Genomic DNA, 105,196 nt, shown 5'->3' with positions numbered 1-105,196 from the left:
CGGGAGAACCGCACCACCGAACGCCTCATCCTCGCCCGCCAGCGGCACCGCCTCCCCCAGGTCGCCGAACGCCTCGCGGCCGGGGAGCTGTCGTATGGGTATGCGGCCACGGTCGCGCAGAGTGTGGCGCGGCTGGAGGACACCGACTGCGCCCAAGCCGAGACCACTCTGCTGAGCTTCGTTGACCAAGGCTTCTCGGCCGCGAAGGTGGCGGTGTTCGGCCGCCGCATCTGCGACGTGATCGCCGAACGCGACGGCACCGAAACCATTCCCGGTGAGGATGCCAAGCGCGGGTACGCCAAGTCGTGGATCACCAGTACCGGGTCGCTGGACGGCGGCCGGTACATCAAGGGCTGGTTGAACGCCGAAGACGCCGCCATCTGGGACGGCACTCTCGCCCCCTTGGCCAAGCCGGCCGGGCCCGACGACCACCGCGACGTAGGCGAGCGCACCGCCGCCGCGCTGTCCAGCGTGCTGTCCGGTGGGCACAAGGCCACCAAGGTCACCGTGATTTGCGATCTGGAGACACTGACCGGCGGCAACGCCCCGGCCCGCCTCACCGACGGCACCCCGATCCCCGCCGCCCAAGCCCGCCGCATCGCCCTAGCAGCCGGAGTGTCCCCGCTCCTGCTCGGGCGGGGACACACGCCCCTGTACCTCGGGTACCGGGAGCGGTTCGCCAGCGCCGCCCAACGACAGGTACTGGAGACGCAGTATCCGACCTGCGCGGTGCGGGAATGTGAGATCCCCGGAACGTTGTGCGAGGTCGACCACGTCAACGGCTGGGCCCTGGGCAACAGCCCCACCGACATCGACCAACTCGCCCTCACCTGCGGATGGCACAACCGCTTCAAACACACCAGCCCAAACCAGATCGGGATCAGCAAAGATCCCGACGGGCGATACGTCTACCGGCTGCTCCCACCAGCGGGCGCACGATCAAGAACCCGGAGTGGCAGCGGGCCGCCGGGGGCGATCGGCCCACCCGACACCACCGCCAACTGGGCCGCATAACCCACCCCACACCGCATTCATCGACCGGTTCGCCCGAATCCAACCTGGATATCGGGCGAACCGGCATGCCCACCTGCATGGCGCCTCGCCCTCCGCCGTGATGGTCCGGACGATTCCCGCCTCGGTCTGCGAGGCAACCACATGCCACGCGTGCGGCACCGTCCCGAAGTCCACCGGGTCCAGCGATCGCCCAGGGCACGCTGCCTGCTCACTCTGCCTCGTCGGCGGCCTTTGACTTCAGCTACGCAGCCCGGGGGTAACGGTGCCCCCTCGTCAGCCCTCGGCGTTTCGCCCGCCCGACTCTTCGCCCGATGCTTCGGGGGCGGTCGCGCCACCCCACCGCACGAACACCCTCACGCCCCCATCCCCAGGGCCCGCCACCGGAAGACACCTCTCGCTGGGTTCGTTTCCCCGTAAGCGCGGCTTGGACGGGCGTAGCTTGCCCGGGTGGTGGTGGTACCGGAGGCGTTCGCGCGGAGCACCTTTGAGCGCGAAGGGGAGTCCGGCGCGCGATGGATCGCCGAACTCCCCGGAATCGTTAAAGAGCTGCTGGAGCGCTGGGAATGCGCGCCGGACGGCGAGGTCATGCACGGGGGCGTCGGGGTCATCGTTCCGGTACGGCGGCGGCGCGGGGAGGCCGCTGTGCTGAAGGTGTCCTTTCCGCATCCGGGCAATGTCCATGAGCCGGACGCGTTCGTGGCTTGGGGCGGGCGCGGGGCGGTCATGCTGTTCGAGCGCGATGACGAGCGGTTCGCGATGCTGCTGGAGCGTGCCTGGACGACGTCTTTGGCGCAGGCGCAAGCCGGGAACGTCGACGAGATGGTGCGGGTCGCGGGGTGTGTCAGCCGGCGGCTGGCCGTTCCGGCGCCGCCGGGCCTGCCCAGGCTGCGGGATCAGGCCGATGCCTGGGAGGAGCAGCTGTGGCGGGACGCGCGGGAACTGGCGCACGGGCTGCCGTGCCGGGTGCTGGACGCGGCAGCGGCGACCGTCCGGGAGGTGGGGCGCGTTCAGCCGGACACGCTGGTCCATGGCGACCTTCATCCGAGGAACATCCTGCGCGCCGATCGGGAGCAGTGGCTGGCCGTCGATCCGAAGGGGTACGCGGGGGATCCTGCCTACGACGGCGGCGCGCTGCTCAAGTCGCTCGTGCTGGTCCTCCTTGAGGCCGATGACCTGGTTAAGGCCCTGCATCATGCGATGGACGTCTTCGCCGAGGCCGCCGAGCTCGAGCGCGAGCGGGTCCAGCGTTGGGCGCAGCTGCACGCTGTCCAGGCCGCGTTCTGGGCTCGCCGTCACGGGTTCCGCGTGGCTCGCGGGGGGCCGGAACTGGAGCAGATCACCGATCTCGCCGACCACCTCGCGGAATCGTTGACGAGGTGACAGGCGGCCAGCCCGACAGCGGGAGCGGGCCGCGGCTGAGGACGGTGCGGATGGCGAAGGTGCTCCGGGCGTCGCGGACCGGGCCGATGGCCAGGATGTCGTCGAGCAGCACCTGCTCGTAGGTCGCCAGGTCGGGGGCGGCCACCTCGACCAGGAAATCCGCCTCCCCTGAGACGACGTAGCAGGAGACGACCGCCGGGATGGCGGTCAGGGCGGCCTCGATGGTCCGGGAGGTCTCGCGTGAATGCTGGTCGACCGTCAGTGCGACGAAGACGGTGAGCCCGAGTCCGAGCCGGTCGCGGTCCAGTTCAGCGCGGTAGCCCGCGATGACGCCGTCGTTCTCCAGCGACTTGGTGCGGCGCAGGCAGGACGAGGGGGAGAGCCGGACGGACTCGGCCAGGTCGACGTTCGCGGTCCGGCCGTGCTCCTGGAGGCGTTCGAGAATGGCGCGATCGATGCGGTCGTACAGAGGTTGCGGCATACCGTGCAGGATAAGCGCTTCTACGCGGCATGTCGTTGCGTCTAGGGCCCTACAGCGAGCACAACTCGCCATCGCGTTTCGTGCGTTCCGGGACATGCTCCTGCCATGTCCCAGCACGAGAACGAACCTTTGTCCACGGTGGGTGCCACGGCGCTGTACGTCGGCGCGCTGCTGGGTCCGAGCCTGCTGCTTCTGCCGGGGTTGGCGGCGCGGGCCGCCGGTCCTGCGTCCCTGCTGGCGTGGATCGCCTTGCTGGTGCTGTCCGGCCTCATTGCCGCCGTCTTCAGCCGTCTCGGCACCACGGTGGGGTCGGCGAGCGGCGTCGCGGGGTACGCCACGGCCGGGCTCGGTCCGCGTGCCGGGCGCGCCGTTGCCTGGTGCTTTCTCGGCGGGGTCGTCACCGGTGCGCCGGTCGTGTGCCTGATCGGCGGGGCGTACGTGGCCGAGCTGCTGCGGGCGGGCGACCCGACGGCGTTCATGGCCGCCGCGGTCCTGCTGGCGCTGGTGCTGGCGATGCGTCTCGCGGGTGCCAGGACGGGGGTGCGCCTGCAGTTGACGCTGGTCGCGGTGCTGGTGGTGCTGGTGGTGGTCGCTGTCGGCGGGGCGGCGCCGGCGGCGCGCGGCGCGTACTGGCATCCGTTCGCGCCGCACGGCTGGGGCTCGATCGTCCGGGCGGCGTCGCCGCTGATGCTGGCGTTCGTCGGGTGGGAGGCCGCCGCCCCGCTGACGGCCCGGCTGCGGGATCCGCGGCGGCAGCTCCCGCGCGTCGTGGCGGCCGCATTCGCGGTGACCGCCGTCCTCTACCTGGCGTTGGCCGCCGCCACCGTCGGCGTGCTCGGGCCGCGGGCCGGCAGTTCCGTGCCGCTGGCGGGTCTGCTTCAGGTCGCGGTTGGCAGGAGCGGTGCCGCGATCGCGGCGGTGGGCGCGGTCGTCCTTACCCTGGCCGCGACGAACGCCTATCTGACGGGTGCCACGGTGATGGCCTCGGCGTTGGCCGGGCAGGGACGGAGGCGGCCGGGCCCGGCCGCCCTCGTCGCCGCGATCGCCGCCGCAGGGGGACTGCTGCTCGGCCCGGTCGCCGCCGGCCTGGTCAGCACCGTGCAGTTCGTCGCCGTCCCGACGACGCTGTTCCTCGTCGTCTATCTCGGCTGCATGGCGGCGGCGGTCCGCCTCCTCAGCGGTCTGGCGAGGGTCGCGGCGGCGATCGCCTGCGCTGTGGTCCTCCTGCTGCTGGTCTTCTCGGGCTGGGCCGCGCTTCTCGCCGCCGCCGTGGCCGTCGCGGCGTCCATGCGCGGTTCACTCGTTCGCCGAGGACGAGGAAGCGGCCGGCTCTCCGGCGGCCGGCGCGTCCTGCGGGACGGTGCGCGAGGCGGTGCGGCCGGTGCCGAGCGTGAGGAGCAGCGAGCCGGCGGTCAGGGCCACGCCGAACCAGACGACGCTCGTGACGCCCAGGTTGTCGGCGAAAAGGCCGCCGAATAGCGCGCCGAGGGCGATGGAGGTGTTGTACGCCATGGTGTTGAGCGACATCGCTGCCTCGAAGGTCTCCGGTGCGGCGGCGAGCGTCATGTTGACCTGCGACAGCTGGACGACGCCGAAGGAGACGCCCCACAGCACCAGCGAGACGATCGCTCCGGCCGGTCCGTCGCCGATCGCGAGGAGCAGCAGCAGGGAGATCACGAGCCCGGCGCAGCCGGTGAGGAAGCTGCCCCGCAGGCTCCTGTTCACCGTGTATCCGGCGATGAAGTTCCCGGCGGCGCCGCCGACGCCGAAGATGATCAACACGACGGTGATGAAGAGCGGCGAGGCGGACGCGTTGTCCTCCAGGAAAGGGCGCACGAAGGTGTACGCCCCGAAGTGGCCGAGTACGAATAGCACGACCGCGCACAGCACCGCGCGCAGCGGCGCGTTCCTGACCGGCAGCCCGAAGACCTCGCGGACCGGGACGGCGTTCGCCGACGGGAGGGACGGGACCGTCGCGACGACCGTCAGGAGCACCAGCAGGCTGAGCCCGGACCAGATGAGGAACGTGGTGCGCCAGTCGGTGAGGTCCTCCAGGACGGTCCCGACCGGTATGCCGACGACCGTGGCGATCGAGATCCCCGACATCACGATCGCGGACGCCCGGCTCGCGTGGCGTTCGCCGACGAGGCGCATCGCCATGCTCACGCCGATGGCCCAGAACACGCCGCTGGCGAACCCCATGATGAGACGCGTCGCCAGGACCAGCGGATAGTTCGGCGATATGGCGGTGACGAGGTTCCCGAGGGTCAGCACGGCCAGCAGCGTGGACAGGAGGACGCGCCGGTTGACGTGCCTGGTCCACGCCACGATGAACGTCACGCCCAGTCCGGCCGAGACGCCGTAGAGGGTGACCATCAGCGCGGCCACTCCCACTTCGATGTCCAGGCTGGCGCTCAGCGGGGTGAGCAGGCCGACGGGCATGAGTTCCGTGGTGAGGAAGACGAAGAGGCTGGCGGTGATCGCGGCGACGCCGAGCCATGCCCTTCGGGTCGAGTGTGGTTGCTGATCCTCTGCGTTCACGTTGCTCTCCTGTTCGATCGAGGCCCGGTCGGCGCGGTACGGGCAAACCTCTTAACGTTGAAGTGTTCAACGTTGGTGACGGTAGGCCGACTGATACCTTGATGTCAAACAGTTCAACGTTAAGGAGTAGGTGTGGCCCGTGATGCCGTCGATCTCGTCGTGGAGCAGTGGGCCCGCGCGCGCCCGGACTTCGACGCGTCCCCCATGGGCGTCCTCGGCCGCCTCTCCCGGCTGAGCCGGATCGTCGAGCGGGAGCTCAAGTCCCTGTTCGCCGAGTTCGGGCTGGAGAGGGGCGAGTTCGACGTCCTCGCGACCCTGCGCCGCGCCGGTGCGCCCGAGGGCATGACCGCGGGCGCACTGGCCCGCGCCTCGATGGTGACGTCCGGCGCCGTCACCAACCGGCTCGACCGGCTCGTCGCCAAGGGCTACGTCACACGCGACGTCGACCCCGCCAACCGGCGGACGGTCGTCGTCGCCCTCACGTCCACCGGGCGTGACCTCATCGACCGCGCCGTCGTCGCGCACGTCGACAACGAGCGCCGCCTCCTCGCGGCGCTCGACCGGCACCAGCAGGACGATCTCGCCGCGACGCTGCGCACCCTGCTGCTCAGCCTCGGCGACGAGGCTGACGGGGCGGACGCGGCCGACGCCGCCGATTGAGCCCGCCGCGGGCCGGTCAGGTCGTCTTCAGCCAGCCGGCGATGTCGTCGATCACGGCCGGGTCGACGTGCTGCGGACGCTCGTAGTCGGCCGGCGTCGACGGGCCCGTGCCCGGGAAGAACAGGTGGTCGGCGGCGTCGTGGACGCGGATGGCGACGTCCGGGCGGCCGCCCAGGGCCGTGCGCCAGCGGGCGAGGTCGTCCTCGACGGTCACCTGGTAATCGCGGCCGCCTTGCAGGATGAGCATGGGTTTGTGCAGGTCGAGGGCGGTCGCGACGGGATCGTAGGCCCGCAGGTCCAGCCAGTAGGGGGCGGACAGGCCGAAGGGCAGGTCCGCCGCGGGCGTCGACGGCGACAGCGCGGGGTCGGCGACCCGGGCGGCCTGCCGGACGATGGCCGCGACGGCGGCGTCCGCGCTCGGCCCCGGAGTTAGGGACGCCAGGTGGCGCGTCACGCGGACGGCGGCCTCGTGCATCGGCTGCGCGTCCCCCGCCATGATCACTAGTCCGGCGAGCGAAGGGTCGGCGGCGGCGACGCGCGGGGCGGCCTTGCCGCCCATGCTGTGGCCGAGCACGAAGATCCGCGCGGCGTCCACGCCCGGCTCCCGCCGCAGCAGGGAGGCGGCGGCGAGGGCGTGCGGGACGTACTCGTCCGCCATGGTGAAGCCGGGGTCGGCGGCCACCTCGGCGGGATGGGCGCAGGTCACCTTGTCGAACCGCAGCACGGCGATGCCGTTCGTGGCCAGACCCCAGGCGATGTCCTTGAGCGGCTTGTTCGGGCCGCTGGTCGCGTCGCGGTCGAACGGGCCGCCGCCGCTGAGCAGGACGACCCCCGGCCACGGGCCGCGCCCTCGCGGAAGGGTCAACGTCCCGGGGACGGACAGCGGCCCGGAGCCGACGGTGACGTCCCGCTCCTCGAAGGCCGACGGGTCGGCGTAGGGCGGCGGGTCCCACGCGCCGGCGCCCCCGGGCGCGAGCCGGAAGCCGTTCAGCAGACCGGAGCCGTCCACGGACATGACCACGGTCAGCGTCCCGCGCTCGCACTCGACCGGGACGCTCACCCGGACCAGGCCGGCCCCGATCGGCTCGGCCGCCGGTTCCCCGACGGAGGTCACCGCCCCATGGCGTGCGGTCTCCTCCGTCCATGCGACCCGCAGCGTTCCGGCGGACGCGACGGCCCGCAGCGGCGCCGCGAACAGCGCCTCGACCTCGGCGAACCGTCCCGCCCGCAGCGAGCGGACGACGCCGGCGGCGGTGGTCCCCGCGTCTGCCATCCCACCCCTCTCAAGTTTGAGAAAGGTAACACAGATGAGATCGTAAGCCTCATGGACACCCTGGAGCTGCTCGCCCATCCCGTCCGGCTGCGGGTCGTGCACGCGATGCGCGGTGGCCGGCTGCTCACGACCTCCGACCTGTGCGCGCGGATCCCGGACGTCTCGAAGGCGACCGTCTACCGGCACATCGACCTGCTCGTGGCCGGCGGCGTGCTCGAAGTGGCCGAGGAGCGCCGGGTGCGCGGCGCGGTCGAGCGCCGGTACCGGCTGCACCAGGACCGCGCCGTGATCGACCCCGGGACGCCGCTCTCGCCGGACGACCACCGGCGCGGGTTCGCGGCGGCGATGGCCGCGCTGCTCGCCGAGTTCGGCGCCTACCTCGACCGCGACGGCGCCGATCCGGCCGCCGACCTGGTCGGATACCGCCAGCACGCGGTGTGGCTCAGCGAGGAGGAACTCCGCGGCCTGATCGCCGAGATGCGCGCCGCGATCGCGCCCCGGCTGGCGAACCGCGCCTCGCCCGGCCGCGCCCAGTACCTGCTGAGCCCGATCCTCTTCCCGATCGAGTCCTCCGCCGCGGACGCCACCTGAACGGCTAGTTCGGCGACGCCGTGCTCCCGGCGTCCGGTGGCGGCCGGGTGGGATCCGAGGGGGCGGGGAGCATCTCCGTCGACCGCACGCGGGTCCTGATCCAGGTGCGCCACGACTTCGGGGGTGGCGCCTGCGCGTACCGGCCCCGCGGCGCCACCGCCAGGATCGCCGCCGCGGCGGCGTCGGCGACCTGGAACGAGGTGGGCGGGCCGGCGGCGTCCGGCGGGCGCGGAGCGGGCCGCAGCTCTTCGGGACGTCCCACGATCTCCACCCCGCTCGAACGGAGTCCGGCCAGGTCCTCCTCGGCCCACGCGGCCACCAGTGCCCGCGCGGATTCGGGGACGGCGACCGGCCCGCCGCGTTCACCGCGGCCGTTCAGGCCGCGCAGCAGGATCTCCTCGCGCAGGGCCCGGCGCTCGAAGGTGCTCCAGCCCGCCCCGTCGAGCCGCCGGTTCAGCGCGATCAGCAGCTCGATCTCGTCGCCGGTCAGCCCGCTGTGGGCCCGGCGCGTCCGGATCTCGGCGGGCAACCGGCCGACGCACGCGGACGCCCCGACGGCTGCGGCGAAGCGGTGCCACAGCAGGTCAGGAGGCGAGCCGGGGTTGACCACGACGCGGACCCTTTCCGGCCCGACCTCGGCGGCCCAGCGCCGCACCAGGCCGCCGAGCCCGAAGGCCCGCCACAGGTGCAGGTCAGGCTCCTCCTCGATCGCCCGCCGGCCGCGGTCGCGCTGCTCGGCCAGGACCGCGAAGAACTCCTCCATGCCGGACTGCCGGCCGTTGCGGACGTGCTGCTGCCACAGCGACGGGAGCGACCGGTCCAGCCCGCGCGTGGTGATCACCACCTCGACGGCGGCGCCGCCGAACTCGGCGAGCAGGCGCGCCACCGCCGGCGAGCGGATCGCCGCGAGCGCCTCGGCGGAGATCAGTACCGTGTCCTGCCAGGCGTGGACCTTGGCCATCAGCCGCGTCCACTTGCCCCGCTCCACGGCGGCGTCGGCGGCCGAGACCCACGGGTATTCGGTGCCGAGAAGCCCGCGGGTCGCCTTCTCGTGGTTCTCGATCGCGTCGGGGAGGATCTCCCTGATCGAGGCCGGATACAGAATGCCCGCCTCCTCGGCGAGCGGCCCCGTGATATGCCCGAGCATCTCCTGCAGATAGGTGGTGCCCGACTTCTGCTGCCCGATGTGCAGAATCACCTTCGCGGCCATGGATTCCCCCTTCGCTCGCACCCGAGAGTGCAGAGAATCGGGTGTTTCCCCTGGTCATGGCACCCTAGAGGGAGCGGGGTCCGGCGCAGAAGACGTCCGGGCGAAGGTTAGCGCGGGGTTAACGCGCAATTCCCTCTTCACCCAGGCTTCTTTCAGGTTTCACACAGGTACGAGGGGCCTGCGAATCGGCGGAATCCGCCTGGGGCACGGGGCCGAGCCGCCGGGACGGCCCGGCCCCGTGCGGTTTCTCGTCACTCGAGGGATTTCGTCCACTCGTCGATGGTGAGCACCTCCGCCTGGCGCGGAAAGACCTTCTCGGTCAGGACGCGGTGGACCTCCTCGTCGGAGTCGGCGCAGCCGTCCGCGAGGACCGTGAGCCGGAAGTCGAGATCGGCGGCCTGGCGCAGGGTGGACAGGACGACGCCGCTCGTGGCGATCCCGGTCAGCACGAGGTGCTCGATCCCGCCCGACCGCAGGACGAGGTCCAGATCGCTGCCCGCGAACGCGCTGACCCGCTTCTTGGTGATCACCGGCTCGCCCGGACGCGGCGCGACGTCCGGGTGGATCGCGGCGTTCGGGTCGCCCGGGGTGAACGCGCCGTCCGGCAGGGCGCCGAACGTCTTGTTGCGGGGGTTCTTCTCGGGGTGGCCGTCGCGGAACCCGACGACGACGTGCAGCACGGGGATCCCGGCGTCGCGCGCGGCGGCGACCGCGCCGGCGAGCCGGGGCACGTAGCCGCCGTCCGGGACGCGGTCGGCCATCGCGTTCTGGAGGTCCATCACGAGCAGGGCGGTGTCGGTCATGGTCATTCGGCCTTTCGGGATGCGGAGCCGGCACGGCTCAAGGAACGGTCCACCACCGTCACCAGCAGGAACGCGACGGAGATGGCAAGCATGAACCAGGCGAGATGGTGCATTCCGGTGGTACTGGCGCGCGCCCCGAAGAACGCGCCGTTGGCGGCGGACGCGACGATCGCGCCCAGGTAGCCGAAGGTGCGCAGCAACCCGGCGGACGACGCCAGCCGCTCCGGATCGGCCTGGTGGTAGACGGAGTTCTGCAGCGCGAGGCTATTGAGCCCCTGCGGGACGCCGACGACGAGCGCGACGACCACGATCAGCCAGACGGCACTGGAGGAGTGCAGCAACAGCAGCAGCGCGCACGCGGCGACCTGTGCCGCGGCTCCGGCGAGGAGCTTCCCACGGATCTCCGGGCGTCGCCCGGTGGCGGCGGAGACCAGGATGGCGGTTCCGAACAGCGGCAGCTGTGCGAGGCCCGCCTGGGACGCCGACAGGCCGCGCCCTTCCTCCAGCCATTGGGTGTAGCCGTACAGGAACGCGTATGTGACGACGTAAGTGAGGAGTGCGCGCCCGTAGGTGACGAGCAACGCCTTGTTGCCGCCGAGTACGTGCAGGTCGATGAACGGCGTCTCCGCGCGCAGCTCGCGCACTGCGAAGGCCGTCGCCGCCACTGCCACCACGGCGAGCAGGCACAGGTGTCCTATGTCCGGGTTCATCAGGAACACCAGGAGCGAGATGAGCATGACGGCGAAGAGCCCCATGCCCATCAGGTCCAGCCCTGCCAGCCGCCGCTCGCCCTGGGCGCGTTCCGGTAGCGGCGTCTTGGGCAGGCGTAGCGCGCCCAGAGCGATCCCGGCCAGCGCCAAGGGGATGTTGAGCGCGAGCGTCGTGCGCCACCCGCCGAGGCCAATCAGCAGCCCGCCGAGGGACGGCCCGACGACGGCGACCGTCTGCGTCGTGATCGCCAGGACGGTGAGGACGCCGGCCGGGCTGTCGCGTCCGGTCCGTCCGGCCTCGCTTCGGATCAGGGACATCGCGGCCGGGTACCCGGCGCACGTCCCGAACCCGAGCAGCACCCGCGCGGCGATCAGCGTCCACAGGTTCGGCGCCAGCATGCCGACGACGCCCGCGAGGCCGGTCAGGGCCGTCCCGGCGAGGAACAGCCGGCGCGGCCCGAACAGGTCGATCAGCCGCCCGACCACCGGCTGCCCGATCGCGGTGGCCAGGTAGAGCGCGGAGATCAGCCAGGCCGTCCTGGACGGCGGCGCCCCGAACGCCGCGCCGATCGGCACCAGCGCGACCGAGATGATCGACGAGTTCACCGGGTTCAGGACGCTGCCGAGCATCATCGGCGCCAGCAGCCGCCGGTCGAACCCGTCCCCGGGCGCCCGGCCGCCGGGGCCGCGCCGGCGCAGTGAGCCCGCGACCTGCGCGAGCACCGAGGTCATGGGCGCGGCCTCCGCCGCGCGGCCCCTTCCGGCACTCGTACCGATCCGACCGTTCCGTCCATGTCCTCCACGGTAGTTTCATCAGCTTGAACTGTCCAGTTGAAGCTGAACAAATTTGCCTGAGCAGGTAAGACTGGCCGGTTTTCGCGCATGCGGCCACCCGGCGGCGCCCATGGACCGGGCGTACCGCGCCTATGCGGGGTGGACGTCCGCGCTAGTAGACGAGCGCCTGCACGTCCGGTGCGGTGATCTCCTCGACGAACGTCGGGGCGCCGGCGATCCGGATGCCCGGCAGTACGTCGTCCGGGCCGATGTTGCGCCGCGCCGCGCACTGCGTGCACAACGTCACGCGCCCGGCGGCGAGGATCACCGCGAGCAGGTCGTCCAGCGGGGTCGCGTGCTCCAGTTCGAAGCCGGCGGCGCGGCCGGGCAGGGAGAACCAGGCGGACTCACCCGTCAGCCACAGCGAGATGGGCACGCCGCTCGCGGCCGCCGCCGCCGCGACCGTGAACGCCTGGTTGCAGCGCTCCGGCGCGTCCGCCCCCGCCGTCACCTTGATAACCAGAGGTCTCGCCATAAGGCGCACTCTAGTCCGGCGGGCGCGCGTAGCATCGTGCGGCGTGAGCGGCATGGTGAACGCGGGTGTCCTGGTCCTCGCTCTCGCGCTGGTGGTGGTGGCGGCCGTCCTGCTGGTGGTGCGCCTCGGGAGGCTGAGGTGACGGGCGCGCCTCGGGTGGCGCGCTGAGCCCCCCTCGCCGCTACGCTCGGTGCCCATGGAGCCTGAGCTGCACCCCGACCTTGAGCCGCTGAAGTTCCTCCTGGGCACGTGGGAGGGCGCCGGCGTCGGCGGCTATCCCACGATCGAGGGCTTCAACTTCGGGCAGGAGATCTCCTTCACCCACATCGGCAAGCCGTTCCTCGTCTACGCCAGCCGCAGCTGGCTGATCGAGGACGACGGCACGCTGGGCCGGCCGCTGGCCACGGAGACCGGCTACTGGCGTCCCCGTCCCGACCACGAGGTCGAGGTCACGCTGGCGCACCCGACCGGCATCGTGGAGATCTACGTCGGCAACGTCGCCTTCAACCGGGTCGAGCTGCAGACCGACGTCGTGGCGCGCACCCAGTCGGCCAAGGAGGTCGCCGGGGGAACGCGCCTGTACGGCCTCATCGGCGAGGACCTCGGCTGGGCCTACGACATGGCGGCCATGGGGCAGCCGCTCCAGTCGCACCTCTCCGCGCAGCTCAAGCGCGTCGGCTGACGGCCCGCGCCCCGGGGGCGAAAGACCCCGGACATGAACGATCCCCGGACCTTCCCGCGGGAGCGGGGCGGTGGACAGGACTGGTCCACCGGTCCGGGGATCGGGTAACTGCCTGGTATTCGCCGGTCACCGTCGCGACCGGTTGCCACCGCCCGGAGGCGGCGGCGCCGAGGCGGAACGGCGACTAGCTGACAGCCACCTCGCGAGTCCCAGAATCAATCATTTCTTGGACCACCTCCTTTCGCGCGTACCCCGCACGCTATGCGAGCCCCCGGCGTTCGGGCAAACGAGTTTTCGGCGATCCCGTCCGGCATACACTCGGGGCATGGTCGAGTCGTGGCAGGAGGAGCTGCGGGCTAAGGGGTACCGGGTCACCCCCCAGCGTCAGCTGGTGCTCGAGGCGGTCACCAACCTCGAGCACGGGACCCCCGAGGACATCTGCACCGAGGTGCAGCGCACCGCCCGCGGGGTGAACATCTCCACCGTCTACCGGACGCTGGAGCTGCTCGAGGAGCTGGGGCTCGTCAAGCACGCCCACCTGGGCCACGGGCCGCCGAACTACCATCTGGCGGCCGAGGCCGAGCACATCCACCTGGTGTGCCGGGGCTGCCACACCGTGCAGGACGTCGACCCCAAGGCCGCCGCCGGGCTGGCGGACGTGCTGGCGGACGAGTTCGGCTTCGAGACCGACGTGCACCACCTCACGGTGTACGGGCGGTGCAAGAACTGTCGCGCGACATAGTCTGGCTCCATGGAGAGCCCGCTGTTGCAGTCGTCCGGGGCGGTCGCCGCCGATGAGCCCGACCAGGAAGTCGCCGCGCACTACGGCGAACCCATGCAGGAGCAACGCGCGCTCGTGGCCGGTACGGCGTTCACCGACCGCGGCGACCGCGGCGTGGTGCGGGTCTCCGGGCCGGACCGGCTGAGCTGGCTGCACAGCCTGCTGAGCCAGCATTTGGACGGCTTGAAGCCGTTCGAGCCGACGGAGGCGCTGCTGCTCAGCCCGCAGGGCCACATCGAGCACCACATGTTCCTGGTGGACGACGGCGAGGCCGTGTGGATGCACGTCGAGCCCGGGCGGGCGCCCGCGCTGGCGGAGTTCCTCGACCGGATGCGGTTCATGCTCCGCGTCGAGGTCGCGGACGTGTCGGACGAGTACGCCGTGGTCACCGGGCCGGAGGGCGGCGGCCTCGCCTGGTCCGACGTCGCCGGGACGTTCACCCGGATCGTCCCGCGGTCGGACGGTTTCCCGGACGGTCTGCGCCCGGCCGGTATCTGGGCCTATGAGGCGCTGCGGATCGCCGAGCGGCGTCCCCGGTTCGGCCTCGACACCGACCACCGGACGATCCCGCACGAGGTCGGGTTCGTCGAGACGGCCGTCCACCTGAGCAAGGGCTGCTACCGGGGCCAGGAGACGGTCGCGCGCGTCCACAACCTCGGGCGCCCGCCCCGGCGGCTGGTGTTCCTGCACCTGGACGGCAGCGTCGACCGGCTCCCCGCGCACGGCGACCCGGTCGAGATCCCCGGCGGCCGGACGGTCGGGTTCGTCGGGTCGGCGGCCCGCCACCACGAGCTGGGCCCGATCGCGCTGGCGCTGGTCAAGCGGAACGTTCCGGTGGACGCGGACCTGCTGGCCGGCGGGGTCGCCGCCGCGCAGGAGGTCGTCGTCTCGCCGGACACGGGGGCGAACGCGCAGATCGATCTCCGGAGGCGCCCGGCAAATCGCGGGTAAAGCGGCGACCCTCGGGGCAAAATCGTCTGATATAGACGATTTCTGACCGGCCGCCGCCCGGGGAAGGTGGTTTCCTACCGATGGTCGCGAACCTGGGGAGAGAGCAGCCGCCGACCGCGCGGAGAGGGACCCGCCGCCGCCGTCCCCGCCGGGAGTCCGCGCTGCTGTGGTGGCTCCTGTTCGCGGCGGTCGCCGTCGCCGCCTGGTACCTGCACTCCTGGCGGGTGGCGCTGCTCGGCCTGCTCGGCTGGTGCCTGTACGAGTTCCTTCTCGTCCCCACGCTGTGCCGCGTCCTGACGCGCCAGGGCGCCCCGTGCGTCGAGCGCGCGCGCGGACGGCTGTTCGCGTGCACGCGGAGCCATCAGCACGTGAAGAACGACGCCCTGTGGAAGCTCATCGGGATGCGCAACCCGTCCCGCAGGAGGCCGGGCGCCGGCGAGGAGGAGGGCGGCACCGGCGTGGTCGTCCACTCGGCGAGCGTACGCGGACGGCTCGCCCCCGCTGACCGGGCACTGATCCTGCTGGCGGCCGCCGGGACCATCGTCACCGTTGTGGGAATGGTGTACGGGTTCGGCTGATTCTCGGGTCGGCGCGGGCTCAGATGTCGACGACGAGGGTGATCGGGCCGTCGTTCACCAGCGAGACGGCCATGTCCGCGCCGAAGACGCCCGTCTCGACCTTCGCGCCCAGCGCGCGGAGTTCCTGGACCACCGCGTCCACAAGGGGCTCCGCCACGGGACCGGGCGCGGCCGCCGTCCAGGTGGGGCGGCGGCCCTTCCGCGCGTCCCCGTAGAGGGTGAATTGGCTCACCACGAGCAGCGGCGCGTTCAGGTCCGAGCACGACTTCTCGTCCTTCAGGATGCGCAGCCCCCACAGCTTGGCGGCCATCCTGCGCGCCTTGGCGGCGTCGTCGTCGTGCGTCACCCCCACCAGGACCATCAGGCCCGGCCCGTCGATCTGCCCCACGACGCGTCCCGCCACGGACACGCTCGCCTGACCCACCCTCTGGACTACGGCACGCATGACCATGCATTCTGCCGCCTATGGGAGCAACGACGCTCATCACGGTGGCGCCCACGGGTGCGGAGTCCGCCAAGGCGGACGTACCGGCCCTGCCCGTCACCCTGGATGAACTGGTTCAGACGGCCAAGGAATGCGAGGCGGCCGGTGCGGCCGTCATCCACGTGCACATCCGCGACGACGACGCGCGGCCTACGCTCGACCCGTTCCTGCTGCAGGACACGGTGACGGCACTGAGGGAGAGCACGGGACTGATCGTCCAACTGTCCACGGGGGGTGCGGTGACCGACCCCTACGAGGACCGCCTGCGCGTCCTGGACGCGGCGCCCGACATGTGCTCGCTCACCTGCGGGACGGTCAACTTCGGCGACGACGTGTTCATGAACCCGTGGCCGTTCATGGCGGAGCTGTACCAGCGCACCCAGGAACTGGAGGTCGTGCCCGAATTCGAGCTGTTCGACCTCGGGCACGTCGCTTCCCTGCACCGCCTCTTGGACAAGTACGGACTCCCGTACGGCGGCCACGTCCACTGCGATCTCGTCATGGGCGTCCCCGGCGGGATGCCGGGGGACGCTCGCACACTGGTGGCCGCCGTCGAGGCGCTTCCCGACGGCGCGACGTGGTCGGCGACCGGCATCGGCCGGACGTCCCTGCCCGTGCTGTTCGCCGCCCTCTCCGCCGGCGGGCACCTGCGGGTCGGCATGGAGGACACGGTCACCTTCGCCAAGGGGCAGCCGGTCACCGCCAACGCCCGCCTCGTGGAACGCGCCGCGTCCGCCGCCGCCCTCGCGCAACGCCCCCCGATGCCCGCCGCCGACGCCCGCGCCTTGCTGGCCATCAAGCCTCGCTGACCTGGGTCAACACCATTCGGACGGACGGTTCCGGCGTGCGCCGGGCCGTCCGTCCCGCCGCGCGCGGGCCAGGAGGCCCGGCGGCGGTTATCCACAGAATGCAGTTCGGGTTCACTTCGGTGCGGTGGGTAATCGAGCATGGAGACCCGCGGGCCCGGCGGCCCGCGTTCACCGACGACAGGGGGGCGCAGTGGAGATCAATCCCGTACTCGTGGAGGTCGAGCGGTCCGGGTTCGTGGAGTCGCGGCACCGCGGCGCCGCGATCGGGCTCGACGCCGACGGCGCGGCGGCGGTGCGCGCGGGCGCACCGGAGGAGCCGATCTTCCCGCGCTCGGCGAACAAGCCGATGCAGGCCGTCGCGATGCTGCGGTCCGGCCTCGACCTCGACGGCGAGCTGCTCGCGCTCGCCGCGGGCAGCCACTCCGGCGAGGACTTCCACGTCGAGGGCGTGGAGAAGATCCTCGCCGGGGCCGGCCTCGGCGCCGCCGACCTGCGCTGCCCCGAGCAGTGGCCGCTGGACCAGGCGGCGCAGCAGGAGGTCGCCCGGTCGAACGGCGGCCCGTCCCGGATGCGGATGAACTGCTCCGGCAAGCACGCCGCCATGCTCGCCACCTGCGTCGCCGCCGGATGGCCCACCGAGACCTACCTCGACCCGGAGCACCCGCTCCAGGCCGCCGTCCGCACCGCCGTCGAGGAACTCGCGGGCGAACCGGTCACGGCCACCGGTATCGACGGCTGCGGCGCGCCCCTGTTCGCCGTGTCGGCGGCCGGCGTCGCCCGCGCGTTCCGCGCCCTCGTCCTCGCTGGGCCCGGCACCCCCGAACGCCGCGTCGCCGACGCGATGCGCGCCCACCCGCAATGGACGTCCGGCACCCGCCGCGAGGAACGCCAGCTCATGGACGCCGTGCCGGGCCTCCTCGTCAAGTGCGGAGCCGAAGGCGTCGACGCCTTCGCCTTCAGCGACGGCCGCGCGGGGGCCGTCAAGATCGACGACGGCGCCATGCGGGCCCGCACACCGGTGACGGTCGCCCTGATCCGAGCCCTCGGCATCGACCAGACCGCCGCCCCCGGCGCCCTGGACGACCTGGCAACCGTCCCCCTACACGGCGGCGAGACCACCGTAGGCACCATCCGCCCAGCCCCCACCGCCTTCACCCCACCCACCTAACCGCACCCACCCCCAACGCACCCGGGCAGCACCGTGGCCCCCACGACCCCGCACCCACCCGCGAGCCCGCACGCGCGGCATCCAGGCAGCACCCCAGGCAGCCGGAGGCCGTGTGACGTCCACGTCTACGCGGCCGTCAGCACGCGGGGCGTCCGGGCGGCACCCGGCGAGCGCTGGGGGTCGCGCGACGACTCGCGTCCACCCGCCGACGCCCGGCTCCTGTTGGCTGCCCGGGCGTTACCCGCGCGGTGCTGGGGCTCGTGCGGCGCCTGCCCGCGTCCGTGCGGCGCTCCAGGTGGCGCCGGGGGCCGCGCAGTGCCTAGGTGTAGTGACCTTCAGCGTTGTTGACGCGGCTGGACGCTCTATGAGGTGTCCGGCGGCACTCAGGTGGTGGAGGGGCGTGTGATGTCCATGCCCTCTGGAGGCCTGCCCGGGCTTTAGAGGGCGCGCCGGGCGGCCCCGGTAGCACTCCTGGCCGGGGGTGGGTGGCTGGCCAGCGGCGGTTCGGCGTGTGGGCTGACCGGCGGCGGGTGGGTGTGTGGGGTGGGCGGCGCCAGGTGGGTGTGGGGGATGGTCGGAGGTTGGGTGGGGGGTCGGGCGATGGGGGTGGCGTGCGCGGGCCCCGGCCTTGGTGGTCGGGGCCCGCGGGAGAGAGGGTGTTGCCGGGGGTCAGGCGTTGTGCTTGGGGCGCTTCAGGGACTCGACCTCGTTCTTCAGGGTCTGGGCGTCCTTGACGATCTTGGCGCGCTCCTTGAGCGTCTTGTTGGCCAGGCCCTTCGCGGTGGAGACGCGGGGTTCACGGCCCGGCTGCGGGTTCTCGTACTGGAACTCCTCCTCCTGCTCGGCGGTCGGAGGGTAGCTGTGCGAGAACATGCCGGGACGGTAGTAGTACAGCCCGCCCTGCTCCATGCCGCGGTGGTTCGTCTGGTCGTTGCGGCGCTCCGGATGGATCCTCCTGGACGACGCGGCGACCGTGACCCAGAGCCACCCCAGCAGCGCCACCGTGCCGAGCACCGGAATGATCCAGGCCCAGAAGATCGGTCCAATGGGATCGGTGTTGGCGTAGGCCGTGGCGAGCATCCCGTCCACCTCCCGATGGTCGGTCATTGCGGAGACGGTTATGGGTGTGTCCCTTAATTCGCGGCATTAACCTCATGCGCCCGGATCGGGGCCGGCGAGCCGAGCGTCCGGTTGCGTCCGGCGGGCAGGCCGGGCACGGCGAGGAGCGCGCAGATGGCGAGGACGGCGGCCATCGGAACGCTCCAGCCACCGGTGGCGTCGTGCAGCGCGCCGATGGCCAGGGGGCCGAGGGCCGCGATGACGTAGCCGACGCCCTGCGCCATTCCGGACAGCTGCGCCGCGATCCCGGCGTCGTGCGCGCGCAGCCCGATGAACGACAGCGCGGTGGCGAACCCGAGACCTTGGCCGATGCCGAGGACGACCGCCCACAGCCACACCGACGAGATCGGCGCCCAGGTGACGCCGGCGAACCCGATGAGGGTCAGCGTGCAGGTCAGGACCACCAGCGGGCGCTGGTCGCGCATCCGCCGCTCCAGCAGGGGGACGCCCAGCGAGCCGACCGCCTGGATCGCCGCGGTCAGTGCCAGGACGTAGCCGGAGGAGGTGTCGCTCAGCCCGCGGTCCTGGCAGATCGTCGGGAGCCAGCCGAGTACCACGTACGCCAGCAGCGACTGGAGGCCCATGAAGACCGTCACCTGCCAGGCCAGACCGGCGCGCCACACCACTGCCGCTGCGGCGCGCGCGGGAGGCGCCGACGGGGCCGAGCGCGCGGCGCGGGCCGCCCGCAGCGCCTTCGGCAGCCAGATCAGGCCCGCGATGGCCGCCGGGACGGCCAGCAGCCCGAGCGGCAGCCGCCACGAGGAACCGAAGGCGTACTCGACCGGCACGGCCAGCCCGGACGAGATCGACGCGCCGCCGCTGACCGCGAGCGTGTACACGGCGGTGACCGTGGTGATCGAGTTCGGGTGGTCGCGCTTGATGATGGACGGCATCGCGATGTTGCCGATGCTGATCGCGACGCCCGCGACCAGCGACCCGGCGAACAGCGGGAACGGCGCGTCCACCAGCCGCAGCAGCAGCCCGAGGATCAGCAGGCCCATCGCGGCGACCAGCAGGGACTCGCTGCGCGGCGCGCGGCGCAGGAAGGGGGCGACCAGGCCGTAGGAGCCGAAGAACACCAGCGGCAGCGTGGTGAGCGCCCCCGCGGCCGTCCCGGACAGGTGGAAGGCGTCCTGGATCTCCGTCAGGACCGGTCCCACCGCGGAGATCGCCGGACGCAGGTTGACCGCGACCAGGACGATCAGCAGCACCGATCCGATCAGCCCGGTCCGCCGCGCCGTCACCGGTCCTCCCCGCCGTCGGACGCGCGGCCGACGAGGGTCTCCAGGACGGCGAGGGTCGGCTCGACGACCGCGGCGGCGGCCCGCGCGGCGGCGTCCGGGTCGGCGGCGGCGATCGCGTCCAGCACGTCCCGGTGCCTGGCCGGACCGGCCTCCGGGACCTCGTGGTCGAGCCGGACGGCGCGCATCGCCTCGCCGAGCCGGACGATGAAGAACCGCATCGCCTCGATCAGCACCGGGTTGCGGGTGGCCTCGGCGACGCCGAGGTGGAAGCGCGCGTCCGCGGCGCCGAACTCGGCGGCGCCGTGCTCGTCCGCGCCGGTGGCCGCGTCGCGGGCGCGCAGCAGCTCCTCCAGCCGCTCCAGGTCCGCCGGGGTCCGCCGCCGCGCCGCCAGCCGCGCCGCCTGCACGTCGTAGGCGAGCTGGACCTCGAAGACGTCCCGTGCCGTCGCGTGCGCCACCCCGCCCAGCAGCGGCCGCGGGTCGGCGCTGCTGCGCACGTAGGTGCCGTCACCGCGCCGCACTTCCAGCACGCCGCAGTGCGACAGCGCCCGGATGGCCTCCCGCACGGCCGGCCGGCTCACGCCGAGCTGCGCGGCCAGGTCCAGCTCGCCGGGGATGCGCTCGCCCACCGGCCACGAACCGCCGCTGACCTCGTGCTGCAACTGGTCGAGTACGGCGTCGACGGTCGAGCCGCTCGGGACGGGACTCAGCGCCACCATGACCTCCCTCTGTAAGATGTCAGACATCTTACGAAACGCCCGAAACGCCCATCCAGCCGGGGCAATCCGACGAGGAAGCCGTACCGGCGGCACCCTTGCAAGGCGGCCCCGCCGGGGGCAGGGGGTTGTGGGGAGCAGGTGACGCGGGCCCGCGGCGGTCGCTGGGAGGGGGGTCGGCGGCCGCCGCGGGCTCGGACAACGCCCGCCGTACCGGGATGAGGGGGATGGATGCCGTTCCGGCAGGCGTCGCGCTCGGCGCGGGAAGGTCAGGCGGTTCCGCTCACTTGACCTGGCGGATGTTCCCCGCGTGCCGATTGTGGATCCAGCGGAGCGGGGCGAACTTGTGCCAGGTCGCGGAGACGCGGGCGTTCGCCGCGCGTTCCCGTTCGGCGTCGTCGCGGGCGGCGGCCTCGCGGCGCGCGGCCTCCTCGCGCTCGGCCTCCAGGCGGGCGAGTTCCCGTGTGGCGGGGGTGGACGCCGGGTCGCGCCGGGTGCGCTGCGACGGGCTGCCGCGCACGACGCCGCCGGTCACGTCACCGCCGCGATGCGGCATCTGCGGGTCCCTGCCCTTGGGATGCTCGCGCTCCTTGGACGCCAGGATCGTGAGGAACAGCCAGCCGGCGATCGCCAGGAAGATCACGACCGGTCCGATGGTGTACAGGTAGATGTCCCCGATGTGGACGGAACTGCCGAGCATGGTGGCGACACCTCCTCACCCCAGGCCGGTACCCGCCGTCCGGGTTTCAACCGTTCGGGCGCGCGAGAGCCTCGTCACCCGCCGTGGAACCGGCGTGAGACGGCGCCGTCGGCGGGAACGCGTGCCGGGGCGGCGTCAGAGGCCTCGGGACTGGGAGATGGAGCCGGATGTGGCGAGGGTGAAGGTGCGCATCGACTCGGCGAAGTTGGACAGGTCCCATTCGGCGGGGCCCTCGTACCAGTAGAGGTTGTCGGCGCCTTCGGCGCGCTCGCCCGCGTCCTTGACCGTCTCCGCCCACTTCGGCACGACGCCGAAGACGACCGCGTACGGCAGGAAGCGGGAGAACAGGGCGATGCGCTGCCGGGAGGCGGTGGCGGCGCCGTCCGGGATGGTGCCGCGCTCCAGGAACGCGCGGAAGCCGATGGTGTGCGCGAGGACGGTGGAGCCGCGCGCGGTCTTGGCGGGCATGTACTGGCCGCCGTACGCGAGGGCGGCCCCCGCGATGATCAGGGCGAGGCCAGCGAGCGCCCATTCGGTGGTGAGGGCGAGCGCGATCGTGGCGGCGACGCCGAGGACGGTCAGCGCGATGCCGACCACCGTCCACCGCGACCGGACGGTGTCGGGCCGCCGCGCGAACCAGCCCTGCTTCACCACGTCCTCGTACATCGCCGCGCGCACCTGCGCGAGCTTCGTGGCGAACGTACCGCCCAGCTCCGACAGTTTCACCGCGTCGCGCGGCGCGCCGTCCCGGCCGGTCATCAGCGCGTCCAGCAGGATCCGCTCGTAGGGGAGCAGGTCGACGATGGGACGGTTCAGCCGGCGCAGCGTCCAGTCGAGGCGGCCGGTGCGGGCCCGGTCCTCCTCCTCGATCAGCAGGTAGCCGCGGACGGCGAGGTCGACGATCGTCGCGGTCACGTCGATCACGTCGGCCTGCTCGTCGATCAGGGTGCCGATCTGGCCGGGCCGCACCCCGTTCGGCGGCTCGAACTCGGCGCCGGCGACCGGCGCCTGGTCGCCCTCGGCGGCGTGCTTGCCGACGACCCGGGCGTCGCGCCCGCGCAGCAGGTAGAGGACGAGGACGCCGCCGCCGAGGACGACCAGCAGGCCGAGCAGGACGCCGCCGGTGACCGCGTTGACGGAGAACGCCGTCGCCACCGTGTGCCGCCGCTCGTAGAGCGGTTGGCCGCCGGTGGTGCCGGCCGGCAGCCCCGCGACGACCGTGAGGTACTCGCCGGGCAGCATCTCCCGCTGGGTGTAGATGCCCTGCGTGTGGGCGTGGTTGGTGTAGTACTGCGTGCAGCCGATCGTGCTCTGCAGCGGCCCCGCGAAGCAGTTGACGCTGCGGATCATCGCGGCGGCGTCGACGGTCGCGGTGGCCTCGTCGACCGGGACCCTCCAGCCGCCGGCGGCGGCCCAGCGCAGCTCCTCGGCGGCCCCGGCCGGCGCGATCGCGCCGCGCAGGTCGTACTCCAGGACGACCGTGTGCCGACCCGTCAGCTTGCCGCCGCCGGACACCTTGACCGTCGTGTCCGTCTCGCCGGTGGAGGTGGACACGCGCGTCGGGCCGCCGTCCGGGCTGGTGGCGCGCAGGGCGCCGAGCTCGTAGACGCGGTCCTGGGTGACGCTCTCGTGGCTGCGCGTCGGGAACGTCCGCTGGAATCCGGAGTGTCCGGTGAACTCGTAGACGATCGTCTCCTTGACCCGGATCACGCCGCCCTTGCCGGGGGCGAGGGCGACGTCGTCCTTCAGCACCCGCTCGGCGGCGGCCTGACCGGCCGGGGTAGCGGAACGCTCGTCCGCCGATGCGGATGCGGAGGCCGATGCGCAGGTCGCGAAGGGCAGCAGGGAACCGGCCGCCAGCGCGAACACCACCGGTCGCAAACGACACAACGCCGCAAGAGCAGACATGGCCGCAAATGGTAGCGGCTACGCGTGCGATGATTCTGCGCTATGGCAGGTCATTACCCCCCGTCGCCGCCGCCGGCGCCTCCGTACGGTCCGCCTGCCTACGGTCCGCCGCCGCAGTACCGGTACGTCCCGCCGCGCCGGCCGCCGCGCCGCAGCGCCGGCGGGACGATCGCGGGCATCGTCGGCGGGCTGACGGCGGTCGTCGTCCTCGGGATCCTCGGCTTCTCGCTGTTCGGCGGCGAGGGCGGCATCGGGAGCCACGTCCGTTCGGCGACGCCCCGGACGGCCACCCGTGCCACGGCCACCGACAACAAGCTCTACGCGACGGGCGCGCTGTCGCCGGTGCACTGCGCCCTGCCCCGCCTCGTGCCGGGCGCGGCGTCCATGCGGCGGTTCATGGACGTCCTGAGCGACTGCCTGGACGCGTCGTGGAGCAAGCAGTTCAAGAAGGCCGGGATGCGGTTCGACACCCCGAACCGGGTCTTCTGGCAGACGCCGGGGACGAGCCCGTGCGGCAGCTATCCCGCGCCGGGCGCGTCGGCGTTCTACTGCCCGGCGAACAACACCATGTACGTGGGGCTGACGAACGTGGTGGCGACGTCCGGCGGCGAGCCGCTGTCCCATTACGCGGTGTTCGCCCGGGTCATCGCGCACGAGTACGGCCACCACGTCCAGGACCGCGCGGGCATCCTCCTGTACGGGGACGCCGAGATGGAGAAGGGCGACAGCGCCATCCGCACCGAGGCGAGCCGCCGCATCGAGTTGCAGGCGCAGTGCTTCGCCGGCACGTTCCTCAGCGCGGAGCGCAGCACGCTGCCGATGACGCAGGCCCAGTACACGGCGATGATCATCGACGTACGGGGGCGCGGTGACGAGCGGCTGCCGCCCGACCAGCGCGACCACGGGTCCGGACGGCACTACGCGGGCTGGGTGATCACCGGCTTCAAGGGCCGGAACCTGTCGGTCTGCAACACCTGGACGGTCCCGCCCTCCGACGTCAGCTGAGTCCGCCGGGGGCGTATTACTCACGGGTAGTTGAGCATCGGTACTCATGCCCGGCGCCCGGCGCCGCCGCAGACTCGTGGGCATGACGAACTCCACACCGCCCGCGCAGGCGGGCACCACCGCGTTCTTCCTCCAGGCCGCCATCTCGTTCGCGGTCTCCAGCATCGCCGTCGCCGCCGGCGTCATCTACCTGCCGGTGAGCGCCTGGGTCCGCTCCTTCCTCGCGATCGGCCTGCTGTACGTGATCACCTCGACGTTCACGCTGGCCAAGTGCGTCCGCGACCGCCAGGAGAGCCAGGCCGTCACCAACCGGGTCGAGCAGGCCCGCCTCGACAAGCTGCTCGCCGAGCACGACCCGTACGCCACCCCGTCCCTGTGACCCGCCCGCCGGGTCGGGTGGCCGGTCCCGGCCTCCGCGCGGCATGCCGCGGAGGCCGGTCACGGGGTCGTCCGCGCTCAGCCGAGCGCGGGCGGGTCGTACGCCCCTTCCCTGATCCGCTCCATCAGCGCACGGCCCTGACCGGCCGTGATGACGAGCGTTCCGGCGTCCGGGGCCTTGCTGTCGCGGAACGCGATCAGGCCGCCGGCCGGCCGGCACGACTCGACGCATTCGTTGCCGTCCCGCGAGAAGCGGCTCTTACGCCATTCGAGCGTGTCCGAAATCTCTCTGTGAATTGCAGGTACCCTGCCCATACGAGTGGTCCTTCCTGGTCGATGTCCTCTTCCGGATGGGAATGCTCGTCACGGTGGGCGGCGTCCTGCTCCAATCAGGACGCCGCCCGCGGCAGGCCCCCGCAACCCGCCGGTTGCGGGGGCTCGTCGCTCTCACGGCCCGGTCCGGGCGGCGGGGCCCGCGCGGCGCGCGGATCGCCCATGCTCACCGCTGGTTCCGGGGATCGCCGGGCGGCGGCAGGATCGGCCGACCGGTGAACCAGCCGGGTGCCTCGGGTGTTGGGTCCCGGAGTATCTCGGTGAGGATTTCCAGGCTTCTCTCCGGCCGGTGAGCGATGATTCCGAGCGTGTTCAGCGCGTCCATATGCCCGACGGAGTCGGACGGTTCCGTCAGGTAGTCGATTCCGGTCAGCCCTTCGCGGCAGATGATGTCCGGCAGGGCGCCGTCGGTGAAGCGGAGCATGGTGATCTGGCCGCGGGACGCCCTGCGCGGCCGCGATGCCGAGGGCAGCACCTGCAGGGTCACGTTCGGCCACGTGCTCATGCTGATCAGGTGCGCGATCTGCTCCCGCCACACGCTCCGGGAGCCCAGAGGCCGCCGCAGCGCCCGCTCGTCCACGATGGCCCACAGCCTGCGGTCGCCGTTCGCGCCGAACCGCTTCTGCCGCGCCATCCGCAGGCGGACCAGTTGGTCGACGTCGTGCCTCCCCAGGTCCGGGCCGCTCCGGGCCGTGACGGCGCGGGCGTACCCCTCGGTCTGCAGGAGGCTCGGGACGAACCGCATCCCGCACATCCGGATCAGCGAGGAGGCCTCTTCGAGTCCCGAGTAGGCCCACAGCCAGGCGGTGGATTCGTCCTCGTGCCGGGTCCGCCGTCCCGGTGACGCGGCTCCCCGCGCCAGTTCGAGCAGCGAGCCGGTCAGCGACCCGTCCTCCACCCCGTAGAGGGTCAGGAGCGCGACGACGTCCTGCTCCCTCGGGCTGACCTGGCCGAGTTCCATGCGGCTGATCCTGGACGGGGAGGCGCCGATCGCGCTGCCGGCCTCCCGCGCGGACAGGGTGCGCGCCTCGCGGAGGCGGTGCAGGAACATACCGAGCAGGACGCGTTCGGGGAAGGTGGCGCCGGCCGCTTTCGCCACGGCGCGCTTCGCGCGGCCGTTCCCGCCAGAGTGATCGTCCCTCGCTCCGTCCGGCCGCCGGGAGCCGGGGGCGTGCAGCAGGCGGTCGCAGGCCAGGGCCCACAGGCGCATCTCACCGGCGTCGGCGTGGCAGAGCTCCACGATCCGCAGCACCTCGTGCGACCGCGGCACGCGATGCCCGTAGAAGAGACCGGCCACCTGCGCTCCCGACAGGATCGCGTACGCGTCGGCGCCCGGGGCCTCGGTGGAGAGCCGCGGCAGCCGGTGCGGTTCGATCCCGGCCCGCCTGCACAGCCGCTGGAGCATTCCCACCAACTCGTCCGGTGTCGTGGCCCGGAAGGGATCGTCGGTCTGGGGCGACGGGCCTGCCGCCCGCCGCTCGGTGGTGGCGGCCCTGGTCAGCTCCCGGACGGGGACGGGGTCGCCGGCCGCCCGCCCGTCCGCGTCCAGCAGGTCGGCCGTCGACCGCCATTGCCGGAGCCATGCGTCGACGTCGCCGCCGCATGCCATGACGTAGGCCCGCGTCACCTCCCAGCTCGGGAACCAGCGCCCGGAGGCGGCCTTGGCGAGCGTCGTGCGTCCGCAGTGGCAGACCGATTCCATGGTCCGGTAGCTCGGACCGCCGGCCTCGGTCCTCAACCGGCGCAGTGCGTGGGCGAACGCGGTGACGGGTCCGGCGGACGGGTCCATGGGGGTCTCGGGTCGCGGCATCGCCGCGGCCGGCTAGCGGGGGACCGCCGGTGCGTGCGGCGGACCCGCCGCACGCACCGGCGCGATCCGCCTCGCCGGCGGGGGGTTGCGCACGTTGTTCCGCTCCTTTCGAAAGCCGAATGGAATTCGGCTCGGTTCGGCGATCTCTTCGGCGGAGGGCGTGCGCGTCTCCGGCCATTGCTGTTATGGGGAGCCGCGGCACGCGTCGCGCGTGGTCATAAACTAGGTGTTTGTTCAACGCGTTGACTATCAGCGAGGCCCGAGCCGGATGTCAAGGGCCGGGTGTCCGCGACAGCCCTGGTCAACCGAACTGTCAAGCGGCGCGTGAGCGGACAACCCCTGGCCGCCGCAGAACCGGACAACCCTGTGCGCGGAACGTTCTTGCTGGCCATGGCATGGATGCCGTAGCGGAGGCCGTGGCGGTGGGTTGTGGACAACCCTCGGACGCACTTTTCTGGGCTCTTCCCGGGCGAGCCGTTTCTGACAGGCGCCGCGCCGGGATATCGAATAGATGCCTCCTCTATTCGACATGGAACGGCGATTGGCGCCCGGAGTCCCTTGTCGCCGCGATGGCTTCGATCATTCCCGGCGAACCTCTATGTCATCGTGTCGTCCGGTCCGGGGTCGATGCCCGCCGGTGGGCCCCGTGGGCGGCGAGCGCCGTTTCCGGCGCGGTTCGCCGACCGGGTGCCGATCGGCACGGGTGAACGGTTCGTCGTTGTCCGCGTGCTCGTTTCCCGGTCCCGCCCGAACCCGCATCGGCGGCTCCGGGGGGCGTGCCGGAGACTGTGAGGGGACTCACGGCCGAGTGCTAGCTGACGTGCTTGCAATTGCAAGCACGATGACGCAGGGTGGAGACATGGCAAGTTCGAAGGTCGGCTCGATCGGGGAGTACATCCGGGAGCAGCGGACGCGGGCGAAGATCTCGCTGCGCCAGCTCGCGGACGTCTCGGGGATCTCCAACCCGTACCTGAGCCAGATCGAGCGCGGGCTGCGCAAGCCGAGCGCCGAGATCCTGCAGCAGATCGCCAAGGGGCTGCGGATCTCCGCCGAGGCGCTGTACGTGCAGGCCGGAATCCTGGAGGAGCGCCAGGCCGACACCGACGTGCAGGCCGCCGTCCGGGCCGACCTCCTCCTCACGGAGCGCCAGAAGCAGGTGCTGCTCGACATCTACGAGTCGTTCCGCAAGGAGAACGAAGCCACCGGAGTGTTCGGACCGTCCGGGCACGACACCCCAGAGCAGGATGGAAAGGAAGAGGTCGGATGACGCTGGCCAGCAGTCTCCGCGAGAACAAGGCCGTCTACGCCGTGGCCGGCGCCGGCGACTTCGCGGTGGAGAAGATCCGCGAGGTCCCCGAGCAGGTGACCCGGTACCAGGGCAAGGCCCGCGAGGCCGCCACCAAGTACCAGGGCGAGGTGCGCGAGACCGTCGAGCGCTACCGCGGCGAGGTCCGCAAGACGGTGGACCGCTACCGCGACGAGGTCGACGCCAAGGACCTGCCGGGCGCCGCGGTCGCGTACGTGACCCACGTCGGCACCCGCACCGTCGAGTTCATCGACGAGCTCACCGAGCGCGGCAAGCGCGTCGTGCACCGCGAGGCGGCCGAGGTCGCCGCGATCGCCGAGGCGGACGCCGAGCCGGCCCCGAAGGCCCGCACCGCGCCGGCCAGGCGCACCGCGGCGCCGGCCCGCGCCAAGAAGAACGACGCCTGAGCAGCGGTTTCGTGAGCCCGGCCGGGAACACCCGGCCGGGCTCCGTCGTCTTCTCCTACGGGAGGTCTCCGGCCCGCGGAGTCCCGCGGATCCGGCCGCGGGGTGGACGGGCCGCATAGGGTTGGGACGCAACGTGCGCGACGCGAGGTCGCCGTCCGAGACGAGCGGGAGTGCTGATCACCGATGGCGGACTTCAGTGTGCTGGACTACTTCTTCTGGCTGCTGCTGATCATCGCGTTCGTGATGGAGGCGTGGGCCCTGATCGACTCGCTGACCGTGCCGCAGGGCGCGTACGCGGCGGCGAGCAAGCTGAGCAAGAAGCTGTGGATGATCATCACGATCGTCGCGGCCGTGGTCGGCGGCGCCTACGCGGCCGCGCCCGCCGCGCTCGGCGCGCATCCGATCGGGCTGCTGCTCGGCATCCTGCCGGTCGCCGCATTCATCGCCGCCGCCGTCTACCTGGCCGACGTCCGGCCCGCCGTCGCCCCCTTCCGGAAGCGCGGCGGCGGCCGGGGCAACACCAACATGGGCCCGTACGGCCCCTGGTGATCCGGCGGTCCGCCCGCAAGAAGCGTGAAATCAGGCCGGGCACCGGGAGCGGGCGCCTCCGCTCCCGGTGCCCGGCGTTCTAGGGGGACGCGGCGTCCCAGGGGCGGTTCAGCGCGTCTACGGACACCAGGCCGTTCTCCACGATGGTGACCGCGCGGTCGAGGGCCGTCCGCATCGACAGCGGGTCGTAGCCGTGGCGGCGGCAGTGCACGATGACCGCCTGCATCCCGCCCACCGCGACGCCCGCCGCCGCGACGGCGTCGATCTCGTCGATGCCGGGGCACAGGTCCCGCAGCAGGCCCTCGATCTTCTCTTGCGTGTCGGTAAGGCGCTGCAGCGCGCGCGCCTGCAGGCCGGGGCGTTCCAAGATGAGTGCTATCTGGACCGCGCCGTATTCGCCGTGCTCACTGACGATCGCCTCCAGGACGGCGACGACGCTGCGCCGGATCGTCTGCATGGGGGACTCGCCGGAGACGCGCGTGGCCAGCCGTTCGGCGACCTCGGCGAGCCGGTCGTCGACCTCGGCGAAGACGACGTCCTCCTTGCTCGGGAAGTAGCCGAAGAAGGTGCGGGGGGCCACGTCGGCGGCGGCGGCGATGTCGGCGATCGTCGTCTCCTCGTAGCCGCGCTCGGCGAACAGCCGCAGCGCCGCGGACGCGATCGCGTGCCGGGTGCGGCGCTTCTTGCGCTCCCGCAGGCCGGTCCGCTCGTCCATGTGACGGACGTTACCACGGCTGCAAAGTTGCATCTATTGCAAAAATGCACGAATGCTGTTTCTCTGCGTCCATGGCCGCATTCCTGGACGCACTGGGGCGTTTCTGCGTGCGTCAGCGGCGCACCGTCTTCGAGCTCTGGCTCGCGGTGATGCTCGGCGCCGGCGTCCTCGGCCTCGTGCACGGCGGCATGTTCGTCCAGCAGAGCAGCCTGCCCGGTACCGAGACGCAGCGGGCGGTCGACACCCTCGCGCGCGACTTCCCCGCCCAGACCGGGCCCACCGCGACCGTCGTGTTCCACCAGACGCCGCAGGCCAGCCCGGCGGACTGGCGCGTCGCGCTGACCATCGGCCGGTCGATCGACAACCTGGGCAAGCTCGACCGCGTCGCGTTCGTGCAGAACCCCTACGTCCCCGGCATGGGCGGGCTGAAGGACGACAAGGCCGTCGTCGTCCAGCTCAACTTCGCCGGCACGATGAGCGACCTCAGCGCGGGCGATCTCGACCGGCTCCGCGAAGCCGTCGAGCCCGCGCAGATGGCCGGATTGGACGTCAAGTTCGGCGGCATCGCCGCGATGATCCTCAACCAGCCGAAGAGCGGGCCGCAGGAGGCCGCCGGGATCGTGCTGGCCCTGCTGGTGCTGGTGCTGGCGTTCGGGTCGTTCCTCGCCGCCGGCATCCCGATCCTCGTGTCGCTGTGCGGGCTCGCCGTCGCCTACTCGCTGATCCACTTCGGCGCGTCGCTGTTCCAGGTGGCGCCGACCGCGCCGATGGTCGCCGCGATGCTCGGCCTCGGCGCCGGCATCGACTACGCGCTGTTCATCGTCACCCGCTACCGGCAGCAGCTCGCCGACGGCGACGACGTCGAGACGGCCGTCGGACGCGCGATGGCCCATTCCGGCCACGCCGTCGTGTTCGCTGGCGGGACGGTCGTGTTCGCGATCTGCGGGCTGTTCCTGTCCGGCATCGCGTTCGTCGGGCGGATCGGGCTCGCCTCCGCCATCGCCGTCGCGATCATGGTGGCGGCCGCGCTCACCCTGCTGCCCGCCGTGCTCGGCGCGCTCGGCCCGCGCATTGACCGGTACCGGCTGCCGCGCGTCCGCCCCGACCGCTCCTCCGCGCGCTGGATCGCGTGGGGCCGGCACGTCGACCGGCACGCCTGGCCGTACGCGATCGTCGCCACGCTCGTGCTGCTCGGGCTGGCCGTCCCCACCCTCAGCCTGCGGTTCGGCGTCATGGCCGACAGCATGTCCTCGAAGAAGCTGGAGGCGCGGCAGGCCTACGACATCGTCGCGCGGGAGTTCGGGGCCGGCCACTACAGCCCGTTCGTCGTCGTCGCGAAGGTGCCGGGCCCGGAGCGGACCGTCAAGAGCAAGCCGCCGGTCGTGAAGGGGCCGCAGGGCCTCAGCGGCCTCAGCGGCCCGCCGGCCGGGTCGGCGCCGTCCGCGGCGCCGTCCGCCGCGCCGCGCGTCAAGGGCGCCCCCGACCTCACCAAGAAGCCCGACAAGCAGGCCACGCTGATCGCGCAGGAGCTGGCGCAGCGCATCTCCGAGGTCCCTGGCGTGGTCTTCGTGGGGGAGCCCGTCGTCACCGGCACCACCGCGACCCTGACGGTCGTGCCGCGCGACGCCCCGCACGAGCAGTCGACCACGGACCTCGTCCACCGGCTCCGCGACACCACGATCCCCGCCGTCCGGGACGCGCACCCCGGCGCGCAGGTCTACCTCGGCGGCGAGAACCCCGCGATCATCGACATCGCCGACACGGTCGGGGCCCGGATGAAGACCGTCGTCGTCGCGGTCGTCGTCGTCGCGCTCCTGCTGCTGGTCATCGCGTTCCGCTCGATCGTCGTGCCGGTCAAGGCGGCGCTGATGAACCTGCTGTCGATCGGCGCGTCGTTCGGCGTCGTCACGGCCGTCTTCCAGTGGGGCTGGGGCGTCCGACTGCTCGGCGTCGACCAGGCCATCCCGATCATGGCGTTCGTGCCGCTGTTCATGTTCGCGCTGATCTTCGGGCTGTCCATGGACTACGAGGTGTTCCTGCTCTCGCGGATCAAGGAGGAGTACGAGCGGTCCGGCGACCCGCACGAGAGCGTGGTGCTCGGCATCGGCTCCACCGCCCGGCTGATCACGTCCGCCGCGCTCATCATGATCTTCGTGTTCGCCGGGTTCGTCCCGCAGCCGGACCCGACCATCAAGCTGATGGCGCTCGGCCTGGCCGTCGCGGTCGCGGTGGACGCCACGATCGTCCGGCTCGTCCTCGTCCCGGCGCTGATGAGCCTGCTCGGCCACGCCAACTGGTGGTGGCCCGGCCGGGGCCGTCCCGTCCCGCCGCCCCCGCCCTCCCCGGCGCCCGTGGCCGAGCAGCTCGAGCTCGAACCCCTTGCCTTGATCGGTAAGGAACGATCCGTCCCGCGATGAGTTCTGCCGCCGCCCCTGGTCTAACCGAGGACAAGCACCATCGACCGTCGGGAGCGGTGAACATGGGAAAGGTCAGCACGTGTCTGTGGTTCGACGGCCAGGCCGAGGAGGCCGCCGCGTTCTACACGTCCATCGTGAAGAACTCGCGCGTGATCGACACCGTGCCGTCCCCCGAGGGGGGCCCGGGCGAGCCGGGCTCGGCCATGCTCGTGCGGTTCGAGCTGGACGGGCAGCAGTTCGCGGGCCTCAACGGCGGCCCGCAGTTCACCTTCGACGAGGCGGTGTCCGTCCACATCCTCTGCGACTCCCAGGAGGAGATCGACGAGCTGTGGGGGAAGCTGACCGCCGACGGCGGTGAGGAGGGCCCGTGCGGGTGGCTGAAGGACAAGTACGGGCTGTCCTGGCAGGTCGACTCGCGGGCGCTGTTCGAGATGATCATCTCGCCCGACCAGAAGGCGGCGGCCAGGGCGACCAAGGCGATGTTCACCATGAAGAAGCTGGACGTCCAGGCGCTCCAGGACGCCTTCGACGGCAAGTCCTGACCGCGGCGAAGGCCGGGCGCCCCACCTGACGGGTGGCCTGCGCCCGGCCTGCACCGCGGTGCGGACGCCGGCGGGCCGGCGGATCCGCGAGAACCGATCACGGGTCACCCGGCCGTGCCCGGGCGCTCGGCCGGGAAGCCACGAACGCGGGCGCCCACGACGGCGATGAAGGTGGGCACGAGGAGCAGCAGAACGCTCCAGGGGAGGGACGTCGCGCCGAGCGCGTCGAGCAGGACGCCGCCGATGATCCCGCCCGCGGCCATGGCGACGTTCCACAAGGTCACCAGCATGGCCTGGGCTGCGTCGGCGCTGTCGCCTCCCGCGTCCGCGGCGGCGGTTTGCAGCAGGGTGGGCAGGCCGCCCCAGCCGAGGCCCCACAGCAGCGCCGCCAGGTAGACCGGAACGTCGCTGTGGGACGGAATGCCGAGCACGGCCGCGGCGGCGCCGACCAGCAGGACGCTGCTGATGGTGAGCGTGCGCAGCCGCCGGTCGATGTGGGCCCCGGTGAACCAGATGCTCACCAGGGAGGCGATCCCGAAGACCAGGAGGACCAGGTCGGTCGACCCGCCCATGCCGATGTGGTCGAGGAAAGTGGCGATGTAGGCGTAGATGACGGTGTGGGCCAGGACGAAGGCCAGAGTGACGAAGAGGACCGGTGCCACGCCCGGGACGGCGAGCGTCCGCAGCATCCGGGGCCTTTCCTGCGACCGCTGACCCGGGTAGTCCGGGACGGTCGCGGTGATCCAGCCGAGCAGGACGAGGGCGAGCCCCGTCATGGCCAGGAACGCCACCCGCCAGCCGAGCGCCTGGCCGGCGAAGGTGCCCGCGGGGACGCCCAGGGACAGGGCGACGGGGATGCCGGCCATCGCGACGGCGACCGCCTTGCCCTGGAGGTGGGCCGGCGCCATGCGGCGGGCGTAGCCGGCCAGCAGGGCCCAGGCGAGCCCGGCGGCCACGCCGGCGACGAACCGGGCAATCAGGGTCAGCGCGTAGTCGGACGAGACGGCCGTGACCGTGTTGGCCGCGGCGAATCCCGCCATGGCCGTCAGCAGCAGCCGCTTGCGGCGCCACCCCGCGGTGGCGGCGGTCAGTGGGATGGCGGTGAGGGCGGTGCCGGCGGCGTACACCGTCACCGCCTGCCCCGCCGCGGACTCGCCCACATGGAGGCTGCCGCTCATCTCGGGGAGGACGCCGGCGGGAAGCGTCTCGGTCAGGCTGGTGATGAAGACGGCGGTGGCCAGGGCCAGCAGCGCCGCCATCGGCAGGTTCTCGTTGCTGATCGGTGCCCGAAGATCGACGGGCCGATCGATGCTCTCGGTCGACATGGCAGGATGGTGAAACCTTCACATCGATGTGAAGGTCAAGCCGCTACTGTGTGAGGTGGGACATATGCGGATCGGACGGCTGTCCGAACTGACCGGCGTCTCTCCCCGGCTCCTGCGCTACTACGAGGAGCAGGGCCTCATCATCTCGGAGCGCTGCGCGAACGGCTACCGCGACTACGACGAGCGGAGCGTGGACCGCGTCCTGCAGATCCGCGGGCTGCTGGACGCCGGTCTGCCGACCCGCATCATCAAGCAGATCCTGCCGTGCCTCGACAAGCCCCGGCGCATCGTCTTCTCCGACGCCACACCGGAGATGATCGCGACCCTGGAGGGCGAACTCCAGCGCATGAGCCGGCGCATCGAATGCCTCGCCCGCAACCGGGACGCCATCGCCGAATACCTCGAAGAAGTCCGAGCCGCCGGCTCCGACCCCGAGGGACAACCCGACGCGATTCGGGTGCACGCGGCGTCCCGATGACCGACCAGAGCACGGCGCACCGAACCGCTGATGGGCTTCAGAGGCTCTCTTGAGCGCCCTTCGTCATGGCCTCGCTGGGGATCAGCGCGTCCAGGTGGCGGCGGGGCCGTCGCTGTAGGCGTCGCTCGACCAGGTGGCGCCGGTGACGGGGCTTCCCGGGGCGGCCAGTACGGGGGCGCAGGTGCGGTACGACTTGCCGGGCGGAAAGCTGTGCGTGTCCGGGTAACCGTCGCACTTGGAGAACCGGCCCATGACCGAGAGGCTCCTGGCCTGGCCGCCGTCCGCCAGGACGCCGCGCGGACCGTCCGGCATCGTCAGCGACAGGTCTGTCGTGCCCGCGTTCTTGATCACGGCGTGGATGTAGTACGGCACCATCTTCTTGGCGCCGCCGCTGAGGTCCAGGCCGGACAGGTCGGCGGCGCGGCCCTTGACGATGCCGGTCACGGTGATCTGCAGCTTGCCCTTCTTGTCGTTGTAGGCGAAGTCCATGACGGCGGGCTGCCCGAACTTCAGCGTCTTGTCCGCCTGCGGTGTGGCGGCGCTCGCGGAGGGCGAGGGCGAGGGCGAGGGCGAGGGCGTCCGGGCGGCCGAAAGCTTGGCGTCGGAGTCGTCACCTGACGACTCGCATCCGGCCAGGGCCGCGAGGGCGGCGACGCTGCGGGGCGCGGTTCTCATAACGGCTGATGAGTGTATTGGTTCGACATCGGCGAACGCCTGGAAGTGCTGAAGGACTATCCGACATCCCCCGGCTGCACGTCTCCGTTCGCACCCACCTGGATCACCGAGATGGTGCGCCGCGGCGAGCGGTGACCACCCAGGCGCGGGAGCCGAACCAGACGCCGTCGTCGCTCAGGTGCGCGGTGAGCGTCTCGCGCAGACGCCCGACCGCGCGCGCTTCGTCCGCCGCGTCCAGCCGCTTCACTATTTCGCTGGTGCACGCGAAGCGGCGGACCCAGTCGAGGGCCGCGTCCACGTCCGGGCCGTAGTAGACCGACTCGTCGACGTCGGTGAAGGTGATCTCGGTGAAGCCCGCGGCGTCCAGGATCCGCCGCACGGTCGCCGGGTCGCCGAGCGAGAACGCATCCGGTCCGGTGGAGGCCGCTCCCTCGAATCCTGCGATGGACTGGCGGATCTCGACGGCCCACTCGTTGCGGTCGTGGGGCTGCCAGACCAGCATCACCAGACGTCCGGCCGGACGCAGCGCCCGCCCGATGTTGGCGAACGCGGCGGCGGGGTCGTCGAAGAACATCGTCCCGAACCTGCTGATCGCCAGGTCGAAGCGCTCCTGCGGGAAGCGGTGGACCTCAGCGTTGGCCACCTCGAAGGTGACGTTGCGGAGCCCTTCGGCCCGGGCGGACTCGCGGGCACGCTCGATTGCGGGTGCGGAGACGTCCACCCCGAGCGCGTTGCCCTCGCGGGCTGCGCGCGCGGCCTCCCGCGTCGTCTGACCGGTCCCGCATCCGATATCGAGAACTACGTCCTGGAGCCGGACGCCACAGATCCGGCGCAGCACCTCGTTGTGCCGCCGCAGTTCGGCGTCGTAGCCGCTGGGGTCGAGCGAATGTTCACCGGTGGAACGTCGCATCACGGCTCCTTCGCTACGGTTCCGAGCTGCCCGAGCACTGCCGGCGGCCTCGCTGTGGCGGCCTCCAATATCCCCGTTCAAGGCGCTACGACGTCTTCCTGTCGAGGGAGGTCGGAGTGGCGCAGTGCTCGTTGCCGCCGGTCAGGTCGTCGCGCACCAGGACGAGAAGTTGCGTCAGCTGTGAGCGCTGAGCGTCGGACAGCGAACGGAAGAGGTCGTCTTCCACTTCCTGCTGCGCGGCTGCCGCCGCTTGCAGCCGCTGCCGTCCCGCCTCCGTCAGCACGACCAGGTGGCGGCGCCGGTCTCGGGGATCCCGCGTGCGCGTGACCAGCCCGTCGGTCTCCAAGGGGTTGAGCTGCGTGACGAGCACGCTGGCCGCGGTGTCGGTCTGCGCGGCCAGGTCGGTCTGCGCCGACGGGCCGTGATCGTGGAGCAGCCCGAGGATGTGGAACTGCCGTGGCGTGAGGCCGTGGGTGGTGTGCGCGTCCCTCAGGCGGCGCATGGCCTCGTGCCCCAGCAAGGCGAGCATGAGGCCGGGACTGTCGCGGTGTTCGTCGAGCAGCGCCGCGCCGGAGGCGGTCGAAGTAGCCGAGGTCACTGGTTCACTGTACTCCACTGAATCATGTAGGTTCCTAAACGATTGAGGCGTACAAATGGTCGAGCCGACTGCACGTCCTTCGACCTCCGCATCACCACCCTTCATCCGAGGAGCGCCATGTCCGCCATCCGTCCGCCCGTGCTGCTCCCCGATCCGAGTGCGGATCTGGGTCTGCACGGGGCGCGCGCCGTCGTCACCGGAGGAACCCGTGGCATCGGCGCCGCCACGGTGCGCCGTCTGACCGCGGCCGGCGCGCACGTGGTCGCCGTCGCCCGCAACCAGGCCGAAGTTCCCGCTGGAGTGCACCTGGTGACCGCCGACCTGAACACTCCCGGCGGGGTCGAGCACGCGGCGGCCGCGGCGTTCGATCTTCTGGGCGGCATCGACGTGCTCGTCGACAACGCCGGACGCAACATCCAGGTACCCGACGGCGTCCTCGCCGCGACCGACGAGGACTGGCTGGCCAACCTCGAAGCCAACCTGCTGTCCGCCGTCCGCCTCGACCGCGTCCTCGTCCCCCACATGACCGCACAGGGCCACGGGGCGGTCGTCCACGTGTCATCGAACGCCGCCCGCTACCCCCAGCCGAACGGCGCTCCCTACGCCGCCGCGAAGGCCGCCCTCAACGCCTACAGCAAGAGCCTCGCGCTCGCCTGCGGCCCGCACGGCGTGCGGGTCACCGCCGTCATGCCCGGAGTCATCGAGACCGACGCCGTGGAGGCGAGTCTGCGGCAGGCGGCCGAACGCACCGGCCGCGACCTGGACACCATCCGCAAGGAGTTCCACCAGCGCCTCGCCGCCCCGCTCGGCCGCCCCGGCCGCCCCGAGGAGGCCGCAGAGCTGATCGCCTTCCTTGCCTCCCCACGCGCCTCCTACCTCACCGGCATCACCATCTCGGTCGACGGGGGCATCCTCCCCACCCTCTGACGAACCGTCGAGGTCGGGACGGCGGCGCGGTCGGGACGGCCCCGTTCTGGGGACGTTGATGGCGTCCAGGACGGCGATGAACTGCGGGCTGTCGCCCCACTGGCAGGAGTGACGGCAACGGACAGGACCCGGCACCGGCCATCGGCGGACAGATGAATCTTGGTGGACGACCCGCCACGGGAGCGTCCCAGCGCCTCGCCTGCCGGGCCACCTCCTTCAGCAGCTCGACCAGCTCGCGCCACGGCGGCGTCGGCCGCTCCCACTCGGCATCGGTCAAGTCACCACGACCCATCAACCCACAGTGATTTAACCAACGCCCACCGTCAGCCGATCCAGGAAACAGGGCCTAGCCGGGAACGGCCGTCGGCGGGAAGCCGAAAGTGGCGACGAGGCTCGGTTCGTTGAACGAGAAGATATGACTGATGCCCGCTCCGGTGACGGTCAGCACCACTATTCCGTAAGCCTGGTACGTGCCGTTTCGGTCACGGGTGTAGGCGACCGCGGCGGGCTGCCCGTTGGCACTTGTCGGCAGCATGAGCCAATCACCGGGCGATCCCAGGACCCAGGTGCGGAGATAGGGCACGCAGGTCCTCTGGCCGGCGAACCAGGTCTTGAAGGGGGTCGCCTCCAAAGTGGCGTCCCGGCACAGCAGCCGTTCCAGGGCCGCCGCGTCGGAATTCTGGAAGGCCGCGATGTACTGGTCGAGAAACTCCTGTGCTTCCGGCTCGGTGGGCTGGGTCATCGCGTCGGCCGCGGGAGTTATTTGCCGGAGCCTGGCGCGGGCGCGTTGCAGCGTGCTCTTGACGGCCGCCGTGGTGGTGCCCAGCATGACGGCGACCTCGGCGGCCGGGAAGGACAGCACCTCCCGGAGCATGAGCACGGCCCGCTGCGCGCCGGACAGGTACTGCAGGCTGGCGACGAGCGCCAACCGCAGGTCCTCCCGCGCGACGACGACGGAGGCGGGATCGGCCGCGTCCGCGCTGAAGAGCACGTCGGGTGCCGGCTGAAGCCAGCCGACACCCGGCTCGGCCGGTACCGGGGCGGCCGCGGGGTCCGGTTCCGGACCGCCGAGGCCGGAAGGCAGCACACGCCTGCTGTGATGCGCCAGGGCGGTCAGGCAGGCGTTGGTGGCGATCTGGTAGAGCCACGTGCGCACCGACGACCGGCCCTCGAACGCGCCGTAGGAACGCCAGGCGCGCAGATATGCCTCCTGGACCACGTCTGTGGCATCGTCCACCGAGCCGAGCATGCGGTAGCAGTGCGCCAGCAGTTCCCGCCGGAACGGCTCGGTGTCCCTGACGAACGCCTCACTGTCGGGAACGACGGTTTCCCGGTCGGATCCGCCAGAGGTCAAAACCGTTCTCCGGTCATACGGAGCGGCCGAGGAAGGCGGCCAGCCGGTCGGCCGGACCCGCATTTCCAGGAGCCTCGACGATGGGCCCGAAAATGGCTTCTCCCTCCGGCCCCCGGTAGGCGTCGATGATGTCGGCCCGGGCCTGGACGAGGAGCTCGTCGGCGAGTTCGGGGTCAAGGTCGGTGTGGTGCCCGATGGCGCGGGCGAGGTCCCATCCATGGACGAACTGATCCCTGACGACCATGCCCATCAGGTCCGCACCGGAGAACTCACCGAACGCGAGCTCGATCGTCTTCTCCAGTACGCCTGCGGACCCGAAGGCCGCAAGCGCGACCTCGATGCAGTCGTCGTAACCGGCAAGGAAGTCGCCGGCCCCGAAGTCCTCGTCGGTGACGTCGTAGCCCGTACCCATGGCGGCGGAGGCGCCCCACCGGGCCGAGCCGACGAAATGGTTGATCAGAGCGCGCACGTCCCACGACGCGCACGGCGTCGCTGCGTCCAACTGGTCGCGTCCGACCTTGGCCAGCACGGCCCGCGTGCTGGCGAAGGCCCGGCTCAGCTGCCGGGTCGGCGCCGAATCCTGCTCACTCTCCACCGCTGACGATCCTCTCTCGCGATTCCTGCCGGACCAGGCCCCGCTCCCGCAGTCGCGGACGGCCCCTGGCTCACAACAGGTAGACCCTCCAGCATCGAAAAAGGAATCACGCCGGTGCCTCGAGGACGAAGAACAGGAAGCAGGGTCTGGTCGCGAGGTCGTGGACGTCGTCGGGGAACAGTTCGCGAGCGGCCGGATCGGGCTGCGGCTCGCTGATGGCGGCCAGGCGGAAACCGGCGGCGGTGAAGGCATCGGTCATCGCGTGCAGCGGCTTGCGCCAGAACTTCATCGGGACGAGCCGTCCGTTGAGCATCCACTCGAAGGCATAGCCGGTGGTCGCGAAGTAGTCGGGCCGGGGCTCGGAGATCGTGTAGGCCACGAAAGGGTGGTCCACCGACGCGATCAGCCTGCCACCGGGCCTCAGCACGCGCCGCGTCTCGGCCAGCGTCGGCCCCCAGTCCTCCAGGTAGTGCAGCACCAGCGACGCGACCACATCGTCGAACGCACCGTCGTCGAACGGCAGGGGGTCTTTCAGGTCGGCCACGTGCAGGGCCGCGCCATCACCGAGCCGCTTCCTTGCCAGCGCCAGCATCCCGGCGCTGGCGTCGATGCCGGTGACGATCGCACCGCGGTCGCGCAGTGCGGCCGTCAGGGGACCGGAGCCGCAGCCGGCGTCCAGGATCCGGCGGCCGGTCACGTCTCCGGCGAGCGCCAGCATCGCGGGCCCGCTCGTAATAGGCGTTCACGAGACTGTTCTCGTTCTCCGCCGAGTACGCCTCGGCGAAGCCGTCGTAGTCGTTCACCTCGGCCGGATCCGCAGGCTGGGCGAGACTCTCGGGCATGTCCGTTGCGCGGTCCATCGTCGCAGCCTAGTTTCACCCGATCCGCCGGGCATGCCCGACCGGATGCCCTTGAGCGGATGCGCCGCTCCGCCCCGCTGACCCGCGAGTCAGCGGGGCGGAACGGACTAGATGTTCTTGATGGCGTCGGTGAAGTGCCGGAACTCGCCGTGGCTCAGGACGAGCATGGGACCGCCGGGATCCTTGCTGTCCCGAACCGCCACGACGTCCATCCCGTCAGCGACCTCGATGCAGTTGTCGTTCTGCACCGTGCTCCGCGAAGCCTTGCGCCAGCCTGGCTCGGAACCCGGCACCGCGGCGAGCTCGACGCAATCGTCGCCTGATTCGTTGCTTCGCTGCGCCTTGCGCCAGGGCAATTCGGCCCTCGGCATCGATGCGATCTCGATGCAGTTGTCGGCCTCGGCGGTGCTCCGTGAAGCCTTGCGCCAGACGACGTTGCTCAACTCCAACACCTCGTCAATGCGGGGGCCTGTAAGTGCAGGCTAGATGTTTTTGAGGGTCTCGGCCAGGTGCCGGAAGTCGCTGCGGCTCACGAGGATTTTGGGGCCGTTGGGGTCCTTGCTGTCACGGAGCGCGACGATGTTCGGGATGCCGGCGACCTCAACGCAGTTGTCATTCTCCGCCGTGCTCCGCGAGGCCTTGCGCCACAGTGCCCTGCTCAGGTCCATTTTTCTTCGATCACCTTTCTGATCAGCGCTCGAGTGTCCCTCACGTTGAGCGCCTCTGCCTGCAGACTAGCGAATCTTTCACTCAGCTTGGCAAGGTCTTCCGGCTCTGCGCTGGTCATGCCGCCCACCCCGGTGACCATGTACGCGGCTTCGCTACGGTCCGCCTGGGTAGCGATGGCGAAGGCAGCTCGTGCTTCCTTTACATAGACGGTGGGAAGAACCTGAATCCGGATGCCGTCCCTTTCGGACAGTTCCAATAGGTATTCGAGTTGTTCTTGCATGACCTCGATAGTTCCTACCTGTCTATGGAGAACGCTCTCCTCAAGTACGACGAATATTGTCGGAGCGGGGTCGCCCATAACGTGCTTCTGTCTGCCCAGTCTCGTTGGTACATCCTTTATATCTGTGAGGATTTCGGTTGCATAAGCCTCCGTCTGGAACAGGCCGTTGACGATGTGCGTCTCGTAGACGCGGATGAGGGTGGCGGTCGACTCGGCCTTCGGGAAGTTCACGAAGTATGCGGCGTACTTGACCGATTTGATTGATTCCAGCAGTTCGTTCCATGCTTGGACGATCCGGCCGCTGGCCTTGAGCGCAGCGTCCGCGCGGCTGGCGAAGTCGCAGCGGCAGCGTGTCTTGCCCAGTTCAACATGGCTGATGTAGGCGCGGGAGACGTTGACGAGTTCGGCGAGATCGGTCTGGCTGAGCCCCGCTGCCTCCCGCAACTGCCTGATCTCGGCGCCGAAGGACCGCAGTTCCGGGCTGATCTTGTAGTTCTCCCTGGGCAGAGCCACGGCGATCTTCCTCTCGGGGGGCCGCAACCGAGCCGATAAGGAATGCAACTCGATTGCGGGTGTTTTCGAAGTCACCTATTAACGTACGGGTTTCTGTGGCATCATGGTGTTCGTTCGATGACAGAGAGTGATTTCGGGCGGGATCTTCCGGTTTGTGGGTGAGGGCCGTCCGAGGTCGCTGACGTTTGCGCTCGAAGGGCGTACACCGATGGCAGCAGCATCCACACCGGAGTCACCGGCTCTCGTGCTCGCGCCGACCGACCAGGCGCCCGGCCATGCGCGCCGCTTCCTTGTGGAGCGGTTCCGTGAGCTGGGGATCGCGGAGACCTACGTGGGGCGGGTCGTGGTTACCGAACTGGTGACCAACAGCTACAAGCACGTGGGGTTCGGGCACATCGTCGTCCGCGTTCTGCCGGACGTGCGGGACGGCCTCGTGCGGATCGAGGTCTGGGACCAGGGCGCCGGGACGCCCGAGGTCCGTCCGGAGAACCACGAGGCGACCAGCGGGCGGGGGCTGCTGATGCTCGCGCAGCTCGTTCAGGACTGGGGCGTCCGGCCGCTCGTCGAGGAAGGAAAGGTCGTATGGGCGGCCTACGCCCCTTGAAGTCCCCTTGAAGCCGGCGCAATGCGTCCTGCGGTGGCGCGCTCGGACGGGATCGCCACGCCAGGGTCGCGGTGGACGCCGCTTCTTCTCTCCGCGCGGAGATGCGGACGCGGCATGTTCCCGCCCACCCGGCGGCCAGAGATAGACCACTGCCCCGGTCGGCGTTGTGAACAGACGTTCACTTGCGGCGAGTCGTCGCTTTGGCGGGGTGCATAACGACGACTCGCCGCAACTCAACGAAGTTCTTGGCCGGGGTCGGTGAACCGCACATGCGGGTCCTCTGTCCCCCCTGCGGTGACGTGGAGGCGGCCGTCGCGCGGGTCGGTGCCGTTCTGCAACGCCGCATGTTCCTGGTTATCCGTGCAGGTCACTGGAGGTATCGCTGTGCTCTCGCATGACCCGGACAACCGATATCGCGGCGCGAGCGCCGCGCTCGTACTGGCGCCTGGTCACCGGTTCGGGGACCGGCTGGAGGTCGAACTCGATATCGACCTGGCCGTAGAGCGGCTTCGGCTCGCCTTCCCCGGCGTCTGCATCTGGCATGGCGAGTTCACCGGGTCGCTCTGGGCGTTGCTGCCGGGGCGGTTGGTCGAGGCGCGACTGGCGTCCGATCTCGCGCGGCGGTTGCGTGAGGAACTCGGCGGTCCGGGCATCGGCGTCGGACGGCCGGTCGGGTCCTGGACGGCTCACCGGGCCGTCCTCTCCGGGCCGGGCGTTCAGTCGCCGAGAAGGGCTTCTCGGCGGCGGTCGGTGAAGAAGGTCGTGGGGGCATGGTTGCGTCCGCTGCTGCGGCTTCGCTGGGGGGCGTCCTGAATCCGTTGATTTTGGTGGCCCGGGTTTTCCACGGTTTCTGTGACCGGTTGTGGGCAGGGGGCTAATCGGCGGGCGGCGGGTGTCTAGCGTTCTTTCATGGTCGCGTTTCCGCAGGAGTGGGCGTTGGTGGACGTGGAGACGTCCGGGTTCAGGTCCGTCCAGCACAGGGTGCTGTCGATCGCCGTGGCGACGGTCGGAAAGGATGGGAAAGCGGGGGAGGAGTTCTCGACTCTGCTCGATCCCGGATGCGATCCGGGGCCCGTCCATATTCATGGGCTGACCGCCGATCGGTTGAAAGGGTCTCCGAAGTTCGGGGACGTCGCCGAGCGGGTCGCGGGAATGCTCAAGGGGCGGGTCCTGGTGGCGCACAACGCGCCTTTCGACTATGGCTTCCTCGCTCAGGAGTTCGGGCGTGCGGGGCAGAGCCTTCCGGTCGAGTCGAGGCTGTGCACGCTCGCGCTGAACCGGCGTCTGGCTCCGGCGACGTCCGATCTCAAGCTCGGCACCCTGGCCGCGCACTACGGCGTGCGGATGGGGAGGGCGCATGACGCGAGGGAGGACGTCCGGGCGCTCGCCGGGGTGCTGCGGGGGTCGCTCGACGAGGCGGCCCGGCTGGGGGTGCGGTTGCCGCTGGTGACGTGTCCGCCCAAGCAGAACGGGGTGTTCCGGCCGTCCGCTCCGAAGGTTCGCTGCGCTTTCCGGTGTCCGGGGTCGCTCAAGGACGGGGCGCCGCTCGTTCAGGGGATGAAAGTCGCCATCACCGGTGAGACCGGTATTGCGCGTGAGGATCTCGTGGCGCGGTCCGTGGCGGCCGGGTTGAACGCCATGACGTCGGTCAGCAGGTTCACCAGTGTGCTCGTGACGAATGATGCCGGGTCCGGGTCGGCCAAGGCTCGCAAGGCGCGGGAGAACGGTGTCCCCGTCATTGACGAGCGCACATTTCTGCGGTTGCTCGGTGACGTGCGTCCCGGTGTGCTGCATGGTGAATCGGGGCCGGTGATCCCGGCGCCGGTCCCGAAGGCCGAGGTCGTGCGGCCGTTGGACGGACGGCGGGTGCTCGTGCTCGGCGGGACGCACCCCAAGGCGTCGAAGGCGCGGGGACGGGTCGTGGAGTTGGGCGGTGCGGCGGCGATCAACCTGTCGGCGAGCGTCACCGACGTGGTCGCGCTCGACACGGGCGACCGCCGCATGGAGCGGGTCGTGACGTTGGAGCTGCCGGTGCACGAGGAGGTCTGGTTGGAGGCGCCCGAGCGCGGGCCGGTGCGTGAGGGCACGCGGGTCCTGCCGCGAGGGGCCGCCGTCGACCTGCCGAAAGGCGGGCGGTGGACGGCCGAGGTGTCGTGGGTGCGGCACTCGTCGTGCGAGGTCGACGTGGTGGCCTTCGCCCTGGACGAGGACGGTCAGGTGGCGAGCGACGACGACTTCGTCTTCTACAACGCCGCCGAGACGCCCGACGGGTCGGTGCGGCTGGTGGCCGACGGCCCGGCCGAGCAGGCGATCACCGTCGACCTCGACGGCCTGCCCGGCGCGGTGCGGACGGTCACCGTTGCGGCGGCGATCGACGGGGCGGTGACGTTCGGGGACCTGGGCGCCATCGAGCTGGTGGTCGGGCCGGACGACGCGGAGAGCGCCTTCGTCCAGGCGACCCTCGACGCGGGCACCAGCGAGCGGACGATGCTGCTCGCCGAGATCTACCGGCGAGGCGACGGCTGGCGCGTGCGGGTGGTGGGGCAGGGCCACGAGTTCGGCCTGGACGGGCTGGCGCGCGCGTTCGGGGTCGACGTGGAGGACGAGGGCTGAGTCAGCCGATGACCAGGGGCAACCTCGCGGCGAGGTCGCCTAGCGCGGCCTTCTCCGCGTCCGAAGGGGCGCGGCGGCCGGTGCCGATCAGCAGGGCGTCCTTGTCGGAGAGCGAGGCAGGGAACGGGGCCCCGGCGATCCTCTCCAGCAGGGCGCGGGCGGCCGCGAGGGGTTCGGCGGGCGGCTCGGCGGCCGACGGCAGGTGCGCGATCAGGTCGAGGTGGTGCAGCGTCCATTCGAGCACGTACGCGGACAGGTAGTCGCCGGCGGTCAGCACCTTGTCCTGGGTGGCGACGCGGGCGGCGGGGTCGGCGAGCCGGGCGGCGCGGCCGGCGGCGGAGCCGACGTCGTCGAGGTGGAACTTCAGCAGCCGCGGCTCACCGTACGCGGCGGCCAGCCGCGGGATCAGGGCGTCGAGCGGGTCGTCGCCGGTCGGCGGCTCGACGATGTCCCAGTAGGTGGCGGCGTCCGCGGTCGGTTCGGTTCCGGCGGGCGTGACCAGGGTGATCAGGACGTCCTGGGCGTCGATGACCAGGTGGCACACGAGGTCCCGGACGAGCCAGCCGGCGCAGCCGGACGGCCGTTCGAAGTCCTCGTCCGGCAGGCCGGCGACCGCGGCGAGCAGGGCCGTCCACGAGCGTGAGAAGTGATCCACTGCGGCACCGTAGGCCGGGACCCGGACGTCGGACAACCGGATTGAGGGCGCCGGGCCCGGCAAGATTCACGGGACGGAGGGTGAGGATTTGATGGACGTTTCGGACATCGGCCGTCCGACCGGGTAGACCAGCATTCGTGCAGGTGAGTTATGTGAGCGAGGCGACGCCGGGACGGCCCAACGAGGACTTCGTCGCGGCGGGGCCGGGGTGGGTCGTGCTGCTGGACGGGGCGACGGCGCCGCCGGGGGTGGACAGCGGCTGCGCGCACGACCCGGCGTGGCTGGTGCGGCGGCTCGGCGGGCAGATCGCGGCGCGGATGGCGCTGGAGGACGGCAAGCCGCTGCCGGACCTGGTCGCCGAGGCGATCAAGGTGACGGGCGAGGCGCACACCGGGACGTGCGACCTGGAGAACCCCGACAGCCCGTCCGCGACGGTGTCGCTGCTGCGGCGGCGCGGCGACGCGGTCGAGTGGTTCGTCCTGGCGGACTCGCCGATCGTGCTGGACGTGGGCGAGATCCAGGTGATCCGGGACGACCGGGTCGACCGGCTGCCGAGCTACACCCTCGACGCCGTCCGCAAATCGCGCAACAGCCCCGGCGGGTTCTGGGTGGCGAGCACGAAGCCGGAGGCGGCGTACGAGGGGCTGACCGGCGAGGTGCCGGTCGCGGGGCTGCGACGCGCGGCGGTGCTGAGCGACGGCGCGTCCCGCCTGGTCGAGCGGTTCGGCCGGCTCGACTGGGACGGCCTGCTGCGGGTGCTGGACGAGGAGGGGCCGCGCGAGTTGGTCCGGCGGACCAGGGCCGCGGAGGAGTCGGAGACCTTCGCGCGAGGCAAGCGGTACGACGACGCCACCGCGGTCCTGGTGCGGTTCTAGAGCGGGTTGTTCGCCGCGGCGATGTGCGGCCACCAGCCGGCGAGGTCCTCCGGCAGATGCATGCCGTCGACGCGCAGGGTCGCGGGCATCAGCGGGAACCGCCGCCCGGCCGGGAAGGTGCGCTCGTAGGACGGCGGGTCCAGGACGACGACGCGGGTCCCGTTGACGGCGGGGACGTCGGCGGGCACGCCCTCGTTGTAGATCCACTCGCCGCGGGCGTCCACGAGGTTCCACGGGCTGGACACGATCGGCCGGCCGGGCGGGACGTCCGCGTCGAGGAAGCAGGCGACGATCTCGGGGGCGGGCGGGGTGCCGGGCATGCCGCCGGGACGTCCGAGGAGGGCGCCGGCGAGCAGCATGTGCAGCTGGAAGTTGTCGCCGACGCCGCCGATGGTGACCGTCCAGCCGTGCCGGGTGGCACGGTCCAGCACGAGGATGCGCTCGCCGTCCAGGACCCGCAGCAGCGCCTGGACGTGGCCCATGTGCGGGAGGTACTGGGCGGCCTTCTCGGCGGCGAACGCGCGGAAGTCGCGCTCGTCCAGGCCGGTGCGGGTGGCCGGGGACATCTGCAGGACGGTGCTGCCCGCCATCGCGAACTGCGGCAGCGCGAACCACGACATCATCGCGGTGACGGTGCCGTCGCCGAGCACCGGGCTGACGGTGTCGAAGACCTGCTGGGAGGGCTGCTCCTCCTGCATGTCGGGCGGTTTGCCGCCGGTGGCCTCCTCCCAGGCGTTGCCGAACGCCAGGGCCGCCGCGGTCGCTTCGGTGAGACGGTGCACCACCGCCGGGCCGGCGGGGTCGGGGTCGGCGCCGGACTCGATCCACGCGCCGGACACCACGGCGAGCCATCCGCCGAGGTTGACCGGCGCCTCGGCGATGCCCTGGGCCAGGCGGGGCAGCGCCGCGGTCTTCGCGGCGGCGGGCGCCGACTGCGACTCCTGCATGAGCCGGGGTAGGAGATCGCCGAAGGACCGGTCCTCGACGAGCGCCGCGCGGACGATCTCGTCGACGAGTTGCTGGAAGGCCGTACTCATGAACGATCACCCTGGCACAGCCGGGGCGCCGCGCGGACTTCTTGGAATCTGATTCTAGAATGGGGCCCATGGAGTCACAGGATTTCGCCGACGTGCTCAAGGCCGTCCGCAGCTTCGTCCGCGACGAGGTCGTCCCCCGCGAGGAGGAGATCGAGGAGACCGACGCGATCCCGGAGCCGCTGCGGCGGACGTCCCGGGACATGGGCCTGTTCGGGTACGCCCTGCCCGAGGAGTACGGCGGGCTCGGCCTGTCGCTGAGCGAGGAGGTCCGGCTCGTCTTCGAGCTCGGCTACACCAGCCCCGCCTTCCGCTCGATGTTCGGTACCAGCAACGGCATCGCCGGACAGGTCCTGGTGAACTCCGGGACTGACGAGCAGAAGGCCGCCTGGCTGCCGCGCCTCGCGTCCGGCGAAATCGTGGGCGCGTTCGCGCTGACCGAGGCCGAGGCCGGCTCCGACCCCAGCACGCTGTCCACGTCCGCGGTCCGCGACGGCGACGACTACGTCATCAACGGCGCCAAGAGGTTCATCACCAACGCCCCCGAGGCCGACGTCTTCATGGTCTTCACCCGGACCGGAGGCGCCGGCTCCCGCGGCATCTCCACCTTCCTCGTGGAGAGCGGCACCGACGGCCTCAGCGTCGGCCCCGCCGACCACAAGATGGGCCAGCGCGGCGCGCACACCGCCGAGGTGTTCTTCGACGACGTCCGCGTCCCCGCGAGCGCGATGGTCGGACCGGAGGGCACCGGGTTCCGCACCGCCATGGCGTCCCTCGCCCACGGACGCGTCAGCATCGCCGCCCTCTGCGTCGGCCTCGCCCAGCGGATCCTGGACGACACCGTCGACTACGCCAAGAACCGCAGCCAGGGCGGCAGCACCATCGGCGAGTACCAGCTCATCCAGGGCCTCATCGCCGACTCGCAGGCCGAACTGTACGCGGGGCGGGCCATGGTGCTGGAGGCCGCCCGCGCCTACGACGCCGGCGAGGACACCAAGCTCGGCCCGTCCTGCGCCAAGTACTTCTGCTCCGAGATGGTCGGACGCGTCGCCGACCGCGGCGTCCAGGTCTTCGGCGGCATGGGCTACATGCGCGGCGTCTCCGTCGAACGGTTCTTCCGCGACGTGCGGCTGTTCCGCATCTACGAGGGCACCAGCCAGATCCAGCAGCTCGTCATCGCCCGCAGCCTGCTGCGCTGACCAGCGGAGACGCCTGCCTGCGGCGTCCGGGGCAATCCAGTTCGCGCGCGGTCCCGAGTCCGTGTATCGTTTTCCCTGCGCGAACGACGCAAGCCCCTTTAGCTCAGTCGGCAGAGCGTCTCCATGGTAAGGAGAAGGTCTACGGTTCGATTCCGTAAAGGGGCTCCACGGCACAATGGCCGCCATCCGGTTCTCCGGACGGCGGCCTTCGTCGTCCCCGGACCCGGGGCGCCGGCGGGCCGGCGGGCGGGACCTCCCACCGCGCCGGGACAGGCCGCCGCGGACCGATTCGCTCGAAACCGGGCCCTGTGATACCGTCCCACCGGTTCCAGCAGGGCGTTCGTCAGGCCACCCTCCTCCACCGGGTAACCTGGGGAACGGCCCGCGGGCCACGGAACTCCGATTCCCCGACCAAGGTCCGGGAATTCGCGTTTCCAGGGTCAGGTGAGCATCCGGTATCCTTGCAATCCGGTCCACACCGACCAGCACGGCGGGGTAGCTCAGTCAGGCAGAGCAAGCGGCTCATAATCGCTGTGTCGCCGGTTCAAGTCCGGCCCTCGCTACTACCCATCTCCCTCACCCCCACGGGGGTGAGGCGGGCTGGGTCGAATCGCCGGCCGCCCTTCCATGGGCGTCCGGGATGCGTAGTCCATGTTCCTAGCTCAGAAAGGCACTCCATCGTGGCTGCCACCGACGTACGGCCGAAGATCACGCTGGCCTGCCAGGAGTGCAAGCACCGCAACTACATCACGCGGAAGAACCGGCGCAACGACCCGGACCGCCTCGAGATCAAGAAGTACTGCCCCAACTGCCGCACCCACCGCCCGCACCGCGAGACCCGCTAACCAGGTCCGGACGGGAAGTACTGCCCCGCTGCGCTACCACGGGGCCGGCACCCACCGCCCGCACCGCGAGACCCGCTAACCAGGTCCGGACGGGAAGTACTGCCCCGCTGCGCTACCACGGGGCCGGCACCCACCGCCCGCACCGCGAGACCCGCTAGCCGGCGGTCCCGGACGGCGCGCGGCCCAGCCCGCGCCGTCCGCAGGACGGTTGCAGAATCGTCGGTCAGGGCGAATCGGCCATTGCAGGTCGTCGCACACCTGGACCGTCACGCGAGCGCGTTATCTGACCGGCGAGGCGACGCCGAAGGCGAGCCTCGCCGGGAAGCTCGCGAAGCGAGGTCGCGCTCGCCCGAGCACGGTCAGGGTGCGAGCCGCCAGGCGAGCACCCTGGGCCGGGATCGCAAGAACACAGCCCGTTTTTCCGCGGTGAGACCCGCGGGGGACGGGCTGAACGTCGTTCTGTTACGGTCCGTCGAGACGTTGCAAATGTGCTCGGACGCGGGCGGCGCCGCCGCGAGCCCCGCCGGGACCTGGAGGGACGGACTGCATGGCACTCAACCGTGACTTCATCGGGCGGAGCTTCCCGCCCAGCGAGCCGTACGAGGTCAGCCGCGTGAAGATCCGCGAGTTCGCGGACGCCATCGGCGACCCCAACCCGATCTACCGCGACCGCGAGGCGGCGAAGGCGGCGGGCCACCCCGACGTCGTCGCCCCGCCGACGTTCCCGATCGTGGTGTCGCTCGGCAACCCCGGCCTGGCCGACAAGGACCTCGGCCTGAACTACGCGATGGTCGTGCACGGCGAGCAGCGGTTCGAGTACACCCGGCCGGTGCGCGCCGGGGACGTGGTGACCTGCACCTCGACGATCACCGAGATCAGGTCGATCGGCAACAACGAGAAGATGGTCGTCGAGACCGACGTGAAGACCGTCGAGGGCGAGCTCATCTGCAAGACCTACAACACGATCGTGGAGCGGGGGGCCTGATGACCGCCAAGGTGAACTACGCCGACGTCGAGGTCGGCACCGACATCCCGGCGCGCTCGTTCCCGGTCGACCGCGCGAACCTGGTGATGTACGCCGGCGCGTCCGGCGACTTCAACCCGATCCACTGGCGGGAGAGTTTCGCCAAGGCCGTCGGGCTGCCGGACGTCATCGCGCACGGCATGTTCACGATGGCGCAGGGCGGCCGGTTCGTCACCGACTGGGTCGGGGATCCGGGAGCCGTGGTCGACTACGGGGTACGGTTCTCCTCGCCGGTCGTGGTGCCCGACGAGGGCGGCGCGACCCTGGAGATCAGCGGCCAGGTGGAGGAGAAGCTCGACGACAACAAGGTCGTCGTGGCGCTCACCGCCCGGTCGAACGACCAGAAGGTCCTCACGCGCGCCAAGGCCGTCGTCCGGCTCGCCTGAGGGCGCGCCGGGACACGCACCGGCCGGGCGTCCGGCCGGTGCGGACGTGCACGTTCGGGGAGGGGACAGGGCTGTGGCGGTGTTCGCGGAAGAGGTGAACCTGGCCGGGTACACCACGTTGCGGCTGGGCGGCCCGGCGCGGCGCTTCGTCGAGGCGACGTCGGAGGACGAGCTGGTCGCGGCGGTCCGCAAGGCCGACGACGCGGGCGAGCCGGTGCTGGTGCTCGGCGGCGGCAGCAACCTGGTGGTGTCGGACGACGGGTTCCCCGGGACCGTGGTGCACGTCGGGGCGCGCGGCGTCGAGCGCACGGCGGGGGAGGGCGACACCGTACTCGTCCGCGTGCGGGCCGGTGAGGACTGGGACCCGTTCGTCGCGCGCTGCGTCTCGGACGGCCTGGCCGGCGTCGAGTGCCTGTCCGGGATCCCGGGACGGGTCGGCGCGACCCCGATCCAGAACGTCGGCGCGTACGGGCAGGACGTCAGCGAGACGATCGTCGAGGTCCGCGCGTACGACCGGCAGGCCCGCGGGTGCGTCACCCTCGACCGCGACGCGTGCCGCTTCACCTACCGGCACAGCGTGTTCAAGGGCGACGACCGGTACGTCGTGCTGCACGTGACGTACGCGCTCCGCGAGACCGAGGAGTCGCAGCCGATCGCGTACGCGGAGCTGGCGAAGCGCCTCGGCGTGCGGCCCGGCGAGCGGGTGTCGCTGAAGGAGGCGCGCGACGCCGTCCTGGAGTTGCGGCGCGGCAAGGGCATGGTCCTGGACGCCGCCGACCCCGACTCGCGCAGCGCCGGCTCGTTCTTCACCAACCCGATCCTGACCCCGGAGCAGCTCGCCGGCCTGGAGCGCCGCGTCGCCGAGCGGCTCGGCCCGGACGCCTCCTTCCCCCGCTACCCGGAGCCGGACGGGCGGACCAAGACCTCCGCCGCCTGGCTGATCGACAAGGCGGGGTTCGCGAAGGGCCACGCGCTCGGTCCGGCGCGGATCTCCACCAAGCACACCCTCGCGCTGACGAACCCGGGCGGCGCGTCCACCGCCGACCTGCTGGCGCTGGCCCGCGAGGTCCGCGCGGGCGTCCGCGACGCGTTCGGCGTCGAGCTGGCGAACGAACCCGTCATGGTCGGCGTCGCCCTCTAGCCCCGGACGCGCTTTGACGTCCCTGGTGCGGGCCTTGATAGCCTGCACGGGTCGAGGGGGAGTAGTCCCGAATCGCGTGATCGACACACTGGCGCCGTTCGCGGCGCCCGGTCACGCGGGCCTTCGCAGGAGGCGGACGAGACCTTCGGCCCGGCACACACGCCGGGTCGAGGTCGTGCGCGCCCGAAACGGCTCCCCCCGCCCTCCGCCCGGCATCCGAGCGAGAGGGACCCGGTGGTCACCGCATTCATCATCAGCCTGGCCGTGATCTTCGTCGCGGAACTGGGCGACAAGAGCCAGCTCATGGCCATGACCTTCGCCACGCGCTTCCGCGCGATGCCCGTGCTGATCGGGATCACGGCCGCGACCGCGCTGGTGCACCTGGCGAGCGTGGTGGTCGGCGCGGTGCTCGGCGCCGCGCTGCCGACCCGGCCGATCTCGGTCCTGGCCGGGGTGGCGTTCCTCGGCTTCGCGCTGTGGACGCTGCGCGGCGACGAGCTGGACGACGAGGAGCGCGACAAGGCCAAGAAGGCGCGCGGCTCGGCGATCCTGGCCGTCGGCACCGCGTTCTTCCTCGCCGAGCTGGGCGACAAGACGATGCTGGCGACGATCACCCTGGCCGCCGACCACGGCGGCTTCCTCGGGCTGACCGGCATCTGGCTCGGCTCCACGATCGGCATGGTCGCGGCGGACGCGCTGGCCATCCTGGTCGGGCAGCTGCTCGGCAAGCGGCTCCCGGAGCGGGTCATCAAGTACGGCGCGGCGGCCGGGTTCGCGATCTTCGGCGCCCTGCTGCTCGTGGAGGGCGTCGTCGGCTGAGCCGCCGGGGAGGTCCCTCGCGGCGCCCCTTGACGAAGTTAGTGATTGAACACTAACTTTCTCCTCATGGGTCCGAGGATGAGCGCCGAGGAGCGCCGCGAGATGGCGATCAAGGCCGCGATGGCCGAGTTCGCGCGCGGCGGCTACGACGGCACGTCCACCGCGGCCATCGCCGAGCGCGTCGGCGTCTCCCAGCCGTACATGTTCCGGCTGTTCCCGACCAAGCGCGCGCTCTTCCTCGCCGCGATCGACCGCTGCTTCGTCGACATCGAGGACCTGCTGCGCGACGCGGCCGGCGGTCGCCGCGGGACGGCCGCGACCGCCGAGATGGCCGAGGCCTACCGGCGCATCCTCAAGGAGGACCCGCACCTCCTGCGTTTCCAGTTGCAGATCTACGCCGCCGCCGTAGGGGACGAGGAGATCGGCCGGATCGGCCACGCCCGGTGGGCGCGGCTGTGGCGGCTGGTCGCCGACGTGTCCGGCGCGGAGCCGGCGGAGGTCACGCGGTTCATGTCGGTCGGCATGCTGGTCAACGTGCTGACCGCGTTCCAGGTCCCCTACGTGCCGGGCACGGCGCTTCCCGAATCCCTGCGCGACTGGGCGGAAGGCCTGCGCGGCGCCGCGCCGGACGCCGTCGACACGGAAGGGGAGCGGTAGGCGGGCGGCCGTGGCGGCCGGCCCGGGCACTGATTTTTTTTATCCCTTGAAGTTAGTGAGTGATAACTAATGAGTAAGCCGCATCCCGTCCGGACCTTCGTCATCACCGGCGTCGCGCTGTTCATGGTGGCGCTCGACAACCTCATCGTCACCAACGCGCTCCCCGACATCCGCACCGACCTCGGCACCGGCCTCGAAGGCCTCGAATGGACGGTCAACGCCTACACCCTCACCTTCGCCGTCCTGCTGCTGCCCGCCGCCGCCGTCGCCGACCGGTGGGGACGCCGCCGGCTGTTCATCGGCGGCCTCGCCGTCTTCACCGCCGCGTCCGCCGCCGCCGCGCTCGCCCCGAACATCGGCATGCTCATCGCCGCCCGCGCCGTCCAGGGCGCCGGCGGAGCGATCGTCATGCCCCTCACCCTCACCCTGCTCGCCGCCGCCGTGCCCCCGGCCCGGCGCGGCGTCGCGCTCGCCGCGTGGAGCATGATGAGCGGCCTCGGCGTCGCGCTCGGCCCCGTCCTCGGCGGCGCCGTCACCCAGGCCGCCACCTGGCAGTGGATCTTCTGGATCAACGTCCCCGTCGGCGTCGTGCTGCTCGCCCTCGCGCCCGGGTTCCTCACCGAGAGCCGCGGCGCCGCCAAGCGCCTCGACCTCGTCGGCACCGTCCTCGTCGCCGGCGGCGTGCTCGGCCTCGTCCTCGGGCTCGTCCGGGCCAACGAGCACGGCTGGACCAGCGGGCAGGTCCTCGGCGCCCTCATCGGCGGCGCCGTGCTGCTGCTCGCCTTCGCCGGCTACGAGGCGCGCACCGCCGAGCCGATGCTGCCGATGCGGATGTTCCGCAGCCGCGGGTTCAGCGTCGTCAACGGCCTCTCGCTGGCCATGTCGTTCGCCATGTTCGGCGCCACGTTCCTGCTCATCCAGTTCATGCAGGGCGTCCAGCACATGAGCCCGCTCGACGCCGGCGTCCGCTCGCTGCCCTGGACCGGCATGCCGCTGCTCGTCGCCCCGCTGACCGCGCCGCTCATCGCGCGCATCGGCGTGCGGAACGTGCTGGCCCTGGCCATGGTGTTCCAGACCGCCGGCATCGCCTGGCTCGCCGCCGTCCTTTCGCCGACCGCCAGCTACGGCGAGATGGTCCCCGCGTTCGTCCTCGCCGGCATCGGCATGGCGCTGTTCTTCCCGCCCATCGCCCGCGCCGTCCTCGGCTTCGCGCCGCCCGAACTGTCCGGCGTCGCGTCCGGCGTCAGCAACTCGCTCCGCCAGCTCGGCACCGTCCTCGGCATCGCGGTCCTCGGCGCCGTCTTCGCCGCCCAGGGCGACTTCACCACCCCGCAGGCGTTCGCCGACGGCCTCCAGCCCGCCCTGTGGCTCGGCGCCGCCGTCCTCGGCGTCGCGGCCGTCGCCGCCCTGCTCATCCCCGCCCTCCCCACCCACGCCGAGCAGGTCTCCGTCGAGGCCCCCGAACCCGCCGAGACGCCCGCCTGAACCACGTTCACCTGCGGCGAGTCGTCGTTATGGACGCGTCCATAACGACGACTCGCCGCAAGTCGACGTCGGGGACGCTCAGTTGAGCCAGGCGTCGATGCCGTCCAGGAGCCTGCGGCGGACGTCGTCGGGCGCGGCGGACGCCCGCACCGACTGCCGCGCCAGCTCCGCCAGATCCGCGTCCGAGAACCCGTGCACGGTGCGGACGAGGTCGTACTGGCGCGCCAGCCGCGACCCGAACAGCAGCGGGTCGTCCGCGCCCAGCGCGATCGACGCGCCCGCCTCGAACAGCCGCCGGACCGGGACGTCCTCCGCCGACGCCGCGACCCCGAGGCTCACGTTCGACGCCGGGCACACCTCCAGCGTCACGCCCCGGTCCACGATCCGCTCCAGCAGCCGCGGATCCTCCACCGCCCGCACGCCGTGGCCGATCCGGTCGGCGTCCAGCGTCTCCAGGCACTCCCGGACGCTCGCCGGGCCCAGCAGCTCGCCGCCGTGCGGATCCGACAGCAGACCGCCCCGCTTGGCGATCCGGAACGCCCCCTCGAAGTCGTAGGCGCGGCCCCGCCGCTCGTCGTTGGACAACCCGAACCCCACCACCCCCTGATCGGTGTAGCGGACGGCCAGCCGCGCGAGGGTCTTCGCGTCCAGCGGGTGCCGGGTCCGGTTCGCCGCGATCACCACGCCGATCCCGACCCCCGTCGCCTCCGACGCCTCCCGCGCCGCGTCCAGCACGAGCTCGACCGTCGGGGTCAGCCCGCCGAACTTCGCCGCGTACCCGCTCGGATCCACCTGGATCTCCAGCCAGCCCGAGCCCTCCGCCGCCTCGTCCTCCGCCGTCTCCCGCAGCAGCCGGCGCAGGTCGTCCGGCGTCCGCAGGACCGACCGGGCGATGTCGTACAGCCGCTGGAACCGGAACCAGCCGCGCTCGTCGGTCGCTTGCAGCTTCGGCGGCCAGTCCTCCACCAGCGCGTCCGGCAGATGGACGCCGTGCCGGGCGGCCAGCTCCACCAGCGTCGAATGCCGCATCGAGCCGGTGAAGTGCAGATGCAGGTGCGCCTTCGGGAGCAGGGCCACGTCCGGGCGGGCGGAGCCGGGCCGCTCCGCGGCGGGCTCGTGGCGGTCCGGCTCACCGTCCCGTCGCAGCGGACGGTCCTGGGCCGGGCGGGGTGACACGGTACGGGCCTCCATGGACCAATGTTGCCGGATCGCGCCACCGCTCGAACCCCCCGCCCCACCAGGATCATCACACCGGACTACCCCGCATGGCCCCCGGCGGCCATCCCCGCCCGTGGACATCACCGAAAAAACTTGGGAACCGCGTGCAACCCCGCTCCGTGGTCGCGCGTATACGAGGGGCGCAAGAGGCGAAAAGCAGAGCGACGGGCAGAGAGGGACACACGATGATCACGCTGAAGGCCGCACTGATCGCGGCGGGCGCCATCGGCACGGTGGCCGTGGGCGGCGGCGCCACCTGGGCCATGACCGGCTCCCACCAGGACGCGGGGCTGCGGTCCGACGCCGCGAAGCTGCCCGGCGCGCACCGCGTCGTGGACGCCGCGCCGAAATCCGCGCCGACCTGCCTCCCCGCGTCCGCGCTGCCGAAGACCGGCAAGCTCCCCGAGAATGCCAGGCTGCCGAAGACCGACAAGCTGCCGAAGACCGGCGACCTGCCCACGGCCGGCCTTCCCACGGCCGGCCTGCCGACCACCGGGAAGCTGCCCGAGGGCAAGGTGCCGTCGAGCAAGCTGCCCGGCACGGAGAAGCTCCGCCAGCAGGCCGAGGCCGCCAAGAAGAAGGCCGAGGCCGCCAAGCCCGGCGTCCAGGTGCCGAACCCCGGCGTCCCCGGTGTGATCGCCCCGGGCGCCGCGCCGTCCACGGTCCCGTCCGTCCCGGCGAACCTGCCCGCCTGCGCGCCGTCCGCCAAGCCCCTGCCCAAGGGCGGCACCCCGGCCACCAAGCCGTCCGCGCGCGTCCCCGGCAAGCCGGCGCAGCCCGCCGCGCCCGCCCTCGACTGCCGCACGCTCGCCCCCGCCGTGAAGATCGGCGGACCGGTCGAGAAGACCGTCATGCTGGCCAAGGGCCTGAAGTACACCACCGCCACCCCCGGCGGCACCGACCTGCAGAAGCTCCGCGTCTGCGCCATCACCCAGAAGTGGACCGGCAAGGCCGGGCAGTGGCTCACCGTCGAACGGCTGAAGACCCCCGCCGGGATGACGCAGAATCAGCTCCGGCAGGCCCTGAAGCTGCCCGAGGGCGGCACCCCGATCACCGTCGACGGCTTCGCGGCCTACCAGGGACCGCGCGGCGGCGGGGTCCTGGTGTTCGACCCGAACGGCTCCTCGCTGTTCGTCAACGGCAGCCCCGTCCTCGCCGGCGGGCCGAAGGACGTCGCCACCGCCCTGCGGCAGGCGCACCAGTAGGAAGAGCGGGGCGGACGGTCCTGGCGCGGGGCCGTCCGCCCGGCACGCGGGAACCCCTCCACCCGGACGGAGCACAGTGGGGCGTCGAGACGACGAGTCGTTCGTTGAGTTCGTGGCGGCACGCGGCGATGCCCTGCTGCGCACCGCCTCGCTGATGTGCGGTGCCCGGCAGGACGCCGAGGACATCCTGCAGACCGCGCTGGAAAAGGCGTACCGGCACTGGGGACGGCTGGACGCCGACACCGATCCCGAGCCCTACGTCCGCCGGATCCTGGTCAACCTGGTGATCAGCCGGTCCCGGCGGTGGAAGGTGCTGCGGGAGATCCACATGGCCAGGCCGCCCGAGACGCCGACGCTCTCGGGAACCCACGCCGTCGAGCTGAGGGGGACGCTCATGAACGAACTGCGCGGACTCGGCGCGCGGCAGCGGGCGGTGCTCGTCCTGCGCTTCTGGGAGGACCTCTCGGAGGCGGAGACCGCGCAACTGCTCGGCTGCTCGGTCGGCACGGTCAAGAGCCAGGCCTCCCGGGGGCTCGCCAGACTCCGGGAGCGACTCGGCGCGAACCTGGCGCCACTGGGGAGCTGAACGATGGATCTGGAGAGCGAACTGCGGAAGGCCATGGCCGAGCAGGTGGCCGGGACGACCGCGCCGCCCTCGCTCGTGGCCGACGTCAGGCGCCGCCACCGGCGCCGGACCAACCGCGTCCGCGCCACCGTCGGCGTCGCCGCCGCGTCCGTCGCCGCGCTCGCCCTGGTGCCCACCTACCAGTCGTTCCGGGCCACACCTGCCGGGGACTCCTCGACCTCCCGCCCCACGGGCGGGCCGTCGATCCTCGAGCAGCCGGGACGGCGGCCCGCCCCGGGCCTCCCCGCGTCCCCGTCGCCAGAGGGGAGGCCCGAGGCGGGAACCACGCCCAAACCGTCCGCGCCCGCGCCGTCCGGCGGACCCGGCGGCGGAGGGGACGCGCGGCCCGGTGCCCCCGGCGCCACCGTCCGGCTCCCGCACTGGATGGCGTACCTGCCCGGCGGCCTCACCGCCACCGGCCCGTGCGCGGTCACCGGCGACGCCAAGCGCCGCACCACCACCTGCAAATGGCGCGGGACGGCCGGCTGGGTGCAGGTCGCCCTCGTCAAGGGCAGCGGCCTCGGCCTCACCGACCTGGCCCCGGTCGGCGGCGTCCCGGGCCGCACCACCGTCCGCGGCACGCCCGCGCTCACCGCCGACCGCCCCGGCTCCGCGCGCCAGATCTCCTGGATCGCCAAGCCCGGCACCGGCGTCACCGTCACCGCCGGCGGCACCGCGAAGGACCAGCTCATGCGCATAGCCGAAGGCGTCCACCCCTGAGACCACGCTCCGGCGGGACGTCCTCGAATGGCGGAGAGGGGCCGCCAGGACAACTCGCCGGAGCGTCCTTCGTTCACGAAAAAGCACCGGCCCCGGACGCTGGGCGTTCGGGGCCGGTGTTTGCGTGGGGGTGGGTCAGCTTGCTTCGTTGAGGAGCTTTGCTACGCGGGAGACGCCTTCGACGAGGTCGTCGTCGCCCAGGGCGTAGGAGAGGCGGAAGTAGCCGGGGGTGCCGAACGCCTCGCCGGGCACCAGCGCGACCTCGGCCTCCTCCAGGATCAGCGACGCCAGCTCCACCGACGTCTCCGGGCGCCGGCCGCGGATCTCCCTGCCCAGCAGCGCCTTCACCGACGGGTAGGCGTAGAACGCGCCCTCCGGCTCGGGGCAGAGAATGCCGGGGATCTCGTTCAGCATCCGTACGATCGTCTGGCGGCGCCGGTCGAACGCCTTGCGCATCTCCGCGACCGCCGACAGGTCGCCGGTCACCGCGGCGAGCGCGGCGGCCTGCGAGACGTTCGCCACGTTGGACGTCGCGTGCGACTGCATGTTCGCGGCGGCCTTCACCACGTCCGCGGGGCCGACCAGCCAGCCCACCCGCCAGCCGGTCATCGCATAGGTCTTCGCCACGCCGTTCAGCACCAGGGTGCGGTCGGCCAGCTCCGGCACCACGACGGGCATCGAGTGGAACTCGGCGTCCCCGTACACCAGGTGCTCGTAGATCTCGTCGGTGATCACCCAGAGGCCGTGCCCGTCGGCCCAGCGGCCGATCGCCTCGATCTCGGCGCGGGAGTAGACGGCGCCCGTCGGGTTGGACGGGGAGACGAACAGCAGCACCTTCGTCCGGTCGGTGCGGGCCGCCTCCAGCTGCTCGACGCTCACCTTGTAGCCGGTGGTCTCGTCGGCGACCACGTCCACCGGCACGCCGCCCGCCAGCTTGATCGACTCGGGGTAGGTCGTCCAGTACGGGGTCGGGACGAGCACCTCGTCGCCCGGGTCGAGCAGCGCCGCGAACGCCTCGTACACCGCCTGCTTGCCGCCGTTGGTCACCAGGACCTGCGACGCGTCCACCTTGTAGCCGGAGTCCCGCTCGGTCTTCTCGGCGATGGCGGCGCGCAGCTCGGGGAGGCCGCCCGCCGGCGTGTACTTGTGGAAGCGGGGCACCCGGCAGGCGGTCACCGCCGCCTCGACGATGTAGTCCGGCGTGGGGAAGTCGGGCTCGCCGGCGCCGAAGCCGATGACCGGGCGGCCCGCCGCCTTCAGGGCCTTGGCCTTGGCGTCGACGGCCAGGGTGGCGGACTCGGATATCGCGGCGATGCGCTTGGAGATGCGAGGACGGTCGATGCTCATGTCCCTATCGTTACAGAAGCGAGGCCATGACCTGAGCGATATATCCGGGCCGGTGGGGCGGCCCTGGGAGGCGGCCGTGCCCGGGTTCGGGGGATCCGGTTCGACGCGGGGCCCGCTGGGCCGTAGACTCACCTGCCTAGTGACGCGTCACCGGCATACGACCCTGTCCGCACGCGGATGGGCTCAAGAGGTCGTAAGCTGGGGCACGGCACCGACCCGGTCCCGCGGCCGGGTGTTCTCCTTGGCGGGAGAATGAAGGGCAGTGGCTCAATTGGTAGAGCTCCGGTCTCCAAAACCGGCGGTTGGGGGTTCGAGTCCCTCCTGCCCTGCGAGGTGCGGTGCGCGCACCGGTGCCGGCCGCGCCACGGCGCCCGCCGTGGCGTTCCACGACGCGGGTCCGCGCGACAACCACTGAGTGGTTGGAACACGACCTATGAGGTGAACGGCGGCAATGGCGACTGAGACGCGCGGCGAGGCCGCGGCCAAGGACGAAGGCAAGGGGAACGCCGCTCAAAGGCGTACCTCCCCGGCGCTGTTCGTGCGCCAGGTCATCGCCGAACTGCGCAAGGTCATCTGGCCGACCCGCCGGGAACTCGTCACCTACACGACCGTGTCCCTGGTGTTCGTGCTGATCATGGTCGCGATCGTGTCCGGCTTCGACTACGGCCTGCAGCAGGGGATCTACGAGATCTTCGGCTGATCCGGCCCGCCGCGCGGCCACCGCCGCGCCGGCCGGCGCACCACCCGCGACCACCGCAACAAGGCGAACCACCGTAAGTCCATCACCGCAGACCGTCCGGAGAGAGAGTCACCGTGTCCGAGCCCTCACAGCCGCCCTACGACGAGGCCGTTGACGAGGCCCAGTCCGCCGCGGCTGCTCCGGCCGGCCAGGCGGCCGAGCCCGCCGAGGACGCGGCCGAGGCCGCCGTCGCCGCCGGCGAGGCGGTGCCCGCGGACGAGAAGCTCGAGGGCGAGGGCGTCGCCCCCGACGCCGCCGCGGACGCCGGCGACCTCGCCGAGGCCGTCGAGGGCCAGGACGCCGGGGACGCCGCGCCCGCCGCCGAGCAGGACGCCGACGCCGAAGAGGCCACCGACGAAGAAGAGGTCGCCGCCGAAGAGGCCGGCGACGACGAGGCCGGCGAGGAGGGCGACGAGGAGGCTCCGGTGGAGCCGCCCGCCGACCCGTACGCCGACTTCAAGATGCAGCTGCGCCTCCAGCCGGGCGACTGGTACGTCGTGCACTCCTACGCGGGGTACGAGAACCGGGTCAAGACCAACATCGAGACCCGCACCCAGACCCTCAACATGGAGGACTACATCTTCCAGATCGAGGTCCCCCAGCACGAGGTGACCGAGATCAAGGGCGGCAAGCGGCAGAAGGTCAACGAGAAGGTCCTGCCGGGCTACATCCTCGTCCGGATGGAGCTGACGGACGAGTCGTGGGCCGCGGTCCGCAACACTCCGGGCGTGACCGGCTTCGTCGGCCTGCTGAACAAGCCGTCCCCGCTGAGCCTGGACGAGGTCGCCAACCTGCTGGCGCCCGAGCCGGAGGAGGGCGTGACCAAGGCCAAGGAGCAGGCCAAGGTCGCCGCCACCGTCGACTTCGAGGTCGGCGAGTCGGTCACCGTCATGGACGGCCCGTTCGCCACCCTCCCCGCGACCGTCAACGAGATCAACGCCGAGCAGCAGAAGCTCAAGGTGCTGGTGTCGATCTTCGGCCGCGAGACCCCGGTGGAGCTGAGCTTCAACCAGGTCTCCAAGATCTGACCCGGGCGCCGCTGATCAGCGCGCGGGAACACCGAGTTCAAGCGGTTCCTACACGGCGGATTCGTCCCAGCCGCCGTGTTGCCCGGGCGACCGGGAGTCGGAACCACCAATAAATGGGACCTAGGGGTTCGCATGCCTCCGAAGAAGAAGAAGATCGCCGCGCTCGTCAAGGTGCAGCTCAACGCGGGTGCCGCGACGCCGGCGCCGCCGGTGGGCACCGCGCTCGGCCCGCACGGCGTCAACATCATGGACTTCTGCAAGCAGTACAACGCTGCCACGGAGTCCCAGCGCGGCAACGTCATCCCCGTAGAGATCACCATCTACGAGGACCGGTCGTTCACGTTCGTCACCAAGACCCCGCCCGCCGCGCAGCTCATCCTGAAGGCCGCCGGCGTGGAGAAGGGCAGCGGCGAGCCGCACAAGACCAAGGTCGGCTCGGTCACCGCGGACCAGATCCGCGAGATCGCCACCACCAAGATGCCCGACCTGAACGCCAAGGACCTGGCGGCCGCGGAGAAGATCGTCGCGGGCACCGCGCGGTCGATGGGTATCGAGGTCAAGTAACACCCCACCCAGTGGAAGGGCCGGGCGCGGCCCGCACCACGAGTTCCATGGAGGAACGAGCATGAAGCGCAGCAAGGGCTACCGCTCGGCGGCCGACAAGATCGACCGGGAGCGGCTGTACAGCCCGGCCGAGGCCATCAAGCTGGCCAAGGAGACGAGCGTCACCAAGTTCGACGCGACCGTCGAGGTCGCGCTGCGGCTCGGCGTCGACCCGCGCAAGGCGGACCAGATGGTGCGCGGCACCGTCAACCTGCCGAACGGCACCGGCAAGACCGCCCGCGTGCTGGTGTTCGCGGGCGGCGCCAAGGCGGAGGAGGCCCGCGAGGCCGGCGCCGACCTGGTGGGCTCCGACGACATGATCGAGCGCATCCAGGGCGGTTTCCTGGAGTTCGACGCGGTCGTGGCGACGCCGGACCAGATGGGCAAGGTCGGGCGCCTCGGCCGGGTGCTCGGCCCGCGTGGCCTGATGCCGAACCCGAAGACCGGCACGGTGACGATGGACGTGGCGAAGGCCGTCACCGACATCAAGGGCGGCAAGATCGAGTTCCGCGTCGACCGGCACGCGAACCTGCACTTCATCATCGGCAAGGCCTCGTTCGACGAGCGCCAGCTGGTGGAGAACTACGCGGCGGCCGTCGAGGAGATCCAGCGGCTCAAGCCGTCGGCGGCCAAGGGCCGGTACGTGAAGAAGGCGGTGCTGACCACGTCGATGGGGCCGAGCATCCCGGTGGACCCGAACGCGGTCCGCAACCTCACCGCGGAGCTCGAAGAGGCCTGATCGCAGGGTTTCCGAGCCCGCGCATGGACCGGGCACAACGGCAGGGCGTCTCCTCTCGGAGGCGCCCTGCCGTGTTTTCCGCGCCCGTTCCCGCTGAGCGGCACCGGCGGATCCGGCCGGCGGGGGCCGCTCGGTAGATTCGTCGCCTGATCTTCGGGAGAGGGGCGAGATGGGCGGATCGTCGCGCGGGGAGTTCCAGCGGCTCCATGACGTGCTCGACGCGGCGGCGGAGGACGCTCCCGACGCACCGGCGCTGTCGGTCGACGGCGTGACGTGGACGTTCCAGGAGCTGCGCGCGCGGGCGGACGCGCTGAGCGCCCACCTCGCCGACCGGTGCGCGCCCGGGGCGCGGGTGGCGTTGCTGGCGCACAACCGCCTGGAGTACGTGGCCGCCTACTACGGGGTTCCGCGCGACGGCAGGGTCCTCGTGCCGCTCAACCAGCGGCTGCATCCTCGCGAATGGGCGGACCAGATCGCGCGCAGCGGCGCCGCGCTCGTCATCGGCGAGCCCGATCTGCTCGGCCGGCTGGCGGACGAGGGCGATCTGGGCGCCGATCGTCCGCCGCTCGTCCCCATCACCGAGCTGCCCTGGGACGGGCCCGTCCCGGAACGGGGGTCGCGCTCCGGCGGGGGATCGGACGAGGTCGCGTGGCTGATGTTCACCAGCGGGACGACGGGCCGTCCCAAGGGGGTGCGGCTCACGCACGGGAGCCTGCTGGCGGGTCTTCGGGTGTCGGCGTCCGGGCGGCCGGTCCGTCCGGGTGACGTGTTCTGCACGCCGTTCCCGCTCTGCCATGTGGCGGGCTACCAGGTGATGCTGCACCATCTGTTTCGGCGGCATGCCGTCGTGCTGCGCCGGTTCCGCCCGGCGGACCTCGTGGAGGCGACGCGCCGGCACGGGATCACGAGCCTGTCGCTGGCCCCGACCATGCTGGAGGACCTGCTCGCGCACCTGGCGGACGATCCGGTGGCGCGCGACGCGCTGCGCGAAAGCCTCCGGGTCATCTCGTACGGGTCGGCGCCGATGCCGGTCCCGCTGCTGCGCCGCGTCCACGACGTGCTCGGATGCGATCTCAACCAGGGCTTCGGCATGACCGAGCTGTCCGGCAACGCGACGTTCCTCTCCCCGGCGGACCACCGCGCCGCCATGGCGTCCCGGCCCGAGTTGGCGGTGTCGGCGGGCCGTCCTGCCGACGGCGTCGAGATCGGGGTGATCGGCGAGGACGGGGCGCACGTCTCGCCGGGGGCTCTCGGCGAGGTCGTCGTGCGGGGTGCGCAGGTGACGCCCGGTTACTGGGACGATCCGGACGCGACCGCCGAGGCGTTCGCCGGGGGCTGGTTCCGCACCGGCGACGTCGGCCGTGTCGACGCGGACGGGTACCTCTACCTGGTCGACCGGCTCAAGGACGTGATCGTCACCGGGGGCGAGAACGTCTCGTCGCGGGAGGTCGAGGACGTGCTGCGCACGGTCCCGGGCGTCGGCGAGGTCGCCGTGGTCGGGCTGCCGGACCCGCGCTGGGGCCAGTCGGTGTGCGCGGTGATCGTGGCCGACGGCGCCCCGCCGCCGGCCGAGGAGCTGATCGGCGCCTGCCGGGCGAGGCTCGCCGGGTTCAAGACGCCGCGCCGCATCGAGTACGTCGACGCCCTGCCGCGCACCGGCACCGGCAAGATCCGCAAGTCCGTCCTGCGGGCCCGGCTGGCCGAGCGCTGAGGGGCCGGCCGCGGGGACTCGGGACGCTCCGCCGCCATTGCGTCGCTCACCTGCGGGATACCGCGATCACCGTCCGGAACAGGACACATCTATTGGACGGATTGTTTTGTTGCGGTTGGTGTGCTTGGTGTTGAATCGTCCCTGTGAAGCGCCGAACCGACCGGATCATCGCCGTCTCCGCCGTCGCGGCCGTGGCCGTCGTGCCCACCGCGATCCTGATGGCGGTGAAGACGGGCGTCATGTCGCAGACGGACTCCGGGGCGCTGCCGCCGAGCGCGCAGATGGCCCAGGCCGATCCGGCGAACCCGAACAGCGCGACGTCGGGCGCCGTGGCCCCGTCGGCCTCCGCCGTCCCGGGCTCGGGCACCGGGTCCGGCGCGGGCGCCGGCGCCGGCACGCCCGGCGGGGCGACGACCGGGCCCGGCGGCACCGCCGCGAACCCGTCGCCGAAGCCGGGCCCCGCGCTGAGGTCGTTCGTCCGCAAGACGGACGTGAAGGTGACGACCGGGACGGGCGGCGACTACAAGCAGGCGTCCGAGACCGCGCAGATCACGCTCTGGCCGGCGTTCGCGATGAAGGCGGTCGGCGTCACGCAGACGATGAAGGACGGCACGCTCAGCAAGATCACGCAGAAGGTGATCGTGAGCGGGAGCACGCTGTCCGGCTTCGACGGGCAGAAGTGGACGAAGTCCAAGCTCAGTTCGGCGCAGCTGGCGAAGCTGCAGGCCGGGTCCGACCCGCGGCAGTTCACCTACATCATCCGCCAGGTGCCCGGCAACGTGGTGACCGGCCCGGACGCGAACGGCCGCAGCCACTACCTGGCGCAGGCGCTGATGGGCGACGTGTACGGGCTGCTGCCGAAGGACGCGGCGACCGACGTCCGCGCGGTGGTCCCGGCCACCGCCGGCGTCTCGCTCGACCTGTGGTCGGGCAGGAAGGACCGGCCGTCGACGATCGGCCTGGTCGCGAAGGCGCCGGACGGCGAGTTCGCCGGCTCGATGGCCTTCGGCCCCTACCGCTGACCCGTCCCGCGATGGCCGTCCGGTCATGCGGAGGGTACGCCGTTGGTCGTACCGGCAAGGGGCCTCTTCGTACCACCGGGGGATGTAGCGCCGTTACCGCGCCGACAGACTGGGAACACCAGCAGGGCGACAAGGGAGGCCGAATCCTCATGAACCGACGACTGGTAGTGGCCGCAGGAGGCACCGCCGTGGGTGCCGCGCTCCTCCTGTCCGGGTGCAACGGGGACGGGTCGGGCGCGAACGCGGACGGGAAGACCATGAAGCTCAGCGCCAACGAGGCGCTGTTGAAATCGTCGCAGAAGACGGCGGAGTCGGACACGTTCAAGGCCGACCTGACCGTCACCGGCACCGGGTCGGACTCCGGGAAGATCCACGCGACGGGCCAGTTCCGGCTCAAGCCGACGCTGAAGTTCAGCGCGCAGCTGGACGAGGTGAGCCACAACGGCGCGGCCGTCCCGGCCGCGAAGGGGCAGGCGATCTTCACCGGCGACACGCTGTACGCGAAGGTCCCGCAGCTCGCCCAGTTCGTCAGCGGCGGCAAGCCCTGGGTGAAGATCGACGTGAACCAGGTGTCGCAGCGGACCGGGTTCGACGTGCAGAGCCTGGTCAACCAGGTCGAGAAGGTGAACCCGGCCGAGCAGACCAAGATGTTCACCGGCTCCAAGGACGTGCACCAGGTCGGCGGCGAGACGGTCGACGGCGTCAAGACCGTGCACTACGCCGGTACGGTCACCGTCCAGGACGCGCTGAACCGGCTGGACGCGCAGACCCGCCAGAAGGTCGACGGGTGGCTGCCGAAGGACCACGCCAACGGCAAGATCAACTTCGATCTGTGGACGGACGGGAACAACCTGCCGCGCAAGATCGTGTCCAAGTCGTCCGACAAGCAGGGCGACGGCGGCTCGGTGACGGTGCTCTACAGCGACTACGGCAAGTCGTTCGGCGTGAACGCGCCGCCGTCGGACCAGGTCGGCAGCATGTCGCTCGGCTCGCTGCTCGGCGGCAACTGACAAATACGTCACACCAGGCGACACGGGACAGACTGAACCCCGCTAGTCTCCCCTGCGTCTTATACAGGTCCGGTCCGAGCGTCCGGGCACCACGACGCAGACCGAGGAGATCCCCCATGATCCGACGCTTCGCCACGGGCACGGCGGCCGCCGCCGGCCTCGCCCTCGCGCTGACCGGCTGTCTCGGCGACGCCGGGAACAAGGCGGGCGAGGCCGGCGAGAACATCCGGCTGACCGCGGCCCAGGTGCTCGGCAAGACCGCGCAGAAGACCGGCCAGATCGACTCGTTCCAGGCCGACATGTCCATGACGGCCACCGGCTCGTCCTCGGGCTCGATGAACATGGCCGGCACGATGCAGTACCGCACCAAGCCGGACCTGGCGTTCAGCATGAACTTCACGAACATGACGGTCGGCGGCCAGTCGATGGCCGGCATGCAGGAGGTCCTGGTCGGCAGGACGATCTACATGAAGATCCCGCAGCTGACGCAGCTCGGCGGCGGGGCGTCGGCCAAGCCGTGGGTGAAGATGTCGCTGGACGAGGTCGGCGCGAAGTCCGGCATGAACGTCGACGAGCTGCTCCAGCAGTCCGAGCAGATGGACCCGGTCAAGAACACCAAGATGCTGACGGCGTCCAAGGACGCCCGCGAGGTCGGCAAGGAGACGGTGAACGGCGTGCAGACCACGCACTACACCGGCACCTACCGGATGTCGGACGCCGTCGCCAAGCTCCCGGCCGACCAGCGGCAGGCGTTCGAGAAGAACCTCGCGAAGTCCGGCATGAACGGCGACATGCACTTCGACCTGTGGGTCGACGGGCAGCAGCTGCCCCGCAAGATGACGATGAAGACCGGCCAGACGGCCGCGGGCGTCATGACGATCACCACCGCCTACCGCGACTTCGGCAAGCCGGTCCAGGTCAGCGCGCCGCCGGCGAGCCAGGTCACCGACTTCAACACGCTGATGAAGGGCCTCGGCACCGGCGCCGGCCCGGGCGCCTGACACCCCGAGCGATCAACGGAGGGCCGCGCCGGCGACCGGCGCGGCCCTCCGCGCCGTTTCAGACCTCCGCGCCGATTTGGCCTTGCGGTGCGGAGGCACGTACTCTGTTCTCTGCCGAAGACCGCCGGTCGCCGTTCCGCGAGGGACGGCCGAAGGTCCCGATCCGTTCGGGCGGCCTGCGTAGGTGCGACGTGAGTCTCCGCTTGGCCTTCCAGCCTGGCATGACGCCCCGTGCACACCTGCGCCGGGGCGTTTTTTGGTGGATCGGCGCCTGTCCCGCGAGGGTCGGGCGCGGGTCGTGACCACCCAGGTAATCGGAAGGAGGCCACATGGCCAAGGCCGAAAAGGCCGCGGCGATCGCCGAGCTCAAGAACGACTTCGAGAGCTCCAACGGCGCCGTGCTGACCGAGTACCGCGGGCTGACGGTCGCGCAGCTCAAGGAGCTGCGCACCAACCTCGGCGAGACCGCGAAGTTCGCCGTGGTGAAGAACACGCTGACCAGGCGCGCCGCGAACGAGGCCGGTGTCGACGAGCAGTTCCGTGAGCTGCTCGAAGGCCCGTCGGCCATCGCGTTCGTCCAGGGCGACGTGGTCGAGGCCGCCAAGGGCCTGCGTGACTTCGCCAAGGCCAACCCGCTGCTGGTGATCAAGGGCGGCTTCATCGACGGCAAGTCGATGGACGCCTCCGAGATCACCAGGCTCGCGGACCTCGAGTCCCGCGAGGTCCTGCTGGCCAAGCTGGCCGGTGCGATGAAGGGCTCCATGGCCAACGCGGCCGCGCTCTTCAACGCCCTGCCGACGCAGGCCGCCCAGCTCGCCGAGGCGCTGCGCGCCAAGCGCGAGGCCGCCGGCGAGAGCGCCGAGGCCCCCGCCGACGCGCCGGCCGCCGAGGCCGCCGACGAGGCACCCGCCGAGTAGGCACCCGCGGTTCCCCGTAAGACCCCAGATCGTTAAGCCATAGCGGAGGAAACATCATGGCGAAGCTCAGCACCGACGAGCTGCTCGACGCGTTCAAGGAGATGACCCTCCTCGAGCTGTCCGACTTCGTGAAGCAGTTCGAGGACGTCTTCGACGTCAAGGCCGCCGCGCCCGTCGCGGCCGCCGCCGCCCCGGCCGGCGCCGCCCCGGCCGCCGAGGAGGCCGCCGCGCAGGACGAGTTCGACGTCATCCTCGAGGGTGCCGGCGACAAGAAGATCCAGGTCATCAAGGAGGTTCGCACGCTGACGAGCCTCGGCCTCAAGGAGGCCAAGGACCTGGTCGACGGCGCGCCGAAGCCGCTGCTCGAGAAGGTCAACAAGGAGACGGCCGACAAGGCCAAGGAGGCCCTGGAGAAGGCCGGCGCGACGGTCACCGTCAAGTAGGGCGCTCCGGAGCTCCCGGAGCCCGTGCGGCTCCGCGCTTCTTTCGAGGCGGCCGTCCCACCGTTGGGTGGGGCGGCCGCCTCTTCTCATTCCGGGCGCGGTGGCCCGGCGGAGTGGTCCGGCGCGGCCGGTTCGTGGCGCGGCGCGGGGTGCTTGTCGCGGGGGTGCAATGAGAGCACCGTTTCGGCTGCGTTTCCTGTGTGCGAGTGATAAAGAGCTGGTGAAAAGCGTGTGCCAGGGCGGGTTGTGCGGTACTCGGCGGTCGGCGTAGCGTCCCGTCCTGACGCTGTGGCCACACGCGGCCGCCCTGTCCCGGCCACCGGCTCCAGCGCGCCCGCCGCACCCCTGGTTTGAGGCGTCGGTTCTTGGACCACTAGTCTCATAGGGCCCGTAAGTAACGATTGTCTTACGACGTCGGATTTTGCCGCTGATCTGGGGCGGAACCCCTTCCATTTGGACGGGGGGCCGCTACGGTGGTGGCACCCGTCACGGCTACCGGGCGGTAGCAACGAGACGGGCACGAGGTGTGACGGGCAGACAGAGCCAGAGTGCTACTCGCTCATTGGTTCGGGATTCCCCCCGGCCTGGACGAAAGGTGACGAGTGGGCGTCGAGATCAGAGTCGAGGGCCTGACCAAGTCCTTCGGCCGCCAGGTGATCTGGCAGGACGTGTCGCTGACCATTCCCGCAGGTGAGATCTCCGTTCTTCTGGGCCCGTCCGGTACCGGCAAGTCGGTGTTCCTGAAGTCCCTCGTCGGGCTGCTCAAGCCCAATCGCGGGCACATCTGGATCGGCGACAAGGACCTTCCCTACCTGCCCGAGTCGCAGCTCTACGAGACCCGCAAGCTGTTCGGCGTGCTGTTCCAGGACGGCGCGCTGTTCGGCTCGATGAACCTGTTCGACAACATCGCCTTCCCGCTGCGCGAGCACACCAAGAAGTCCGAGTCCGAGGTCAAGCGCATCGTCTTCGAGAAGATGGAGATGGTCGGCCTCCTCGGCGCCGAGCACAAGCTGCCCGGCGAGATCTCCGGCGGTATGAAGAAGCGCGCCGGCCTCGCCCGCGCGCTGGTGCTGGACCCGGAGATCCTGCTGATCGACGAGCCGGACTCCGGCCTCGACCCGGTCCGCACCGCGTTCCTGAACCAGGTGTTCATCGACCTGAACGCGCAACTCAACGCGACGTTCCTGATCGTCACCCACGACATCAACACCGCCCGGACCATTCCCGACAACATCGGGCTGCTGTACCAGCGGAACCTGGCCATGTTCGGCCCGCGGGAAATGCTGCTGTCCAGCGAGGAGCCGGTCGTCCGGCAGTTCCTCAACGCCAGCAAGATCGGCCCGATCGGCATGTCGGAGGAGAAGGACGCCTCCGAACTCGAGGCCGAGGCGAAGATGGGCCTCGACTCGGGCAAGCTGCCGCCCATCCCGCCGCAGCAGATGGCCAGCAACGGGATGCTGCGGTCCGGCATGCACGCCCCCGGCGCCTGGTGCGCCGCGCACGGCGTGACGCCGCCGCCCGGCTCGTTCATCGACGACCTCGGCCGCAACTGGGTCGAGGAATGGCCGCGGTACGTGGCGTCCATGTCCGCCGGTGCGGCCGCCGCCCCGGCGGCTCCGGGCGGACCGCCGCCCGCGGGCCCGCCGCCCGGCGGCCCGGGCGGGCCCGGCATGTTCCCCGGCAACCCGCCGCCCGGGGCGCCCGGAGGTGCGGCGTACTGATGTCCACTCCTGGTATCGGCGCGGACCAGCGAGCGGACAGCAGGGCCGGAGGCTCCTCCGGCACGTTCCGCAAGATCGGGGACGGCGCGGCGAACGTCGCGATCAGGGAGCCCGGCCGGTTCTTCGCGATGTGCCTGGACACGGGGCGGGCGGTGTTCCGCCGCCCGTTCCAGTGGCGCGAGTTCATCGAGCAGGCCTGGTTCATCGTCAGCGTCACCGTCGTCCCGACCATGCTGGTCGCCATCCCCTTCGGCGGCGTGCTGTCGCTGCAGGTCGGCGGGCTCATCCGGCAGCTGGGCGCGCAGTCCTACACCGGTGCGACCGCGGTGGTCGCGATCGTCCGCGAGGCCAGCCCGCTGGTCACCTCGCTGCTGGTCGCGGGCGCCGCGGGGTCGGCGATGTGCGCCGACATCGGCTCCCGCAAGATCCGCGAGGAGATCGACGCCATGGAGGTGCTCGGCATCAACCCGCTGCAGCGCCTGGTGGTGCCGCGGACCCTCGCGTGCGCGTTCGTCGCGCTGTTCCTGAACGGCCTGGTGTCGGTGGTCGGCCTGCTCGGCGGCTACTTCTTCAACGTCGTGCTGCAGGACGGCACGCCGGGCGCCTACCTCGCCTCGTTCAACGCGATCGCGCAGCTGCCCGACCTCGTGCAGGCGGAGATCAAGGCGTTCATGTTCGGCATCACCGCCGGACTGGTGGCGGCCTACAAGGGCCTCAACGCCAAGGGCGGGCCGAAGGGCGTGGGCGACGCGGTCAACCAGACCGTGGTCATCACCTTCATGTTGCTGTTCGTGGAGAACTTCATCATCTCGATGCTGTACAGCCAGTTCGTCCCGGCGAAGGGGATGTGATGGCGGCCCCTACGAAGGCGGGCAAGGCCGTCAACCGCGCGATGAGCGCGCCCCTGGAGCGGCTCGACGACTTCGGCCACCAGATGTCGTTCTACGTCCGCGCGTTCGCGTGGACGTTCCGGGTGCTGCGCCGGTACCGCACCGAGGTGCTGCGGCTGCTGGCCGAGGTGAGCCTCGGCACCGGCGGGCTCGCGGTGATCGGCGGCTCGGTGGTCATCGTCGGGTTCATGACGTTCTTCACCGGCAGCCAGGTCGGCCTGGAGGGCTACGAGTCCCTCGACCAGATCGGCACCGCCGCGTTCACCGGCTTCATCGCCTCCTACTTCAACACCCGCGAGATCGCGCCGCTGGTGTCGGCGCTGGCGCTGTCGGCGACGGTCGGCTGCGGGTTCACCGCGCAGCTCGGCGCGATGCGGATCTCCGACGAGATCGATGCGCTCGAGGTGATGGCCGTCCCGTCGATGCCGTTCCTCGTCACCACCCGGATGATCGCGGGAATGGTCGCGGTGATCCCGCTGTACGTGGTCGGCCTGCTGGCCTCCTACGGCGCGACGCGGGTCATCGTGACGATGATCTACGGCCAGTCGCCCGGCACCTACGACCACTACTTCCACCTTTTCCTGCCGCCACACGACATCTACTGGTCGTTCGGCAAGGTGATCATCTTCTCGGTGCTGGTGATGCTGATCCACTGCTACTACGGCTACAACGCGAGCGGCGGCCCGGCCGGCGTCGGCATCGCGGTCGGCCGCGCGGTGCGCACCAGCATCGTGGTGATCAACGTGGCGGACCTGCTGCTCGGCATGGCCATCTGGGGCACCAGCACCGGCGTCCGGATCGCGGGGTGAGGCGGCCGTGAACGAGAAGACCCGCTACCGCGTGCTCGGCATCGGGATGATCCTGGTGATCGTCCTGCTGCTGGCGCTGACCGTGGCGTTCTACAACAAGACGTTCACCCCGGTGACGAAGGTGAAGGTCGCGACGGAGCGCGCCGGGCTGCAGCTGCTGCCGCACGCGGACGTGAAGGTGCGCGGCATCATCGTCGGCGAGGTGCGCGGCACCCACGTCACCAGCAGCGGCGCCACGCTCGACCTGGCCCTGAACCCCGGCGAGGCCGAGAGGATCCCGGGCAACGTGCAGGCGCGGCTGCTGCCGAAGACGCTGTTCGGCGAGAAGTACGTCGACCTGGAGATCCCGCAGCAGGCGGGCCCGAAGGGCCTGCACGCCGGGCAGACGATCCAGCAGGACCGCTCGCAGCAGGCCGTCGAGATCAACAAGGTGCTGGACGACCTGCTGCCCGTCCTGCAGGCGGTGAAGCCGGCCGAGCTGAACACCACGCTGAACGCGCTCGCCACCGCGCTGCAGGGCCGCGGCGACCAGATCGGCCGCGACATCGACGAGGCCGACAGCCTGCTGAAGAAGATCAACCCGGAGCTGCCGACGCTGGTGCACGACCTGCACAGCCTCGCCGACGTGTCCGACATCTACGACCAGGCCGCGCCCGACCTGCTGCAGACGCTGCGCAACATCAACGTGACCAGCAAGACGATCACCGACAAGACGGCGACGATCGAGCAGCTGATCCCGGCGACGACCGACCTGGCGCGCGACGGGAACACGTTCATGACGCAGAACGCGCCGAAGATCATCGGGGTGAACATCGCCAGCCGGGACGGGCTCGCGCTGATCGCGCGGTACTCGCCGTCGCTGCCGTGCGTGTTCGCCGGCCTGGTCAAGCTGCGGCCGGAGGCCGAGCGGGTGGCGGGCGGCAACGGCGGCAAGACCTTCAACCTGACGGTCGAGATCGTCAAGCCGCGGCCGGGCTACAAGTACCCGCTGGACCTGCCCGAGGCCAGGGACCAGCGCAACCCGCGCTGCTACGGGCTGCCGAACCCGAAGATCCCCTCGCCGGACTACCTGGCGCTGGACGGCACCCAGGACGACCTGTGGTGGAAGAACCCCGACGACCCGAACGGCGGTGGCGGCTCGCGCGGCCGCGGGATCTCCGACGTGTTCGTCGACCCGGGCTCGATGACCGAGAACGAGAAGATCAAGAACATCGTCGGCCCGATGACGCGGACCCCGGCCGACCAGGTCTCCGACGTCTCCTCGCTGATGTACGGGCCGCTGCTGCGCGGATCGGTGGTGACGGTCAAGTGAAGACGACCAGCGCCGCGGTCAAGCTCGGCATCTTCGTCGTGCTCACCGCGCTCGCCACCGGCGTGCTCGCGATGACGATCTCCAACGCGCGGTTCGGCCCGTCCCGCGACTACAAGGCGGTCTTCACCGACGCCACCGGGCTGCTGAAGAACGACGACGTGCGCGTCGCGGGCGTGCGGGTCGGCCAGATCGAGGACGTGAAGCTGTACCACGGCAACCAGGCCGAGGTGACGTTCAGCCTCCAGCGCAACGGCGTGTTCCAGGCGGGGCTGCCGGCCTCCACGCAGGCGCAGATCCGCTACCGCAACCTGATGGGGCAGCGGTACCTGTCGCTGAGCGACGGCGCCGGGCAGGCCAACAACTACCTGAGGACCGGCGGCACCATCCCGGTCGGGCAGACCCAGCCCGCGCTGGACCTCACCACGCTGTTCAACGGGTTCCGCCCGCTGTTCCAGGCGCTGGAGCCCAAGGACGTCAACACCCTCGCCGGGCAGATCGTGCAGGTGCTGCAGGGCGAGGGCGGGACGGTCAACAGCCTGCTGTCGCACGTGGCGTCGCTGACCAACACGCTCGCCGACCGCGACCAGGTGATCGGCGACGTGATCGACAACCTGAACACCGTGCTCGGCACCATCGACGACCGGCACCAGCAGGTCGAGCAGCTGATCACCGACCTGCGCGGGTTCGTCAGCGGGGTGTCCGGCGACCGGGAGGCGATCTTCGACTCGGTGTCGGCGATCAACCAGCTGACCGGGACCACCGCGGGCCTGCTGAAGCAGTCCCGGCCGGCGATCAAGAGCGACATCGCCGGGCTGAAGAAGCTGACCGGCACGCTCAACGCCAACAGCGGCGAGCTGAACTCGGCCCTGGAGGGCTCGCCGAAGACGCTGCAGAAGCTGGTCAGCATCTCCCAGTACGGCTCGTGGTTCAACATGTACATCTGCGGCCTCGACGCGCGGGTGCGGCTGCCGGGCGGACCGGTCTACCAGACGCCCGCGATCGTGAACGAGAACGCGAGGTGCAAGTAGATGAGGATCCCGTTCCGGGAGCGCAACCCGGTCCCCATCGCCCTCATCGCGTTCGCGGTGATCGTCCTTGCGCTCGTCCTGGTGATGAACCTCGGGAGCATCCCGTTCATCAACGGCGGCGCCAAGCACACCGCCTCGTTCAAGGAGGCGGCCGGGCTGAAGTCGGGGGAGGAGGTCCGGATCGCCGGCGTCAAGGTCGGCAAGGTGACCGGCCTCGACCTCGACCACGGCCACGTCAAGGTCACCTTCCAGGTGGACGACGGGGTCAGGCTGGGCGACCGCACCGAGGCCGACATCAAGATCAAGACGCTGCTCGGGCAGCACTTCCTGGCGCTCACCCCGCACGGGACCGGCCGCCTCGGCCGCAACATCCCGATCGAGCGCACGCACACCCCGTTCGAGGTCGTCCCGGCGATCAGCCAGCTGAGCCAGCGGGTCGACCAGATCGACACCGCGCAGCTCGCCAAGTCGTTCGACACACTGTCGGACACCTTCAAGAACTCCCCGCCCGAGGTGAAGGCGTCCCTGCAGGGGCTGCGCCGGCTGTCCAACACCGTCGCCTCCCGCGACGACCAGCTGCACGAGCTGGCCGGCAAGGCCAAGGACGTCTCGCAGCTGCTGGCCGACCGCAACCAGGACTTCGCCAAGCTCGTCCAGGACGGCGACAAGGTCCTGCAGGCGGTGCAGGCGCGGCGCACGGTGATCCACCAGCTGCTGGTCAACACCGTCTCGCTGTCGCAGCAGGTGAACGCGCTGATCAACGAGAACCAGGCGCAGCTGAAGCCGATGCTGGACAACCTGACCAAGGTCAACCGGATCCTGCTGAAGAACCAGGACAACCTGGACCGGACGATCCAGCTGTTCGCGCCGTACGCCCGGCAGTTCTCCGACGTCGTCGGCACCGGCCGCTGGTTCGACTCCTACATCCAGAACCTCCTCCCGATCCCCGCCTCGATCCAGGACGCCCCGAAGAGCTCGGGCACCGGGACGGGCGCCACGACCCAGGGCGGCGGTCAGAGCAAGCAGAACGGCCAGACCGGTACCGGCAACAACAGCAACAACCCGTTGCCGTTCCTCCCGTGAGCAGGCAGGTTCCCCGTGCGTAACTCCGCGTTGATACTTCGCCTGGGCGGCGCGATCCTCGCCGTCGCGGTGCTGGCGGCCGCGCTCGTCCTGCTCCTGCAGGAACCCAGGCAGCGGCACATGACGGCGTACTTCACCAAGACCGTCGGCCTCTACAAGGGCGCCGAGGTCCGCATCCTCGGCATCCCGGTCGGCGAGGTCACCAGCGTCAAGCCGGTGGGCGACTCGGTGAAGGTCGGGCTGAGGTGGGACGCCAAGTACAAGGTCCCGGCCGGCGCCCAGGCCGTCATCGTCAACCAGACGCTGGTCGCCGACCGCTACATCCAGCTGACCCCCGTCTACACCGGCGGGCCCGTGCTGGCCGACGGCGCGACGCTCGGCACCGACCGCACCGCCGTCCCCGTCGAGGTCGACCAGGTCAGCGGCAGCCTCAACGACCTCACCAAGGCGCTCGGCCCGCAGGGCGCGAACGCGGCCACCCCGGACAAGCAGCAGGGGTCGCTGTCGCGGCTGCTGCAGGTCGGCGCGCAGAACCTGCAGGGGCAGGGCGACGACATCCGGCAGACGATCGCCGACACCTCGCAGATGCTGAGCACCCTGAGCACCGACCGCGGCGACATCGCCACGACGATCAAGAACCTGCGGGTCATCACGGACACGATGAAGGCGAACGACCAGCAGATCCGGTCGTTCAGCACCCACCTGAACGGCGTGTCGAGCCAGCTGGACGGGGAGAAGGAGGAGCTGAGCGCGGCCCTCAACACCCTCGCCCCGACGCTGCGGAACGTGCAGACGTTCATCAAGCAGAACCGCACCGAGCTGTCGTCGAACGTCCGGCAGCTCGCGCAGGTCACCGGCGTGCTGGTGAAGGAGAAGGACGCGCTGGCCGAGGTGCTGACCGCCGGCCCGCTGGCCATCAACAACCTGGCCCGCGCCTACGACCCGATCAGCGGCACCATCCACACCCGCGACAACTTCCGCCAGTTCAACAACCTCGCGGACTGGGTGTGCTCGCTGGCCTACTCGGTCGGCACGCCCGCCAAGCAGTGCCTGGACTTCGTCAAGCCCTACAACGGCACCGGCCAGGCGCTGGCCGGGGTCAGCCTGGACCTGTCCTGGATCACCGCGCTGACCACGCACTACGACCCGGTGCCGATCCCGCCGGACGCCTACGGCCCGGGCGGCCGCAGCGGCTCCAAGAGCACCGGTTCCAAGAGCGCGAAGACCACGAGCACCAAGACCGCCAAGACGGCGGGCCACGACCCGAAGAGCATCACCTCGCTGCTGCCCGGAGGTGCCCGATGACCAGGACACCGCGCAGGCGCGGCGGGACGGCCGCCTCCGGCGAGCGCAGGGCGCTGCCGCGCCGCACGAAGCTGCTCGGCGCCGCCGTGCTCGCCGGCGTGACGGCCCTGTCGGGCTGCTCGTTCAACGGCGTCTCGTCGCTGCCGCTGCCCGGCGGCCCCGACCTCGGCTCCGACCCCCGCACCGTGAAGATCGAGTTCACCAACGTGCTGGACCTGGTGCCGCAGTCGGTGGTCAAGGTCAACGACGTCTCGGTCGGCAAGGTCACCAAGATCGACCTGGCCGGCGGGTCGGCGGGCTGGCACGCCGTCGTCACGGTCAAGGTCCGCCGCAGCGTCGACCTGCCCGACAACGCGGTCGCCACGATCAGCCAGACGAGCCTGCTCGGCGAGAAGTTCGTCCAGCTGTCCGCGCCCACCGACCAGGCGCCGACGGGGCACCTGAGCTCCGGCGACGTGATCCCGCTGTCGCGCACCGGCCAGGGCACCGAGATCGAAGAGGTGCTGTCGGCCATGTCGCTGCTGCTGAACGGCGGCGGCATCGAGCAGGTCGCGACGATCAGCCACGAGCTGCAGGCCGCGATGAGCGGCCGGGAGGGCACGATCCGCGCGGTGCTGCAGCGGGTCGACACCTTCGCCGGGACGCTGGACACCAACCGCGCCGCGATCACCCGCGCCCTCGACAGCATCGACCGGCTCACCGGCAAGCTGTCGGACGAGCGCAAGACGATCACCGACACCATCGACGAGACCGGTCCCGCGATCACCGTGCTCAAGCGCAACCGGGCGGACCTGACGAAGATGCTGGTGGCGCTGAACAAGCTCAGCCGCACCACCACCGACGTGATCGACAAGTCGCAGGCGAACTTCGTGGCGAACCTGAAGGACCTGAACACGATCCTCGGCAACCTGAACAAGGCCGGCTCGGACCTGCCCAACGCGCTGCAGTCGCTGATCACCTTCCCGTTCCCGCCGACCTTCGCCAACGTCATCGAGGGCGACTACGGCAACGTGAAGCTGACCGTCGACCTGGACTTCAACGACCTCGCCCAGAACCTGCTCGGCGGCACCGACCTGGAGAACCAGCTCGGCAGCGGCAAGCAGATGCGCAACATGCTGCAGGTGCCCAACGTGACCCTTCCCGACTCGCCGCTCGGCTCGCTGCCGCAGTCGTCGCCCGGCGGCTCAGGCGGCTCAGGCGGCTCCGGTGGCTCCGGCGGCGGGCTGCCCGGGCTTCCCGGCCTGCCCGGCGCGTCCACGCCGACACCGACGCCGAAGACGACCAAGAAGTCCGGCTCCGGCGGCGCCACCGGCACGCGGACCGGCGCCCTGGCCCCGGCACCCGGCGACGACGGTCTGCGGACCCTGATGGGGGGCCTCTGGTGATCCTCAAGCGCGGCGTCATCATCCAGCTGATCGCCTTCGCGGTGATCACGGTCGTCGGCGTGACGATCGTGCTGGTGAACTACATCGGCGTCGGCCGGCAGCTGCTCGGCAAGCAGTACACCGCCTTCGTCGACCTGACCGACTCCGGCGGCGTGTTCACCAACGCCGAGGTCACCTACCGGGGCGTCCCGGTCGGCCGGGTCGGCCCGATGTCGCTCACCCAGGACGGCATCCGGGTGAAGCTGGTGATGGAGCGCGGCAAGCGGATCCCGCGCGACGGGACCAAGGCGATCGTGGCGAACCGGTCGGCGGTCGGCGAGCAGTACATCGACCTGGAGCCCACCAAGAAGACCGGGCCCTACCTCGACCAGGGCGACGCGTACACGATCCCCAAGGAGATGACCACGCTCCCGGTGCGCACCGAGGAGCTGCTCCGCAACGTCGACCAGCTCGTCGGGTCCGTGAACACCAAGGACCTCGGCACGATCGTGGACGAGCTGGACAAGGCGTTCAACGGCTCCGGGTCGGACCTGCAGTCGATCCTGGACGACACGCACCGGCTGCTGCAGACCGCGAACCAGGCGTACCCGGACACCAAGCAGCTGCTGGACAACAGCGTGACGGTGCTGGACACCCAGCGGTCCGAGGCCGCCAACATCCGCGGCTTCGCCCGCAACCTCAACGACTTCACCGCCTCGCTGCGCAAGGACGACCCGGCGCTGCGCAAGACGATCGACAACGCCCCGGCCGCCGTCGACGAGACCCACAAGGCCATCGACCAGCTGTCCCCGACGCTGCCGACGCTGCTGGCGAACCTGGCCACGACGGGCCAGGTCATCACCTCGCGGCAGAACGGCCTGCGGTCGCTGTTCATCCTCTACCCGGTCGAGGTGGCGGGCGCGTTCACCGTCACCCCGGGCGACGGCACGCAGCATCTCGGCCTCGACCTGAACATCAGCTCGCCGCCCGCGTGCACCAAGGGCTACGAGGGCGTGAAGCACCGCTGGCCGCAGGACACCTCGCCGCGCAACCCGCCGCTCAACGTCGGGTGCAAGGCCCCGCACGACTCGTCCACGGCCGTGCGCGGTGCCCGCAACTTCCCCAAGGACGCGCTGACGCCCGTCCCCGCGCTGCCGCCGGGCGCCACCACCGGCGCCGGATTCCCCGCAGGCGGTGCCTACGGGACGGACGGCGGCTCCAAGTCGTCCGAGGCGAAGGGCAAGAGCTCCGGCGACGGCCAGGCGAAGGGCAAGGCCGCCGCCGCGGCGGCCCCCACCGGCCAGCTGTCGGATGGGCGGCTGTACCTGTCCTATCCGGCTAATTCAGTCGAATTCGCTGGATACGATCCGTCGACGGGCGCGGTCTACGGCCCGGACGGCAAGAAGTACGTCATGCCACGTACCGCCGGCAATCGTGAGTTGGGAGATTCCTCGTGGAAGTGGCTGATGCTCGGACCCCTGAGCCAATGAGGCGGGGCCGATGAGACGCCTCTGGCCGCAGATCACCACGATCGTCCTCGGTGTGCTCGTCGTCGCGCTCGCCGTCGTCACCGGCGTGTTCGCCGTGCGCGTCTACCACGGCAAGGAATCCGCCGACCGGCGCGCGAAGGCGACCCAGTCGGCGCGCCAGATGGGCGTCAACCTGATGACGATCAGCTCCTCGTCCGCGCAGAAGGACATAGACCGGATCATGTCGGGCGCCACCGGCGACCTGAAGAACAAGCTCGGCTCCCAGTCCAAGACGCTGATGGACACGCTGAAGCAGACGCAGGCCAAGTCGACCGTCAGCCAGGTCGAGGCCGGGGTCGTCTCCATCGACGGCGACTCCGCCGAGGTGATGGTCTCCCTCAACGGGACCGTCACCAACCCGAAGGTCAAGGACGGCGCCCAGCGCGCCTACCGGTACCTGATGGAACTCAGCCGGGTCGGTGACCGCTGGCTCGTCGCCAACCTGGAGGTGGTCCCGTGACCATGCTGGGCCGGGGCAAGCGCTCCGCACCGCAGAAGGACAAGGACCGCCCGGAGGACGGCAAGACCCGCAAGGCCGCCGCGCAGGCCACCAAGGCCGAGGAGGCCGCGGAGGCGGCCCGCCTCGCCGAGGAGGCCGCCGCCCGTGCCCGCGAGGCCGCGCGCCTCGCCCAGATCGCCGCCGACGCGGCCGCGGCCGACGCCGAGGACACCGAGGACGCCGAGGAAGACGCTTCCCCGAAGGCCGTCAAAACGGCTGTGAAGCCCCGACGCACAAAGAAGGCCCCCGAAACCGCGCCGGAGGCCGACGACCCCGCAGCGGACGAATCAGCCACGGACGAGGTCCCCGCCACCGAGACGGAGGCGGGCGACGCCGAGGACGCCCTCAAGACCGAGGCCGAGGAAGACACCGACGAGGCCGAGGACGAAGACGAGCCGGACGACGCCGAAGACGCCCTCACGACCGAAGCCGACGAGGCCGAGGACGAAGATGAGGACGAGGACGACGAGCCCGAGGACGAGGCGAAGCCCCGCAAGCCCAAGAAGGCGCTGACCCTCAAGAAGGCCGTAAAGACCGGCGCCTCCGATCACGAGCCGCGCCGCCGCGTCGGCACCGGCCGGTTCACCCTGCTGGCGGTGATGACCGTCCTGTTCCTCGCGCTCGGCACCGCGGCCACGCTGCTGGTCCTGAAGAACCACGAGCAGAACGCGATCGACGACGCGCGCCGGGACGGCCTCGGGGCCGCCGCGAAGGCCGCCCAGGAGCTGTCGTCCTACGACTACCGGACGATCGACACCGACACCAAGGCCGCCGCCGCCATGACGACGGGCAAGCTGCACGACGACTACGTCAAGCAGCTCCCGTCCTTCAAGGCGCAGGCGACCGCGCAGCAGCTCGTCGGGACGACGACGGTGATGAAGACGGGCGCGGTCAGCGCCACCTCGGACAAGGTCGTCGTCCTGGTCTACGCGGACCGCTCGTCGGTCACCAAGAACGACAAGACGCAGCAGCTCCCGGAGTCGCTGCGGCTGAAGATGACGATGGTCAAGGCCCACGGCAAGTGGCTGGCCCAGAAGGTCGACGTCATCTCCTAGCCTCCCGCGACGCGACCCCACGGGCGACCACCCACGACAGGGTGGTCGCCCGCCGCGTTCACACCCGCCCCAGGAGCCGGCCCCCCGGTAAACTATGGCCTTCCTCACTGCAGGTCAGGGCCCGAAAAGTCCAAGTCCGCTCTTGACTGCAAGGCCTGGAGGGGCGATGCTCCATGGCAACGTGATGCATACTGCGGCGCTAGAGTTGCGAGCGGTGTACCAGTCGGCTACACTGCCCCTTTGCGCTGCCCTCTGACTATCCACGTGTGAGAGCACTCCCGAGCGGGTCCGTTTTGGCCCCTAACGCACGGGTCTTGGACGTGGATCGTCTGGCGTGCGTGTCGTCAGTTACGCCGCGAGCCCTCGGAAGGACCACCACTCTTGGCAGCCTCGCGCAACGCCTCGAATACCGCAACCGGTCCGAACCGCGTCTCCTTCGCGCGCATCAAGGAGCCGCTCGAAGTCCCGGACCTCCTTGCTCTGCAGACCAACTCCGTTGACTGGCTGCTGGGCAATGAGAGGTGGAAGGCCCGGGTCGAGGCGGCCCAGAAGGCCGGAAGTAAGAGCGTCCCGACCCAGTCGGGGCTGGAGGAGATCTTCGAAGAGATCAGTCCGATCGAGGACTTCTCCGGAACCATGTCCCTCTCGTTCCGCGACCACCGGTTCGAGCCGCCCAAGTACTCCGTCGAGGAGTGCAAGGACAAGGACATGACCTACTCCGCCCCGCTGTTCGTCACGGCGGAGTTCATCAACAACACCACCGGTGAGATCAAGAGCCAGACGGTGTTCATGGGCGACTTCCCGCTCATGACCCCGAAGGGCACCTTCATCATCAACGGCACCGAGCGCGTCGTCGTCTCGCAGCTGACCCGCTCGCCCGGCGTCTACTTCGACCGCGCCCTCGACAAGGCGTCCGACAAGGACATCTACGGCTGCCGGGTCATCCCGAGCCGCGGCGCCTGGCTCGAGTTCGAGATCGACAAGCGCGACAACGTCGGCGTGCGCATCGACCGCAAGCGCAAGCAGCCGGTCACCGTGCTGCTCAAGGCCCTCGGCTGGGACGAGGCCCGCATCCGCGAGCGCTTCGGCGCCTACGAGTCGATCAACGTCACCCTGGAGAAGGACCACACCTCCGGCCAGGACGACGCGCTCCTCGACATCTACCGCAAGCTGCGGCCGGGCGAGCCGCCGACCCGCGAGTCGGCGCAGACCCTGCTGGAGAACCTGTACTTCAACCCCAAGCGGTACGACGTCGCCAAGGTCGGCCGCTACAAGATCAACAAGAAGCTCGGCCTCGACCTGGACATGCGCCAGGGCACCCTGACCGAGGACGACGTCGTCGCCACGATCGAGTACCTCGTCCGGCTGCACGCCGGCGAGGACGAGGCCACCCTCGGGGCCGTCCCGGTGCCGATCGAGGTCGACGACATCGACCACTTCGGCAACCGGCGCCTGCGCACGGTCGGCGAGCTGATCCAGAACCAGGTCCGGCTGGGCCTGGCCCGCATGGAGCGCGTCGTCCGCGAGCGGATGACCACCCAGGACGTCGAGGCGATCACGCCGCAGACGCTGATCAACATCCGGCCGGTCGTCGCCTCCATCAAGGAGTTCTTCGGCACCAGCCAGCTGTCGCAGTTCATGGACCAGACCAACCCGCTGGCCGGGCTGACGCACAAGCGCCGCCTGAACGCGCTGGGCCCGGGCGGTCTGTCGCGTGAGCGCGCCGGCATGGAGGTCCGCGACGTCCACCCGTCGCACTACGGCCGCATGTGCCCGATCGAGACGCCGGAAGGCCCGAACATCGGCCTGATCGGCTCGCTCGCCGCGTTCGGCCGGGTCAACCCGTTCGGGTTCGTCGAGACCCCGTACCGCAAGGTCGAGGACGGCCGGGTCACCGAGCAGATCGACTACCTGACCGCCGACGAGGAGGACCGCTTCGTCATCGCGCAGGCCAACTCCCTGCTCAACGAGGACGGCACCTTCCAGGACGACCGCATCCTGGTCCGCCGCAAGGGCGGCGAGGTCGAGCTCGTCCCGGCCCGCGAGGTCCAGTACATGGACGTCTCGGCCCGGCAGATGACCTCGGTCGCGACCGCGATGATCCCGTTCCTGGAGCACGACGACGCCAACCGCGCGCTGATGGGCTCCAACATGCAGCGCCAGTCCGTCCCGCTGCTGCGCAGCGAGGCGCCGCTGGTCGGCACCGGCATGGAGTACCGCGCGGCGACCGACGCCGGCGACGTGATCACGGCCGAGAAGGCCGGCGTCGTCGAGGAGGTCTCGGCCGACTACGTGACCGTCATGAACGACGACGGCACCCGGACGACCTACCGCGTGTCCAAGTTCAAGCGCTCCAACCAGGGCACCTGCTTCAACCAGAAGCCGATCGTGGACGAGGGCCAGCGGGTCGAGTTCGGGCAGGTCGTCGCCGACGGCCCGTGCACCGACGACGGCGAGATGGCGCTCGGCAAGAACCTGCTCGTGGCGTTCATGCCGTGGGAGGGCCACAACTACGAGGACGCGATCATCCTCAGCCAGCGGCTGGTGCAGGACGACGTCCTCTCCTCGATCCACATCGAGGAGCACGAGGTCGACGCCCGCGACACCAAGCTCGGCCCCGAGGAGATCACCCGGGACATCCCGAACGTCTCCGAGGAGGTCCTGGCCGACCTCGACGAGCGCGGCATCATCCGCATCGGCGCGGACGTCGTCCCCGGCGACATCCTGGTCGGCAAGGTCACGCCCAAGGGCGAGACGGAGCTGACCCCCGAGGAGCGGCTGCTGCGCGCGATCTTCGGCGAGAAGGCCCGCGAGGTCCGCGACACCTCGCTGAAGGTGCCGCACGGTGAAGAGGGCAAGGTCATCGGCGTCCGGGTGTTCTCCCGCGACGAGGGCGACGAGCTCCCGCCGGGCGTGAACGAGCTGGTCCGGGTGTACGTGGCCCAGAAGCGCAAGATCACCGACGGCGACAAGCTGGCCGGCCGGCACGGCAACAAGGGCGTCATCTCCAAGATCCTCCCGGTCGAGGACATGCCGTTCATGGAGGACGGGACGCCGGTCGACATCGTGCTCAACCCGCTGGGCGTGCCCGGCCGGATGAACGTCGGCCAGGTCCTGGAGACCCACCTCGGCTGGGTCGCCTCCCGCGGCTGGAAGGTCGAGGGCGACGACGCCGACTGGAAGCGGGCGCTCAAGGAGATCGGCGCCGACGAGGCCGCGCCGTGGACCAACACGGCCACCCCGGTCTTCGACGGTGCGCGTGAGAACGACGTCACCGGGCTGATCCAGAGCACCCTGCCCAACCGCGACGGCAACCGGATGGTGGGCCCGGGCGGGAAGGCGAGGCTGTTCGACGGTCGCACCGGCGAGCCGTACAACGAACCGGTCTCGGTCGGCTACATCTACATCCTCAAGCTGCTCCACCTGGTCGACGACAAGATCCACGCCCGCTCGACCGGCCCCTACTCCATGATCACCCAGCAGCCGCTCGGCGGTAAGGCCCAGTTCGGCGGCCAGCGCTTCGGTGAGATGGAGGTGTGGGCGCTGGAGGCGTACGGCGCCGCCTACGCCCTGCAGGAGCTGCTGACCATCAAGTCCGACGACGTCCTCGGCCGCGTGAAGGTGTACGAGGCCATCGTCAAGGGCGAGAACATCCCCGAGCCCGGCATTCCCGAGTCCTTCAAGGTGCTCATCAAGGAGATGCAGTCGCTGTGCCTCAACGTCGAGGTGCTCTCCAGCGACGGCATGTCCATCGAGATGCGCGACACCGATGAGGACGTCTTCCGCGCGGCGGAGGAGCTCGGCATCGACCTGTCCCGGCGCGAGCCGAGCAGTGTCGAAGAGGTCTGATCAACTCAAGGGGAAAACAGTTGCTTGACGTCAACTTCTTCGACGAGCTTCGCATCGGCCTGGCGACCGCCGACGACATCCGCCAGTGGTCCCACGGCGAGGTGAAGAAGCCGGAGACGATCAACTACCGGACCCTCAAGCCGGAGAAGGACGGGCTCTTCTGCGAGAAGATCTTCGGCCCGACCCGGGACTGGGAGTGCTACTGCGGCAAGTACAAGCGCGTCCGGTTCAAGGGCATCATCTGTGAGCGCTGCGGCGTCGAGGTGACCCGCGCCAAGGTGCGCCGTGAGCGGATGGGCCACATCGAGCTGGCCGCGCCGGTCACGCACATCTGGTACTTCAAGGGCGTCCCGTCGCGCCTCGGCTACCTGCTGGACCTGGCCCCGAAGGATCTCGAGAAGATCATCTACTTCGCGGCCTACATGATCACCAGCGTGGACACCGAGCGCCGCGACCGCGACCTGCCGACGCTGGAGGCCCACATCTCCGTGGAGCGCCAGCAGATCGAGCAGGCCCGCGACGCGCAGGTCGAGGCCCGCCAGCAGAAGCTGGAGGGCGACCTCGGGGAGCTCGAGGAGGCCGGCGCGAAGGCCGACCAGAAGCGCAAGGTGCGCGACGGCGCCGAGCGGGAGATGAAGCAGCTGCGCGACCGCGCGCAGCGCGAGCTCGACCGCCTCGACGAGGTGTGGAGCCGGTTCAAGAACCTCAAGGTCCAGGACCTGGAGGGCGACGAGCTGCTCTACCGCGAGATGCGCGACCGGTTCGGCAAGTACTTCGAGGGCGGCATGGGCGCCGCGGCCATCCAGGCGCGGCTGCAGAACTTCGACCTCGACGCCGAGGCCGAGAAGCTGCGCGACATCATCCGCACCGGCAAGGGCCAGAAGAAGGCCCGCGCCCTCAAGCGGCTGAAGGTCGTCTCGGCGTTCCTCAACACCCGCAACAGCCCGCTCGGCATGGTGCTGGACTGCATCCCGGTGATCCCGCCGGACCTGCGTCCGATGGTGCAGCTGGACGGCGGCCGCTTCGCGACCTCCGACCTGAACGACCTGTACCGCCGGGTCATCAACCGGAACAACCGGCTCAAGCGCCTGCTCGACCTGGGCGCTCCCGAGATCATCGTCAACAACGAGAAGCGGATGCTGCAGGAGGCCGTCGACGCGCTGTTCGACAACGGCCGCCGCGGCCGCCCGGTCACCGGGCCGGGCAACCGTCCGCTGAAGTCGCTGTCCGACATGCTCAAGGGCAAGCAGGGCCGGTTCCGGCAGAACCTGCTGGGCAAGCGCGTCGACTACTCCGGCCGTTCGGTCATCGTCGTCGGCCCGCAGCTGAAGCTGCACCAGTGCGGCCTGCCCAAGCAGATGGCGCTGGAGCTGTTCAAGCCGTTCGTGATGAAGCGGCTGGTCGACCTCAACCACGCGCAGAACATCAAGTCCGCCAAGCGGATGGTCGAGCGCGCGCGCCCGGTCGTGTGGGACGTGCTGGAAGAGGTCATCACCGAGCACCCGGTCCTGCTGAACCGGGCGCCGACCCTGCACCGCCTGGGCATCCAGGCGTTCGAGCCGCAGCTGGTCGAGGGCAAGGCGATCCAGATCCACCCGCTCGTCTGCACCGCGTTCAACGCGGACTTCGACGGCGACCAGATGGCGGTGCACCTGCCGCTGTCGGCCGAGGCGCAGGCCGAGGCCCGGATCCTGATGCTGTCGACCAACAACATCCTGAAGCCGTCGGACGGCAAGCCCGTCACCATGCCCACCCAGGACATGGTCATCGGCCTGTACTGGCTGACGACGCAGAAGGACGGCGCCGACGGCGAGGGCCGCGCGTTCGGCTCGATCGCCGAGGCGATCATGGCCTACGACCGGCACGAGCTGGACCTGCAGGCCAAGATCCAGATCCGGCTGAAGGACGTCCCGCCGCCGCGCGGCTGGCAGGCGCCCGAGGGCTACGAGCCCGGCCAGCCGTACCGGCTGGAGACCACGCTCGGCCGCGCGCTGTTCAACGAGACGCTGCCGGACGACTTCCCGTTCGTCGACGACGAGATCGGCAAGAAGCAGCTGTCGGCGATCGTGAACGAGCTGGCCGAGACCTACCCGAAGGTCGCGGTGGCCAACGCGCTGGACGCGCTGAAGAGCACCGGTTTCCACTGGGCCACCCGGTCCGGGGTGACCATCTCCATCGACGACGTCGTCACGCCGCCCAACAAGCAGGACATCCTGAGCGGCTACGAGGCGCGCGCGGAGAAGGTGCAGCGCGAGTTCAACCGCGGTCTGATCACCGACGACGAGCGCAAGCAGGAGCTCATCGAGATCTGGAACAAGGCCACCGCGGACGTCGCGGTGGACATGGAGAAGGCGTTCCCGAAGGCCAACCCGATCTGGATGATGATCCAGTCGGGCGCCCGCGGCAACCCGCTCCAGCTGCGCCAGATCGCCGGCATGCGCGGCCTGGTCTCCAACCCCAAGGGCGAGACCATCCCGCGTCCGATCAAGTCGTCCTTCCGCGAGGGGCTGTCGGTCGTCGAGTACTTCATCTCGACGCACGGCGCCCGGAAGGGCCTCGCGGACACCGCGCTGCGCACCGCCGACTCGGGTTACCTGACCCGTCGTCTGGTGGACGTCGCGCAGGACGTCATCGTCCGCGAGGTGGACTGCGGCACCGACCGCACGATCCCGTTCGAGGTCGCCGAGAAGCTGCCGGACGGCACGCTGGTCAAGCTGGCCACCTCGGAGACCGCGCTGGTCGGCCGCACGATCGCCGAGGACGTCGAGGTCGACGGGACGGTCATCTTCCCGGCCGACACCGACCTGTCCGACGCGGTGGTCACCCGGCTGGTCGAGGCGGGCGTGGAGTCGGTGCGCACCCGCAGCGCCCTGGTCTGCGAGGCGAAGATCGGTGTCTGCGCCGCCTGCTACGGCCGCTCGCTGGCCACCGGCAAGCGGGTGGACGTCGGCGAGGCCGTCGGCATCATCGCCGCGCAGTCCATCGGTGAGCCCGGCACCCAGCTGACCATGCGGACGTTCCACACCGGCGGTGTCGCCGGCGGTGACATCACGCACGGTCTGCCGCGTGTCCAGGAGCTGTTCGAGGCCCGCATCCCCAAGGGCGTGGCCCCGATCAGCGAGGTCGCCGGCCGGATCAAGATCGACGAGACGGAGAAGACCCGCAAGGTCGTCGTCGTCCCGGACGACGGGTCCGACGAGATCGCCTACCAGGTGCCCATGCGGTCCCGGCTGCTGGTCAAGGAGGGCGAGCACGTCGACGTCGGCCAGCAGCTCATCGCGGGTGCGATCAACCCGCACGAGGTGCTGCGCATCCTCGGCCCGCGCGCGGTGCAGCTGCACCTGGTGCACGAGGTCCAGGAGGTGTACCGGTCGCAGGGCGTGTCGATCCACGACAAGCACATCGAGATCATCGTCCGCCAGATGCTGAAGCGGGTGAACATCCTCGAGTCGGGCGACACCGAGCTGCTGCCGGGCGACCTGGTCGAGCGTCCGATCTTCGAGGAGAGGAACCGGAACGTCGTGGCCGAGGGCGGGGTCCCCGCCGCCGGCCGCCCGGTCCTGATGGGCATCACCAAGGCCTCGCTCGCGACCGAGTCGTGGCTGTCGGCGGCGTCCTTCCAGGAGACGACCCGGGTGCTCACCGAGGCGGCGATGCACGCCAAGAGCGACCCGCTGCTCGGCCTCAAGGAGAACGTCATCATCGGTAAGCTCATCCCGGCCGGTACCGGCATGCCGCAGTACCGCAACGTCCGGGTCGAGCCGACCGAGGAGGCGAAGGCGGCGGTGTACTCCGTCGGCTCCTACGACGACGGCGCCGAGTACGCCTTCGGGCAGGGCTCCGGCGAGGCCGTGCCGCTGGAGGAGTACGACTTCGGCCAGTACAACCGGTAACACCTGAACCGCGGGGTCCGTCCCCCGGTGGCGAAGGCCCCTTCCGCAGCCGCGGGAGGGGCCTTCCGCGTGGGCCGGGCACGCGATCTACCAGCGCTTTTACCCGTTTTCTTGACCTTTGAGGGTGTTTTGCGGTGTCGTGTCCGGGGACGACCTCGATGCTGGCTAATGTACGCGTCGGGGGAGGAATCACATGAAGAGGGTCATTACCGCATCGCTGCTCGCCATGGCCGTCGTGGTCGGTGGAGTGGGTACCGCCAGCGCCGCCCAGCCGTCCAGGACCGATCAGAAGGCACCGGCGAGCACGCAGCAGGGCTGCCGCACGTACTCCAGCGTGAAGGAGTGCGGCAAGCTCAACCTGAACGCCAAGCAGCGCGCCTGCGAGGCCAAGTACGTCAAGCTGGGAATGACCCAGAGCCGAGCAGAGGTGGAGTGCTACGCCTTCAACTGACCGGCGCACACGAAAAGGGCCCGCTCCCCAAGGAGCGGGCCCTTTCTCGCGGATCTGCCTGGGGATGATGAACTACGGAGACCCCGGGCAGCGTCCGGTCATCACTGTGCGTGTGCCGAGCGCGCTCGGGGCGGGGGCGGGGTTACGGTGAGCCGGTGACCGATACTCCTCGCGATGTCTTCTTGAAACTCGTGCACGGCGTTTGTGAAGAGCGCTGGGCGGACGTGGTGGACCTGTACGCGGAGCGAACCGATGTCTGCCACCCGTTCTTCCCGCTGGAGGCGTCGCCGATGCGCTCCCGCGAAGCTCTGCGCACCCATTTCGGCGGCGGACCACAGCCGTACCAGGGCCCGACCCTGCGGCGTCGGCCAACCCGGATCAATGTTCACCAGACCACCGACCCCGAGGTCATCGTGGCCGAATTCCAGTACGAAGGCATCGTGGTGGAGACCGGCGAACCCTTCGCCATCCCTGCTGTCTTCGTCATGCGCGTCCGGGACGGAAAGATCGTCGAATCCCGCGACTACCTTGACCACCTGCGCTCGGCTGCGGCCCGCGGGCAGCTCCCCGAGGTCTTGGATGCCATCCGAGACCACCACGCCAAGGACCGTGTCACTGACCCACCAGGTCACAACAGCGCCGAGCCTCCTAGGCCGAAGAGCACCGATACCCATCAGCCCAGAGCGACCACAGAGTAATCAGGGACGGCCAGATAACTCCCCACTAACTGGCCGCCAACGGGGAATCCCAACTGACCGCTAACAGCATGGGGAGTTGAAGCCGCCGCGAAGCGCGGGGGCCGCTGCGTGGCCGGGACCGCAAGCAGCGGCTCGGATTCCGCCATCTCCACCGCGTACCCGTGCGCCTTGAGCGCCTGCGCCAGCGCCCAGACCCGCAGCCGCCGAGCTTCCGTCACCTCTGAGGCTTCCGTTGCCATGGGGGCCGTCCTTCCGTCGAGACGATGAGCGTCGGGGGCACAGGGAGAGGGTTGACCCGTTCACCTGCTGCCTTTTCCATGGCTTGAGCCTGTCTGTTCGGCCTGTCTCCTCAGAGGCGCCTACGTGGGGGCCAGGGACGGGCCAGACTGAAGGCCAAGGGAGGGGCCAGCGTGATCAACGAAAGGCGTCGGCGCTTCGGTGCGTACCTCGCACGCTTGCGACGTGATGCGCGCAAGAGCCAGAGACAGCTAGCCGAGTCGTTGTGCCGGATCTCGGGAACGGCCTCCGTGACACGCCACGAGATCAGCCGTTGGGAGCGAGGCGAGCGCATCCCCGACGTGTGGCTTCCCGCCCTCTCCGTGGCTCTGAGCATCCCCCTGCGAACCCTCGAAAGGGCAGCGGCCCACGCACGCGGCGAGGACATCGGCGCCGGTGCCCCCAGTCCGGCCGAGGCACTCGCCTACTTCCTGCCTGACCACGACGTGGAGCTTGGACCACTGGCCAGCACCGCAGGCCGCCGGGTCGGAGCATCCACGGCGGCCGCGCTTGCCGACCGCGCGCACGGTCTACGGCTCGCGGACGACGTCATCGCCAGCGGCGATCTACTCGCACCGGCACTCCGCGAACTGGACGGCGCCGTCCAGCTCTACCGAGAGACGACGCACTCCGAGGAGACCGGCCGGTCTCTGCTCAGCAGCATCGGGGAGATAGCCCAGATCGCGGGTTGGATTGCGAGCGACGCGGGCGAGCACAACCAGGCCGCGCACGCCTACCGACTCGGCGTCTCGGCAGCCAGGGAGGCGGGAGACCTCTCGCTAGTCGGCAACCTCGCGGGGAGCCTCGCCTACCAGCTCTCCAACACCTGCCATGAAGACGACGGGCTGAGCCTCGCCCGCGCCGCCCTGGACGAGGCCGGGCCGGACGCACCAACCAAGGCCCGCGCGCTCTACCTTGACCGGGTCGCATGGGCGCAGACCAAGGCGGGCAACCCGCAGCCGGCGATGCGCGCTCTCGCCGAAGCCCACGAGGCCATGGCCGACGAGGACTCCCAGGAGGCGCCCGACTGGGCTTACTGGGTCTCGCCCGAGGAACTCGACGTGATGGACGCCCGTGTCTACACCGAACTCCGGCGCCCGCTACGAGCCGTCCCGCTACTGCAAGAAGTCCTCAGCCGGTACGACTCCACCCACACGCGCGAACTCGCGCTCTACCTCTCATGGCTCGCCGTCGCCCTGGTGGACGCCAACGAGCCCGAAGAGGGCGCCAAGACCGCGCGGCACATGCTCGACCTCGCGGCCGACTTCCCCAGCGACCGGACCGCCCGACGTGGGCGCGTCGTTCTCGCCAAGCTGGAGCCTTACCGGGACGTCCCAGAGGTTCGCGAGGTACTCGACACGTACGCGGCCTGACAAGAGACGAGCCCCGCACCGGATGGGATAGGTACCGCCGCCGCCGCACCTCGGAAGCGCTCGTCTCGTCCCGCGCTTCCTTCGCCGCTGTGGCGGCTTCATGCCTGTTCTTCTCGCTACGGAGCTGGCTGATCTGCTGTTCCAGGCCGGGAACCAGCCTGAAGAACAGGTCATTAGTGATCTGCCGGGCGTTCCACTGCCGGGTCAGCGTCTCTAGCTGCTCCTCCACCGCCCTGAGTTCGGCCGCGCCCTCCCACTCCTTACCACGCGGGCCGGAGGACAACGACGCCTCTTCCAGCTTGGCGAGCACGGCTTCCGAGACGAACATGTCGACGAGGTCACCGCGCCGGGAGGCGCCACCGCAGCCACCCTCAGCACGGCACAGGCAGGTGTACGTGTGATGCGCTGCATCCTTCGGCCCGTTGGAGCGAAGCGGAGTGTCGCAGAGGTTACCGTCCGGGAGGCGCCGGCCACAGCGCAGGATGCCCGACAGTAGATAGGTGTGATCGCGGTAGTCGGCAGGGTGCGTCGGCCCGGAATGCTCCTCGCCTCCAGGGGCGTCGGCACCCTCCTCTATCCCGAAGCCCGAATTCCGGTTGCGTTCGGGTGCGTTTGGTGATCGCCCGGGCGGCGGTGCACCGTGGAGGGCGCTGAGGCGAGAGGAGAAGCCATGGAACAGGTGCGGCTCGGGACGACGGGGACCAGGGTCTCGCGGATCTGCCTGGGGATGATGAGCTACGGCGACCCCGGGCAGCGTCCCTGGGCGCTGGCGGAGGAGGCGGCGGAGCCGATCGTCCGGAGGGCGGTCGAGGCGGGCGTGACGTTCTTCGACACCGCCGACATGTACTCGCGCGGCGCGAGCGAGGTCATCACCGGGCACCTGCTGGCGAAGCTGTTCCCTCGCCGGGAGGAATACGTCCTCGCGACCAAGGTCTGCCTTCCCGTGGGCGACGGGCCCAACGACAAGGGGCTGTCCCGCAAGCACATCATGGCGGCCATTGACGACTCGCTGCGGCGGCTGGGCACCGACTATGTGGACCTCTACCAGATCCACCGCTGGGACAATGAGACGCCCATCGAGGAGACCATGGAGGTCCTCAACGACGTGGTGCGCGCGGGCAAGGCACGGTACATAGGCGCGTCCAGCATGTTCGTGTGGCAGTTCGCCAAGGCGCAGCACGTCGCGGAGAAGCACGGCTGGACGAAGTTCGTCACGATGCAGAACCACTACAACCTGCTGTATCGCGAGGAGGAGCGGGAGATGAACCCGTTCTGCGTCGACCAGGGCGTCGGGCTCGTCCCGTGGAGCCCGCTCGCGCGCGGGCGGCTGGCGGGGAACCGCGACCGCGGCGGGCAGGCCAACACGGTGCGGGCCGGCAACGACGCCTACGGCGACATGATGTACGACGAGGCCGACTTCGACGTCATCGACGTCGTCCGCGAGGTGGCGGGGGAGAAGGGCGTCCCCATGGCGCAGGTCGCGCTCGCGTGGCTGCTCGGACGCCCGGGGGTGACGGCCCCGATCGTCGGCGCGACGAAGACCGCGCACATCGACGACGCGATCGCGGCGGCCGGGCTCACACTGGACGACAAGGACGTCGAGCGGCTGGAGGCGCCGTACCGCCCGCATCCGGTCCGCGGGCACGGCTGACCGCGGCCGGGGCGTTCGCGCTGGTGAGGCGCCCGCCCGGAACGTACCGTGGGCGCCGGGCGTCGAACTGGAGCGATGATTTGCGATACCACCGGCTATCGGGGCAGGCTGGAGGCCAGAACGCCCACGGGCGGTCAGACCGCCACGGGACGAGACGAGTGACAGATCCGGGGACCGCACGGCGGATCCCCGGCGACCGGGACTCAGGAGCCCCGGGACGACGGCGCTGAAGGAGCCCGACGATGACCGAGAATGACGGCACGCAGGGACCGCAGCGGCCGTTGCCGGAGGACGAGGGCCGCCAGGCCCCCGAGGAGCGGGGCGAGCCTCCCGCGCGTCCGCTGGGCGACCGGACCGTGGTGTTCGGCGCCCCGCAGCTGGGCGGCGCGGCCGGCGGGCAGCGGCCCCAGGCGCCGCAGGAGCCCGGTGAGCCGGAGCGGCGGACGCCCCCGCCGCCCCCGACGATGGTCGAGCAGCCGATGCCGCAGTACGGCGAGCAGCCCCCGCCTCCTCCGCAGCAGTACGGCGCCCCCCAGTACGAGCAGCAGCAGGAGCAGCAGCCGTACGGCCAGCAGCCCTACGGGACGCCTCCGGGCCCCGGCGGCTTCCCGCCGCCGCAGGAGCAGCAGTACGGCGGCCCCCAGGGCCAGCAGTACGGGCAGCAGCCGGAACAGCAGTACGGGCAGCCGCAGCAGGGGTACCCGCAGCAGCCGATGCACGGCGCGCCCCAGTACGAGCAGGAGCAACAGCCGTATGGCCAGCCGCCCTTCGGCGGCCAGCCCGGGTACGCGCCGCCTGCCGAGCCGCGCGCGCCCGAGGGCGGGGCGCCCGCCGAGCAGGCGCCGCCGGCCCCCGGGCAGCCGCAGGAGGGCGGCAACGACCGGACCCTGATCGTCCCCGGACCCGGCACCGGACCGCAGGAGCCCGAGCGGCCGCAGCGCCCCCCGGTGGACGACCAGGCCACGCTGCACTGGTCGCCCGGCACCGACATCCCCGTCGCGACCGGGCCCGAGCGCCGGCAGGAGCCGCCCGCCGAGCCGTGGCAGGTGCCGGTCCCGCCGTCGACGCCCGAGCCGTGGTCGCCTGAGGCGTCCCAGCCGGGTCAGGGCCAGCCGGGGCAGGGCCAGAGCGACCGCGAGCGGACGATGATGGTGCCGCCGCCCGACTCCGGCTTCGGTGGCGCCCCGCAGGCGGAGGAGCCGCCCGCGTTCGGCGCGCCGGGCGGCCGGGGCGTCGAGGACGCCCGCCCGACCGAGGCGTTCGACCCGTCCGCGCAGGCGCAGGGACGGCACGCCGCGGAGCCGTCCGGGGGGATGGCCGAGCACACCCGCCTGGACATCGGGCAGCAGTCGTGGCAGCCGCAGGCCCAGCAGCAGCAGCCGCAGGCGGGCGCGCAGCCGTTCGGCCAGCAGGACTACGGCCAGCAGCAGGAGTACGGCCAGCAGGGCGCGCAGCCGTTCGGCCAGCAGGGCGAGCAGCAGCAATACGGCGCCCAGCCGTTCGGTGCCCCCCAGGACCAGCAGCAGTACGGCCAGCAGCCCGGCCAGCAGTACGGCGGCCAGCAGGAGTACGGGCAGCAGGAGTACGGCCGCCAGCAGGGCCAGCAAGGCCAGCAAGGCCAGCAGGGCTACGGGCAGCAGCAGGAGTTCGGCCAGCAGGGCGCGCAGCAGTTCGGCCAGCAGGGCGAGCAGCAGCAGTTCGGCGGCCAGCCCCAGTTCGGCCAGCCGGGCCAGCCCGCCCAGCAGGGGCAGTTCGGGCAGCCGGGACAGTACGGTCAGCCGTCCACGTACGGGGCCGACGAGGGCAAGAGCGGCAAGAGCAACACGCTGCTCTACGTCATCGGCGGCGTCGTGGGCGCGGTGATCGTGATCGTGCTGGTCGTCGCGTTCCTGCTCTAGGGCGCCCCGGCCCGGGGACGACGTAAAACCTGGTCGACGTCTTCCCCAACGGCCGGGATGTGGGACACAATGCCGACGGGTCTTTCCGCCTCCGTGGCGGGAACATCCGTCGGCATTCTCCCGTTGATCTAGACGGTGAGTCGGCTACCGAGGGCCTCCCGGGCTTGCGCCGGAAGGGGCCTGCACGGTAGTGCGCCGTTCGCTTTGCACTTTCGCGGAGCGGTCGGTAACCTCTTCACTTGTGCCCGCTGTATGCGGGCCGCTATGCGTGCGCGCCGGCAGGGTCCGAGTTGGGACCGGCTCAGCGCCGCAACCACTCCCCGGCTTGATTCGGCCCGTTCATGGGCCGGGCGGTCTGTGTCGGTTGGTCGCGGGCAATGCTCCGTGAACCGGCGACACGCCCGACCGCGTGGGTCGGAGAGGTCGGGAAACCGGCAGGTCACAGCCTCGCCTGAGGTGGTGATTGCAGCAAAAAGACTTACCGGCTCGGTACGAGGGAAGACGGAGACGCGGTGCCCACGATCCAGCAGCTGGTCCGAAAGGGCCGCCAGGACAAGGTGACCAAGAACAAGACGCCCGCGCTGAAGGAGAGCCCCCAGCGGCGGGGCGTCTGCACGCGCGTCTACACGACGACGCCCAAGAAGCCGAACTCCGCGCTTCGCAAGGTCGCCCGTGTCCGGCTGACCAGCGGGATTGAGGTCACGGCCTACATCCCCGGCGTCGGTCACAACCTGCAGGAGCACTCGATCGTGCTCGTGCGCGGCGGCCGTGTGAAGGACCTCCCGGGTGTTCGGTACAAGATCATCCGCGGGTCGCTCGACACCCAGGGCGTCCGCAATCGCAAGCAGGCGCGCAGCAAGTACGGCGCGAAGAAGGAGAAGAGCTGATGCCGCGCAAGGGCCCTGCTGGCAAGCGCCAGCTGATCGCTGACCCGGTGTACAACTCGCCGCTGGTCACCGCGCTCATCAACAAGATTCTCCTGGACGGCAAGCGCTCCATCGCGCAGCGCATCGTGTACGAGGCTCTCGAGGGCGCCCGCGAGAAGACCGGCAACGACCCGGTCGTCACGCTGAAGCGCGCGCTCGACAACGTGAAGCCGACCCTGGAGGTCCGCAGCCGCCGCGTCGGTGGCGCGACCTACCAGGTCCCCGTCGAGGTGCGGCCGGCCCGCAGCACCACCCTCGCCCTGCGCTGGCTGGTGGTGTACGCCCGGCAGCGTCGCGAGAAGACCATGACCGAGCGGCTGATGAACGAGCTGCTCGACGCGAGCAACGGCCTCGGCGCGTCTGTGAAGAAGCGCGAGGACACCCACAAGATGGCGGAGTCCAACAAGGCCTTCGCCCACTACCGCTGGTAACCCCGGCGGGTTGAGAACGACGAGACGACGCGAGGACGCGAGGACACTGTGGCTACCAAAACCGGTGTAGACCTGGCCAAGGTCCGCAACATCGGGATCATGGCCCATATCGACGCTGGCAAGACCACGACGACCGAGCGGATCCTGTACTACACGGGCATCAGCTACAAGATCGGCGAGGTCCACGACGGCGCCGCCACCATGGACTGGATGGAGCAGGAGCAGGAGCGGGGGATCACCATCACCTCCGCCGCCACCACCTGCGAATGGCCCGTCGACGACGTCAAGCACACGATCAACATCATCGACACCCCCGGGCACGTCGACTTCACCATCGAGGTGGAGCGCAACCTGCGGGTGCTCGACGGCGCGGTCGCGGTGTTCGACGGTGTCGCCGGCGTGGAGCCGCAGTCCGAGACGGTGTGGCGGCAGGCCGACCGCTACGGCGTGCCCCGCATGTGCTTCGTCAACAAGCTCGACCGGGTCGGCGCCGAGTTCCACCGCTGCGTCGACATGATCGAGAACCGTCTCAACGCGGTCCCGCTCGTGCTGCAGCTGCCGATCGGCGCCGAGGCCGACTTCAAGGGCGTCATCGACCTGGTGAACATGAAGGCCCTCGTCTGGAACGAGGAGGCCAAGCTCGGCGAGATGTACGACACGGTCGACATCCCCGAGACGCACGCCGAGTCGGCCCGCGAGTGGCACGACAAGCTGGTCGAGACGCTCGCCGAGAACGACGACGAGATCATGGAGCTCTTCCTGGAGGGCCACGAGCCCACCGTGGAGCAGCTGCACGCCGGCATCCGGCGCGCGACGATCGCCGCCGCCGTGACGCCGGTGACCTGCGGCACCGCCTTCAAGAACAAGGGCGTGCAGCCGCTGCTGGACGCGATCGTCCGCTACCTGCCCTCGCCGCTGGACGTCGAGGCCATCGAGGGCCACGCCGTCCGCGACGAGGAGAAGGTCCTCACCCGCCGGCCGAGCGAGGACGAGCCGTTCTCCGCGCTCGCCTTCAAGATCGCCAGCGACCCGCACCTGGGCAAGCTCACCTTCGTGCGCGTGTACTCCGGCGTGCTGGAGTCCGGCGCGAACGTGATGAACTCCGTCAAGGAGCGCAAGGAGCGCATCGGCAAGATCTACCGGATGCACGCCAACAAGCGCACCGAGATCGAGCGCGCGGGCGCGGGCGACATCGTCGCGGTGATGGGCCTCAAGCAGACCACCACCGGTGAGACGCTGTGCGACGAGAAGTCCCCGATCGTCCTCGAGTCGATGAACTTCCCGGCGCCGGTCATCCACGTGGCGATCGAGCCGAAGACCAAGGCCGACCAGCAGAAGCTGGGCACCGCGATCCAGCGGCTGGCCGAGGAGGACCCGTCCTTCCAGGTCCGCTCGGACGAGGACACCGGCCAGACCGTCATCTCCGGCATGGGCGAGCTCCACCTGGAGATCCTCGTCGACCGGATGAAGCGGGAGTTCAAGGTCGACGCCAACGTCGGCAAGCCGCAGGTGGCCTACCGCGAGACCATCAGCAAGAAGGTCGAGAAGGTCGAGTACACCCACAAGAAGCAGACGGGCGGCTCCGGCCAGTTCGGCCGCGTGATCATCGACCTGGAGCCGCTCGGCGGCGGGTCCGACGGTTACGAGTTCGAGAACAAGGTCACCGGCGGCCGCATCCCGCGGGAGTACATCCCGTCGGTCGACGCGGGCTGCCAGGAGGCCGCGGAGTTCGGCGTCCTCGCCGGCTACCCGATGGTGGGCGTCAAGGTCACCCTGCGAGACGGCGCCTACCACGAGGTCGACTCGTCGGAGATGGCGTTCAAGGTCGCCGGCTCCATGGCGTTCAAGGAGGCCGCCCGCAAGGCGTCCCCCACGCTGCTGGAGCCGATGATGGCCGTCGAGGTCACCACGCCCGAGGACAACATGGGCGACGTGATCGGCGACCTCAACAGCCGCCGCGGCCAGGTCCAGTCCATGGACGAGCGGAGCGGGATGCGCGTCATCAAGGCGCTCGTGCCGCTGTCCGAGATGTTCGGCTACGTGGGTGATCTGCGCAGCAAGACCCAGGGCCGGGCTGTCTTCACCATGCAGTTCGACTCCTACGCCGAGGTTCCGGGGAACGTCGCGCAGGAGATCATCGCCAAGGCGCGGGGCGAGTAGCACCCGGGCCTGCCCACAGATCACACCAGACGTACATCGAAGCGGTCGTTCCAGACGGCCGAGGATCGCAACAAGGAGCAACCAGTGGCGAAGGCCAAGTTCGAGCGGACGAAGCCGCACGTGAACATCGGCACCATCGGTCACATCGACCACGGTAAGACCACGCTTACCGCGGCGATCACCAAGGTGCTCCACGACAAGTACCCGGACCTGAACCCGTACACGCCGTTCGAGGACATTGACAAGGCCCCCGAGGAGCGCGAGCGCGGGATCACGATCTCCATCGCGCACGTCGAGTACCAGACCGAGTCCCGGCACTACGCCCACGTGGACTGCCCCGGTCACGCGGACTACATCAAGAACATGATCACCGGTGCGGCGCAGATGGACGGCGCCATCCTGGTGGTCGCCGCGACCGACGGCCCGATGCCGCAGACCAAGGAGCACGTGCTCCTGGCCCGCCAGGTCGGCGTCCCCTACATCGTCGTCGCGCTGAACAAGTGCGACATGGTGGACGACGAGGAGATCCTGGAGCTCGTCGAGCTCGAGGTCCGCGAGCTGCTGTCCGAGTACGAGTTCCCGGGCGACGACGTTCCCGTCGTCCGCGTGTCCGCCTACCAGGCGCTGCAGGGCGACGAGAAGTGGGCCGCCACGATCGGCGAGCTGATGGACGCCGTCGACGAGAACGTGCCGGAGCCGGTCCGCGACATCGACAAGCCGTTCCTGATGCCGATCGAGGACGTCTTCTCGATCACCGGCCGCGGCACGGTCGTGACCGGCCGCATCGAGCGCGGTGTCATCAACGTCAACGAGACCGTCGACATCATCGGCATCAAGAACGAGACCAGCTCGACCACGGTCACCGGTGTCGAGATGTTCCGCAAGCTGCTCGACCAGGGCCAGGCGGGCGACAACGTCGGCCTGCTGCTGCGCGGCACCAAGCGCGAGGACGTCGAGCGCGGCCAGTGCGTCATCAAGCCGGGCACCACGACCCCGCACACCGAGTTCGAGGCGCAGGTCTACATCCTGTCCAAGGACGAGGGCGGCCGCCACACGCCGTTCTTCAACAACTACCGTCCGCAGTTCTACTTCCGGACCACGGACGTCACCGGCGTGGTGAACCTCCCCGAGGGCACCGAGATGGTCATGCCGAGCGACAACACCGAGATGCGCGTCGAGCTGATCCAGCCCGTCGCCATGGAGGAGGGCCTGAAGTTCGCCATCCGCGAGGGCGGCCGGACCGTCGGCTCGGGTCGCGTCACCAAGGTCATCAAGTAACACCCTCTCGTGAGCGGCGGCCCGGGCCGCCCCCGGGCATCCCGGGCCGCCGCGTCACGATCCTGAAGTAACCAGCGGCACTACAGCAAAGGACACCGAGGCCACCATGGCGGGACAGAAGATCCGCATCCGGCTCAAGGCCTACGACCACGAGGTCATCGACACCTCCGCGAAGAAGATCGTTGAGACGGTGACGCGGACGGGCGCCAAGGTCGCGGGCCCGGTGCCGCTGCCGACCGAGAAGAACGTGTACTGCGTCATCCGCTCGCCGCACAAGTACAAGGACAGCCGCGAGCACTTCGAGATGCGCACGCACAAGCGGTTGATCGACATCATCGACCCGACGCCCAAGACGGTCGACTCGCTGATGCGGCTCGACCTTCCGGCCGGCGTTGACATCGAGATCAAGCTCTGAGGGACGCACCAGAAATGAGTACGCAGAGGAAGGGCGTCCTGGGCGAGAAGCTCGGCATGACCCAGGTCTTCGACGATGAGGGCCGGATCGTTCCGGTGACCGTCGTCCAGGCCGGGCCGTGTGTCGTCACGCAGCTCCGCACCCAGGAGAAGGACGGCTACACCGCCGTCCAGATCGGGTACGGGCAGATCGACCCGCGCAAGGTGAACAAGCCGCGCACGGGTCACTTCGAGAAGGCCGGCGTCACGCCGCGCCGCTACCTCGTCGAGCTGCGCTCCGATGACACCACCGAGTACGAACTCGGCCAGGAGATCACCGCTGGCGTCTTCGAGGCCGGCCAGAAGATCGACGTCACCGGCACGAGCAAGGGCAAGGGCACCGCGGGCGTCATGAAGCGCCACGGGTTCAAGGGCCTCAGCGCCTCCCACGGCACCCAGCGCAAGCACCGCTCGCCGGGGTCGATCGGCGGCTGCGCGACCCCCGGTCGCGTCTTCAAGGGCCTGCGCATGGCGGGACGGCACGGCAACGCCCGTACCACCGTGCAGAACCTGACCCTCCACGCCGTCGACGCGGAGAAGAACCTGCTGCTCATCAAGGGCGCGGTTCCCGGTCCCAACGGCGCCGTGGTGCTGGTCCGCGACGCAGTGAAGGGGACGGGCAAGTGACTTCGAAGATCGACATCGATCTGCCCGCGGAGGTCTTCGACGCGAAGACCAGCGTGCCGCTGATCCACCAGGTCGTGGTGGCGCAGCTGGCCGCGGCGCGGCAGGGGACGCACTCGACCAAGACCCGCGGCGAGGTGTCCGGCGGCGGCAAGAAGCCGTACCGGCAGAAGGGCACCGGCCGGGCCCGCCAGGGTTCCACCCGGGCGCCGCAGTTCGCCGGCGGCGGCGCGGTGCACGGCCCGCAGCCGCGGGACTACTCGCAGCGGACGCCCAAGAAGATGAAGGCCGCCGCGCTGCGCGGCGCCCTGTCGGACCGCGCCCGCTACGGCCGGGTGCACGTCGTCGACAGCATCATCGAGGGCGACACCCCGAAGACGAAGACGGCGCTGGCGGCGCTGCGCTCGGTCACCGAGGCCAAGCGCGTCCTCCTGGTCCTGGACCGCGAGGACGAGCTGACCTGGAAGAGCCTGCGCAACGAGCCGAGCGTGCACGTGATCGTCTCGGACCAGCTCAACACCTATGACGTGCTGGTGAACGACGACGTCGTCTTCACGCAGAAGGCGTACGACGAGTTCATCTCGCGCGCGGCGAAGAAGTAAGGAGGGTCGCTCATGAACAAGATCGCCGACCCCCGCGACGTCATCATCGCGCCGGTCGTCTCGGAGAAGAGCTACGGGCTGCTGGACGAGAACAAGTACACGTTCGTGGTCCGCACCGACGCCAACAAGACGCAGATCAAGCAGGCCGTCGAGTCGGTGTTCGGCGTCAAGGTGACGAACGTGAACACGCTCAACCGGTCCGGCAAGCGCAAGCGCACCCGGTTCGGCTACGGCAAGCGCAAGGACACCAAGCGCGCCATCGTCAGCCTCGCCGAGGGCGAGCGGATCGACATCTTCGGCGGTCCGGCCTAAGCGGCCGGAGCCGTCCGAGGACTGAAATAGGGATGAACGAAAAAGATGGGCATCCGTAACTACAAGCCGACGACTCCGGGTCGTCGCGGCTCCAGCGTGGCCGACTTCGTCGAGGTCACGCGCCGTGAGCCGGAGAAGTCGCTGCTGCGTCCGCTCCCCAAGAAGGGCGGCCGCAACAACCACGGCCGCATCACGACCCGGCACCAGGGCGGCGGTCACAAGCGCGCGTACCGCGTGATCGACTTCCGCCGGCACGACAAGGACGGCGTCCCGGCGAAGGTCGCGCACATCGAGTACGACCCGAACCGCACCGCGCGCATCGCGCTGCTGCACTACGCCGACGGTGAGAAGCGCTACATCCTCGCGCCGCGGAACCTGCGCCAGGGCGACCGCGTCGAGAACGGGGCGGGCGCGGACATCAAGCCGGGCAACTGCCTGCCGCTGCGCAACATCCCGACGGGTACCGTCATCCACGCCATCGAGCTGAAGCCCGGCGGCGGCGCCAAGATCGCCCGCAGTGCGGGCGCCGGCGTCCAGCTGCTGGCCAAGGAGGGCAAGTACGCCACGCTGCGCATGCCCTCCGGCGAGATGCGGATGGTGGACGTGCGCTGCCGCGCGACGGTCGGCGAGGTCGGCAACGCCGAGCAGTCGAACATCAACTGGGGCAAGGCCGGCCGGATGCGGTGGAAGGGCAAGCGCCCGACCGTCCGCGGTGTGGCCATGAACCCGATCGACCACCCGCACGGTGGTGGTGAGGGCAAGACCTCCGGTGGCCGGCACCCGGTGAACCCGAACGGTAAGAAGGAAGGCCGCACTCGCCAGGCGAACAAGTCGAGCGACCGGCTGATCGTCCGTCGTCGCAGCAAGAAGAAGCGGTAGGAGTCGCTCGTCATGCCACGTAGCCTTAAGAAGGGCCCCTTCGTGGACGACCACCTGATGAAGAAGGTGGACGTCCAGAACGAGAAGGGCACCAAGAACGTCATCAAGACGTGGTCCCGGCGCTCCATGATCGTGCCGGACATGATCGGTCACACGATCGCCGTGCACGACGGCCGCAAGCACGTGCCGGTGTTCGTCACCGACGCCATGGTGGGTCACAAGCTCGGCGAGTTCGCGCCGACGCGGACGTTCCGCAGCCACGTCAAGGAAGACCGCCGCAGCCGTCGAGGCTGAGCGGGCAAGTTCGTAGGAGAGAGGGAACAGCGATGGAAGCCAGGGCCCAGGCGCGGTTCATCCGCGTCACGCCCATGAAGGCCCGCCGCGTGGTGGACCTCATCCGCGGCCTGCCCGCCGCGGAGGCGCAGGCGGTGCTGCGGTTCGCCCCCCAGGCCGCCAGTGAGCCGGTGGGCAAGGTGCTGGCCAGTGCCATTGCCAACGCCGAGCACAACTTCAAGCTCGACACGGGCACGCTCGTCGTGAGCGGCGCGTGGGTCGACGAGGGGCCGACGCTGAAGCGTTTCCGCCCCCGCGCCCAGGGTCGGGCCTACCGCATCAACAAGCGCACGAGCCACATCACCGTGGTCGTCGCCCCGAAGGACGAGGTCGCTTCGGCCGGCGGTAAGAAGACGAGGAGGGCCCGGTAGTGGGTCAGAAGATCAACCCGCACGGGTTCCGGCTCGGGGTCACGACCGACCACAAGTCCGTGTGGTTCGCCACGAAGCTCTACAAGGACTACGTGAAGGAAGACGTCCAGATCCGGCGCATGCTGCAGAAGGGCATGGACCGGGCGGGCATCTCCAAGGTGGAGATCGAGCGGACCCGTGACCGGGTCGAGGTCAACATCCACACCGCCCGGCCGGGCATCGTGATCGGCCGCCGCGGCGCGGAGGCCGAGCGCCTCCGGGGCGACCTGGAGAAGCTGACCGGCAAGCAGGTCCGGCTGAACATCCTCGAGGTGAAGAACCCCGAGATCGACGCGCAGCTCGTCGCGCAGGGCGTGGCCGAGCAGCTGTCCAGCCGGGTCGCGTTCCGCCGCGCCATGCGCAAGGCGATCCAGTCGGCGATGAAGTCGGGCGCCAAGGGCATCAAGGTCCAGTGCGGCGGCCGCCTCGGCGGCGCCGAGATGTCGCGGTCGGAGTTCTACCGCGAGGGCCAGGTCCCGCTGCACACGCTGCGCGCCGACATCGACTACGGGTTCTACGAGGCCCGGACGACGTTCGGCCGCATCGGCGTGAAGGTGTGGATCTACAAGGGCGAGGCCGCGGCGACGCGCGCCGAGCGCGAGCAGAAGGCCGCGCAGCAGCGCGCCGCGGGCGGTGGCGGCGGTGGCCGTGAGCGCCGCGGCGGTGGCGGCGGCGACGGTG

The 105,196-nt window shown here is 70.6% G+C and carries 103 protein-coding genes, 3 tRNA genes and 3 pseudogenes; 79 read left to right on the top strand and 30 right to left on the bottom strand.

Annotated elements, in window-relative coordinates:
- On the top strand, window positions 1-1,014 hold a 1,014-nt coding region (locus tag ABD296_RS15255), incomplete at its 5' end, for an HNH endonuclease signature motif containing protein (RefSeq protein ID WP_344266846.1).
- 447 nt (window positions 1,015-1,461) lie between these two features.
- Window positions 1,462-2,394, top strand: coding sequence for an aminoglycoside phosphotransferase family protein (locus tag ABD296_RS15250; RefSeq protein WP_344266843.1), 933 nt, complete (start codon window positions 1,462-1,464; stop codon window positions 2,392-2,394).
- On the opposite strand, the gene ABD296_RS15245 is transcribed toward ABD296_RS15250, so the two are convergent.
- A complete protein-coding gene (locus tag ABD296_RS15245; protein ID WP_344266840.1) occupies window positions 2,351-2,875 on the bottom strand; it encodes an Lrp/AsnC family transcriptional regulator in 525 nt (174 codons plus the stop codon). The two genes, ABD296_RS15250 and ABD296_RS15245, sit on opposite strands and share 44 nt — an antisense overlap.
- A gap of 105 nt (window positions 2,876-2,980) precedes the next feature.
- On the opposite strand from ABD296_RS15245, the pseudogene ABD296_RS15240 reads away from it, so the two are divergent.
- Window positions 2,981-4,057 (top strand): annotated as a pseudogene (locus tag ABD296_RS15240) (APC family permease); the annotation flags it as partial.
- Between the two features lie 114 nt (window positions 4,058-4,171).
- Here the strand turns inward: ABD296_RS15240 and ABD296_RS15235 are convergent.
- Window positions 4,172-5,416, bottom strand: a complete 1,245-nt coding sequence (locus tag ABD296_RS15235; protein ID WP_344266837.1) for an MFS transporter — start codon at window positions 5,414-5,416, stop codon at window positions 4,172-4,174.
- A 132-nt stretch (window positions 5,417-5,548) separates the two neighbouring features.
- Here ABD296_RS15235 and ABD296_RS15230 point away from each other — a divergent pair, with 132 nt between their 5' ends.
- A complete protein-coding gene (locus tag ABD296_RS15230; RefSeq protein ID WP_344266834.1) occupies window positions 5,549-6,076 on the top strand; it encodes a MarR family winged helix-turn-helix transcriptional regulator in 528 nt (175 codons plus the stop codon).
- 16 nt (window positions 6,077-6,092) lie between these two features.
- On the opposite strand, the gene ABD296_RS15225 is transcribed toward ABD296_RS15230, so the two are convergent.
- Window positions 6,093-7,349: an alpha/beta hydrolase gene (locus ABD296_RS15225; protein WP_344266831.1), complete on the bottom strand. Its 1,257-nt coding sequence runs from the start codon at window positions 7,347-7,349 to the stop codon at window positions 6,093-6,095.
- A gap of 51 nt (window positions 7,350-7,400) precedes the next feature.
- Here ABD296_RS15225 and ABD296_RS15220 point away from each other — a divergent pair, with 51 nt between their 5' ends.
- Complete coding sequence (locus tag ABD296_RS15220; RefSeq protein ID WP_344266828.1) at window positions 7,401-7,940, top strand: helix-turn-helix domain-containing protein; 540 nt, start codon at window positions 7,401-7,403, stop codon at window positions 7,938-7,940.
- A 4-nt stretch (window positions 7,941-7,944) separates the two neighbouring features.
- Here the strand turns inward: ABD296_RS15220 and ABD296_RS15215 are convergent, their stop codons facing one another.
- The 4 genes from ABD296_RS15215 to ABD296_RS15200 all read right to left on the bottom strand — a co-directional run bounded on the left by ABD296_RS15215 (window position 7,945) and on the right by ABD296_RS15200 (window position 11,972).
- Window positions 7,945-9,150 carry a hypothetical protein gene (locus ABD296_RS15215; RefSeq protein WP_344266825.1) on the bottom strand — a complete coding sequence of 402 codons (1,206 nt, stop codon included), beginning with the start codon at window positions 9,148-9,150 and terminating at the stop codon, window positions 7,945-7,947.
- Window positions 9,151-9,401: 251 nt separating this feature from the next.
- The gene (locus ABD296_RS15210) at window positions 9,402-9,953 is read right to left on the bottom strand and encodes a cysteine hydrolase family protein (protein ID WP_344266822.1); all 552 of its coding nucleotides are present in this window, start codon (window positions 9,951-9,953) and stop codon (window positions 9,402-9,404) included.
- A gap of 2 nt (window positions 9,954-9,955) precedes the next feature.
- Window positions 9,956-11,395, bottom strand: coding sequence for an MFS transporter (locus ABD296_RS15205; protein ID WP_344266820.1), 1,440 nt, complete (start codon window positions 11,393-11,395; stop codon window positions 9,956-9,958).
- Between the two features lie 214 nt (window positions 11,396-11,609).
- A complete protein-coding gene (locus ABD296_RS15200) occupies window positions 11,610-11,972 on the bottom strand; it encodes a DsrE family protein (protein WP_208243474.1) in 363 nt (120 codons plus the stop codon).
- Window positions 11,973-12,168: 196 nt separating this feature from the next.
- Between ABD296_RS15200 and ABD296_RS15195 the strand changes: the two genes are divergently transcribed.
- The 4 genes from ABD296_RS15195 to ABD296_RS15180 all read left to right on the top strand — a co-directional run bounded on the left by ABD296_RS15195 (window position 12,169) and on the right by ABD296_RS15180 (window position 14,964).
- Window positions 12,169-12,654, top strand: a complete 486-nt coding sequence (locus tag ABD296_RS15195; RefSeq protein WP_344266815.1) for an FABP family protein — start codon at window positions 12,169-12,171, stop codon at window positions 12,652-12,654.
- Between the two features lie 325 nt (window positions 12,655-12,979).
- Entirely contained in the window at window positions 12,980-13,396 is a 417-nt protein-coding gene (locus ABD296_RS15190) for a Fur family transcriptional regulator (RefSeq protein WP_344266813.1), read from the top strand.
- 9 nt (window positions 13,397-13,405) lie between these two features.
- Window positions 13,406-14,386 carry a CAF17-like 4Fe-4S cluster assembly/insertion protein YgfZ gene (gene ygfZ, locus ABD296_RS15185; RefSeq protein ID WP_344266810.1) on the top strand — a complete coding sequence of 327 codons (981 nt, stop codon included), beginning with the start codon at window positions 13,406-13,408 and terminating at the stop codon, window positions 14,384-14,386.
- Between the two features lie 80 nt (window positions 14,387-14,466).
- Complete coding sequence (locus ABD296_RS15180) at window positions 14,467-14,964, top strand: hypothetical protein (protein WP_344266807.1); 498 nt, start codon at window positions 14,467-14,469, stop codon at window positions 14,962-14,964.
- 19 nt (window positions 14,965-14,983) lie between these two features.
- On the opposite strand, the gene dtd is transcribed toward ABD296_RS15180, so the two are convergent.
- Window positions 14,984-15,409, bottom strand: a complete 426-nt coding sequence (gene dtd / locus ABD296_RS15175; RefSeq protein ID WP_344266804.1) for a D-aminoacyl-tRNA deacylase — start codon at window positions 15,407-15,409, stop codon at window positions 14,984-14,986.
- A 20-nt stretch (window positions 15,410-15,429) separates the two neighbouring features.
- Between dtd and ABD296_RS15170 the strand changes: the two genes are divergently transcribed.
- On the top strand, window positions 15,430-16,257 hold the full coding sequence (locus tag ABD296_RS15170) for a BKACE family enzyme (protein WP_344266801.1): 828 nt from the start codon (window positions 15,430-15,432) through the stop codon (window positions 16,255-16,257).
- A gap of 190 nt (window positions 16,258-16,447) precedes the next feature.
- A complete protein-coding gene (locus tag ABD296_RS15165) occupies window positions 16,448-17,425 on the top strand; it encodes an asparaginase (protein ID WP_344266798.1) in 978 nt (325 codons plus the stop codon).
- Between the two features lie 669 nt (window positions 17,426-18,094).
- Here ABD296_RS15165 and ABD296_RS15160 read toward each other — a convergent pair.
- The 5 genes from ABD296_RS15160 to ABD296_RS15140 all read right to left on the bottom strand — a co-directional run bounded on the left by ABD296_RS15160 (window position 18,095) and on the right by ABD296_RS15140 (window position 23,076).
- A complete protein-coding gene (locus ABD296_RS15160; protein ID WP_344266795.1) occupies window positions 18,095-18,532 on the bottom strand; it encodes a hypothetical protein in 438 nt (145 codons plus the stop codon).
- A gap of 26 nt (window positions 18,533-18,558) precedes the next feature.
- Window positions 18,559-19,788, bottom strand: a complete 1,230-nt coding sequence (locus tag ABD296_RS15155; protein WP_344266792.1) for a CynX/NimT family MFS transporter — start codon at window positions 19,786-19,788, stop codon at window positions 18,559-18,561.
- A complete protein-coding gene (locus tag ABD296_RS15150) occupies window positions 19,785-20,507 on the bottom strand; it encodes a FadR/GntR family transcriptional regulator (RefSeq protein ID WP_344266789.1) in 723 nt (240 codons plus the stop codon). The genes ABD296_RS15155 and ABD296_RS15150 overlap by 4 nt, the downstream gene beginning before the upstream one ends.
- Before the next feature lie 280 nt (window positions 20,508-20,787).
- Window positions 20,788-21,204 (bottom strand): hypothetical protein, encoded by a 417-nt coding sequence (locus tag ABD296_RS15145; protein WP_344266786.1) that lies wholly within the window; start codon window positions 21,202-21,204, stop codon window positions 20,788-20,790.
- A gap of 135 nt (window positions 21,205-21,339) precedes the next feature.
- Complete coding sequence (locus tag ABD296_RS15140; protein WP_344266783.1) at window positions 21,340-23,076, bottom strand: DUF2207 domain-containing protein; 1,737 nt, start codon at window positions 23,074-23,076, stop codon at window positions 21,340-21,342.
- Between the two features lie 78 nt (window positions 23,077-23,154).
- On the opposite strand from ABD296_RS15140, the gene ABD296_RS15135 reads away from it, so the two are divergent.
- Together ABD296_RS15135 and ABD296_RS15130 are read left to right on the top strand one after the other, a co-directional pair.
- Window positions 23,155-24,117 (top strand): neutral zinc metallopeptidase, encoded by a 963-nt coding sequence (locus ABD296_RS15135; RefSeq protein WP_344266780.1) that lies wholly within the window; start codon window positions 23,155-23,157, stop codon window positions 24,115-24,117.
- Between the two features lie 82 nt (window positions 24,118-24,199).
- Window positions 24,200-24,496, top strand: a complete 297-nt coding sequence (locus ABD296_RS15130) for a YiaA/YiaB family inner membrane protein (RefSeq protein ID WP_344266777.1) — start codon at window positions 24,200-24,202, stop codon at window positions 24,494-24,496.
- Window positions 24,497-24,573: 77 nt separating this feature from the next.
- Here ABD296_RS15130 and ABD296_RS15125 read toward each other — a convergent pair whose 3' ends face one another.
- Together ABD296_RS15125 and ABD296_RS15120 are read right to left on the bottom strand one after the other, a co-directional pair.
- Window positions 24,574-24,810, bottom strand: coding sequence for a DUF397 domain-containing protein (locus ABD296_RS15125; RefSeq protein WP_344266774.1), 237 nt, complete (start codon window positions 24,808-24,810; stop codon window positions 24,574-24,576).
- 184 nt (window positions 24,811-24,994) lie between these two features.
- Window positions 24,995-26,638 (bottom strand): helix-turn-helix domain-containing protein, encoded by a 1,644-nt coding sequence (locus ABD296_RS15120; RefSeq protein WP_344266771.1) that lies wholly within the window; start codon window positions 26,636-26,638, stop codon window positions 24,995-24,997.
- 859 nt (window positions 26,639-27,497) lie between these two features.
- On the opposite strand from ABD296_RS15120, the gene ABD296_RS15115 reads away from it, so the two are divergent.
- The 3 genes from ABD296_RS15115 (at window position 27,498) to ABD296_RS15105 (ending at window position 28,900) form a co-directional block, all read left to right on the top strand.
- Window positions 27,498-27,905: a helix-turn-helix domain-containing protein gene (locus ABD296_RS15115; protein ID WP_344266768.1), complete on the top strand. Its 408-nt coding sequence runs from the start codon at window positions 27,498-27,500 to the stop codon at window positions 27,903-27,905.
- Window positions 27,902-28,351, top strand: coding sequence for a hypothetical protein (locus tag ABD296_RS15110; protein WP_344266765.1), 450 nt, complete (start codon window positions 27,902-27,904; stop codon window positions 28,349-28,351). Before ABD296_RS15115 ends, ABD296_RS15110 begins: the two co-directional genes overlap by 4 nt.
- Before the next feature lie 183 nt (window positions 28,352-28,534).
- Window positions 28,535-28,900 carry a DUF2516 family protein gene (locus tag ABD296_RS15105; RefSeq protein WP_344266762.1) on the top strand — a complete coding sequence of 122 codons (366 nt, stop codon included), beginning with the start codon at window positions 28,535-28,537 and terminating at the stop codon, window positions 28,898-28,900.
- Window positions 28,901-28,979: 79 nt separating this feature from the next.
- Here ABD296_RS15105 and ABD296_RS15100 read toward each other — a convergent pair whose 3' ends face one another.
- Complete coding sequence (locus ABD296_RS15100) at window positions 28,980-29,615, bottom strand: TetR family transcriptional regulator (protein ID WP_344266759.1); 636 nt, start codon at window positions 29,613-29,615, stop codon at window positions 28,980-28,982.
- Window positions 29,616-29,686: 71 nt separating this feature from the next.
- On the opposite strand from ABD296_RS15100, the gene ABD296_RS15095 reads away from it, so the two are divergent.
- Together ABD296_RS15095 and ABD296_RS15090 are read left to right on the top strand one after the other, a co-directional pair.
- Window positions 29,687-32,032, top strand: a complete 2,346-nt coding sequence (locus ABD296_RS15095; RefSeq protein ID WP_344266756.1) for an MMPL family transporter — start codon at window positions 29,687-29,689, stop codon at window positions 32,030-32,032.
- A 62-nt stretch (window positions 32,033-32,094) separates the two neighbouring features.
- A complete protein-coding gene (locus ABD296_RS15090; protein WP_344266753.1) occupies window positions 32,095-32,574 on the top strand; it encodes a VOC family protein in 480 nt (159 codons plus the stop codon).
- A gap of 104 nt (window positions 32,575-32,678) precedes the next feature.
- Here the strand turns inward: ABD296_RS15090 and ABD296_RS15085 are convergent, their stop codons facing one another.
- Window positions 32,679-33,899 (bottom strand): MFS transporter, encoded by a 1,221-nt coding sequence (locus ABD296_RS15085; protein WP_344266750.1) that lies wholly within the window; start codon window positions 33,897-33,899, stop codon window positions 32,679-32,681.
- 64 nt (window positions 33,900-33,963) lie between these two features.
- Between ABD296_RS15085 and ABD296_RS15080 the strand changes: the two genes are divergently transcribed.
- Complete coding sequence (locus tag ABD296_RS15080) at window positions 33,964-34,377, top strand: MerR family transcriptional regulator (protein ID WP_344266745.1); 414 nt, start codon at window positions 33,964-33,966, stop codon at window positions 34,375-34,377.
- An 81-nt stretch (window positions 34,378-34,458) separates the two neighbouring features.
- On the opposite strand, the gene ABD296_RS15075 is transcribed toward ABD296_RS15080, so the two are convergent.
- The gene (locus ABD296_RS15075; RefSeq protein WP_344266743.1) at window positions 34,459-35,052 is read right to left on the bottom strand and encodes a hypothetical protein; all 594 of its coding nucleotides are present in this window, start codon (window positions 35,050-35,052) and stop codon (window positions 34,459-34,461) included.
- A 24-nt stretch (window positions 35,053-35,076) separates the two neighbouring features.
- Between ABD296_RS15075 and ABD296_RS15070 the strand changes: the two are divergent.
- Window positions 35,077-35,187: pseudogene (locus ABD296_RS15070) on the top strand (DNA alkylation repair protein); the annotation flags it as partial.
- On the opposite strand, the gene ABD296_RS15065 reads toward ABD296_RS15070, so the two are convergent.
- Together ABD296_RS15065 and ABD296_RS15060 are read right to left on the bottom strand one after the other, a co-directional pair.
- Complete coding sequence (locus ABD296_RS15065) at window positions 35,156-35,962, bottom strand: class I SAM-dependent methyltransferase (protein WP_344266741.1); 807 nt, start codon at window positions 35,960-35,962, stop codon at window positions 35,156-35,158. The pseudogene ABD296_RS15070 and the gene ABD296_RS15065 overlap by 32 nt on opposite strands.
- A gap of 85 nt (window positions 35,963-36,047) precedes the next feature.
- On the bottom strand, window positions 36,048-36,560 hold the full coding sequence (locus ABD296_RS15060) for a MarR family winged helix-turn-helix transcriptional regulator (RefSeq protein WP_344266739.1): 513 nt from the start codon (window positions 36,558-36,560) through the stop codon (window positions 36,048-36,050).
- Between the two features lie 117 nt (window positions 36,561-36,677).
- Here ABD296_RS15060 and ABD296_RS15055 point away from each other — a divergent pair, with 117 nt between their 5' ends.
- On the top strand, window positions 36,678-37,487 hold the full coding sequence (locus tag ABD296_RS15055) for an oxidoreductase (RefSeq protein WP_344266737.1): 810 nt from the start codon (window positions 36,678-36,680) through the stop codon (window positions 37,485-37,487).
- 346 nt (window positions 37,488-37,833) lie between these two features.
- Here the strand turns inward: ABD296_RS15055 and ABD296_RS15045 are convergent, their stop codons facing one another.
- From ABD296_RS15045 to ABD296_RS15020, 6 genes and pseudogenes are all read right to left on the bottom strand, one after another.
- Window positions 37,834-38,904 (bottom strand): RNA polymerase subunit sigma-70, encoded by a 1,071-nt coding sequence (locus ABD296_RS15045; protein WP_344266735.1) that lies wholly within the window; start codon window positions 38,902-38,904, stop codon window positions 37,834-37,836.
- Entirely contained in the window at window positions 38,855-39,436 is a 582-nt protein-coding gene (locus ABD296_RS15040; protein ID WP_344266733.1) for a TIGR03086 family metal-binding protein, read from the bottom strand. The genes ABD296_RS15045 and ABD296_RS15040 overlap by 50 nt, the downstream gene beginning before the upstream one ends.
- A 106-nt stretch (window positions 39,437-39,542) precedes the next feature.
- A pseudogene (locus ABD296_RS15035) lies at window positions 39,543-40,296 on the bottom strand (class I SAM-dependent methyltransferase).
- Window positions 40,297-40,403: 107 nt separating this feature from the next.
- Entirely contained in the window at window positions 40,404-40,739 is a 336-nt protein-coding gene (locus ABD296_RS15030; RefSeq protein ID WP_344266730.1) for a DUF397 domain-containing protein, read from the bottom strand.
- Between the two features lie 39 nt (window positions 40,740-40,778).
- Window positions 40,779-40,964: a DUF397 domain-containing protein gene (locus ABD296_RS15025; protein ID WP_344266727.1), complete on the bottom strand. Its 186-nt coding sequence runs from the start codon at window positions 40,962-40,964 to the stop codon at window positions 40,779-40,781.
- Window positions 40,955-41,758, bottom strand: a complete 804-nt coding sequence (locus tag ABD296_RS15020; RefSeq protein WP_344266724.1) for a helix-turn-helix domain-containing protein — start codon at window positions 41,756-41,758, stop codon at window positions 40,955-40,957. Before ABD296_RS15020 ends, ABD296_RS15025 begins: the two co-directional genes overlap by 10 nt.
- Before the next feature lie 208 nt (window positions 41,759-41,966).
- Between ABD296_RS15020 and ABD296_RS15015 the strand changes: the two genes are divergently transcribed.
- The 3 genes from ABD296_RS15015 (at window position 41,967) to ABD296_RS15005 (ending at window position 44,975) form a co-directional block, all read left to right on the top strand.
- Complete coding sequence (locus ABD296_RS15015; protein WP_344266721.1) at window positions 41,967-42,362, top strand: ATP-binding protein; 396 nt, start codon at window positions 41,967-41,969, stop codon at window positions 42,360-42,362.
- A 384-nt stretch (window positions 42,363-42,746) separates the two neighbouring features.
- Window positions 42,747-43,175, top strand: a complete 429-nt coding sequence (locus ABD296_RS15010) for a hypothetical protein (protein ID WP_344266718.1) — start codon at window positions 42,747-42,749, stop codon at window positions 43,173-43,175.
- 96 nt (window positions 43,176-43,271) lie between these two features.
- A complete protein-coding gene (locus tag ABD296_RS15005; protein WP_344266715.1) occupies window positions 43,272-44,975 on the top strand; it encodes a TerD family protein in 1,704 nt (567 codons plus the stop codon).
- A 1-nt stretch (window position 44,976) separates the two neighbouring features.
- Here the strand turns inward: ABD296_RS15005 and ABD296_RS15000 are convergent, their stop codons facing one another.
- Window positions 44,977-45,630, bottom strand: coding sequence for a maleylpyruvate isomerase N-terminal domain-containing protein (locus ABD296_RS15000; RefSeq protein ID WP_344266712.1), 654 nt, complete (start codon window positions 45,628-45,630; stop codon window positions 44,977-44,979).
- Window positions 45,631-45,782: 152 nt separating this feature from the next.
- On the opposite strand from ABD296_RS15000, the gene ABD296_RS14995 reads away from it, so the two are divergent.
- Window positions 45,783-46,505, top strand: coding sequence for a hypothetical protein (locus ABD296_RS14995; protein ID WP_344266709.1), 723 nt, complete (start codon window positions 45,783-45,785; stop codon window positions 46,503-46,505).
- Here ABD296_RS14995 and ABD296_RS14990 read toward each other — a convergent pair.
- The gene (locus ABD296_RS14990; RefSeq protein WP_344266706.1) at window positions 46,502-47,542 is read right to left on the bottom strand and encodes a hypothetical protein; all 1,041 of its coding nucleotides are present in this window, start codon (window positions 47,540-47,542) and stop codon (window positions 46,502-46,504) included. The two genes, ABD296_RS14995 and ABD296_RS14990, sit on opposite strands and share 4 nt — an antisense overlap.
- Window positions 47,543-47,610: 68 nt before the next feature.
- Here ABD296_RS14990 and ABD296_RS14985 point away from each other — a divergent pair, with 68 nt between their 5' ends.
- From ABD296_RS14985 to ABD296_RS14940, 10 genes are all read left to right on the top strand, one after another.
- Window positions 47,611-48,738 (top strand): acyl-CoA dehydrogenase family protein, encoded by a 1,128-nt coding sequence (locus tag ABD296_RS14985; protein ID WP_344266703.1) that lies wholly within the window; start codon window positions 47,611-47,613, stop codon window positions 48,736-48,738.
- A 92-nt stretch (window positions 48,739-48,830) separates the two neighbouring features.
- Window positions 48,831-48,906: transfer RNA gene (locus ABD296_RS14980), tRNA-Thr, on the top strand.
- Between the two features lie 321 nt (window positions 48,907-49,227).
- Window positions 49,228-49,301: transfer RNA gene (locus ABD296_RS14975), tRNA-Met, on the top strand.
- A gap of 117 nt (window positions 49,302-49,418) precedes the next feature.
- The gene (rpmG, locus tag ABD296_RS14970) at window positions 49,419-49,583 is read left to right on the top strand and encodes a 50S ribosomal protein L33 (protein ID WP_026404241.1); all 165 of its coding nucleotides are present in this window, start codon (window positions 49,419-49,421) and stop codon (window positions 49,581-49,583) included.
- A gap of 547 nt (window positions 49,584-50,130) precedes the next feature.
- Window positions 50,131-50,568, top strand: a complete 438-nt coding sequence (locus tag ABD296_RS14965; RefSeq protein ID WP_344266700.1) for a MaoC family dehydratase N-terminal domain-containing protein — start codon at window positions 50,131-50,133, stop codon at window positions 50,566-50,568.
- A complete protein-coding gene (locus ABD296_RS14960; protein ID WP_344266697.1) occupies window positions 50,568-50,993 on the top strand; it encodes a MaoC family dehydratase in 426 nt (141 codons plus the stop codon). Before ABD296_RS14965 ends, ABD296_RS14960 begins: the two co-directional genes overlap by 1 nt.
- A 73-nt stretch (window positions 50,994-51,066) precedes the next feature.
- A complete protein-coding gene (locus ABD296_RS14955) occupies window positions 51,067-52,134 on the top strand; it encodes a UDP-N-acetylmuramate dehydrogenase (protein ID WP_344266694.1) in 1,068 nt (355 codons plus the stop codon).
- 234 nt (window positions 52,135-52,368) lie between these two features.
- Entirely contained in the window at window positions 52,369-52,953 is a 585-nt protein-coding gene (locus ABD296_RS14950; RefSeq protein ID WP_344266691.1) for a TMEM165/GDT1 family protein, read from the top strand.
- Between the two features lie 66 nt (window positions 52,954-53,019).
- Window positions 53,020-53,610 carry a TetR/AcrR family transcriptional regulator gene (locus tag ABD296_RS14945; protein ID WP_344266688.1) on the top strand — a complete coding sequence of 197 codons (591 nt, stop codon included), beginning with the start codon at window positions 53,020-53,022 and terminating at the stop codon, window positions 53,608-53,610.
- A gap of 69 nt (window positions 53,611-53,679) precedes the next feature.
- Complete coding sequence (locus tag ABD296_RS14940; protein ID WP_344266685.1) at window positions 53,680-55,095, top strand: MFS transporter; 1,416 nt, start codon at window positions 53,680-53,682, stop codon at window positions 55,093-55,095.
- Between the two features lie 78 nt (window positions 55,096-55,173).
- Here the strand turns inward: ABD296_RS14940 and ABD296_RS14935 are convergent, their stop codons facing one another.
- On the bottom strand, window positions 55,174-56,286 hold the full coding sequence (locus ABD296_RS14935) for an adenosine deaminase (protein WP_344266682.1): 1,113 nt from the start codon (window positions 56,284-56,286) through the stop codon (window positions 55,174-55,176).
- A 212-nt stretch (window positions 56,287-56,498) separates the two neighbouring features.
- Between ABD296_RS14935 and ABD296_RS14930 the strand changes: the two genes are divergently transcribed.
- The 3 genes from ABD296_RS14930 (at window position 56,499) to ABD296_RS14920 (ending at window position 58,863) form a co-directional block, all read left to right on the top strand.
- Window positions 56,499-57,518 (top strand): hypothetical protein, encoded by a 1,020-nt coding sequence (locus tag ABD296_RS14930; protein WP_344266679.1) that lies wholly within the window; start codon window positions 56,499-56,501, stop codon window positions 57,516-57,518.
- 76 nt (window positions 57,519-57,594) lie between these two features.
- Window positions 57,595-58,104: a SigE family RNA polymerase sigma factor gene (locus ABD296_RS14925; RefSeq protein WP_344266676.1), complete on the top strand. Its 510-nt coding sequence runs from the start codon at window positions 57,595-57,597 to the stop codon at window positions 58,102-58,104.
- A gap of 3 nt (window positions 58,105-58,107) precedes the next feature.
- Window positions 58,108-58,863 (top strand): hypothetical protein, encoded by a 756-nt coding sequence (locus ABD296_RS14920; protein WP_344266673.1) that lies wholly within the window; start codon window positions 58,108-58,110, stop codon window positions 58,861-58,863.
- 135 nt (window positions 58,864-58,998) lie between these two features.
- On the opposite strand, the gene ABD296_RS14915 is transcribed toward ABD296_RS14920, so the two are convergent.
- The gene (locus ABD296_RS14915) at window positions 58,999-60,210 is read right to left on the bottom strand and encodes a pyridoxal phosphate-dependent aminotransferase (RefSeq protein ID WP_344266670.1); all 1,212 of its coding nucleotides are present in this window, start codon (window positions 60,208-60,210) and stop codon (window positions 58,999-59,001) included.
- A gap of 256 nt (window positions 60,211-60,466) precedes the next feature.
- Here ABD296_RS14915 and ABD296_RS14910 point away from each other — a divergent pair.
- From ABD296_RS14910 to rpsC, 41 genes are all read left to right on the top strand, one after another.
- Window positions 60,467-60,539 (top strand) — tRNA-Trp (locus ABD296_RS14910).
- Window positions 60,540-60,661: 122 nt separating this feature from the next.
- Window positions 60,662-60,910 carry a preprotein translocase subunit SecE gene (gene secE / locus ABD296_RS14905; protein ID WP_344266667.1) on the top strand — a complete coding sequence of 83 codons (249 nt, stop codon included), beginning with the start codon at window positions 60,662-60,664 and terminating at the stop codon, window positions 60,908-60,910.
- Window positions 60,911-61,023: 113 nt separating this feature from the next.
- The gene (gene nusG, locus ABD296_RS14900) at window positions 61,024-61,977 is read left to right on the top strand and encodes a transcription termination/antitermination protein NusG (protein WP_344266664.1); all 954 of its coding nucleotides are present in this window, start codon (window positions 61,024-61,026) and stop codon (window positions 61,975-61,977) included.
- Window positions 61,978-62,109: 132 nt separating this feature from the next.
- Window positions 62,110-62,541 (top strand): 50S ribosomal protein L11, encoded by a 432-nt coding sequence (rplK, locus tag ABD296_RS14895; protein WP_344266661.1) that lies wholly within the window; start codon window positions 62,110-62,112, stop codon window positions 62,539-62,541.
- A 61-nt stretch (window positions 62,542-62,602) separates the two neighbouring features.
- Window positions 62,603-63,319 (top strand): 50S ribosomal protein L1, encoded by a 717-nt coding sequence (rplA, locus tag ABD296_RS14890; RefSeq protein ID WP_344266658.1) that lies wholly within the window; start codon window positions 62,603-62,605, stop codon window positions 63,317-63,319.
- A gap of 169 nt (window positions 63,320-63,488) precedes the next feature.
- Window positions 63,489-65,030, top strand: coding sequence for a class I adenylate-forming enzyme family protein (locus ABD296_RS14885; protein ID WP_344266655.1), 1,542 nt, complete (start codon window positions 63,489-63,491; stop codon window positions 65,028-65,030).
- A gap of 143 nt (window positions 65,031-65,173) precedes the next feature.
- Entirely contained in the window at window positions 65,174-66,052 is an 879-nt protein-coding gene (locus ABD296_RS14880) for a hypothetical protein (protein ID WP_344266652.1), read from the top strand.
- A gap of 149 nt (window positions 66,053-66,201) precedes the next feature.
- The gene (locus tag ABD296_RS14875; protein ID WP_344266650.1) at window positions 66,202-67,062 is read left to right on the top strand and encodes a LolA-like protein; all 861 of its coding nucleotides are present in this window, start codon (window positions 66,202-66,204) and stop codon (window positions 67,060-67,062) included.
- Window positions 67,063-67,178: 116 nt separating this feature from the next.
- Window positions 67,179-68,063, top strand: a complete 885-nt coding sequence (locus ABD296_RS14870) for a LolA-like protein (RefSeq protein WP_344266647.1) — start codon at window positions 67,179-67,181, stop codon at window positions 68,061-68,063.
- Window positions 68,064-68,392: 329 nt separating this feature from the next.
- On the top strand, window positions 68,393-68,980 hold the full coding sequence (gene rplJ, locus ABD296_RS14865; protein ID WP_344266645.1) for a 50S ribosomal protein L10: 588 nt from the start codon (window positions 68,393-68,395) through the stop codon (window positions 68,978-68,980).
- Between the two features lie 56 nt (window positions 68,981-69,036).
- The gene (gene rplL, locus ABD296_RS14860; protein ID WP_344266643.1) at window positions 69,037-69,423 is read left to right on the top strand and encodes a 50S ribosomal protein L7/L12; all 387 of its coding nucleotides are present in this window, start codon (window positions 69,037-69,039) and stop codon (window positions 69,421-69,423) included.
- Window positions 69,424-70,025: 602 nt separating this feature from the next.
- Window positions 70,026-71,144 carry an ABC transporter ATP-binding protein gene (locus ABD296_RS14855; RefSeq protein ID WP_344266640.1) on the top strand — a complete coding sequence of 373 codons (1,119 nt, stop codon included), beginning with the start codon at window positions 70,026-70,028 and terminating at the stop codon, window positions 71,142-71,144.
- Window positions 71,144-71,995, top strand: a complete 852-nt coding sequence (locus ABD296_RS14850) for an MlaE family ABC transporter permease (protein WP_455363858.1) — start codon at window positions 71,144-71,146, stop codon at window positions 71,993-71,995. Before ABD296_RS14855 ends, ABD296_RS14850 begins: the two co-directional genes overlap by 1 nt.
- Window positions 71,995-72,843: an MlaE family ABC transporter permease gene (locus tag ABD296_RS14845; protein ID WP_455363857.1), complete on the top strand. Its 849-nt coding sequence runs from the start codon at window positions 71,995-71,997 to the stop codon at window positions 72,841-72,843. The genes ABD296_RS14850 and ABD296_RS14845 overlap by 1 nt, the downstream gene beginning before the upstream one ends.
- Before the next feature lie 7 nt (window positions 72,844-72,850).
- A complete protein-coding gene (locus ABD296_RS14840; RefSeq protein ID WP_344266637.1) occupies window positions 72,851-74,155 on the top strand; it encodes an MCE family protein in 1,305 nt (434 codons plus the stop codon).
- Window positions 74,152-75,183, top strand: a complete 1,032-nt coding sequence (locus tag ABD296_RS14835) for an MCE family protein (RefSeq protein WP_344266634.1) — start codon at window positions 74,152-74,154, stop codon at window positions 75,181-75,183. The genes ABD296_RS14840 and ABD296_RS14835 overlap by 4 nt, the downstream gene beginning before the upstream one ends.
- Window positions 75,184-76,266, top strand: a complete 1,083-nt coding sequence (locus ABD296_RS14830) for an MCE family protein (protein ID WP_344266631.1) — start codon at window positions 75,184-75,186, stop codon at window positions 76,264-76,266.
- A 15-nt stretch (window positions 76,267-76,281) separates the two neighbouring features.
- Complete coding sequence (locus tag ABD296_RS14825; protein ID WP_344266628.1) at window positions 76,282-77,571, top strand: MCE family protein; 1,290 nt, start codon at window positions 76,282-76,284, stop codon at window positions 77,569-77,571.
- Window positions 77,568-78,956 (top strand): MCE family protein, encoded by a 1,389-nt coding sequence (locus ABD296_RS14820; protein WP_344266625.1) that lies wholly within the window; start codon window positions 77,568-77,570, stop codon window positions 78,954-78,956. Before ABD296_RS14825 ends, ABD296_RS14820 begins: the two co-directional genes overlap by 4 nt.
- On the top strand, window positions 78,953-80,425 hold the full coding sequence (locus ABD296_RS14815; protein WP_344266622.1) for an MlaD family protein: 1,473 nt from the start codon (window positions 78,953-78,955) through the stop codon (window positions 80,423-80,425). Before ABD296_RS14820 ends, ABD296_RS14815 begins: the two co-directional genes overlap by 4 nt.
- Window positions 80,426-80,435: 10 nt before the next feature.
- Window positions 80,436-80,924: a hypothetical protein gene (locus tag ABD296_RS14810; protein WP_344266619.1), complete on the top strand. Its 489-nt coding sequence runs from the start codon at window positions 80,436-80,438 to the stop codon at window positions 80,922-80,924.
- Window positions 80,921-82,018: a hypothetical protein gene (locus ABD296_RS14805; RefSeq protein ID WP_344266616.1), complete on the top strand. Its 1,098-nt coding sequence runs from the start codon at window positions 80,921-80,923 to the stop codon at window positions 82,016-82,018. Before ABD296_RS14810 ends, ABD296_RS14805 begins: the two co-directional genes overlap by 4 nt.
- A gap of 381 nt (window positions 82,019-82,399) precedes the next feature.
- On the top strand, window positions 82,400-85,867 hold the full coding sequence (gene rpoB / locus ABD296_RS14800) for a DNA-directed RNA polymerase subunit beta (RefSeq protein ID WP_344266613.1): 3,468 nt from the start codon (window positions 82,400-82,402) through the stop codon (window positions 85,865-85,867).
- Between the two features lie 20 nt (window positions 85,868-85,887).
- Window positions 85,888-89,760 carry a DNA-directed RNA polymerase subunit beta' gene (locus ABD296_RS14795; RefSeq protein ID WP_344266610.1) on the top strand — a complete coding sequence of 1,291 codons (3,873 nt, stop codon included), beginning with the start codon at window positions 85,888-85,890 and terminating at the stop codon, window positions 89,758-89,760.
- A gap of 193 nt (window positions 89,761-89,953) precedes the next feature.
- Window positions 89,954-90,211, top strand: coding sequence for a hypothetical protein (locus ABD296_RS14790; RefSeq protein WP_344266607.1), 258 nt, complete (start codon window positions 89,954-89,956; stop codon window positions 90,209-90,211).
- 155 nt (window positions 90,212-90,366) lie between these two features.
- Entirely contained in the window at window positions 90,367-90,909 is a 543-nt protein-coding gene (locus tag ABD296_RS14785; RefSeq protein WP_344266604.1) for a nuclear transport factor 2 family protein, read from the top strand.
- A gap of 410 nt (window positions 90,910-91,319) precedes the next feature.
- Window positions 91,320-92,558: a helix-turn-helix domain-containing protein gene (locus ABD296_RS14780; protein ID WP_344266601.1), complete on the top strand. Its 1,239-nt coding sequence runs from the start codon at window positions 91,320-91,322 to the stop codon at window positions 92,556-92,558.
- A 670-nt stretch (window positions 92,559-93,228) separates the two neighbouring features.
- Window positions 93,229-94,209: an aldo/keto reductase gene (locus tag ABD296_RS14775; protein WP_344266598.1), complete on the top strand. Its 981-nt coding sequence runs from the start codon at window positions 93,229-93,231 to the stop codon at window positions 94,207-94,209.
- 242 nt (window positions 94,210-94,451) lie between these two features.
- Complete coding sequence (locus ABD296_RS14770) at window positions 94,452-96,107, top strand: hypothetical protein (RefSeq protein WP_344266595.1); 1,656 nt, start codon at window positions 94,452-94,454, stop codon at window positions 96,105-96,107.
- A 512-nt stretch (window positions 96,108-96,619) separates the two neighbouring features.
- Window positions 96,620-96,994, top strand: a complete 375-nt coding sequence (rpsL, locus tag ABD296_RS14765; protein ID WP_030176166.1) for a 30S ribosomal protein S12 — start codon at window positions 96,620-96,622, stop codon at window positions 96,992-96,994.
- Window positions 96,994-97,464 (top strand): 30S ribosomal protein S7, encoded by a 471-nt coding sequence (rpsG, locus tag ABD296_RS14760; RefSeq protein WP_285920162.1) that lies wholly within the window; start codon window positions 96,994-96,996, stop codon window positions 97,462-97,464. Before rpsL ends, rpsG begins: the two co-directional genes overlap by 1 nt.
- A gap of 48 nt (window positions 97,465-97,512) precedes the next feature.
- Window positions 97,513-99,624, top strand: a complete 2,112-nt coding sequence (fusA, locus tag ABD296_RS14755) for an elongation factor G (RefSeq protein ID WP_344266586.1) — start codon at window positions 97,513-97,515, stop codon at window positions 99,622-99,624.
- Between the two features lie 84 nt (window positions 99,625-99,708).
- Entirely contained in the window at window positions 99,709-100,902 is a 1,194-nt protein-coding gene (tuf, locus tag ABD296_RS14750; protein WP_344266584.1) for an elongation factor Tu, read from the top strand.
- A gap of 106 nt (window positions 100,903-101,008) precedes the next feature.
- Entirely contained in the window at window positions 101,009-101,317 is a 309-nt protein-coding gene (gene rpsJ / locus ABD296_RS14745) for a 30S ribosomal protein S10 (RefSeq protein WP_018657599.1), read from the top strand.
- A 14-nt stretch (window positions 101,318-101,331) separates the two neighbouring features.
- Complete coding sequence (rplC, locus tag ABD296_RS14740) at window positions 101,332-101,982, top strand: 50S ribosomal protein L3 (protein WP_208268506.1); 651 nt, start codon at window positions 101,332-101,334, stop codon at window positions 101,980-101,982.
- Window positions 101,979-102,581 (top strand): 50S ribosomal protein L4, encoded by a 603-nt coding sequence (rplD, locus tag ABD296_RS14735; RefSeq protein ID WP_344266577.1) that lies wholly within the window; start codon window positions 101,979-101,981, stop codon window positions 102,579-102,581. The genes rplC and rplD overlap by 4 nt, the downstream gene beginning before the upstream one ends.
- Window positions 102,582-102,593: 12 nt before the next feature.
- Window positions 102,594-102,893, top strand: coding sequence for a 50S ribosomal protein L23 (rplW, locus tag ABD296_RS14730; RefSeq protein WP_285920176.1), 300 nt, complete (start codon window positions 102,594-102,596; stop codon window positions 102,891-102,893).
- A gap of 45 nt (window positions 102,894-102,938) precedes the next feature.
- Window positions 102,939-103,772: a 50S ribosomal protein L2 gene (rplB, locus tag ABD296_RS14725; protein ID WP_344266568.1), complete on the top strand. Its 834-nt coding sequence runs from the start codon at window positions 102,939-102,941 to the stop codon at window positions 103,770-103,772.
- Between the two features lie 12 nt (window positions 103,773-103,784).
- Window positions 103,785-104,066: a 30S ribosomal protein S19 gene (rpsS, locus tag ABD296_RS14720; protein ID WP_148347474.1), complete on the top strand. Its 282-nt coding sequence runs from the start codon at window positions 103,785-103,787 to the stop codon at window positions 104,064-104,066.
- Between the two features lie 32 nt (window positions 104,067-104,098).
- On the top strand, window positions 104,099-104,476 hold the full coding sequence (gene rplV / locus ABD296_RS14715; RefSeq protein WP_151543208.1) for a 50S ribosomal protein L22: 378 nt from the start codon (window positions 104,099-104,101) through the stop codon (window positions 104,474-104,476).
- Window positions 104,476-105,196, top strand: a 721-nt coding sequence (gene rpsC, locus ABD296_RS14710; protein ID WP_344266557.1) for a 30S ribosomal protein S3, incomplete at its 3' end; no start/stop codon positions are given. The genes rplV and rpsC, both read left to right, overlap by 1 nt.

This window comes from Actinomadura napierensis (assembly GCF_039529375.1).
GTDB lineage: Bacteria > Actinomycetota > Actinomycetes > Streptosporangiales > Streptosporangiaceae > Spirillospora > Spirillospora napierensis.
Note: the sequence above shows the minus strand (reverse complement) of the source record. Positions and strands in the feature narration are given on the sequence as shown.

Excerpts from the sequence above, each read along its gene's own strand:
- ABD296_RS15245 (WP_344266840.1), bottom strand. The coding sequence starts at position 2,875 with ATGCCGCAACCTCTGTACGACCGCATCGATCGCGCCATTCTCGAACGC.
- ABD296_RS15160 (WP_344266795.1), bottom strand. The coding sequence starts at position 18,532 with ATGACCGACCATCGGGAGGTGGACGGGATGCTCGCCACGGCCTACGCC.
- ABD296_RS15015 (WP_344266721.1), top strand. The coding sequence starts at position 41,967 with ATGGCAGCAGCATCCACACCGGAGTCACCGGCTCTCGTGCTCGCGCCG.
- ABD296_RS15190 (WP_344266813.1), top strand. The coding sequence starts at position 12,980 with ATGGTCGAGTCGTGGCAGGAGGAGCTGCGGGCTAAGGGGTACCGGGTC.
- ABD296_RS15025 (WP_344266727.1), bottom strand. The coding sequence starts at position 40,964 with ATGGACCTGAGCAGGGCACTGTGGCGCAAGGCCTCGCGGAGCACGGCG.
- ABD296_RS15130 (WP_344266777.1), top strand. The coding sequence starts at position 24,200 with ATGACGAACTCCACACCGCCCGCGCAGGCGGGCACCACCGCGTTCTTC.
- ABD296_RS14775 (WP_344266598.1), top strand. The coding sequence starts at position 93,229 with ATGGAACAGGTGCGGCTCGGGACGACGGGGACCAGGGTCTCGCGGATC.
- ABD296_RS15215 (WP_344266825.1), bottom strand. The coding sequence starts at position 9,150 with ATGGCCGCGAAGGTGATTCTGCACATCGGGCAGCAGAAGTCGGGCACC.
- ABD296_RS15095 (WP_344266756.1), top strand. The coding sequence starts at position 29,687 with ATGGCCGCATTCCTGGACGCACTGGGGCGTTTCTGCGTGCGTCAGCGG.
- ABD296_RS14870 (WP_344266647.1), top strand. The coding sequence starts at position 67,179 with ATGATCCGACGCTTCGCCACGGGCACGGCGGCCGCCGCCGGCCTCGCC.
- rplC (WP_208268506.1), top strand. The coding sequence starts at position 101,332 with ATGAGTACGCAGAGGAAGGGCGTCCTGGGCGAGAAGCTCGGCATGACC.
- ABD296_RS14830 (WP_344266631.1), top strand. The coding sequence starts at position 75,184 with ATGAGGATCCCGTTCCGGGAGCGCAACCCGGTCCCCATCGCCCTCATC.
- rplW (WP_285920176.1), top strand. The coding sequence starts at position 102,594 with ATGAACAAGATCGCCGACCCCCGCGACGTCATCATCGCGCCGGTCGTC.
- rplK (WP_344266661.1), top strand. The coding sequence starts at position 62,110 with ATGCCTCCGAAGAAGAAGAAGATCGCCGCGCTCGTCAAGGTGCAGCTC.
- ABD296_RS15100 (WP_344266759.1), bottom strand. The coding sequence starts at position 29,615 with ATGGACGAGCGGACCGGCCTGCGGGAGCGCAAGAAGCGCCGCACCCGG.
- ABD296_RS14915 (WP_344266670.1), bottom strand. The coding sequence starts at position 60,210 with ATGAGCATCGACCGTCCTCGCATCTCCAAGCGCATCGCCGCGATATCC.
- ABD296_RS15055 (WP_344266737.1), top strand. The coding sequence starts at position 36,678 with ATGTCCGCCATCCGTCCGCCCGTGCTGCTCCCCGATCCGAGTGCGGAT.
- ABD296_RS14985 (WP_344266703.1), top strand. The coding sequence starts at position 47,611 with ATGGAGTCACAGGATTTCGCCGACGTGCTCAAGGCCGTCCGCAGCTTC.
- secE (WP_344266667.1), top strand. The coding sequence starts at position 60,662 with ATGGCGACTGAGACGCGCGGCGAGGCCGCGGCCAAGGACGAAGGCAAG.
- ABD296_RS14935 (WP_344266682.1), bottom strand. The coding sequence starts at position 56,286 with ATGGAGGCCCGTACCGTGTCACCCCGCCCGGCCCAGGACCGTCCGCTG.
- ABD296_RS14850 (WP_455363858.1), top strand. The coding sequence starts at position 71,144 with ATGTCCACTCCTGGTATCGGCGCGGACCAGCGAGCGGACAGCAGGGCC.
- rplV (WP_151543208.1), top strand. The coding sequence starts at position 104,099 with ATGGAAGCCAGGGCCCAGGCGCGGTTCATCCGCGTCACGCCCATGAAG.
- ABD296_RS14990 (WP_344266706.1), bottom strand. The coding sequence starts at position 47,542 with ATGAGTACGGCCTTCCAGCAACTCGTCGACGAGATCGTCCGCGCGGCG.
- ABD296_RS14875 (WP_344266650.1), top strand. The coding sequence starts at position 66,202 with ATGAACCGACGACTGGTAGTGGCCGCAGGAGGCACCGCCGTGGGTGCC.
- ABD296_RS15110 (WP_344266765.1), top strand. The coding sequence starts at position 27,902 with ATGACGCTGGCCAGCAGTCTCCGCGAGAACAAGGCCGTCTACGCCGTG.
- ABD296_RS15200 (WP_208243474.1), bottom strand. The coding sequence starts at position 11,972 with ATGGCGAGACCTCTGGTTATCAAGGTGACGGCGGGGGCGGACGCGCCG.
- ABD296_RS14820 (WP_344266625.1), top strand. The coding sequence starts at position 77,568 with ATGACCAGGACACCGCGCAGGCGCGGCGGGACGGCCGCCTCCGGCGAG.
- ABD296_RS15065 (WP_344266741.1), bottom strand. The coding sequence starts at position 35,962 with ATGCGACGTTCCACCGGTGAACATTCGCTCGACCCCAGCGGCTACGAC.
- ABD296_RS15090 (WP_344266753.1), top strand. The coding sequence starts at position 32,095 with ATGGGAAAGGTCAGCACGTGTCTGTGGTTCGACGGCCAGGCCGAGGAG.
- ABD296_RS15115 (WP_344266768.1), top strand. The coding sequence starts at position 27,498 with ATGGCAAGTTCGAAGGTCGGCTCGATCGGGGAGTACATCCGGGAGCAG.
- ABD296_RS14770 (WP_344266595.1), top strand. The coding sequence starts at position 94,452 with ATGACCGAGAATGACGGCACGCAGGGACCGCAGCGGCCGTTGCCGGAG.
- ABD296_RS15225 (WP_344266831.1), bottom strand. The coding sequence starts at position 7,349 with ATGGCAGACGCGGGGACCACCGCCGCCGGCGTCGTCCGCTCGCTGCGG.
- ABD296_RS15135 (WP_344266780.1), top strand. The coding sequence starts at position 23,155 with ATGGCAGGTCATTACCCCCCGTCGCCGCCGCCGGCGCCTCCGTACGGT.
- ABD296_RS15045 (WP_344266735.1), bottom strand. The coding sequence starts at position 38,904 with ATGCGGGTCCGGCCGACCGGCTGGCCGCCTTCCTCGGCCGCTCCGTAT.
- ABD296_RS15195 (WP_344266815.1), top strand. The coding sequence starts at position 12,169 with ATGGAGCCTGAGCTGCACCCCGACCTTGAGCCGCTGAAGTTCCTCCTG.
- ABD296_RS15170 (WP_344266801.1), top strand. The coding sequence starts at position 15,430 with ATGGGAGCAACGACGCTCATCACGGTGGCGCCCACGGGTGCGGAGTCC.
- ABD296_RS14965 (WP_344266700.1), top strand. The coding sequence starts at position 50,131 with ATGGCACTCAACCGTGACTTCATCGGGCGGAGCTTCCCGCCCAGCGAG.
- ABD296_RS15080 (WP_344266745.1), top strand. The coding sequence starts at position 33,964 with ATGCGGATCGGACGGCTGTCCGAACTGACCGGCGTCTCTCCCCGGCTC.
- ABD296_RS15145 (WP_344266786.1), bottom strand. The coding sequence starts at position 21,204 with ATGCTCGGCAGTTCCGTCCACATCGGGGACATCTACCTGTACACCATC.
- ABD296_RS15105 (WP_344266762.1), top strand. The coding sequence starts at position 28,535 with ATGGCGGACTTCAGTGTGCTGGACTACTTCTTCTGGCTGCTGCTGATC.
- ABD296_RS15180 (WP_344266807.1), top strand. The coding sequence starts at position 14,467 with ATGGTCGCGAACCTGGGGAGAGAGCAGCCGCCGACCGCGCGGAGAGGG.
- ygfZ (WP_344266810.1), top strand. The coding sequence starts at position 13,406 with ATGGAGAGCCCGCTGTTGCAGTCGTCCGGGGCGGTCGCCGCCGATGAG.
- rpsJ (WP_018657599.1), top strand. The coding sequence starts at position 101,009 with ATGGCGGGACAGAAGATCCGCATCCGGCTCAAGGCCTACGACCACGAG.
- ABD296_RS14845 (WP_455363857.1), top strand. The coding sequence starts at position 71,995 with ATGGCGGCCCCTACGAAGGCGGGCAAGGCCGTCAACCGCGCGATGAGC.
- ABD296_RS14810 (WP_344266619.1), top strand. The coding sequence starts at position 80,436 with ATGAGACGCCTCTGGCCGCAGATCACCACGATCGTCCTCGGTGTGCTC.
- ABD296_RS14940 (WP_344266685.1), top strand. The coding sequence starts at position 53,680 with ATGAGTAAGCCGCATCCCGTCCGGACCTTCGTCATCACCGGCGTCGCG.
- dtd (WP_344266804.1), bottom strand. The coding sequence starts at position 15,409 with ATGCGTGCCGTAGTCCAGAGGGTGGGTCAGGCGAGCGTGTCCGTGGCG.
- ABD296_RS14960 (WP_344266697.1), top strand. The coding sequence starts at position 50,568 with ATGACCGCCAAGGTGAACTACGCCGACGTCGAGGTCGGCACCGACATC.
- ABD296_RS15075 (WP_344266743.1), bottom strand. The coding sequence starts at position 35,052 with ATGAGAACCGCGCCCCGCAGCGTCGCCGCCCTCGCGGCCCTGGCCGGA.
- ABD296_RS14790 (WP_344266607.1), top strand. The coding sequence starts at position 89,954 with ATGAAGAGGGTCATTACCGCATCGCTGCTCGCCATGGCCGTCGTGGTC.
- rplA (WP_344266658.1), top strand. The coding sequence starts at position 62,603 with ATGAAGCGCAGCAAGGGCTACCGCTCGGCGGCCGACAAGATCGACCGG.
- ABD296_RS15120 (WP_344266771.1), bottom strand. The coding sequence starts at position 26,638 with ATGCCGCGACCCGAGACCCCCATGGACCCGTCCGCCGGACCCGTCACC.
- rplL (WP_344266643.1), top strand. The coding sequence starts at position 69,037 with ATGGCGAAGCTCAGCACCGACGAGCTGCTCGACGCGTTCAAGGAGATG.
- rpsS (WP_148347474.1), top strand. The coding sequence starts at position 103,785 with ATGCCACGTAGCCTTAAGAAGGGCCCCTTCGTGGACGACCACCTGATG.
- ABD296_RS14945 (WP_344266688.1), top strand. The coding sequence starts at position 53,020 with ATGGGTCCGAGGATGAGCGCCGAGGAGCGCCGCGAGATGGCGATCAAG.
- ABD296_RS15125 (WP_344266774.1), bottom strand. The coding sequence starts at position 24,810 with ATGGGCAGGGTACCTGCAATTCACAGAGAGATTTCGGACACGCTCGAA.
- ABD296_RS15205 (WP_344266820.1), bottom strand. The coding sequence starts at position 11,395 with ATGACCTCGGTGCTCGCGCAGGTCGCGGGCTCACTGCGCCGGCGCGGC.
- ABD296_RS14885 (WP_344266655.1), top strand. The coding sequence starts at position 63,489 with ATGGGCGGATCGTCGCGCGGGGAGTTCCAGCGGCTCCATGACGTGCTC.
- rplJ (WP_344266645.1), top strand. The coding sequence starts at position 68,393 with ATGGCCAAGGCCGAAAAGGCCGCGGCGATCGCCGAGCTCAAGAACGAC.
- ABD296_RS14930 (WP_344266679.1), top strand. The coding sequence starts at position 56,499 with ATGATCACGCTGAAGGCCGCACTGATCGCGGCGGGCGCCATCGGCACG.
- ABD296_RS15220 (WP_344266828.1), top strand. The coding sequence starts at position 7,401 with ATGGACACCCTGGAGCTGCTCGCCCATCCCGTCCGGCTGCGGGTCGTG.
- ABD296_RS15085 (WP_344266750.1), bottom strand. The coding sequence starts at position 33,899 with ATGTCGACCGAGAGCATCGATCGGCCCGTCGATCTTCGGGCACCGATC.
- ABD296_RS15150 (WP_344266789.1), bottom strand. The coding sequence starts at position 20,507 with ATGGTGGCGCTGAGTCCCGTCCCGAGCGGCTCGACCGTCGACGCCGTA.
- ABD296_RS14920 (WP_344266673.1), top strand. The coding sequence starts at position 58,108 with ATGGATCTGGAGAGCGAACTGCGGAAGGCCATGGCCGAGCAGGTGGCC.
- ABD296_RS15210 (WP_344266822.1), bottom strand. The coding sequence starts at position 9,953 with ATGACCGACACCGCCCTGCTCGTGATGGACCTCCAGAACGCGATGGCC.
- rpsG (WP_285920162.1), top strand. The coding sequence starts at position 96,994 with ATGCCGCGCAAGGGCCCTGCTGGCAAGCGCCAGCTGATCGCTGACCCG.
- ABD296_RS15005 (WP_344266715.1), top strand. The coding sequence starts at position 43,272 with ATGGTCGCGTTTCCGCAGGAGTGGGCGTTGGTGGACGTGGAGACGTCC.
- rplB (WP_344266568.1), top strand. The coding sequence starts at position 102,939 with ATGGGCATCCGTAACTACAAGCCGACGACTCCGGGTCGTCGCGGCTCC.